The 110,814-nt window shown below is 67.8% G+C and carries 107 protein-coding genes and 1 pseudogene (1 of these 108 only partly in view); 46 read left to right on the top strand and 62 right to left on the bottom strand.

The window, feature by feature from the left end:
• Nucleotides 1–1,311 (top strand): annotated as a pseudogene (locus PSQ39_RS05640) (ATP-binding protein) (its annotated part extends 3 nt beyond the left edge of the window); the annotation flags it as partial.
• Nucleotides 1,312–1,364: 53 nt separating this feature from the next.
• On the opposite strand, the gene ispF reads toward PSQ39_RS05640, so the two are convergent.
• The gene (ispF, locus tag PSQ39_RS05635) at nt 1,365–1,844 is read right to left on the bottom strand and encodes a 2-C-methyl-D-erythritol 2,4-cyclodiphosphate synthase (RefSeq protein ID WP_273925743.1); all 480 of its coding nucleotides are present in this window, start codon (nt 1,842–1,844) and stop codon (nt 1,365–1,367) included.
• The gene (ispD, locus tag PSQ39_RS05630) at nt 1,841–2,590 is read right to left on the bottom strand and encodes a 2-C-methyl-D-erythritol 4-phosphate cytidylyltransferase (RefSeq protein ID WP_273925742.1); all 750 of its coding nucleotides are present in this window, start codon (nt 2,588–2,590) and stop codon (nt 1,841–1,843) included. Before ispD ends, ispF begins: the two co-directional genes overlap by 4 nt.
• A 79-nt stretch (nt 2,591–2,669) precedes the next feature.
• Between ispD and mfd the strand changes: the two genes are divergently transcribed.
• From mfd to PSQ39_RS05610, 4 genes are all read left to right on the top strand, one after another.
• On the top strand, nt 2,670–6,149 hold the full coding sequence (gene mfd / locus PSQ39_RS05625; protein WP_273925741.1) for a transcription-repair coupling factor: 3,480 nt from the start codon (nt 2,670–2,672) through the stop codon (nt 6,147–6,149).
• Nucleotides 6,150–6,161: 12 nt separating this feature from the next.
• Nucleotides 6,162–6,812 (top strand): hypothetical protein, encoded by a 651-nt coding sequence (locus tag PSQ39_RS05620; RefSeq protein WP_273925740.1) that lies wholly within the window; start codon nt 6,162–6,164, stop codon nt 6,810–6,812.
• Between the two features lie 136 nt (nt 6,813–6,948).
• Nucleotides 6,949–7,656, top strand: a complete 708-nt coding sequence (gene serB, locus PSQ39_RS05615; RefSeq protein WP_273925739.1) for a phosphoserine phosphatase SerB — start codon at nt 6,949–6,951, stop codon at nt 7,654–7,656.
• A 92-nt stretch (nt 7,657–7,748) separates the two neighbouring features.
• Complete coding sequence (locus PSQ39_RS05610; protein WP_273925738.1) at nt 7,749–9,002, top strand: MFS transporter; 1,254 nt, start codon at nt 7,749–7,751, stop codon at nt 9,000–9,002.
• 14 nt (nt 9,003–9,016) lie between these two features.
• Here PSQ39_RS05610 and trxC read toward each other — a convergent pair whose 3' ends face one another.
• From trxC to PSQ39_RS05590, 4 genes are all read right to left on the bottom strand, one after another.
• On the bottom strand, nt 9,017–9,472 hold the full coding sequence (gene trxC / locus PSQ39_RS05605) for a thioredoxin TrxC (protein WP_273925737.1): 456 nt from the start codon (nt 9,470–9,472) through the stop codon (nt 9,017–9,019).
• Nucleotides 9,469–9,846: a hypothetical protein gene (locus PSQ39_RS05600; RefSeq protein ID WP_273925736.1), complete on the bottom strand. Its 378-nt coding sequence runs from the start codon at nt 9,844–9,846 to the stop codon at nt 9,469–9,471. Before PSQ39_RS05600 ends, trxC begins: the two co-directional genes overlap by 4 nt.
• A gap of 62 nt (nt 9,847–9,908) precedes the next feature.
• Nucleotides 9,909–10,913 carry an aldo/keto reductase gene (locus tag PSQ39_RS05595; protein WP_273925735.1) on the bottom strand — a complete coding sequence of 335 codons (1,005 nt, stop codon included), beginning with the start codon at nt 10,911–10,913 and terminating at the stop codon, nt 9,909–9,911.
• A 60-nt stretch (nt 10,914–10,973) separates the two neighbouring features.
• On the bottom strand, nt 10,974–12,164 hold the full coding sequence (locus PSQ39_RS05590; RefSeq protein ID WP_273926346.1) for an aminotransferase-like domain-containing protein: 1,191 nt from the start codon (nt 12,162–12,164) through the stop codon (nt 10,974–10,976).
• 295 nt (nt 12,165–12,459) lie between these two features.
• Between PSQ39_RS05590 and PSQ39_RS05585 the strand changes: the two genes are divergently transcribed.
• Both PSQ39_RS05585 and nth read left to right on the top strand, forming a co-directional pair.
• Nucleotides 12,460–13,287, top strand: coding sequence for an HDOD domain-containing protein (locus PSQ39_RS05585; RefSeq protein WP_273925734.1), 828 nt, complete (start codon nt 12,460–12,462; stop codon nt 13,285–13,287).
• An 88-nt stretch (nt 13,288–13,375) separates the two neighbouring features.
• Nucleotides 13,376–14,014, top strand: a complete 639-nt coding sequence (gene nth / locus PSQ39_RS05580; RefSeq protein WP_273925733.1) for an endonuclease III — start codon at nt 13,376–13,378, stop codon at nt 14,012–14,014.
• 6 nt (nt 14,015–14,020) lie between these two features.
• Here nth and PSQ39_RS05575 read toward each other — a convergent pair whose 3' ends face one another.
• Entirely contained in the window at nt 14,021–15,115 is a 1,095-nt protein-coding gene (locus tag PSQ39_RS05575; RefSeq protein WP_273925732.1) for a M14 family metallopeptidase, read from the bottom strand.
• A 101-nt stretch (nt 15,116–15,216) separates the two neighbouring features.
• On the opposite strand from PSQ39_RS05575, the gene PSQ39_RS05570 reads away from it, so the two are divergent.
• Nucleotides 15,217–15,711: a DUF1294 domain-containing protein gene (locus tag PSQ39_RS05570; protein WP_273925731.1), complete on the top strand. Its 495-nt coding sequence runs from the start codon at nt 15,217–15,219 to the stop codon at nt 15,709–15,711.
• A gap of 79 nt (nt 15,712–15,790) precedes the next feature.
• On the opposite strand, the gene PSQ39_RS05565 is transcribed toward PSQ39_RS05570, so the two are convergent.
• Together PSQ39_RS05565 and PSQ39_RS05560 are read right to left on the bottom strand one after the other, a co-directional pair.
• The gene (locus PSQ39_RS05565) at nt 15,791–16,681 is read right to left on the bottom strand and encodes a transglutaminase-like domain-containing protein (RefSeq protein ID WP_273925730.1); all 891 of its coding nucleotides are present in this window, start codon (nt 16,679–16,681) and stop codon (nt 15,791–15,793) included.
• Between the two features lie 226 nt (nt 16,682–16,907).
• Nucleotides 16,908–17,894 carry a cation diffusion facilitator family transporter gene (locus PSQ39_RS05560; RefSeq protein WP_273925729.1) on the bottom strand — a complete coding sequence of 329 codons (987 nt, stop codon included), beginning with the start codon at nt 17,892–17,894 and terminating at the stop codon, nt 16,908–16,910.
• Nucleotides 17,895–18,148: 254 nt separating this feature from the next.
• Here PSQ39_RS05560 and PSQ39_RS05555 point away from each other — a divergent pair, with 254 nt between their 5' ends.
• A complete protein-coding gene (locus PSQ39_RS05555; protein ID WP_273925728.1) occupies nt 18,149–18,616 on the top strand; it encodes a (2Fe-2S)-binding protein in 468 nt (155 codons plus the stop codon).
• A 17-nt stretch (nt 18,617–18,633) separates the two neighbouring features.
• Nucleotides 18,634–20,778 carry a xanthine dehydrogenase family protein molybdopterin-binding subunit gene (locus PSQ39_RS05550; RefSeq protein ID WP_273925727.1) on the top strand — a complete coding sequence of 715 codons (2,145 nt, stop codon included), beginning with the start codon at nt 18,634–18,636 and terminating at the stop codon, nt 20,776–20,778.
• A 142-nt stretch (nt 20,779–20,920) separates the two neighbouring features.
• On the opposite strand, the gene prpR is transcribed toward PSQ39_RS05550, so the two are convergent.
• On the bottom strand, nt 20,921–22,825 hold the full coding sequence (gene prpR / locus PSQ39_RS05545; protein WP_273925726.1) for a propionate catabolism operon regulatory protein PrpR: 1,905 nt from the start codon (nt 22,823–22,825) through the stop codon (nt 20,921–20,923).
• A 181-nt stretch (nt 22,826–23,006) separates the two neighbouring features.
• Here prpR and PSQ39_RS05540 point away from each other — a divergent pair, with 181 nt between their 5' ends.
• The 3 genes from PSQ39_RS05540 (at nt 23,007) to PSQ39_RS05530 (ending at nt 26,015) form a co-directional block, all read left to right on the top strand.
• The gene (locus tag PSQ39_RS05540; RefSeq protein WP_273925725.1) at nt 23,007–23,987 is read left to right on the top strand and encodes a tripartite tricarboxylate transporter substrate binding protein; all 981 of its coding nucleotides are present in this window, start codon (nt 23,007–23,009) and stop codon (nt 23,985–23,987) included.
• Nucleotides 23,988–24,051: 64 nt separating this feature from the next.
• Complete coding sequence (locus PSQ39_RS05535) at nt 24,052–24,924, top strand: isocitrate lyase/PEP mutase family protein (RefSeq protein ID WP_273925724.1); 873 nt, start codon at nt 24,052–24,054, stop codon at nt 24,922–24,924.
• Nucleotides 24,925–24,956: 32 nt separating this feature from the next.
• Nucleotides 24,957–26,015 carry a Bug family tripartite tricarboxylate transporter substrate binding protein gene (locus PSQ39_RS05530; protein WP_273925723.1) on the top strand — a complete coding sequence of 353 codons (1,059 nt, stop codon included), beginning with the start codon at nt 24,957–24,959 and terminating at the stop codon, nt 26,013–26,015.
• 100 nt (nt 26,016–26,115) lie between these two features.
• On the opposite strand, the gene PSQ39_RS05525 is transcribed toward PSQ39_RS05530, so the two are convergent.
• The 7 genes from PSQ39_RS05525 to PSQ39_RS05495 all read right to left on the bottom strand — a co-directional run bounded on the left by PSQ39_RS05525 (nt 26,116) and on the right by PSQ39_RS05495 (nt 34,939).
• Complete coding sequence (locus PSQ39_RS05525) at nt 26,116–27,102, bottom strand: tripartite tricarboxylate transporter substrate-binding protein (protein ID WP_273925722.1); 987 nt, start codon at nt 27,100–27,102, stop codon at nt 26,116–26,118.
• 265 nt (nt 27,103–27,367) lie between these two features.
• Nucleotides 27,368–28,252 (bottom strand): HpcH/HpaI aldolase/citrate lyase family protein, encoded by an 885-nt coding sequence (locus PSQ39_RS05520; RefSeq protein ID WP_273925721.1) that lies wholly within the window; start codon nt 28,250–28,252, stop codon nt 27,368–27,370.
• Nucleotides 28,249–29,646, bottom strand: coding sequence for an MmgE/PrpD family protein (locus tag PSQ39_RS05515; protein ID WP_273925720.1), 1,398 nt, complete (start codon nt 29,644–29,646; stop codon nt 28,249–28,251). Before PSQ39_RS05515 ends, PSQ39_RS05520 begins: the two co-directional genes overlap by 4 nt.
• A 62-nt stretch (nt 29,647–29,708) precedes the next feature.
• Nucleotides 29,709–30,893 carry a CaiB/BaiF CoA transferase family protein gene (locus tag PSQ39_RS05510; protein WP_273925719.1) on the bottom strand — a complete coding sequence of 395 codons (1,185 nt, stop codon included), beginning with the start codon at nt 30,891–30,893 and terminating at the stop codon, nt 29,709–29,711.
• A 760-nt stretch (nt 30,894–31,653) separates the two neighbouring features.
• Nucleotides 31,654–32,817 carry an acyl-CoA dehydrogenase family protein gene (locus PSQ39_RS05505; protein WP_273925718.1) on the bottom strand — a complete coding sequence of 388 codons (1,164 nt, stop codon included), beginning with the start codon at nt 32,815–32,817 and terminating at the stop codon, nt 31,654–31,656.
• Nucleotides 32,818–32,894: 77 nt separating this feature from the next.
• Nucleotides 32,895–33,782 (bottom strand): FAS1-like dehydratase domain-containing protein, encoded by an 888-nt coding sequence (locus PSQ39_RS05500; RefSeq protein ID WP_273925717.1) that lies wholly within the window; start codon nt 33,780–33,782, stop codon nt 32,895–32,897.
• A 107-nt stretch (nt 33,783–33,889) separates the two neighbouring features.
• The gene (locus tag PSQ39_RS05495; protein WP_273925716.1) at nt 33,890–34,939 is read right to left on the bottom strand and encodes a Bug family tripartite tricarboxylate transporter substrate binding protein; all 1,050 of its coding nucleotides are present in this window, start codon (nt 34,937–34,939) and stop codon (nt 33,890–33,892) included.
• Nucleotides 34,940–35,090: 151 nt separating this feature from the next.
• Between PSQ39_RS05495 and PSQ39_RS05490 the strand changes: the two genes are divergently transcribed.
• From PSQ39_RS05490 to PSQ39_RS05470, 5 genes are all read left to right on the top strand, one after another.
• The gene (locus PSQ39_RS05490; RefSeq protein WP_273925715.1) at nt 35,091–36,032 is read left to right on the top strand and encodes a LysR substrate-binding domain-containing protein; all 942 of its coding nucleotides are present in this window, start codon (nt 35,091–35,093) and stop codon (nt 36,030–36,032) included.
• A 161-nt stretch (nt 36,033–36,193) separates the two neighbouring features.
• The gene (locus PSQ39_RS05485) at nt 36,194–37,396 is read left to right on the top strand and encodes a multidrug effflux MFS transporter (RefSeq protein ID WP_273925714.1); all 1,203 of its coding nucleotides are present in this window, start codon (nt 36,194–36,196) and stop codon (nt 37,394–37,396) included.
• A gap of 99 nt (nt 37,397–37,495) precedes the next feature.
• Nucleotides 37,496–37,966, top strand: a complete 471-nt coding sequence (locus PSQ39_RS05480; protein ID WP_273925713.1) for a Spy/CpxP family protein refolding chaperone — start codon at nt 37,496–37,498, stop codon at nt 37,964–37,966.
• 38 nt (nt 37,967–38,004) lie between these two features.
• Nucleotides 38,005–38,691, top strand: coding sequence for a response regulator transcription factor (locus PSQ39_RS05475; protein WP_273925712.1), 687 nt, complete (start codon nt 38,005–38,007; stop codon nt 38,689–38,691).
• The gene (locus PSQ39_RS05470) at nt 38,684–40,147 is read left to right on the top strand and encodes a HAMP domain-containing sensor histidine kinase (RefSeq protein ID WP_273925711.1); all 1,464 of its coding nucleotides are present in this window, start codon (nt 38,684–38,686) and stop codon (nt 40,145–40,147) included. The genes PSQ39_RS05475 and PSQ39_RS05470 overlap by 8 nt, the downstream gene beginning before the upstream one ends.
• A 47-nt stretch (nt 40,148–40,194) precedes the next feature.
• On the opposite strand, the gene PSQ39_RS05465 is transcribed toward PSQ39_RS05470, so the two are convergent.
• The 6 genes from PSQ39_RS05465 to PSQ39_RS05440 all read right to left on the bottom strand — a co-directional run bounded on the left by PSQ39_RS05465 (nt 40,195) and on the right by PSQ39_RS05440 (nt 45,345).
• Nucleotides 40,195–40,782 (bottom strand): RES family NAD+ phosphorylase, encoded by a 588-nt coding sequence (locus tag PSQ39_RS05465; RefSeq protein ID WP_273925710.1) that lies wholly within the window; start codon nt 40,780–40,782, stop codon nt 40,195–40,197.
• 14 nt (nt 40,783–40,796) lie between these two features.
• Entirely contained in the window at nt 40,797–41,273 is a 477-nt protein-coding gene (locus PSQ39_RS05460; protein ID WP_273925709.1) for a hypothetical protein, read from the bottom strand.
• A 235-nt stretch (nt 41,274–41,508) separates the two neighbouring features.
• Nucleotides 41,509–42,528: a TRAP transporter substrate-binding protein gene (locus tag PSQ39_RS05455; protein ID WP_273925708.1), complete on the bottom strand. Its 1,020-nt coding sequence runs from the start codon at nt 42,526–42,528 to the stop codon at nt 41,509–41,511.
• Between the two features lie 558 nt (nt 42,529–43,086).
• Nucleotides 43,087–43,473 (bottom strand): hypothetical protein, encoded by a 387-nt coding sequence (locus PSQ39_RS05450; protein ID WP_273925707.1) that lies wholly within the window; start codon nt 43,471–43,473, stop codon nt 43,087–43,089.
• Nucleotides 43,474–43,905: 432 nt separating this feature from the next.
• Entirely contained in the window at nt 43,906–44,946 is a 1,041-nt protein-coding gene (locus tag PSQ39_RS05445) for an extracellular catalytic domain type 1 short-chain-length polyhydroxyalkanoate depolymerase (protein ID WP_273925706.1), read from the bottom strand.
• Between the two features lie 111 nt (nt 44,947–45,057).
• Complete coding sequence (locus tag PSQ39_RS05440) at nt 45,058–45,345, bottom strand: PRC-barrel domain-containing protein (RefSeq protein ID WP_273925705.1); 288 nt, start codon at nt 45,343–45,345, stop codon at nt 45,058–45,060.
• Nucleotides 45,346–45,735: 390 nt separating this feature from the next.
• Between PSQ39_RS05440 and PSQ39_RS05435 the strand changes: the two genes are divergently transcribed.
• The 3 genes from PSQ39_RS05435 (at nt 45,736) to PSQ39_RS05425 (ending at nt 47,296) form a co-directional block, all read left to right on the top strand.
• Entirely contained in the window at nt 45,736–45,975 is a 240-nt protein-coding gene (locus PSQ39_RS05435) for a hypothetical protein (RefSeq protein ID WP_273925704.1), read from the top strand.
• A 119-nt stretch (nt 45,976–46,094) separates the two neighbouring features.
• Nucleotides 46,095–46,445 carry an RNA recognition motif domain-containing protein gene (locus tag PSQ39_RS05430; protein WP_273925703.1) on the top strand — a complete coding sequence of 117 codons (351 nt, stop codon included), beginning with the start codon at nt 46,095–46,097 and terminating at the stop codon, nt 46,443–46,445.
• 56 nt (nt 46,446–46,501) lie between these two features.
• Nucleotides 46,502–47,296, top strand: coding sequence for a Crp/Fnr family transcriptional regulator (locus PSQ39_RS05425; RefSeq protein ID WP_273925702.1), 795 nt, complete (start codon nt 46,502–46,504; stop codon nt 47,294–47,296).
• A gap of 132 nt (nt 47,297–47,428) precedes the next feature.
• Here the strand turns inward: PSQ39_RS05425 and PSQ39_RS05420 are convergent, their stop codons facing one another.
• The 4 genes from PSQ39_RS05420 to gcvA all read right to left on the bottom strand — a co-directional run bounded on the left by PSQ39_RS05420 (nt 47,429) and on the right by gcvA (nt 51,590).
• A complete protein-coding gene (locus PSQ39_RS05420) occupies nt 47,429–48,445 on the bottom strand; it encodes a Bug family tripartite tricarboxylate transporter substrate binding protein (protein WP_273925701.1) in 1,017 nt (338 codons plus the stop codon).
• Between the two features lie 48 nt (nt 48,446–48,493).
• Complete coding sequence (locus PSQ39_RS05415; protein ID WP_273925700.1) at nt 48,494–48,994, bottom strand: PaaI family thioesterase; 501 nt, start codon at nt 48,992–48,994, stop codon at nt 48,494–48,496.
• The gene (locus tag PSQ39_RS05410) at nt 48,991–50,505 is read right to left on the bottom strand and encodes a class I adenylate-forming enzyme family protein (protein ID WP_273925699.1); all 1,515 of its coding nucleotides are present in this window, start codon (nt 50,503–50,505) and stop codon (nt 48,991–48,993) included. Before PSQ39_RS05410 ends, PSQ39_RS05415 begins: the two co-directional genes overlap by 4 nt.
• Before the next feature lie 161 nt (nt 50,506–50,666).
• On the bottom strand, nt 50,667–51,590 hold the full coding sequence (gcvA, locus tag PSQ39_RS05405) for a transcriptional regulator GcvA (RefSeq protein WP_273925698.1): 924 nt from the start codon (nt 51,588–51,590) through the stop codon (nt 50,667–50,669).
• 212 nt (nt 51,591–51,802) lie between these two features.
• Here gcvA and PSQ39_RS05400 point away from each other — a divergent pair, with 212 nt between their 5' ends.
• From PSQ39_RS05400 to PSQ39_RS05365, 8 genes are all read left to right on the top strand, one after another.
• Nucleotides 51,803–52,669, top strand: coding sequence for a fumarylacetoacetate hydrolase family protein (locus tag PSQ39_RS05400; RefSeq protein WP_273925697.1), 867 nt, complete (start codon nt 51,803–51,805; stop codon nt 52,667–52,669).
• Nucleotides 52,670–52,697: 28 nt separating this feature from the next.
• Nucleotides 52,698–53,681, top strand: a complete 984-nt coding sequence (locus PSQ39_RS05395) for a Bug family tripartite tricarboxylate transporter substrate binding protein (protein ID WP_273925696.1) — start codon at nt 52,698–52,700, stop codon at nt 53,679–53,681.
• 2 nt (nt 53,682–53,683) lie between these two features.
• Nucleotides 53,684–54,232, top strand: coding sequence for a VOC family protein (locus PSQ39_RS05390; RefSeq protein ID WP_273925695.1), 549 nt, complete (start codon nt 53,684–53,686; stop codon nt 54,230–54,232).
• Complete coding sequence (locus PSQ39_RS05385) at nt 54,232–55,671, top strand: aldehyde dehydrogenase family protein (protein ID WP_273925694.1); 1,440 nt, start codon at nt 54,232–54,234, stop codon at nt 55,669–55,671. Before PSQ39_RS05390 ends, PSQ39_RS05385 begins: the two co-directional genes overlap by 1 nt.
• Before the next feature lie 8 nt (nt 55,672–55,679).
• Complete coding sequence (locus PSQ39_RS05380; RefSeq protein WP_273925693.1) at nt 55,680–56,282, top strand: malonic semialdehyde reductase; 603 nt, start codon at nt 55,680–55,682, stop codon at nt 56,280–56,282.
• A 10-nt stretch (nt 56,283–56,292) separates the two neighbouring features.
• A complete protein-coding gene (locus PSQ39_RS05375) occupies nt 56,293–56,538 on the top strand; it encodes a tautomerase family protein (RefSeq protein ID WP_273925692.1) in 246 nt (81 codons plus the stop codon).
• A 216-nt stretch (nt 56,539–56,754) separates the two neighbouring features.
• Entirely contained in the window at nt 56,755–57,933 is a 1,179-nt protein-coding gene (locus PSQ39_RS05370) for a porin (protein ID WP_273925691.1), read from the top strand.
• A gap of 129 nt (nt 57,934–58,062) precedes the next feature.
• Nucleotides 58,063–59,043 (top strand): Bug family tripartite tricarboxylate transporter substrate binding protein, encoded by a 981-nt coding sequence (locus tag PSQ39_RS05365; RefSeq protein WP_273925690.1) that lies wholly within the window; start codon nt 58,063–58,065, stop codon nt 59,041–59,043.
• A 70-nt stretch (nt 59,044–59,113) separates the two neighbouring features.
• On the opposite strand, the gene PSQ39_RS05360 is transcribed toward PSQ39_RS05365, so the two are convergent.
• The gene (locus PSQ39_RS05360) at nt 59,114–60,853 is read right to left on the bottom strand and encodes a tannase/feruloyl esterase family alpha/beta hydrolase (protein ID WP_273925689.1); all 1,740 of its coding nucleotides are present in this window, start codon (nt 60,851–60,853) and stop codon (nt 59,114–59,116) included.
• Nucleotides 60,854–61,131: 278 nt separating this feature from the next.
• Nucleotides 61,132–62,913 carry an arsenical pump-driving ATPase gene (arsA, locus tag PSQ39_RS05355; RefSeq protein WP_273925688.1) on the bottom strand — a complete coding sequence of 594 codons (1,782 nt, stop codon included), beginning with the start codon at nt 62,911–62,913 and terminating at the stop codon, nt 61,132–61,134.
• 119 nt (nt 62,914–63,032) lie between these two features.
• On the opposite strand from arsA, the gene PSQ39_RS05350 reads away from it, so the two are divergent.
• The 4 genes from PSQ39_RS05350 (at nt 63,033) to arsB (ending at nt 65,496) form a co-directional block, all read left to right on the top strand.
• A complete protein-coding gene (locus PSQ39_RS05350; RefSeq protein ID WP_273925687.1) occupies nt 63,033–63,356 on the top strand; it encodes an ArsR/SmtB family transcription factor in 324 nt (107 codons plus the stop codon).
• Nucleotides 63,357–63,385: 29 nt separating this feature from the next.
• Complete coding sequence (locus tag PSQ39_RS05345) at nt 63,386–63,829, top strand: ArsI/CadI family heavy metal resistance metalloenzyme (protein WP_273925686.1); 444 nt, start codon at nt 63,386–63,388, stop codon at nt 63,827–63,829.
• 82 nt (nt 63,830–63,911) lie between these two features.
• Complete coding sequence (locus PSQ39_RS05340) at nt 63,912–64,421, top strand: arsenate reductase ArsC (protein WP_273925685.1); 510 nt, start codon at nt 63,912–63,914, stop codon at nt 64,419–64,421.
• A 1-nt stretch (nt 64,422) separates the two neighbouring features.
• Nucleotides 64,423–65,496, top strand: coding sequence for an ACR3 family arsenite efflux transporter (gene arsB / locus PSQ39_RS05335; protein WP_273925684.1), 1,074 nt, complete (start codon nt 64,423–64,425; stop codon nt 65,494–65,496).
• A 6-nt stretch (nt 65,497–65,502) separates the two neighbouring features.
• Here the strand turns inward: arsB and PSQ39_RS05330 are convergent, their stop codons facing one another.
• From PSQ39_RS05330 to PSQ39_RS05255, 16 genes are all read right to left on the bottom strand, one after another.
• Nucleotides 65,503–67,083 (bottom strand): MFS transporter, encoded by a 1,581-nt coding sequence (locus PSQ39_RS05330; protein ID WP_273925683.1) that lies wholly within the window; start codon nt 67,081–67,083, stop codon nt 65,503–65,505.
• Between the two features lie 200 nt (nt 67,084–67,283).
• The gene (locus PSQ39_RS05325; RefSeq protein WP_273925682.1) at nt 67,284–67,847 is read right to left on the bottom strand and encodes an anti-sigma factor domain-containing protein; all 564 of its coding nucleotides are present in this window, start codon (nt 67,845–67,847) and stop codon (nt 67,284–67,286) included.
• 163 nt (nt 67,848–68,010) lie between these two features.
• Complete coding sequence (locus tag PSQ39_RS05320; protein WP_273925681.1) at nt 68,011–69,141, bottom strand: zinc-dependent alcohol dehydrogenase family protein; 1,131 nt, start codon at nt 69,139–69,141, stop codon at nt 68,011–68,013.
• Nucleotides 69,138–70,373 carry an ABC transporter substrate-binding protein gene (locus tag PSQ39_RS05315; RefSeq protein WP_273925680.1) on the bottom strand — a complete coding sequence of 412 codons (1,236 nt, stop codon included), beginning with the start codon at nt 70,371–70,373 and terminating at the stop codon, nt 69,138–69,140. Before PSQ39_RS05315 ends, PSQ39_RS05320 begins: the two co-directional genes overlap by 4 nt.
• 93 nt (nt 70,374–70,466) lie before the next feature.
• The gene (locus PSQ39_RS05310; RefSeq protein ID WP_273925679.1) at nt 70,467–71,477 is read right to left on the bottom strand and encodes a tripartite tricarboxylate transporter substrate binding protein; all 1,011 of its coding nucleotides are present in this window, start codon (nt 71,475–71,477) and stop codon (nt 70,467–70,469) included.
• A 35-nt stretch (nt 71,478–71,512) separates the two neighbouring features.
• Nucleotides 71,513–73,069 (bottom strand): class I adenylate-forming enzyme family protein, encoded by a 1,557-nt coding sequence (locus PSQ39_RS05305; RefSeq protein ID WP_273925678.1) that lies wholly within the window; start codon nt 73,067–73,069, stop codon nt 71,513–71,515.
• A gap of 5 nt (nt 73,070–73,074) precedes the next feature.
• Nucleotides 73,075–74,088 carry a Bug family tripartite tricarboxylate transporter substrate binding protein gene (locus PSQ39_RS05300; RefSeq protein ID WP_273925677.1) on the bottom strand — a complete coding sequence of 338 codons (1,014 nt, stop codon included), beginning with the start codon at nt 74,086–74,088 and terminating at the stop codon, nt 73,075–73,077.
• A gap of 57 nt (nt 74,089–74,145) precedes the next feature.
• A complete protein-coding gene (locus PSQ39_RS05295) occupies nt 74,146–74,595 on the bottom strand; it encodes a PaaI family thioesterase (RefSeq protein WP_273925676.1) in 450 nt (149 codons plus the stop codon).
• A 34-nt stretch (nt 74,596–74,629) separates the two neighbouring features.
• Nucleotides 74,630–75,601, bottom strand: a complete 972-nt coding sequence (locus PSQ39_RS05290) for an NAD(P)H-dependent flavin oxidoreductase (RefSeq protein WP_273925675.1) — start codon at nt 75,599–75,601, stop codon at nt 74,630–74,632.
• Nucleotides 75,598–76,752, bottom strand: a complete 1,155-nt coding sequence (locus PSQ39_RS05285; protein WP_273925674.1) for an acyl-CoA dehydrogenase family protein — start codon at nt 76,750–76,752, stop codon at nt 75,598–75,600. Before PSQ39_RS05285 ends, PSQ39_RS05290 begins: the two co-directional genes overlap by 4 nt.
• A gap of 24 nt (nt 76,753–76,776) precedes the next feature.
• Nucleotides 76,777–77,952 (bottom strand): thiolase, encoded by a 1,176-nt coding sequence (locus PSQ39_RS05280; protein ID WP_273925673.1) that lies wholly within the window; start codon nt 77,950–77,952, stop codon nt 76,777–76,779.
• Complete coding sequence (locus tag PSQ39_RS05275) at nt 77,949–78,350, bottom strand: Zn-ribbon domain-containing OB-fold protein (RefSeq protein ID WP_273925672.1); 402 nt, start codon at nt 78,348–78,350, stop codon at nt 77,949–77,951. Before PSQ39_RS05275 ends, PSQ39_RS05280 begins: the two co-directional genes overlap by 4 nt.
• Nucleotides 78,351–78,361: 11 nt before the next feature.
• Nucleotides 78,362–79,267 carry an SDR family NAD(P)-dependent oxidoreductase gene (locus PSQ39_RS05270; RefSeq protein ID WP_273926345.1) on the bottom strand — a complete coding sequence of 302 codons (906 nt, stop codon included), beginning with the start codon at nt 79,265–79,267 and terminating at the stop codon, nt 78,362–78,364.
• Nucleotides 79,268–79,337: 70 nt separating this feature from the next.
• Nucleotides 79,338–80,132, bottom strand: coding sequence for an enoyl-CoA hydratase/isomerase family protein (locus PSQ39_RS05265; protein WP_273925671.1), 795 nt, complete (start codon nt 80,130–80,132; stop codon nt 79,338–79,340).
• Between the two features lie 39 nt (nt 80,133–80,171).
• A complete protein-coding gene (locus PSQ39_RS05260; protein WP_273925670.1) occupies nt 80,172–80,966 on the bottom strand; it encodes an SDR family oxidoreductase in 795 nt (264 codons plus the stop codon).
• A gap of 51 nt (nt 80,967–81,017) precedes the next feature.
• Nucleotides 81,018–82,778 (bottom strand): long-chain-fatty-acid--CoA ligase, encoded by a 1,761-nt coding sequence (locus tag PSQ39_RS05255; RefSeq protein ID WP_273925669.1) that lies wholly within the window; start codon nt 82,776–82,778, stop codon nt 81,018–81,020.
• A gap of 191 nt (nt 82,779–82,969) precedes the next feature.
• Here PSQ39_RS05255 and PSQ39_RS05250 point away from each other — a divergent pair, with 191 nt between their 5' ends.
• The gene (locus tag PSQ39_RS05250; protein WP_273925668.1) at nt 82,970–83,383 is read left to right on the top strand and encodes a DUF2306 domain-containing protein; all 414 of its coding nucleotides are present in this window, start codon (nt 82,970–82,972) and stop codon (nt 83,381–83,383) included.
• 38 nt (nt 83,384–83,421) lie between these two features.
• On the opposite strand, the gene PSQ39_RS05245 is transcribed toward PSQ39_RS05250, so the two are convergent.
• The 7 genes from PSQ39_RS05245 to PSQ39_RS05215 form a co-directional block, all read right to left on the bottom strand.
• The gene (locus PSQ39_RS05245) at nt 83,422–84,576 is read right to left on the bottom strand and encodes an acyl-CoA dehydrogenase family protein (RefSeq protein WP_409241993.1); all 1,155 of its coding nucleotides are present in this window, start codon (nt 84,574–84,576) and stop codon (nt 83,422–83,424) included.
• 11 nt (nt 84,577–84,587) lie between these two features.
• Complete coding sequence (locus PSQ39_RS05240; protein WP_273925667.1) at nt 84,588–85,421, bottom strand: SDR family NAD(P)-dependent oxidoreductase; 834 nt, start codon at nt 85,419–85,421, stop codon at nt 84,588–84,590.
• Between the two features lie 59 nt (nt 85,422–85,480).
• On the bottom strand, nt 85,481–85,906 hold the full coding sequence (locus tag PSQ39_RS05235) for a MaoC family dehydratase (protein WP_273925666.1): 426 nt from the start codon (nt 85,904–85,906) through the stop codon (nt 85,481–85,483).
• A gap of 3 nt (nt 85,907–85,909) precedes the next feature.
• On the bottom strand, nt 85,910–86,395 hold the full coding sequence (locus PSQ39_RS05230) for a MaoC family dehydratase N-terminal domain-containing protein (RefSeq protein WP_273925665.1): 486 nt from the start codon (nt 86,393–86,395) through the stop codon (nt 85,910–85,912).
• A gap of 16 nt (nt 86,396–86,411) precedes the next feature.
• Complete coding sequence (locus PSQ39_RS05225) at nt 86,412–87,620, bottom strand: lipid-transfer protein (RefSeq protein WP_273925664.1); 1,209 nt, start codon at nt 87,618–87,620, stop codon at nt 86,412–86,414.
• A 51-nt stretch (nt 87,621–87,671) separates the two neighbouring features.
• Complete coding sequence (locus tag PSQ39_RS05220; RefSeq protein WP_273925663.1) at nt 87,672–88,661, bottom strand: Bug family tripartite tricarboxylate transporter substrate binding protein; 990 nt, start codon at nt 88,659–88,661, stop codon at nt 87,672–87,674.
• Nucleotides 88,662–88,964: 303 nt separating this feature from the next.
• Entirely contained in the window at nt 88,965–89,501 is a 537-nt protein-coding gene (locus PSQ39_RS05215; protein WP_273925662.1) for a cysteine hydrolase family protein, read from the bottom strand.
• A gap of 113 nt (nt 89,502–89,614) precedes the next feature.
• Here PSQ39_RS05215 and PSQ39_RS05210 point away from each other — a divergent pair, with 113 nt between their 5' ends.
• On the top strand, nt 89,615–90,022 hold the full coding sequence (locus tag PSQ39_RS05210; RefSeq protein WP_273925661.1) for a c-type cytochrome: 408 nt from the start codon (nt 89,615–89,617) through the stop codon (nt 90,020–90,022).
• Between the two features lie 41 nt (nt 90,023–90,063).
• Here PSQ39_RS05210 and PSQ39_RS05205 read toward each other — a convergent pair whose 3' ends face one another.
• The 7 genes from PSQ39_RS05205 to PSQ39_RS05175 all read right to left on the bottom strand — a co-directional run bounded on the left by PSQ39_RS05205 (nt 90,064) and on the right by PSQ39_RS05175 (nt 98,085).
• Nucleotides 90,064–90,927 (bottom strand): fumarylacetoacetate hydrolase family protein, encoded by an 864-nt coding sequence (locus tag PSQ39_RS05205; RefSeq protein ID WP_273925660.1) that lies wholly within the window; start codon nt 90,925–90,927, stop codon nt 90,064–90,066.
• A 20-nt stretch (nt 90,928–90,947) separates the two neighbouring features.
• The gene (locus tag PSQ39_RS05200) at nt 90,948–91,703 is read right to left on the bottom strand and encodes an SDR family oxidoreductase (protein WP_273925659.1); all 756 of its coding nucleotides are present in this window, start codon (nt 91,701–91,703) and stop codon (nt 90,948–90,950) included.
• 135 nt (nt 91,704–91,838) lie between these two features.
• The gene (locus PSQ39_RS05195) at nt 91,839–93,116 is read right to left on the bottom strand and encodes a TRAP transporter large permease (protein WP_273925658.1); all 1,278 of its coding nucleotides are present in this window, start codon (nt 93,114–93,116) and stop codon (nt 91,839–91,841) included.
• 60 nt (nt 93,117–93,176) lie between these two features.
• Nucleotides 93,177–93,782 (bottom strand): TRAP transporter small permease, encoded by a 606-nt coding sequence (locus tag PSQ39_RS05190; RefSeq protein ID WP_273925657.1) that lies wholly within the window; start codon nt 93,780–93,782, stop codon nt 93,177–93,179.
• 136 nt (nt 93,783–93,918) lie between these two features.
• Nucleotides 93,919–95,133, bottom strand: a complete 1,215-nt coding sequence (locus PSQ39_RS05185) for a fumarylacetoacetate hydrolase family protein (RefSeq protein ID WP_273925656.1) — start codon at nt 95,131–95,133, stop codon at nt 93,919–93,921.
• A 24-nt stretch (nt 95,134–95,157) separates the two neighbouring features.
• The gene (locus PSQ39_RS05180) at nt 95,158–96,939 is read right to left on the bottom strand and encodes an IlvD/Edd family dehydratase (protein WP_273925655.1); all 1,782 of its coding nucleotides are present in this window, start codon (nt 96,937–96,939) and stop codon (nt 95,158–95,160) included.
• Nucleotides 96,940–97,053: 114 nt separating this feature from the next.
• Entirely contained in the window at nt 97,054–98,085 is a 1,032-nt protein-coding gene (locus PSQ39_RS05175) for a TRAP transporter substrate-binding protein (protein ID WP_273925654.1), read from the bottom strand.
• Between the two features lie 145 nt (nt 98,086–98,230).
• On the opposite strand from PSQ39_RS05175, the gene PSQ39_RS05170 reads away from it, so the two are divergent.
• From PSQ39_RS05170 to PSQ39_RS05160, 3 genes are all read left to right on the top strand, one after another.
• Nucleotides 98,231–99,238 (top strand): LysR substrate-binding domain-containing protein, encoded by a 1,008-nt coding sequence (locus tag PSQ39_RS05170; protein WP_273925653.1) that lies wholly within the window; start codon nt 98,231–98,233, stop codon nt 99,236–99,238.
• A gap of 262 nt (nt 99,239–99,500) precedes the next feature.
• Nucleotides 99,501–100,382 carry an RNA polymerase sigma-70 factor gene (locus PSQ39_RS05165; protein WP_273925652.1) on the top strand — a complete coding sequence of 294 codons (882 nt, stop codon included), beginning with the start codon at nt 99,501–99,503 and terminating at the stop codon, nt 100,380–100,382.
• Between the two features lie 79 nt (nt 100,383–100,461).
• Nucleotides 100,462–100,941 (top strand): carboxymuconolactone decarboxylase family protein, encoded by a 480-nt coding sequence (locus tag PSQ39_RS05160; RefSeq protein ID WP_273925651.1) that lies wholly within the window; start codon nt 100,462–100,464, stop codon nt 100,939–100,941.
• A 30-nt stretch (nt 100,942–100,971) separates the two neighbouring features.
• Here PSQ39_RS05160 and PSQ39_RS05155 read toward each other — a convergent pair whose 3' ends face one another.
• Nucleotides 100,972–101,547, bottom strand: a complete 576-nt coding sequence (locus PSQ39_RS05155; RefSeq protein WP_273925650.1) for a TetR/AcrR family transcriptional regulator — start codon at nt 101,545–101,547, stop codon at nt 100,972–100,974.
• A gap of 222 nt (nt 101,548–101,769) precedes the next feature.
• Between PSQ39_RS05155 and PSQ39_RS05150 the strand changes: the two genes are divergently transcribed.
• The 3 genes from PSQ39_RS05150 to PSQ39_RS05140 are packed head-to-tail and all read left to right on the top strand — an operon-like array spanning nt 101,770 to nt 104,611.
• Nucleotides 101,770–102,558 (top strand): SDR family NAD(P)-dependent oxidoreductase, encoded by a 789-nt coding sequence (locus PSQ39_RS05150; protein ID WP_273925649.1) that lies wholly within the window; start codon nt 101,770–101,772, stop codon nt 102,556–102,558.
• Between the two features lie 32 nt (nt 102,559–102,590).
• On the top strand, nt 102,591–103,556 hold the full coding sequence (locus PSQ39_RS05145; protein ID WP_273925648.1) for an alpha/beta fold hydrolase: 966 nt from the start codon (nt 102,591–102,593) through the stop codon (nt 103,554–103,556).
• 53 nt (nt 103,557–103,609) lie between these two features.
• Nucleotides 103,610–104,611 (top strand): NADP-dependent oxidoreductase, encoded by a 1,002-nt coding sequence (locus PSQ39_RS05140; protein WP_273925647.1) that lies wholly within the window; start codon nt 103,610–103,612, stop codon nt 104,609–104,611.
• Here the strand turns inward: PSQ39_RS05140 and PSQ39_RS05135 are convergent.
• Nucleotides 104,598–105,527: a LysR family transcriptional regulator gene (locus PSQ39_RS05135; RefSeq protein WP_273925646.1), complete on the bottom strand. Its 930-nt coding sequence runs from the start codon at nt 105,525–105,527 to the stop codon at nt 104,598–104,600. The genes PSQ39_RS05140 and PSQ39_RS05135 overlap by 14 nt on opposite strands.
• Nucleotides 105,528–105,648: 121 nt before the next feature.
• On the opposite strand from PSQ39_RS05135, the gene PSQ39_RS05130 reads away from it, so the two are divergent.
• On the top strand, nt 105,649–106,176 hold the full coding sequence (locus PSQ39_RS05130) for an SRPBCC family protein (RefSeq protein WP_273925645.1): 528 nt from the start codon (nt 105,649–105,651) through the stop codon (nt 106,174–106,176).
• An 18-nt stretch (nt 106,177–106,194) separates the two neighbouring features.
• Here PSQ39_RS05130 and PSQ39_RS05125 read toward each other — a convergent pair whose 3' ends face one another.
• Entirely contained in the window at nt 106,195–107,190 is a 996-nt protein-coding gene (locus PSQ39_RS05125; protein WP_337961366.1) for a LysR family transcriptional regulator, read from the bottom strand.
• A gap of 59 nt (nt 107,191–107,249) precedes the next feature.
• Here PSQ39_RS05125 and PSQ39_RS05120 point away from each other — a divergent pair, with 59 nt between their 5' ends.
• The 4 genes from PSQ39_RS05120 to PSQ39_RS05105 form a co-directional block, all read left to right on the top strand.
• Complete coding sequence (locus PSQ39_RS05120) at nt 107,250–108,416, top strand: mandelate racemase/muconate lactonizing enzyme family protein (protein ID WP_273925644.1); 1,167 nt, start codon at nt 107,250–107,252, stop codon at nt 108,414–108,416.
• A 33-nt stretch (nt 108,417–108,449) separates the two neighbouring features.
• The gene (locus PSQ39_RS05115; RefSeq protein ID WP_273925643.1) at nt 108,450–109,433 is read left to right on the top strand and encodes a tripartite tricarboxylate transporter substrate-binding protein; all 984 of its coding nucleotides are present in this window, start codon (nt 108,450–108,452) and stop codon (nt 109,431–109,433) included.
• 97 nt (nt 109,434–109,530) lie between these two features.
• Nucleotides 109,531–109,719 (top strand): hypothetical protein, encoded by a 189-nt coding sequence (locus PSQ39_RS05110; protein WP_273925642.1) that lies wholly within the window; start codon nt 109,531–109,533, stop codon nt 109,717–109,719.
• Nucleotides 109,716–110,814: malic enzyme-like NAD(P)-binding protein (locus PSQ39_RS05105; RefSeq protein WP_337961927.1), on the top strand; the 1,099-nt coding region annotated here is incomplete at its 3' end. The genes PSQ39_RS05110 and PSQ39_RS05105, both read left to right, overlap by 4 nt.

Below are 110,814 nucleotides of genomic sequence, written 5' to 3'. Positions count from 1 at the left end.
GGCCTGAACCTGTTCTGGCGCACCTTCTTCCTGCTGGCCATTTTGCTGGTCGGCAGCATCCTGGCCTGGCTGCAAACCCTGCGCGCCCTCGAATTGGAGCCGCGTGCGCTGCACACCGCGCACCAAATCGCCTCCCTGGTCAACCTCAGCCGTGCGGCCCTGCTGCACGCCGATGGCATTGCCCGCATGTCCCTGATCAAGACCATGGCCGACCAGGAGGGCCTGCGCATCCTGCCGCGCGAGCCCGGTGACCAGTTCGATCTGTTCGAGGCCGACAACACCTTGGGCCAACGCGTCGCACTCGAAGTGTCCGAGCGGCTCGGCCCCGGCACCGTGGTGGCCCAGCGCGTCAACCAGGAGCCCGGACTGTGGGTCGGTTTTGAAATCAATGGCGACGCCAACTGGCTGCTGATGGACCGGGCCCGCTTCAGCCCAGCCAGTGGCCGCACCTGGCTGATCTGGATGATCACCGCCGCCGTGCTGTCCCTGGCGGGCGCAGCGGCCATTGCGCGACTGATCAACAAGCCCTTGCAACAACTCTCCTTTGCCGCCAACCGGGTGCGCGATGGCGACTTTGCCGCCAGCCACCTGGACGAGCAAGTGGCCACCAGTGAGATCCGGGAAGTCAACATCGGCTTCAACCGCATGGCACAAAAACTGGCCAAGGTCGAGCAGGACCGGGCGGTGATGCTGGCCGGCATCTCGCACGACCTGCGCACGCCGCTGGCGCGCCTGCGCCTGGAAACAGAAATGAGCGTGGCCGATATCGACGCGCGCGACCACATGGTGGCCGACATCGTGCAATTGGACGCCATCATCGACAAATTCCTCGACTACGCGCGTCCCGACCATGTGCAGCTCAAGACCGTGCGCCTGGCAGACGTCGTGGAGTCCTGCCTGTACGGCGTGCAAGACGACCCTGAATTGAAGATCCACGTCTCGCTGCAAGACGACCCCCATGTGCTGGCCGATGAGGTCGAACTGGCGCGCGTACTGTCCAACCTGATAGAAAACGCGCGCCGCTACGGCAAGACGCCCAACACCCCGATCGCGGTGGTCGAGATCGCGGCCCGCACGCGTGAAGAGTGGGTGCTGCTCAAGGTGCGCGACCATGGCCCTGGCGTACCACCCGACATCCTGGCCGACCTGGTCAAGCCTTTCTTCCGAGGCGATGCGGCCCGCACCCACGCCACCGGCGCCGGCCTGGGCCTGTCCATCGTCAACAAAACCGTGCAACGCATGGGCGGCATGTTCATGCTGGCCAACAGCAGCACGGGGGGGTTGGCCGCGCACATCAAGCTGCAGCGCGCCTGAGGGCCCGGCGCAGCGCCGGCCTCACGCCTGAGGCCAGGGTCAGTCCAGCATCAATCGGCCAACAGCAAGACGACCGCCCGGGCCTCCATGCTCAGGCCTTCGCCGACCGGACCCATTTTTTCGGCGGTTTTGGCCTTCACATTGACCTGATCACGCGCCAGCCCCAGCAGGGCCGCGATGCGCTCGCACATCAGGGGAATGTGGGGCGCCAGCTTGGGCGCCTGCGCCACCACCGTGCTGTCGATGTTGTTGATGCGCCAGCCCTGGGCCTGCACGCGGCGCGCGGCCTCCGCCAGCAGCACGCCCGAGTCGGCGCCCTTGAACTGCGCATCGGTGTCCGGAAAGTGCCGGCCGATGTCGCCCAGCCCCGCAGCGCCCAGCAAGGCATCGGTGATCGCGTGCAGCAGCACATCAGCATCCGAGTGGCCCAACAGCCCCAGGCTGTGCGGCACCTCGACACCCCCCAGAATCAACTTGCGCCCGGGCACCAAGGCGTGCACATCCCAACCCTCTCCGACACGCAGCTTCATACCGCCTCCGTCGCAGGGGTCGAGGCCAGGCGGGCCTTGAGCACCGCCTCGGCCAAGGCAAAGTCGTCCGGGTAGGTAACCTTGAAGTTGGCCCCTTCAGGCGCCACCAGGCGGGGCCGCTGGCCTTGCGCTTCGATGGCGCTGGCCTCGTCAGTCACGGTGGGGCCGCTGGCCTGCAAGGCCTGCTGCAAGGGCGCCAGGCGGAACATCTGCGGTGTTTGGGCCAGCCATTTGTCGCCGCGTTCCAGGGTGGCGCTGACGCGACCTTCGGCCCCGACCTTGAGCGTATCGGCCAGCGGTTGCGCCAGCAGGCCACCCACAGCGTCGTCGGCGCAGGCGGCCATCAGGCGCTGGATCTGGGCTGGGGTGATCAGGCAACGCGCGGCGTCGTGCACCAGCACCCAGTCTTGCGGCTGGGCGCCCAGGGTGTGCAGCACGGCCAGGCCAGCGCTCACGCTGGCGGCGCGGCTGGCACCACCGCAGTCGGCCACATGGACCGCTTCGGCCAGGCCCTGGGCCTCCAGCGTGGTGTCGCCCGGCGCCACCACGACCAGGATGCCGGCCAGTCCCGGCGTGGCGGCAAAAGCCGCCAGGGTGTGGGCTACCAGGGGGCGGCCTGCCAGGGCTTGGTACTGTTTGGGGCCGTCCGCGCCGGCGCGGGCGCCGGAACCCGCGCAGGGGATCAGGGCCCAGTAGCGCGGTGCGGTGGAGGAAATGTGGGGTTGATGCAGGGCTGAGTCGGTCATAAGAAGTCACCCATTCTAAAATCCCGGCAGCACACCCCCCGTCTTTTGCCACGGGGGGTGTTTGCCATTGCTGGACGCCATGGAACTGCCCAAACTTTCTGTCGGAAAACGCTACACCCTGCCCCGCCCCGTCGGCTCTGCCGATGCCTTGTTGCTGGCCCGCCTGGGCCTGCGCGAAAAGGCCGCAGGCAAACCCACCGCCATCGTCTGTGCGGACGCCAGCGACGCCCAGCGCCTGCTGGACGAAATCGCTTTCTTTGCCCCCGAACTGCGCTGCGCCTTGTTCCCGGACTGGGAAACCCTGCCCTACGACACCTTCTCGCCGCACCAGGACCTGATCTCCGAGCGCCTGGCCACGCTGTGGCGCATCCAGCAGCGAGACAAGGACACCGGGGCTGACGTGGTCATCGTGCCGGCCACCACGGCGCTGTACCGGCTGGCCCCGCCATCCTTCATGGCGGGCTACACCTTCCAGTTCAAGGTCAAGCAAAAGCTCGACGAAGCGCGGCTCAAGAGCCAGCTCACGCTGGCGGGCTACAGCCACGTCACGCAGGTGGTCAGCCCAGGCGAATACGCGGTGCGCGGCGGCTTGATCGACTTGTTCCCCATGGGGGCAGCGATGCCGTTCCGGGTCGATCTGTTTGACGACGAGATCGACTCCATCCGCACCTTCGACCCCGACAGCCAGCGCAGCCTCTACCCCGTGCCCGAGGTGCGCCTGCTGCCTGGGCGCGAGTTCCCCATGGACGACGCAGCGCGCGCCAAATTCCGCAGCCGCTGGCGCGAGCTGCTGGAGGGCGACCCGACCAAGAGCCGCGTCTACAAGGACATGGGCAATGGCGTCGCCACCGCGGGCATCGAGTACTACCTGCCGCTGTTCTTTGACGACACCGCCACCGTGTTCGATTACCTGGGCACGGACGCCACCGTCGTGCTGCATGGCGAGCTGGAGCCTGCTTTCCAGCGCTTCTGGCAAGACACGCGTGAACGCTACCGCCTGATCCAGGGCGACCCGGACCGCCCGGCCCTGCCGCCCGAAAGCCTGTTCCTCAACATCGAGCAGTTCTATGGCCGTGCCAGCGAACACGCGCAACTGTCGCTGCGCCCGCGCGAGCCCGAGGTGCAGGACGGCGCCAGCTTGCAGGCCCTGGGCGACCTGTCGGTGCTGCGTGGCGCTGACGAGCCCCTGGCCCGACTGCAGGCCCACATCCGCAACACGCCCCAGCGCGTGCTGCTGCTGGCCGAAAGCGACGGCCGGCGCGAAAGCCTGCTCGACTTCCTGCGCGCAGGCGGGGTCAGCCCGCCCGCCTTCGAGTCGCTGGCCGCCTTCGAGGCCGACCCCGACGAGAAGATCGGCATCGCCACCGCCGCCCTGACCGTGGGCTTCAGCTGGCTGGACCAGGGCATCGACTTCGTCACCGAGACCGAGCTGTTCGCCACCGGCGCCACCACGCGCCGCCGCAAGAAGCAAGAGCAGGTCAGCGACGTCGAAGCCCTGATCAAGGACCTGTCCGAACTCAATGTCGGCGACCCCGTGGTGCACTCGCAGCATGGCATTGGCCGCTACCGAGGCCTGGTTCACATGGACCTGGGCCAGGGCAAGAACGCCGATGGCAGCCCAGCCATGCAGGAGTTCCTGCACCTCGAATACGCCGACAAGGCCGTGCTCTACGTGCCCGTCAGCCAGTTGCAGCTGATCAGCCGCTACACCGGCGTCAGCGCCGACGAGGCACCGCTGCACAAGCTGGGCAGCGGCCAGTGGGAAAAGGCCAAGCGACGCGCCGCCGAGCAAGTGCGCGACGCGGCCGCCGAGCTGCTCAACATCTATGCGCGCCGCGCCGCCCGCGAAGGCCATGCCTTCCGCTACTCGCCGAGCGACTACGAAACCTTTGCCAACGACTTTGGTTTTGAAGAAACGGCCGACCAGCGCGCCGCCATCCACGCCGTGATCCAGGACATGATCAGCCCGCGCCCCATGGACCGCCTGGTCTGCGGCGATGTGGGCTTTGGCAAGACCGAGGTGGCGCTGCGCGCCGCCTTCGTGGCCGTCACCGGCGGGCGCCAGGTGGCCTTCCTGGCCCCGACCACCTTGCTGGCCGAGCAGCACTACCAGACCCTGGTGGACCGCTTCAGCAAGTGGCCGGTGAAGATCGCCGAGATGAGCCGCTTTCGCTCCACCAAAGAGATCAACGCCGCCGCCAAAGGCCTGTCCGACGGCACGGTGGACATCGTGGTGGGCACGCACAAGCTGCTCAGCGAAAGCGTGCAGTTCAAGAACCTGGGCCTGCTCATCATCGACGAGGAGCACCGCTTTGGCGTGCGCCACAAAGAGGCCATGAAAGCCATGCGCGCCGAAGTCGACGTGCTGACCCTCACCGCCACGCCCATCCCCCGCACCCTGGGCATGGCGCTCGAGGGCCTGCGCGACCTGAGCGTGATTGCCACCGCGCCACAACGCCGCCTGGCCATCAAAACCTTTGTGCGCAACGAGGGCACGGGCGTGATCCGCGAAGCCGTGCTGCGCGAACTGAAGCGCGGCGGCCAGGTGTACTTTCTGCACAACGAGGTGGAGACCATCGAGAACCGGCGCCAGAAGCTCGAAGAAATCCTGCCCGAGGCGCGCATCGCCATCGCCCACGGCCAGATGCCCGAACGCGAACTCGAGCGCGTGATGCGCGACTTTGTGGCCCAGCGCTTCAACCTGCTGCTGTGCTCGACCATCATCGAAACCGGCATCGACGTGCCCAGCGCCAACACCATCGTGATGAGCCGCGCCGACAAGTTCGGCCTGGCCCAGCTGCACCAGCTGCGCGGCCGCGTGGGGCGCAGCCACCACCAAGCCTATGCCTACCTCATGGTGCCCGACACCGAGGGCCTGACCAAGCAAGCGGCGCAGCGCCTGGAAGCCATCCAGGCCATGGAAGAACTGGGCAGCGGCTTTTACCTGGCCATGCACGACCTGGAGATCCGAGGCGCCGGTGAGGTGCTGGGCGAGAACCAAAGCGGCAACATGCTCGAAGTGGGCTTCCAGCTTTACAACGAAATGCTGTCCGAAGCCGTGCGCAGCCTCAAAGCGGGCAAAGAGCCCGACCTGCTCAGCCCCCTGTCGGTCACCACCGACATCAACTTGCACGCGCCAGCCCTGCTGCCCGACGACTACTGCGGCGACGTTCACCTGCGCCTGTCCTTCTACAAGAAGCTGGCCACCGCGCGCACCGCCGACCAGATCGACACCCTGCTCGAGGAGATCGTGGACCGCTTCGGCAAGCTCCCGCCCCAGGCCCAGACCCTCATCGATGTGCACCGCCTGCGCGTGCTCAGCGCGCCCTATGGCGTGGTCAAGGTCGATGCCGCGCCCGGCGTGATCACCATCACCTTCAAGGCCAACCCGCCAGTGGACCCGATGCGCATCATTGAGCTGATCCAGAAGCAGCGCCACATCAAGCTGGCGGGCAACGAAAAGCTGCGCATCGAGCGCGAAGTCAAAGAGCCCAAGGACCGCGCCCAGGCCGTGCGCGACGTGCTGCGCCAACTGGGCCAGCCCCTGGCCGTGGCCTGACCTGGCCTGCGCATGGACGCCAACGCTGACGCCCTCCCGCTGCTCCAGGCGCTGGCCTGGGGGCTCGCCCTGCTGCTGTCGGCCCTGATGCGGCCCTGGCGCCTGCTCAGCGGGCCGCAGGGCTCGCAACGCCTGTCCACCCTGCTGGGCTTCAGCGTGCTGCTGCCCTGGCTGTGGGCCTTGCCCTGGCTGCACGCGATGCCGCTGCAACTGCAGTGGTCGGGCGCCTGCCTGGCCGTGCTGATGCTGGGCTGGCCCCTGGCCGCCCCGTGCCTGCTGGGCGTGGCGCTCAGCGCCGGCCTGTTGGCAGGCCAAGGCCCGCTGGCCATGCTGGACCAGGCGTTCTGGCAAGGGCTGGTTCCCGCCACCCTGGCCCTGCTGCTGGGCGCGGCCATCCGCCGCTGGGTCGGGCCGCACCTGTTTGTCTATGTGCTGGGCCGGGCCTTTTTGGGCACCGTGGCGTGCCACTTTGTGGCCACGGCCTTGGCCCAGTGGGCGGGACACGCCCTGCCAGGCGTGGACGAGGGCCTGTCCTTGGTCGCGCACTGGCTGATGGCCTGGGGCGACGGCTTCATGACTGGCATGCTGGCTGCCATCCTGGTGGCATTTCGACCGCAGTGGCTGGCCACCTGGTCCGATGGCCTGTACCTGCCCAAGCCCTGAGCGAGCGCAGCGCCCTCCCTATAATCGGCCGCAACACTTCGCCCGCCCCGGCCAGGCCCTGGCTGGGCCGGGCCCGAGCGTGGAAACCGGGGCCTGACCGGCCCCTCTGCCCCTTCCTCAGCGCCCTGTTCACCCCATGCCCCAAGAATTCGCCCCCGGCCTCGTCATCCAAGACTTCACGCCCCCGCTGGACCTGAGCCAGTACAAGCTGATCGCCTTTGACATGGACTCCACCCTGATCAACATCGAGTGCGTGGACGAGATCGCCGACGCCGCTGGCCGCAAGGCCGAAGTCGCGGCCATCACCGAAGCCGCCATGCGCGGCGAAATCACCGACTACAAAGACAGCCTGCGCCAGCGCGTGGCCCTGCTCAAGGGCGTGACCATGGCCCACATGGAGCAGGTCTACAACGAGCGCCTGCAGCTCAACCCTGGTGCCGCCGAGTTGGTGGCGGCCTGCAAGGAAGCCGGCCTCAAGGTGCTGCTGGTCAGCGGTGGTTTCACCTTCTTCACCGACCGCATCCGCGCCCGCCTGGGGATTGACTTTGCGCGCTCCAACGTGCTCGAAGTGGTCGACGGTGTGCTGACCGGCCGCATGGTCGACCAGCCCTGGGGTGACATCTGCGACGGCGAAGAAAAGCGCCGCACCCTGCTCGAAGTGAGCACCTTGATGGGCATCCCGGCCAGCCAGACCATTGCCATGGGCGACGGCGCCAACGACCTGCCGATGATGGGCGTGGCCGGCCTGTCCGTGGCCTACCACGCCAAGCCGCGCGTGCGTGCCCAGGCCCAGGTGGCCATCAACCAAGGCGGCCTGGACCGCCTGCTCGAACTGCGGGCCTGAGCGCGTCCAGCAGGCTTGGCCTGGCACGTTCTGCACTGAGCTGCCGCGCAGGCGACGCGGGCGCGGTGCGGCCCCACCGCACAATCGGCGCCATGTCCGCCCCCTTGCCCCGGCAGCCACTCAGCGCTGCGCCCCCGTCCCCGCCTGCGTCCCCCTCTTGGCTGTGGGCCACGCTGCTGGCCCTGTGCCTGGGCTTCATCATCAGCCAAGCGTTCCGCACGGTGGCGGCCATGATGGCCGTTCCGCTGCAGCAAAGCCTGGGATTGACGGCCAGCCAACTGGGCCTGTTTGCCGGCACCTTCCACCTGGCGTTTGGGGCGCTGCAAATCTTCATGGGGGTGGGCATTGACCTGTATGGGATCCGCCGCACCCTGTTGTGTGCCTGGCCATTGACCCTGGCCGGGGCGCTGATCTCGGCCCTGGCACCGGGTTATGGCTGGTTGCTGCTGGGCCAGGCCCTGGTGGGCGCGGGCTGCGCCCCGGCTTTCCTGGTCTGCACCGTGTTCATTGCGCGGCAGTTTCCGGCCGCCCGCTTTGCGTCCTTGTCCGGCCTGGTCATGGGTCTGGGGGGCGTGGGCCTGCTGCTCACGGGTTCACCGTTGGCCTGGTTGATCGAGCAAAGCTCCTGGCGGGTCGGCTTTGGCGTGCTGGGCGCTGGCAGCGCCCTGGCCTACCTGGCGGTCTGGATCTGGGTGCGCGAGCCGCTGGAGAACGCGCCGCGCTCGGGTGACTCTGTGTTGCAGGCCCTGCGGGGCGTCGGTCAGCTGCTGCGCCTGCCCCATACCGCGGGCATCCTGGCCCTGGCCTCGGTCAACTATGCGGCGTTCATCACCTTGCGCGGGCTGTGGCTCGGACCGATGTTGATGGACCGGCATGGCTACTCGCTGGTGCAGAGCGGCCATGTGGCCTTGGCGGTGTCGGTGGTGGGGCTGTTTGGACCGCCCTTGTTCGGGCGGCTGACCGTGCAGGGGGCGCAGCGGCGGCGCTGGATCGTGGCCTTCACCTGGGCACTGGCCGCCTTGTTTGGCCTGTGTGCCTGGTCGCCCTGGGCCGGGTTGACGGTGGTGACCAGCCTGCTGATCGGCTTTGGCTGCGGCTTCATCATCTTGCAGTACGCCGATGTGCGCGCCGCCTACGCGCCCGAGCACACGGGGCGCGCCATGGCGCTCTACACCATGGCCATGTTCCTGGGCATTGCGCTGATGCAGTGGGTCACCGGCTGGAGCGCCACCTGGGCGCAAGCCCATGGTTGGGAGGTTTACCAGGCCGTCAACCTGACCGTGCTGCTGATGCTGCTGGTGGGCGCGCTGTTGTTCCGCGTGCTGCCCGCGCCGGCCCTGCGCTGAGTCTCAGCCAGCGCTCAAAAGCGCTGCGACCGGGCCCAGCGCACGATGTCCGCCGCCCCCATGGCGCCGGCCTGACGCGCCACCTCCCGGCCACCGACCAACAAGGCCAGGGTCGGGATGCTGCGGATCTGAAAGCGCGCGCCCAAGGCCGGCACGGCCTCGGTGTTGACCTTGGCCAGGCGGAACTGGGGCTCCAGCTGCTGGGCTGCCTGCTCGAAAGCCGGCGCCATCATGCGGCAGGGGCCACACCAAGGCGCCCAAAAATCCACCAACAGCGGCAGCTGGCTGCGGCTCAGGTGGCGGTCGAACAAGGCGACATCGTCCAGCGCCAGGGACTGGCCACTGAACAACGGCTTTTTGCATTGGCCACAGTCAGGCGCCTGCCCGAGTTGAGCCACGCGCACCCGGTTGGTGGTCTGGCAATGGGGGCAGACCACATGCAGGGCCTCGGGGGTGTCCACGGTGCTCATGCGGGCGTGCCGGGTTCCGGGCTGGCGTCGGGCTGGTGGGCGCCAGGGGCCGCACGGCCCTGGGCCAAGCGGCCCAGCAGCTGCCGGGTCTGCACCTCGGCGGCCACCGACTGCGCCAAGGGCGCACGGCACAGGCCGGCCTCGGCGTAATGCAGGTTTTCGTACAACAGGGTCAGGGCGGGGCTGCTGCGCAGCAGGCCCTGCAGCCCGTCCTGGGCCTCGGCCTTGAATTGCAAATCATGCAGGAGCTGCGTCACGCGCTGGGCCAGCAGGCGGTACTGCAGCGGGTCGGCCGAGGTGGAGGATGCGTCCAGCCGGTCCAGCAGTTGCGCCAGAACGGCCAGCGGAGTGAAGTCGGTTCGTGCTGTGTTCATGCCATCCAATTGGGGATGGAGGCTCGCTTTGCAAGCATCACCCCCCGCAGCACCGAACACCCTCAGCGCGGCAAGCGTCCGTTGAGCGGGTAAGCCGGGTCGGTGTAGCCGGGCGTGGAGGGGTGGCCCGGGGCCACCAGGCTGTTCACCAAAGCCTCGTCCTCGGGGGTGATCACCACGTCGAGCGCGGGTCGGTAATCCTCCCACTGCTGCAAAGTGCGCGGACCGGCAATCACCGAGCTGACCGCGCGGTTGGCCAACACCCAGGCGGTGGCCCATTGGGCCAAGGTGCAGCCCCGCGCCTCGGCGTGGGCTTTGAGCTGCTGCGCGATCCGCAGCGACTCTTCGCGGAACTCGGTCTCGGCGATGCGCTTGTCCCCACGGGCGGCCCGGCTGCCCTCGGCAGGCGCCTGGCCGGGCAGGTATTTGCCCGTCAGCACGCCGCGCGCCACCGGGCTGTAAGGCGTGACGCCAATGCCGTAGTGGGCGCAGGCCGGCAGGACCTCGACCTCCGGCATGCGGTTGAGCAGGTTGTAATAAGGCTGGCAGACCACCGGGCCTGGCATGCCCAGTTGACCGGCCACGCGCATCACTTCAGCGATGCGCCAGCCGCGGAAGTTCGACACGCCCCAGTAACGGATCTTGCCCTGGCGCAGCAGCTGGTCGAGGGCGCGCAGCGGCTCTTCCAGGTCCATGCCGTTGAAGTCACGGTGCAGGTAAAGAATGTCCACAAAGTCCGTCTGCAGGCGCTGCAGACTGGCCTCCACCTCACGCAGCATCCAGCTGCGCGAGTAATGGCTTTCATTGACCCGCTCCGACATCTTGTTGCCCAGCTTGGTGGCCAGCACCCAATCGTGGCGCTGGCCCTGCAGGATTTGGCCGACCAGGGTCTCGGAGGCGCCCGAGGTGTAGACGTCGGCGGTGTCGATGTAGTTGACGCCCTGCTCCCGTGCCCGCGCCACGATGGCACGGGCCTCGTCCAGACCTGTCTGGTCACCAAACATCATGGTGCCCAGGCACAAGGCTGATACTTGCAAGGGGCTCTTGCCCAAACAACGGTACTGCATGGCGTCTCCTGCCAGAAATGGGGAACAAAAAAGGGCCCGAAGGCCCTGCGGTGAAGCGGTTTACAGCGCCTGGGCCAGGCGCGCCACGCCTTCGCGGATCTTGGCCACATCGGCGGTGGCAAAGCTCAGGCGCAGCGTGGCATGGTCCGGGTTGGCGCAGAAGAAGGGGGTGCCCGGTACAAAGGCCACGCCCTTTTCGATCGCGCGCTTGGCCAGCTCGTTGCCATCGGCCAACTTGCCGCCGGCACCGGTCAGGCGGGCCCACACGAACAAGCCGCCTTGCGGCTGCACGAACTCAATAGCGTCCCCCAGATCGCTGCGCAGCGCGTCGCCCATGGCCTGGGCGCGCTCGGCATAGACGGCACGAACATGGGCCAGCGTGGCCGGCATGCGGCCCGCCTTCAGGTACTGGGCGGCCGTGGCCTGCGCAAAAGTGCTGGTGTGGGCGTCGCTGAATTGCTTGCACATGGTGGCCTTGGCCAGCAGCTCGGGCGGGGCGATCATCCAGCCTACGCGCAGGCCCGGCGACAGCACCTTGCTCAGCGAGCCGCAGTGCGCCAGCAACTCACGGCTGCCCGGCACACTGGCGCTGAGGTTGAGCAGGCTGGGCGGCGGGGCCTCGCCAAAGTACAGGTCGCCGTAGGGGTCGTCTTCGACCACCAGGGTTTGGTACTTGACGGCCAGCTCCAGCACCTTCTGGCGCCGCGCCTGGGTCAGCATGGCACCGCTGGGGTTGCCAAAGGTGGGGATCAGGTAAACAAACTTGGGCTTGTGCTCGGCGATCAGCTTTTCGAGCTCATCGACCTTCACGCCGTCGCCGTCGACCGGGGCGCTGATCAGCTCGGCGCCATACAGGCGGAAACACTGGATGGTGGCCAGGAAGGTCGGGCCTTCGACGATCACCTTGTCGCCCGGGCTGATCAAGGTCTTGCCCAGCAAGTCCAGGCCTTGCTGGCTGCCGGTGGTGACGATCAGCTTGTCGGCGGCCACGTCCTGGGCGCCCTTGTGGGTCATGAACTGGGCCAGTTGTTCGCGCAGGGGGTTGTAGCCCTCGGTGGCCCCGTACTGCAGGGCACCGCCGGCTTCTTCGGTCAGCGCCGCGTTGACGGCTTCCCGAATGCCGTCCACGTCGAACATGGCACTGTCGGGAAAGCCCCCGGCAAAGCTGATGATGCCGGGCTTGCCCAGCAGCTTGAAGAGTTCGCGGATGGCGGAGGTTTCAACGTTGTTCAGTCGGTCAGCGAATTGCAAAGGCATGGCACGTTCTCACTTTCTGTCCGCCATTGTCGCTAATTCGCACCCCCTTCGGGTTGGTCCCGCCAACGGCTCAGGCGCTCCCCCTCAACGCGGGCAGCGAGGGCGCTGGGTGGACTGGAAAAGTGAGGCGTCCCCGCCCCAAAGATCACCGCATTCCTGCGGCTTGTTTTGATATGGCAATCGTTTTTATCACTGAAACAATCATTTAATCGGCAAAACATCTATATACAAACAGGCCAATCAGCGGCATAACAGAGACCTCCAACCCCTCTGTTCCAAGGAGCCGCCCATGCCCCAGCTTGCCGAGTTTTTCCAGAACGCTCAATTGCCCACCATGCCTGAGGTGGCGCAAACCTTGATCCGAACCCTGCACGATGAAGACAGCTCGCCGCGCACCGTGCGTGACATCTTGGCGCGTGATCCCGCCCTGACCGTGAAGCTGATCCGCTTGGCCAACTGTGCCCGCTTTGGCCTGCCGCGCACCGTGGCCAGCCTGGACGACGCCATCCTCATGACCGGCCTGGGCCAGGTCCGCACCCTCGCGCTGTCGGCCTGTCTCAATGGGGCCTTCCCCGTCATCTCGGGCCTGGATCGGAAGGAATTCTGGGAACAAAGCATGGCGTGCGCCGGCTATGCCGACTGGCTGGCACGGCGTCTGGAGGTGGACCCGCAGGCCGCCTGGCTGGCGGGCATGATGCTGCGCCTGGGAGAGCTGGTCATTGGCCAGCGCCTGCCCCAGGCCCTGACGGAAATCGAACGCCAACCCCACCTGCCTGGCGGGCGCTGGGAGCGTGAAAACCTGCTGCTGGGCTTCACTGAAAGCCAAGTCAGCGCAGAAATGGCCCGGCGCTGGAACTTCCCCACCCTGATCAGCGATGGCCTGGACCATGCCTCCGACCCCATGGCAGCCCGCCCCTTCTGCCGCCTGGGCGGCTTGCTGCACCTGGCGGAACTGTTGGCCGAGACCGCGCCGAAAGCGGGCGACACCACCGCCATCCGGGAGGCGATCGAGGCCTTGCCCCATGACGTGATGGTGGCCTTGCAGCTGGACCCGGTCTGGATGGCCGAGCACCTGCCTGCGGTGGACTCGTTCATCGACATGAGCGTGCTGCACTGAGGCCAGGGGCGCGCGGGGGCGGCGCGACGGCGGGCGCCATTCCAAGCCACAATGCGGCCACCCACCCTGCCCCAGTGCCGCACCCCGCATGAAAAAATCCGACATCGAACCCTTTTTCGCCACCCTCAAGGCAGCCAACCCGATGCCCAACACCGAGCTCGAATACACCACGGTGTTCGAGCTGCTGGCGGCCGTGCTGTTGTCCGCCCAGGCCACCGATGTGGGCGTGAACAAGGCCACCCGCCGCCTGTTCCCGGTGGCGGGCACCCCGCAAAAAATCCTGGACCTCGGGCTGGAAGGCCTGGAGGAGCACATCAAGACCATTGGCCTGTACCGCAGCAAGGCGCGCCACCTGCTGGAGACCTGCCGCATCCTGGTGGAGCAGCACAACAGCCAGGTGCCACGCACGCGCGAGGCGCTGGAGGCCCTGCCCGGCGTGGGGCGCAAGACCGCCAATGTGGTGCTCAACGTGGCCTTTGGCCAGCCCACCATGGCGGTGGACACGCACATCTTCCGCGTCAGCAACCGCACCGGCCTGGCGCCCGGCAAGAACCCGCTGGCGGTGGAGCTGCAACTGATCAAGCGCGTGCCAGCGGCCTATGCCGTGGACTCACACCACTGGCTGATCCTGCACGGGCGCTATGTGTGCCAGGCGCGCAAGCCGCAGTGCTGGCAATGCAGTGTGGCGACCTGGTGCGATTTCAAGGGCAAGACGCCCGCGCCCTGAACCGCCTCACAGCGCCAAGGCGGCCAAGGCCTGCAAGACCGCCACCCGGGTCTGGCCAGTGACCATGCCGCGCCATTCGGGCGTGTCGATGTAAAAAGCCGAGCGCACGCGTTGGCGCCCAGCTTCGCGCTCGCTGGCCGGCGCGTCGGGGTGGCGGTTGAGCCACTGGTCCAGGCGCATGGCCCACAGCACCTCGTCGAATGGCCGGGTGCCAAACTCCAGGCCCAGCGACAAGGGCAGCGCCTGGGGGCATTCCTGGTCCAGGATTTGCGCCGCGCTGCCGCGCACCACCGTCGTGCAGGAGTCGCCCTCAAAAGGGGAGAACACATCCGCCCCCCAGCAAGCGCGAGCCCGCGCCAGGTCGGCGGCCTGGTTGCGCCCGGCAAAGATCTTTTCGCCATGGCCCTCCGGGCCCAGGCCGGTGTGCACATCGATCCAGCCCACTTGGTCGCAGCCCGCCCCGTGCTCGCGCAGCACCTGGCGCAATGTGGTGTTGCTCCAGGCCGGGCCCAGGCCCGAATAGAACACCCCGTCAGGGTGGCTGCTTTGGCCGCTGGACAAGGCGTCGCGCCAGCCGGCAGAGCCCAGGCGCACCTCGGCCAAGGCCAGGGCCTCCTCCTGGGCCAGCGACGGGGGCCAGGCTTCGGGCAGCAGGTGGGGGTGCAGCTCGGCATAGCCGGCATTGACTGGCAGCGGTTGGCTGAAATCCAGGAAGTTGCGGTTCAGGTCGATGCCGTCTTCGTTGACCCGGCAGCGGTGCGAGAACCCATAGGGATTGACCGCGTGCACCAGCAGCAAGGCCACGCCGGCGCGCTCGGCCCGGGCCAGCAAGTCGCTGTCGTGCAGCAGCGCCAGCTGGCAGCCCGAACCGCAAAAGCCCTCGACACCATGCAACCCAGAGGTGACCACCAACAGACGCTGAGCCGAAGCCGGCCCCAAGCGCAGCACGTCCATGGCCAAGACCTCGCCCGAGGCCCCCAGCTGCTGCGGGTGCACCCAGGACTGCAACGCCCCGCGCCCCTCGGCCGCCGCCAGGAACTGGGTGCGCGCCTGGGCATAGGTGAGCGAGAAGTGACGCGACAGGGTCTGGCTGTAAGGCATGGCGGGATGGGCTCGTGAAAATCAAGGGTGCTGCCACTGTAGCGGGCCTGGGCCCGGCTGGCACGCTTACCATCGCGCCATCACCTCAGCCCGCACCCCACGTGAACCGCCCTGCCCGCCCCACCGCACCCCAGCGCCACGCCGCCAGCCCGCACCCATCGATGCCGCGCCGCGCCGGTGGCCGGCCGCCCCAACGCCCGCGCCGGCCGAATCGACCGCGCTGGCGAACCGCCAGCCTGGCCTCGCTGTCAGCCGGTATCGCGCTGTACGTGGCCGCCAGCCTGCGCTGGGAAGTGCCTTGGGCCGTCGGGCTGGTGTATGCGCTGATGAGCACCTTCTGCTATTTGGCCTACATGGGCGACAAGGCAGCCGCCCAGAGCGGGCAGTGGCGCACCAGCGAAAGCCGTTTGCTGTGGCTGGGCCTGGCCTGCGGTTGGCCCGGTGGGGTGCTGGCGCAAGAAGTGCTGCGCCACAAGTCGGCCAAGGTGCAGTTCCGGCGCAGCTTTTGGTTGACGGTGCTGATCAACCTGGGCGGGTTCATGCTGGCTTTCACGCCCGTGCTCGAACCCTGGACGCCGCTGTACCGCGTGGGCTGAGGCCGCGCGGCGACGGCCTCGCCTCAGTTCAGGGCGTTCAGGCCCCGGGTTGCAAGCCCGGGGTTTCGGGCCTGGCGCCTCAGTTGACCCAGGCGCCCGCCACCAGGCCCCCGTCGGTGCTCACCCCTTCGGTGCGGCGGTAAGGCAACACGGCGCCCGGGTGGGCGCTGAGCACGGCGGCGATCTCGATGCGCGGCGGCTCCGACGAGACCGGGCCAAAGATGGTGGCGAACGAGGCGTCCGCCGCATCATGCCCCGTGCCAATGCGCACAAAGCCCATGGGAATGGCCGTGCCCGACGGGTCGAAGATGTACCAGCGGTGGCCCAGGTAGACCTCCACATAGGCATGGAAGTCGGTCGGCCCCAAGGACGGATCGGCACCGTAGTCGATGCCCGTGGTGAAACGCGCCGGGATGTTGATGGCCCGGCACAGCGCGATCATCAAGTGGGCAAAGTCGCGGCAGACGCCCGCGCCGTCGGCCAGGGTCTCCATGGCCGAGGTGGTCGAATTGCTGCTGCGCGGCGTGAAGGCCACGCGGCGCTGCACCCACTCCTGGATCGCCTGCACGCGGAAGTAGCCCTGACGCAGCGAGCCAAATTCAGCCATGGCCAACGCATTGAGCTGGTCGGACTGGCAGTAGCGGCTGGGGTACAGGTAAGTCAGCACCTCGGGCGGCAACTGTGAGACCGGGATTTCCGGGATGCTCGCGCCCGGCGCGATCAGGTGGTCCAGGTCCAGGGTGGCGCGGTACTGCACGCTCAGCGCCCCGGCCGCAGCGCTCAGGCGCAGGCTGCGCGCCTGGGTGGCGGGGTCGGTGTGCATCAGCAGGGGCACCGGCTGGCTGATGCCCAGTTGCTCATGCACCACCCACTGACGGCGGGTATGGGCAGCCTGGATGTTGAAGATGAAGTCGGCGCCCGGTGCGGACACCATGTAGTTCAGCGCGATGGCCAGTTCGATGCGGACCATGGCTCAGGCCCTGCCAGGGACGAGGCGGGGGCCGAGGGTGAAAAATGACATGAAATCCCTGCAAATGTAAGAAAAGGCCCGCCCCAGGCGGGCCTGCGGGGGACAGGCAAGAAACACGCCTGAACCCCAGCTCGGCATGTTACGCCTGTGCCGCCAAGCCGGTCTGTGCGCCAGCTCACGGAGCACGCGCATCACACCCGCCCTGTGCGGCAGGCCAACCCCAGGTTCAACCCTGGCGCGGGTTCAGGGTGGCAGGCAAAGAAGCCTCCACCGGACTGGGGGCGTGGTCCAGGTCGGGCCGCTTCCAGGGGTCAACGTGGGTCATCAGGGTCAGCACTCGGTGGTGCTGCAAGACCCGCTGCTGGGCCGCCACGGCAATGTCGTGGCCCGCCTCCACGGTGAGCTGGGCATCCACCTCGATGTGGGCGTCCACCACAATCATGTCGCCCATGCGGCGGGTGCGCACATCGTGCACGCCGCTCACGCCCGGGGTGTCGCGCAGGGTCTGGCGAATGGCCTCGACTTCCTTTTCATCCACCGCGCGGTCCATCAGGTCGTGCAGCGCGTCCCAGCCAAAGGTCCAGCCCATGCGCGCGACCATGAAGCCCACGATCAAGGCTGCGATCGGGTCCAGCAAGGGGTACCCCGCCAAGTTGCCCAAGATGCCGATGCCCACCACCAGGGACGAGGCCGCGTCCGAGCGCGCATGCCAGGCATTGGCCACCAGCATGCTGGAGCGCACCCGCTTGGCCACCTTCAGCATGTAGCGAAACAGCAGCTCCTTGCAGACCAGGGCCGCCCCCGCCACCCACAGTGCGCTGGCATGCACGCGCGGGATGCTGGCGTGGTCCTCCAACTTGAGCGCGGCCGACCACAGCATGCCCACGCCCACGCCCAGCAGCAGCAGGCCCAGCACCAGCGAAGCGGCGGTCTCAAAACGGTGGTGGCCGTAAGGGTGGTTCTCGTCGGCCTCTTTTTGGCTGTGGTGGCCTGCCAGCAGCACCACGGCGTCGGACACCAGGTCGGACAAGGAGTGAATGCCATCGGCCACCAAAGCCTGCGATTTGGTCAGCACCCCGACCATGATCTGCAGCGTGCTCAGCACCACGTTCACCACCACGCTCACCCAGGTGCTGCGCGAAGCCGCCGCCGCGCGCTCGGCCTGGCTGAATTCGGTGTCTTCGTGGTCTTGGGGGTTTTCTTGGTAATTCATGGTGAGGGCTTCGCGGTGCCGCGTCCTGCATGCCTGCAAACGGTGCTTTGACAGCCCGCACTTTAGCGGTTTCGGGTGTCACCCATTGGACAACGGGACCCAGCCCACGGTAGCTCAGCGCCACCAGGCCGTCTCAATTTGAGAAAAGCTGAGGCGCTGTCCCAGGCTCAAGGGTATTCCCGCTGCCCGCCTGCCCCCCGCTGACTAAGCTCGGCCCACCCACCCCCTCGAACAAAGCACAACAGGAGTGCGCGATGAGCATCAACTTCAAAATCAATGGCAAACCTGCCTCGGCCCAGGCCGAAACCGACACCCCGCTGCTGTGGGTGATCCGAGACGAACTGGGCCTCACCGGCACCAAATTCGGCTGCGGCGCGGCCCTGTGTGGCGCCTGCACCGTGCATGTGAACGGCCAGCCAGTGCGCTCCTGCCAGACCCCGCTGGCCAGCGTGGCGGGCAAAAACGTGACCACGGTCGAAGGCCTGTCCAAGTCCAGCCAGCACCCGCTGCAAGTGGCCTGGATCAAGCATGAAGTGCCGCAGTGCGGCTACTGCCAGTCCGGTCAGCTGATGAGCGCGGCCGCCCTGCTGGCCAAGAACAACAACCCCAGCGACACCGACATCGACACCGCGATGAGCGGCAACCTGTGCCGCTGCGGCACCTACAACCGCATGCGCGCCGCCATCAAGGACGCCGGCGCCATGATGCGTGCCAAGGCCTGAAACGAACGGAGCCCACCATGACCCACACAGCCTCCTCCTCGCGCCGTTCCTTTCTGAAATCCACCGCCCTCAGCTCGGGCGGCCTGATGCTGGGCGTCAGCCTGCCGCTGCTGCAAGGCGGCGCCCAAGCCGCTGGTACCGTGCACACACCCAATGCCTGGGTGCACATCGCCGACGACAACACCATCACCCTGATGGCCGCCCGCTCCGAAATGGGCCAGGGCGTCTACACCTCGATGTCGATGCTGATCGCCGAAGAACTCAACGTCGACCTGGCCCAGGTCAAAGTGACCTCCGCCCCACCGGCAGCGGTCTACGTCAACGCCTTGCTGGGCGCGCAAATCACCGGCGGCTCGACCTCGGTGCGCGACGGCTGGGAAAAGCTGCGCGTGGCCGGCGCCCAGGTGCGTGAAATGCTGGTTGCTGCGGCGGCTGCCCAATGGGGTGTGGACGCCGGCCAACTCAAGGCCCACAAAGCCATGGTCACGGGCCCGGGCGGCAAGAAGGCCAGTTACGGCCAGTTGGCCGAGGCGGCCTCCAAGCTGCCTGTGCCGGCCAAGCCCCAGCTCAAAGACCCGAAGGACTTTGTGCTGATCGGCCAGCGCGCCAAGCGCCTCGACACCCCGGCCAAGGTCAATGGAACGGCCGAGTTCGGCATCGACGTCAAGCTGCCCGGCATGGTGTACGCCGCGCTGGCCCAGTGCCCCGTCATTGGTGGCACGGTCAAAAGCTTTGACGCCAGCCAAGCCAAGCGCATGCCAGGCGTGATCGACGTGGTGCAGATCCCTGACGGCGTGGCCGTGGTGGCCGACAGCTGGTGGCGGGCCCGCAAGGCGCGCGACACCATCAGCATTCAGTGGGACGAAGGCGCGGTGGCCGCGCTCAGCGACGGCAGCATCATTGCCGGCCTGCGCGAAGCGGCCAAGTCGGGCAAGGTGATCGAGATCACCAAGCCGCAAGGCGACCTCGCAGCCGCCTTCAAGACCGCCGCCAAGGTGGTCGAGGCCGAGTACGTGCAGCCCCTGCAGGCCCATGCCCCGCTCGAGCCCATGAACTTCACAGCCCATGTCCAGGGTGACCAGGTGCTGCTGATCGGCCCCACCCAGTTCCAGCAAGGCGCCCAGGGCGCGGTCGCGGCGGCCCTGGGCGTCAAGCCCGAGGCCATCACCCTCAAGACCACTTACCTGGGGGGCGGCTTTGGTCGCCGGCTCGAGCTGGACTTCATCGTGCAGGCCGCGCAAATCTCCAAGGCCGTGAACAAGCCCGTGAAGCTGGTCTGGACCCGTGAAGACGACTTCGCCCACGACTACTACCGCCCGGCGGCAGTCAACCAGCTCAAGGCGGGTCTGGACGCCAGCGGCAAGCCAGTGGCGCTGCACTTCAAGGTGGCCTCGCAATCGGTGACCCAACGCGCCTTCGGCCTGCCCAAAGACACCCTGGACCCCTTCATGGCCGAAGCCTCGGTGGCCGGCTACAACATTGCCAACGCCCAGCACGACCTGGTGATCCACGACACCGGCCTGCGCGCGGGCTACTGGCGCGCCGTCAGCCACAACATGAACGCTTTCGCCAACGAGAGCTTCATCGACGAGCTGGCCCTGGCCGCCGGGCAAGACCCCTACCGCTACCGACTGGCCTTGCTGGAGGGCAAGCCCCGCTTTGCCAAAGTGCTGCAACTGGCCGCTGAAAAAGCCGGCTGGGACCAACCCGTGGCCAAGGGCCGCGCGCGCGGCATCGCGCTGATGGAAGGCTACGACACCTACATGGCCCAGGTGGCCGAGGTCAGCGTGGACGCCCAGGGCGAGGTGCGCGTGCACCGCGTGACCGTGGCCGTGGACCCAGGCCACATGGTCAACCCCGACACGGTGGAAGCCCAGATCCAGTCCAGCATCGTGTTTGGCATGGGCGCCGCGCTCAAGCACCAGATCACGCTGGACAAGGGCCGCGTGCAAGAAGCCAACTACAACACCTTCGCCCCGGTGCGCATGTACGAAGCGCCCAAGGTGGACATCGTGCTGGTCAAGAGCACCGAGAAGCCCGGCGGCATCGGCGAGCCCGCCACCGCCGTGATTGGCCCGGCCATTGCCAACGCCGTGGCCCGCCTGACCGGCAAACGCGTGCGCCGCCTGCCCATCACCGCCGACGCGCTGAAGCAGGCCTGAGGCCCCCGGGGCCTTTCGCCCCGGTGACCCTGCCCGCCCCCAGGCCTGTTGCCCCGTGCAGCAGGCCTTTTTTCATGAAAGCGTAACGGCAGGTGAAGCCTTAGCCCGCCCAGCCCAAGGCTTGCCGCCCCGTCCAACCGCGTCAAGCCGAGCGCAGCCAACGCCACAGCGTGGATCGGCTGATGCCCAGGGCCTCCGCGGCGCGGCCATGGTGCTGGCCGCAGCGCGCCAGCGCCTCGGCCGCGCGCTGGGCCGGGCGGGTGTCTGGGTGAGGGGCGGAGGGGGCCGCCCCGGTCGACACGGCAGCCCCCGGCACCGGGGTGCCCGCCGCGTGGATCAGCTGCTCAGGCCACGGCACGGTGCGGCGCGGCGGCAGTTGGCTGACGGCCAGCCGGTCCATCACGTTTTCCAACTCGCGCACATTGCCGGGCCAGGGGTGGGCGCGCAAGGCCTCGCCCCAGCCCGCCAGCAGTTCGGCGGCCTGGGCCGGCAGCTTCAGGGCCCGCAGGCGCTGGGCCAGCAGTTGCTGGGCCAGGGGCAGCAGGTCGTCCGGGCGCTGGCGCAGCGGTGGCAGGTTCAGGCACAAGGTGTTGAGCCGGTAGAACAGGTCTTCGCGGAACAGGCCTTGCTGCACCCGCTGCGCCAGCGGCTGGTGGGTGGCGGCGATGACACGCACGTCCACGGGCAGCGGGTGGCTGGCCCCCAGGCGGTGGATCTCGCGCTCCTGCAGCACGCGCAGCAGACGGGTCTGCAGGCCCAAGGGCATGTCGCCAATCTCATCCAGGAACAGCGTGCCAGTGTGGGCCGCCTCAAACAGGCCGCGCCGCCCGCCCCGGCGCGCGCCGGTGAAGGCGCCTTCTTCGTGGCCAAACAACTCGCTTTCGAGCAGGCCCTCGGCAAAGGCCGAGCAGTTGACCGCCACAAAAGGCCGGTGGGCGCGCTCGCTGGCGTGGTGCATGGCCTGGGCCACCAGCTCTTTGCCGGTGCCGGTCTCGCCTTGCAGCAAGACGCTCAGCCCGGTGCTGGCAAAGCGGCGCGCCTCGTCCAGCGCGGCCAGCCAGGCCGGGCTGGCACCGCCCAAGTCCGCAAAGCGGTAGCGCGCGCCGCGCTGGTTTTGCCGCTGCTGCATGCGCAGGCGGTTGTCGCCTTCGTGGATGCTGTGCGCGTCGTACAAGGTCAGCGCCGCGCCCACCACCGCGTCTTGCGCCAGGATGGGGGTGCGGTGCACCAGCCAGTCACGCCCGCCCAGGCGCAGCACATCGCCGCCCTGCTCTTGCCCGCTGCGCAAGGTGCTGTCCAGCGACAGCTCCGGGCACAGCAGCGCCAGGGCCTGGCCCAGCACAGCGGCCTGCGGGCGCTGCAGCACGGCCAGCATGGCGGGGTTGGCCGCCGTGATGCGCCCGGCGGGGTCCACCGCCAGCACCGCGTCCTGCAAATGGCGCAGCACGCCGTCGAGCTGGGCGTAGCGGTCGGCCTCCAGGCGGGCCACGCGGGCCAGCTCCAGCGCGTCCTCAAAGCCCTGGCGGATGCTGGCCAGGGAGTAGGCCAGGATGCCCGTCAGGCCGTCTTGCCGCGCCAGGTCCACCACCAGGCTGGAGCCCACCACCACCTGCACCCCGTGCTCGCGCAGCCGCGCCATGCAGTCGCGCGCATCGTCAGGGGTTTGGTAGGCATGCTGGTGGATCTCGATGTTGAGCAAGGCCTTGACCGACTCCAGCTCGGGAATGGTCTGGCCGTACATGACGATGCCCACGCGCTGGCTCAGCCCACGCGCCTCGATCAGGGCCTGCAAGATGTCAAAGCCGCCCAGCTGGATGGTGGCCACCGGCGCCTGCAAATGGCGGCGCAGCAGGCTGGCATTGGAGCCGGCGCTGACAAACACATCCACCGTACCCCGGGCCAGGCGCTCACGCGCCAGGCTCAGGGCCTGTTCAAAGCTGCCATCCACCACCTCGATCAGGGCGCGGTCGAGGTAGGCCTCGACGATGGGCTGGGCGCGCTGGCGGATCTCGCGGTAACTCAAAAAGCACAGGCGGGGCAAAGGCATGGCAGGACTCCAGGCGTTTCAAATGCAACAACTCATGTTTCATCCATTGTTGCGTGAAACATGGATTTGGCATCACCTCACGGTCACATCCCTTTGAAATCAAGGACTTGGATGCGCAGCCCGCGCTGGCACAAAGCCTGCAAAACACCCCGCAGGACTGCCTCAAAAACTGGAGACAAGCATGACTGTTTTTCACCCCACGCGGCGCGCGCTGGGCCTGGCCCTGGCGGCCGGTCTGGCCAGCCCCCTGCTGCACGCCCAGGGCAACGCGGCTCGCTGGCCCGGCAACAAGCCGGTGACCATCGTGGTGCCCTACTCACCTGGCGGCGGCACCGACATCGTGGCGCGCACCGTGGCGCAGCGCCTGTCCGAGCTCTGGGGTGTGTCGGTGGTGGTGGACAACCGCACCGGGGCCAATGGCGTGATCGGCTCGGCCTACGTGGCCAAGGCCGCGCCCGACGGCTACAGCCTGCTGATGGTGGTGGGCTCACACGCCATCAACCCGGTCTTGATGAAGTCGCTGCCCTACGACACGGGCCGCGCCTTCACCCCGGTCACCCGACTGGCCGACTCGCCCATGGTGCTGGTGGTGTCGGCCCAGGGGCCTTACAAAACCTTGAACGAGCTGCTGGCCGTGGCGCGCAAAGAGCCCCTGGGCGTGGGCTACTCCGAGGGCCAGACCCGGCTCACCGGCGAGCTGATGCGCCAGGCCGGCGGCCTCAAGACCGAGGGTGTGCCCTACAAAGGCGGCGCGCCCATCATGGTGGACATCATTGGCGGCCACCTGCCCATGGGCGTCACCAGCGTGCTGACCGCCCTGCCCCATGTGCAGTCGGGCAAGCTGCGTGTGATCGGGGTGGCGGCGGCCGAGCGCCTGGCCATCTTCCCCGACGCCATGACCTTCCGCGAAGCGGGCCTGCCCCAGGTCGAGTCCCTGAGCTGGTACGGCCTGTTTGGCCCGGCCGGCCTGAGCCCCGAACTGGTCAGCCAGATCAATGAAGACCTGAAGAAGGTCACCAGCGAGCCCGCCCTGCAGCGCCAGATGAACGACCAGGGCGCCAAAGTGGTCCTGACCCCGCCGGCTGAATTCGCCAAGTTCCTGCAGCAGGAGCAAAGCAAGTGGGCCCGCGTGGCCCAGCAAGGCGGCATCCAGCCCGAGTGAGGCCCTGGCCTGCCCCCACACCACACCCGTCAAAACACCCCCCCCTCCCCTTTGAAGGAACCTCATGAGCACCACTTCCCCCAAGCTGCGCCAGCGCCTGCAACAACCCGGCCTGGTGATCGCGCCCGGCGTGCACGACATGGTCTCGCTGCGCCTGGCCGACACCTTTGGCTTTGACGCGCTGTACATGACCGGCTTTGGCAGCGTGGCCTCGCTGACCGGCCTGCCCGACGCGGGCCTGGCCACCTATTCGGACATGCTGGGCCGCGTCACCGCCATGGCGGGCATGGCGCGCACCCCCCTGATCGCCGACGGCGACACCGGCTACGGCGGCCTGCTCAATGTGCGCCACACGGTGCGCGGCTACGAGGCAGCGGGGGCGGCCGCCATCCAGCTTGAAGACCAGGAATTCCCCAAAAAATGCGGTCACACGCCGGGTCGCCGCGTCATCCCCACGGCGGACATGGTGCGCAAGATCCAGGTGGCGGCCGAGTCGCGCCGATCCGAAGACTTTTTGATCATTGCCCGCACCGACGCGCGCAGCGCGCTGGGCCTGGACGAGGCGCTGCGCCGCGCCGAGGCCTACGCCAAGGCCGGGGCCGACATCCTGTTTGTCGAGTCGCCCGAGAGCGTGGACGAGATGCGCCAGATCGGCCGCAGCTTTGACCAGCCCCTGCTGGCCAACATGGTCGAAGGGGGCCGCACCCCCGTGCTGAGCCAGGCCGAGCTGGAGGCCATTGGCTACAAGCTGGCGATCTTCCCGGTCACCTCGCTGCTGGCCGCCACGGCCGCCATGAAAAGCGTCTACCAGGCCCTGCGCGACCAGGGCTCGTCCACCCAGGTGCCCACGCCCCTGCTGGCCTTCAGCGAGCTGACCCAGCTCATGGGTTTCCAGGAGGTCTGGGACTTCGACAAGCGCTACGCTGAGACCGAGTGAACCGGCGCGACCCCAACAACAGGAGACAAAGCATGACCCCCCCACGCGACCCGGGGCACGCCCTGCGTGCCCACGCCCCAGGCAGCGCTGTCGGACGCCTGACACGGCGCGGCCGCCTGCTCACCACAGGCCTGGCCCTGCTGACGGCCCTGGCGGGCCTGAGCGCGCTGCGCCCCGCCCAGGCCCAGGACGCCTGGCCCAACCGCCCGATCCGGCTGGTCGTGCCCTTCACGCCCGGCGGCGTGACCGACACCAGCGGCCGCCTGATCGCCGAACAGCTGGGCCGGCGCCTGGGCCAGTCGGTGATCGTGGACAACCGGCCCGGCGCCTCGGGCAACATCGGCACCGCCGCCGTGGCCACCGCGGCGCCCGACGGCTACACCCTGGTGCTGGGCTTTGACGGCACCCTGGTCATCAACCCCCATGTGTTTGCCAAAGTGCCTTTTGACACCCTCAAGGACCTGGCGCCCGTGGGCAAGATCGGCGACGCCGTGCTCATCCTGGTGGCCCACCCGGGCGTGCCCGCCAAGACCCTGGGCGAGGTGATTGCGCTGTCCAAGGGCCAGGCCGACGGCCTGTCCTACGGCACCTCGGGCACGGGCGGCACGCCGCACATTGGCGGCGAGTTGCTGCGCCAGCGCACCGGCGCGCAGCTCACCCACATCCCCTACAAGGGCGGCGGCCAGGCCATGAGCGATGTGCTGGGCGGCAGCATTCCGCTGGTCTACACCGCGGTGGCGGGGGCCTCGGGCCACGTCAAGTCGGGCAAGCTGCGCGCGATCGCGGTGTCCAGTGCCCAGCGCTCGGCGGCGCTGCCCGATGTGCCCACCTTCATCGAGAGCGGGGTCAGCGACTTCGTGGTCAATTCCTGGGTCGGCCTGCTGGCCCCGGCCAAGACACCGCCAGCCGTGCTGGCCCGGCTGAACACTGAGCTCAACGCCGTGCTCAACGACCCCGCCGTGCGCGAAAAACTGATCGCCATGGGCATCGAAGCCACACCGGGCAGCGCCGACCAGTTCCGCGATGAAATCCGGCGCGACCTGGCCCGCTACGGCCAGGTGGTCAAGGCAGCGGGGATCCGCATCGAATAGTCCCCCAGCAGCCCACCCAAAAAAAAGGCGCCACCCCCAAAAGGTGGCGCCCTTTTTGTGGGCGCTGGGCCCGCGTCAAAGGCGGGCCAGGAGACGGGCTTCAGTCTGCGTAAATCCCGGCCTTTCGGATCACCGGACCCCATTTGTTGATCTCGGCCTCCAGGTGGGTGCGCAGACCTTCGGGCGTGATCTTGTCTTGCGGCGGCACGTCCGAGCTCAGCTCGTTCAGGCGCTTGACCACGGCCGGGTCGGCCAGGGCGGTGCGCAGCGCGGCGTTGAGCTGCTTGAGCACCTCAGGCGGCGTGCCCTTGGGCGCGTACATGCCGTGCCAGACCTTGACCTCAAAGCCCTTGAGGCCTTGCTCATCCAGCGTGGGCACATTGGGCAGCGCGCCCAGGCGCTTGAGCGTGGTGACACCAAAGACCTTGACGCGGCCTTCCTTGATCATGGGCACGGTCTGCGTGGTCTGGTCGCACAGCAGGTCGACCTGGCCGCCCAGCAAGTCGTTCATGGCCGGGCCCGTGCCCTTGTAGGGGATGGTGTTGAGGTCGGTGTCGATGGCGCTCATGAACAGCAGGCCACACAGGTGGGACACCGCCCCCAGGCCGGCATTGGCCAGGGTGACCTTCTCGCGGTTGGCCTTGATGTAGCTGAGCAGCTCGGGCAGGGTGTTGGCCGGCAGGTCCTTGCGCGCCAGCAGGGTCATGGGCACGTCAACCACCTGACCGATGTAATCGAAGTCCTTGAGCGGATCAAAGGTGAGCTTCTTGTACAGCGCTGGCGCCGTGGACATGCCCATGTGGTGCAGGAAGATGGTGTAGCCATTGGGCGCCGAGCGCGCGGTCTTGGTGGCCGCGATGGTGCCCCCTGCCCCGGCGGCGTTTTCGACCAGCACGGTCTGGCCCAAGGCCTTGCCCATGGGGATGGCAATCATGCGCGCCACCACGTCGGTGGGCCCCCCAGCGGCAAAGGGCACCAGCATGGTGATGGGCTTGTCGGGGAAGGTCTGGGCCTGGGCCGTGCCCAACAGGCAGGCGGCAGCCAGGGTGCCCAAGGCAAGGCGCTTCAGGGTTTTGAGGGAGGTCATGCTTTGTCTCTTTCGGGTTGTAGGGTTTCAGGTTTCGTTTTTCAAACCAGACCAGGCTTTGTGGGATGACGTTGTGCCTGGGCCCGGTGTTGGGCTGCTGCGGCGCCGCGGCCCAAGGCGCACTCCCCTCTCCAGGGCCCATGGTGCGCAGCTTGGGCGGGCATTGCACTTGGCACATTCCCTAGCGTGGCGGGGCCGCTCCAAGGAGGCAGACGGAAGGCGGGCTTCATGGGGCAGTGCGCCACGGGTCAGGTTGGGCGGTGGCTCAGGGCGGGGCTGCGCCCGCCAGGCTTTGCAGTCGGCGCGCCAGCGCCAGCACGGGGGCGTCGACCATGCGGCCGTCCACGCGCAGCGCCCCGGCGCCTGGGCCGTCGCCCGCGGCTTGAGCCGCCGCCAGTACGCGCTGGGCCCAGGCCAGTTCCTCGCCGCTGGGGCAGAAGCCCCGGTGCACGGCCTGGACCTGGGCCGGGTGGATGCACAGCTTGGCGCCAAAGCCCAGGCGGCGGCAGCGCCGGGTGTCGGCCTCGGTCAGCTCGGGCTGGTCCAGCGCGACGGTCACGCCGTCCACGGGCGGCGCCAGGCGGGCCCCGCGCGACACCAGCACCAGTTGCCAGCGCGCGGGCAGCAGCTCGTGTTCGTCCGGGCTGCAGGCCATGCCCAGATCGGCCTGCAAATCCATGTGGCCCAGCACCAGGCGCAGCACCTGGGGCGCGGCGGCGATGGCGCTCAGGTTCAGCAAGCCGTCTGCGCTTTCGATCAGGGGCAGCAGGGCCAGGCCCGGCGCGGCGGCGGCCACGGTGCTCAGGGCGGCCGCCGACTCGGCCTTGGCGAGCATGACACCCGCCAAACCGGGCAGCTGCGCCAGCAAGGCCAGGTCGTCTGCGTGCCAGGGTGTGGGCGCCGCGTTGACGCGCAGCACCAGGCGGGCCCGCTGGGCCGCGTCCAGCCCGCCCCAGGCCGACGCCAGCGCCCCACGGGCGCCCGCCTTGGCCGCGGGGGCCACCGCGTCCTCGAGGTCCACGATGACCGCATCGGCCCCACTGGCCAGCGCCTTGGGCAGTCGCTCCAGCCGGTCGGCGGGCACGAACAAGAAGCTGCGCGCCCGGGCCAGGGGCGCGTCGGCGGCGTTCACAGCCGGGGCTTCGCTCATGCCGCGCCCACCTGGCTGGGCAGCAAAGCGCCGACCACGGGCCACTGCGCCACCTGCCACAGGGCGTCCACCGCCTGCTGCATCTCGGCCGCGGTGGCGCCCTGGCTGAAGGCGGCCAGGCGCAGGGCCTTGGCGGTGACTTCGTCGCGGCTCAAGGTGTTGCCCGGGTCGCCCTTGGGTTCGTCGACGCGGCCGTGCAGCACGCGGCCATCGGTGGTGTGGACCGTGACCTTGCCAATCCAGCGGCGCGGGTAGGCGCCGTCCACCTCGGGGTCCAGGCGCATGCTGACGCGGTCGCGCAGGGCGCGCGTCGCCTCGCTGAGGAAGTGCTGGTCAAACTCGGTCAGGCCGGCATGGCCGTACTGCGCCACCAGGGCCAGCACCGTGCCCATGGAGAACTTGCTCTGGTGCACCGTGCTCGGCGAGGTGACCGGGCCCAGCACGTCGAGGGCGCCCTGGTGCACCTGGGTCTCGACGCTTTGCAGGTCGGCGGGCTTCAGGCCGTGCTCGCGCATCACCTGCAGCAACGCGTCGGCGGCCGGGTGGGTGTGGCGGCAGCTGGCGTGGTATTTGAACGAGGTCTCCACCGTGGCCCAGCGCGTGCCCAGGCCATCCGTCAGGCGCGTGGCGTCCGCATCGCTGGACATGCCGGCGGCCATGCCTTGCGGGCCGGCCAAGATCTCCGCCGCGCCGGTGAAGCCATCCTGCGCCAGGTAGGCCGACATCAAGCCCGCGGCCGCCGCGTGCGCGGTGTGCAGCTGCTTGGAATCGGCCGCGGTGCGCAGGAACTCCCACAGCCCGGCGGCCTGGGTGCCGGCCGAGCCCAGCGCGTGCTGCATCTGCGCCGCGTCCAGGCGCAGCAAATGGCCCACGGCCGCGGCCGCGGCCAAGGTGCCGACGGTGCCCGTGGTGTGGAACACCTTGTAGTGCGAGCGCCCCAGAAATTCGCCCACGCGGATGCCCACCTCGTAGCCCACCACCGAAGCCGCCAGCAGGTCCTGCCCGCTGCGCCCCAGCGCCTGGGCCACGGCCACGGCGGGCGGGAACACCACGGTGGCCGGGTGGAACACCGAGCCGTTGTGCACATCGTCCTGCTCGGCCACATGCGAGGCAGCGGCGTTGGCCATGGCGGCCAGATAGGCGCTGGCGCGTTGCCGCGAGACCAGCACCTCGGCCCCGCCCTGGCCCAGCGCGGCAGCGTGAGCGGCGGGCCCGCCCATCATCTGCGCGGCAAAGCGGGTGATGCTTTCCACCGGGCGCGCGCCATGGCCGGCCACGGCCGAACCGAACCAGTCGACCAGCAGGTCTTCGGTCTTGCGCAGCACGGCCTCGGGGATGTGTTCATAGCGCAGCTCGGCGGCAAAGCGCGCCAGGGTGGCGGTGGGGGTCAGCATGGTGAATCGGTCTCCGTCGTTGTTGGGGATGGGGGATGGGCGCGGGGCGCGGCGGGGGCCGCTCAGACCGCGCCCTGGGCGCGCAGGGCGGCGATGTCGGCGGCGCTGCGGCCCAGGCTGTGCAGGATCGCTTCGGTGTGTTGCCCCACGGTGGGCACCGGGTCCATGCGGTAGTCAAAGCTGCTGTGTCGGCCTGGCGGCAGCAGGGCCGGGATGGGGCCGACGGGCGAACCCACCTGGCGCCAGCGCTCGCGCGCCTGCAACTGCGGGTGGGCCCACAGGCCGGCCATGTCGTTCATGCGGGCGTTGGCGATCTGGGCCTGGTCCAGGCGGGCCAGCACCTCGGCGCTGCTGAGGGCGCCAAACGTGTCCAGGATCAGGGCCTTGAGGGTGTCGCGGTGCTGGTTGCGGCGGGCGTTGCTGTCAAAGCGCGGGTCCACGGCCAGCTCGGGCGCGAGCAGCACATGCTCGCAAAACAGCTTCCATTCGCGTTCGTTTTGCAGGCCCAGCATGACGGTGCCGCCGTCGCCCGCCTTGAAGGGGCCATAGGGGTAAATGGTGGCGTGGGCCGCAGCGCTGCGCGGCGGTGGGGTGGCGCCGTCAAAGGCGTAGTACATGGGGTAGCCCATCCACTCGCCCAGGGCTTCGAGCATGGACACGTCGATGTGGCCGCCGCGCCCGGTCTTGCCGCGTTGCAGCAGGGCGGCGAGCACGCTGGTGTAGGCGTACATGCCGGCGGCGATGTCGGCCACGGAATTGCCAGCTTTGCAGGGGTCCTCGGGCGTGCCGGTGACCGACAGGAAGCCGGCCTCGCTTTGGATCAGCAGGTCGTAGGCCTTCTTGTCGCGGTAGGGGCCGTCGTCGCCGTAGCCGGAGATGTCGCAGACCACGAGTTTCGGGTGGCGGTCCTTGAGCTGTTCGTAGCCCAGGCCCATGCGGGCGGCGGCGCCGGGCGCCAGGTTTTGCACCAGCACGTCGGCGTCTTGCAGCAGCTGCTGGAGCACTTGCAGGGCGGCGGGCTGTTTGAGGTCGAGGGTGAGGCTTTCCTTGGAGCGGTTGACCCAGACAAAGTGCGAGGCCTCGCCGTTGACGCGCTGGTCGTAGGCGCGTGCGAAGTCACCGGCGCCAGGGCGTTCGATCTTGATGACGCGGGCGCCAAGGTCGGCCAGTTGGCGGGTGCAGAAAGGGGCGGCGATGGCGTGTTCAAGCGAGATGACGGTGATGCCGTCGAGGGGGCGGGTGGTCATGGTGTGGACTCACTGAAAAGGTTGGGGACCTGAAGGGGATGGTTGTTTTTGGTGGCTTGGTGTGCCCTTCGCTTCGCTCTGAACGGGCGGTGCCCTGGTTGAGGGCGGAGGCCGGGATCTCGGCCCGGCGGCCGACTCACTTTCTTTGTCTCGCCAAAGAAAGTAAGCAAAGAAAAGCGACCCGACTCACCCGCCCTGCTGCGCAGGGTCCGCTGCGCTGCTCGGCCAGGGCGGGGTCTCGCGAAACTCGCTTCGCTCAAACAGTCGCGAGCCCTTTTTCCGCCCCGGCCTGCGCTGCTCGCCGGGTGACACGGGAGGTCGAACACGGGCCCCAACGCCTGCTGCTGCGCAGCGGCGCCTGGCAGGGTTGTGCGACGCACGGGACCGACATGGCCAGGCGCTGGCTTGATTGGCGCGCCAAGGTCAACCGCCCCATCCCAAAGGTTTTCTGCAGTGCGGTGGTGAGCCCGTCCGATCCCGCTTGTCCCGTGGGGCAGGGCCGAGCAGCGCAGCACCAGGGGGATCAGGACCCGCGACTGTTTGAGCGAAGCGAGTTTCGCGGGGCCCCCCCTGGTGTGAGCAGCGCAGGGAACCGCGCAGCGGCCCTGACTTCGGGTCGCCTTTCTTGGCTTACTTTCTTTGGCGAAGCAAAGAAAGTGAGGCGCCTGCCGGGGCGCACTCCCGGCCTCCGCCCTCAGCAGAAACACCTCAACCACAGAGCGAAGCGAAGGGCGAATCACCACAGTTGCCACGACAAAACTCAAAACGACCGCGGCAGCCCCAGCAAATGCTCGGCCACATAGGAATAAATCAAGTTGGTCGAAATCGGCGCCACCTGGTACAGACGCGTTTCGCGGAACTTGCGCTCCACGTCGTATTCATGCGCGAACCCAAAGCCCCCATGGAACTGGATGCACGCATTCGCCGCCTCCCAGCTCGCCTTGGCCGCCAGGTACTTGGCCATGTTGGCCTGGGCCCCGCACGGCTGGTTGGCGTCGAACAACTCACAGGCCTTGTAGCGCATCAGGTTGGCTGCTTCCACCTCGATGTAGGCGTCCGCAATCGGGAACTGAACCCCCTGGTTCTGGCCAATCGGCCGGCCAAACACCACCCGCTCGCTGACGTACTTGGTGACCCGGTCCAGGAACCAGTAGCCGTCGCCAATGCACTCCGCCGCGATCAGCGTGCGCTCGGCATTCAGCCCGTCAAGGATGTACTTGAAGCCCTGGCCCTCCTGGCCGATCAGGTTCTCGGCCGGGATCTCCAGGTTGTCGAAGAACAACTCATTGGTCTCGTGGTTGACCATGTTCTGGATCGGGCGCACCACCATGCCCGACTTCTCGGCCTCGCGCAGGTCCACCATGAAGATCGACATGCCCTCGCTCTTCTTGCTGACCTCGGCCAGCGGCGTGGTGCGCGCCAGCAAGATCATCCACTCGCTGTGCTGCACCCGGCTGATCCACACCTTCTGGCCATTGATCACATAGCGGTCGCCCTTCTTCACGGCGGTGGTCTTGATCTTGGTGGTGTCCGTGCCCGTGGTGGGCTCGGTCACGCCCATGGACTGCAGACGCCATTCGCCGCTGGCGATCTTGGGCAGGTACAGCTCTTTTTGCGCCTGCGAGCCATGGCGCAGCAAGGTGCCCATGTTGTACATCTGGCCATGGCAGGCCCCCGAGTTGCCGCCGCTGCGGTTGATCTCTTCCATGATCACCGAAGCCTCGGCCAGGCCCAGGCCCGAGCCGCCGTACTCGGCCGGGATCAGGGCGGCCAGCCAGCCGGCTTGGGTGAGGGCATCGACAAAGGCCTCCGGGTAGGCGCGCTCGTGGTCGATCTGGCGGTGGTACTCGTCCGGGAACTGAGCGCACAGGGCACGCACCGCATCGCGGATTTCCTGGTACTGGTCGGGGGCTTGCTTGATCATGGTGAAGAGGTCCGGCTCGGGGATGAAAGAAGAAGAAAGAAGAAAGAAAACAGGCAGGCAGGCCGATGGCGCGGCGCTCAGAACAACTCGGCCGTGGCCTGCATGGTCAGCCAGCCTTCGTGGTCGCTGGCCCACAGGCGCGCGCTGCGGCCGTCCGCACTGGGCGTGCCCTGGACGCGGAAGGGGTGCAGATCAAAGGTGGGTCGCACGGCCTTGAAGGCAAAGGACTTGAGCCGCGCCTGCGGCTGCTCGCGGCGCAGCAGATCGACCAGCAAAGTGGCGATCAGCGGGCCGTGCACGATCAGGCCCGGGTAGCCCTCGACCTGGGTGACATAGCGGCGGTCGTAGTGGATGCGGTGGCCGTTGAAGGTCAAGGCCGAGTAGCGGAACAGCAGCACGTCGTCCGGCACGATCTCGCGTTGCCAGGCCGCGCCCGCCTCGGCCGCCACCGGCGGGGGCACCGGGTCGCCGGGCTGGGGCGCGGCACGGTAGACGATGTCGTGCTCCTCGGTCAGGGCCAGGCCGTGATCGTTGTGGACTTCGTGCTTGACCAGCACAAACACCAGGTCGCCGGTGCGGCCGGCCTTGTGGGTGACCGACTCGATGCGCGAAGTGCGGCGCACAGCCTGCCCCACGCTCAGCGGATTGCCCTCTTCCCAGCGCAGACGCCCGCCCGCCCACATGCGGCGCGGCAGCGGCACCGGGGGCAGAAAGCCACCGCGCAGCGCGTGGCCGTCCGGACCCAAACCGCTTTGTCGGACCTGGGGCAAAAAGTACAGCCAGTGCCACAGCGGCGGCAGTTCGGTTTGGCCGGTGACGGGCGCGGGGTCGTCCCGGTCCAACGTGGCCGACAAGGCGCTCACGGGGGTGGCGCCCAATTGGTCGTGCCAGGTCTCCTCGCGGCCTTGCCAGGTTTGCAGGTGCGCCAGCAAGGCGGCATCGATGGTGCGGAGTTCTTCGGTCATGTCGGGTGCGAGAGGAAGTGAATTGAAGAATGAGAAAAAGGCAGCGCGTGGCGCCCCTGGGCCAGCGGACCAGGCGCAGCGCCAGGCCCGGCCCGGCCCGGCGCGGCTCAGTCCACCGAGGCGCCGGAAGACTTGACGATGCGTGCCCACTTGGCCAGGTCGTCTTGTAGCAGCGCGGCCAGGGCCTCGGGGCCGGCGGGTTTGTCGGGGCTGCTGGCCAGCTCCACGCCTTGCTGCTCCAGCTTGTCGCGCAGGTCTTTGCTGGCCAGCGCGCGCGCCATGCCGTCTTGCAACCGGGTGGCCACGTCCGCCGGCACGCCGGCTGGGGCAAACAGACCGATCCACAGCGTGCCGCTGTAGCCCGGCACCGACTCACCCAGGGTCGGCACCTCGGGCAGCACAGGCGAGCGGCTGGGGCCGCTGACGGCCAGGGCGCGCAGCTTGCCGGCGCGGATGTTGGCCAGCGCAGACGGCAGGCTGGCAAACAGCATGGGCAGCTGGCCGCCCAGCACATCGTTCATGGCCGGGGCCACGCCTTTGTAGGGCACATGCTGCAGCTCGATGCCGGCCATGCTGTTGAGCATTTCGCCCAGCAGGTGGTTGAGCGTGCCATTGCCCGCCGAGGCGTATTGCAGCTTGCCCGGCTGCGCCTTGGCCAAGCTCAGCAACTCGGCCACGGTGCGGGCCTGAAAGCTCGGGTTGACCAACAGCACATTGGGCACGGCGCCAATCAGGCTGATGGGGCGGAAGTCCTTGACCGGATCAAAGCCTGCGTTCTTGTACAGCGCGGGGTTGATGGCCTGGCTGCTGCTGATGGTCATCAAGAGGGTGTAGCCGTCCTTGGGTGCCTTGGCCACCAGCTGGGTGCCGATGTTGCCGCCCGCGCCGGGGCGGTTGTCCACCACCACGCTGGCCGCACCCAGCACCTCGCCCAGCTTTTGGCTGACCAGGCGGCCCACGATGTCGTTGGTGCCGCCCGCCGTTTGCGGCACCACCATCACGATGGGGCGGCTGGGGTAGCTGGGGCTTTGGGCCGCGGCGGGCGCCAGGGTCAGGCTGGCCCAAAGGCTCAGACCGGCCAACACGAGGCGGCGCGGCCAGCGGGATGGGGCGTGGGAGGCCTTGAGGGCCTGGCGGGCAATGGTGCGGGCTTGCATGGGCTTGTCTCCAGCGCTTGTTCTTGGTCGATTCAGCCCTGCATGGTGGCCGCGCCCGGGCCGCTGCGCAATCACGCATTTCAAGACCAAGCCTTCAGAAAAACAAAACCCTCAAGCCCCCGGCCCCGCCGGCTTGGGCTAGCATCCGCCCATGCAGTTCGACCTCACCGACCTGCGCCTCTTTGTGCAAACCGCCGAGGCGCTGAACCTGACCCGCGCCGCCGCCAGCCAGCACCTGTCGCTGGCGGCGGCCAGCGCACGCATCAAGGCGCTGGAGACCCAGGCCGGCCTGCCGCTGTTTTACCGCCAGGCCCGTGGCGTGAGCCTGACCCCGCCGGGCGAGGCCTTTTTGCACCACGCGCGCGCCCTGCTGCGCCAGACCGAAGCGCTGCGCATCGACCTGCAGGAGTACAGCGGCGGCCTGCGCGGCCACCTGCGCGTGCTGGCCAACACCACGGCGGTGACCGACTTCATGCCCGAGGTGCTGCCCGCCTTCATGGCGGCCAACCCGCGCGTCAACGTGGACCTTCAAGAAAAACCGAATGCTGAGATCGCGCGCGGCGTGCTCGACGGCCGCGCCGACCTGGGCATCGTGGCCGGCCAAGTCGACACCCTGGGCCTGCAAGCCATCCACTTCAGCACCGACCGCCTGGTGCTGGTGACCTCGGCCCAGCACCGGCTGGCCCAGCGCGCCACGGTGGACTTCGCCGAAACCCTGGACGACGACGCCGTGGGCATGCACCACGGCAGCACGCTGCAAACCTTCCTGGCGGGCGTGACCGAGAAGCTGGGCAAGCCGATGCGCTTGCGCATCCAACTGTCGAGCTTTGACGCCATGTGCCGCATGATTGGCGCGGGCGTGGGCATTGGCGTGGTGCCGGTGAGCGCGGCGCGGCGCAACCAGCAGGCCATGAACCTGGCCTTGATCGAGCTGACCGACGCCTGGAGCGTGCGCGAGCGCTTTGTGCTGATGCGCGACCCCGAAGCCCTGCCCAGCTACGCCCGCGCCCTGGTCGAGGCCTTGCTGGCCCATTACCGGCGCGACCCCGACACCCTGGAACTGCAGGCCACCGCCCCCCAGAACCCGGGTTAAATCAGGCCGACACACAGGGTAAACCCTGGTGCGGTATGCTGCGCCGCTTGCCCCGCTGCCCGGCCCCCGCCGGGCCTGGCGGGCCACCGCGTCCCGGGTGGCGCTGGCGTGCTGAGCCCACCAGGCCAACGGCCCTGCCCCGCCCTCTTTCCTGCTGTTGAATGAAGTCTTCTTTTTTGCGCACCGCCCTGGTGCTGGGCCTGCTGTCGGCCATCGGTCCGTTTGCCATTGACATGTACCTGCCCGCCCTGCCTTCCATTGGGCAGAGCCTGGGTGCCTCCATGAGCGCCGTTCAGGCCAGCCTGATGGCCTTTTTCATCTCCATGGGCCTGGGCCAGATCATTTACGGCCCGGTGTCGGACATGCTGGGCCGCAAAGTACCGCTGTACTTCGGCCTGGTGTTGTTTGGCGCGGGCAGCGTGGGCTGTGCGCTGGCCCCCGACATCCACACCCTGGTGGTGCTGCGCTTCATCCAGGGCCTGGGCGCTTGCGCGGGCATGGTGATCCCGCGCGCCGTGGTGCGCGACCTGCACACCGGCCACGACGCGGCGCGGCTGATGTCGCTGCTGATGCTGGTGTTCAGCGTGTCGCCCATCCTGGCGCCACTGACCGGCAGCCTGCTGATCGAATGGGCTGGCTGGCGCAGCGTGTTCTGGGCCGTGACCCTGGCCGCCGTGTTGGGCCTGGCGCTGACCGCCACCAGCCTGCCCGAAACCCGCCCCCCCGCCGAGCGCGCGCAAAGCAGCCTGGGCGGCGCCGCCCGCGCCTATGGCAGCCTGCTGCGCGACGGCCACTTCATGGGCCTGGTGATGATTGGAGCATTTGGCATTGCGAGCTTTTTTGCCTACCTGGCCAATTCGTCCTTTGTGCTGATCGACCACTACGGCCTGAGCCCGCGCGCCTACAGCATCGCCTTTGCCGCCAACGCCGCGTCCTTCATCGGCGTGTCGCAGTTCACAGGCCGACTGGCCCAGCGCTTTGGCCTGGTGGCCGTGGTCAAGGTGGCCGTCAGCGGCTACGCCCTGACCATGGGCGCCCTGCTGGCGCTGAACCTGGCCGGTGTCGACGCGCTGGCCCCCATGCTGGTGCTGCTGTTCATTGGGTATGGCTTTTTGGGCCTGGTCGTGCCCACCACCTCGGTGTTGGCGCTGGACGCGCACGGCGCCGTGGCCGGCACCGCCTCGGCCCTGATGGGCACACTGCAATTTGCCACCGGCGCCGTGCTGATGGCCGTGGTGGGCCTGTTTGTGGACGGCAGCGCCCGCCCCATGCTGGTGGGCATTGCCGGTGCCGCCGGCCTGGCCGCGCTGCTGACCGCCATCACCCTGCGCCACCCGGCCCCCGGCCCAACCCCGGCCGGCTGACATAAAACGAAACAAACCGAAACCGGCCCGACAGGACGCCGGCGCCCCCGGGCGGCACCATCACAGCCATGTTCAACCCGTGTCTGTGAAGGACCTGCCATGAAATTCCGCCTCATCAACAAACGTGTCTTGTTCGGCCTGCTCGGCGCTGGCTTGCTGGCCGGCAGCCTGAGCGCCTACAGCCACAGCGGCGAAGGCCACTGGGGCCACGGCGAACGGGGCTCGCCCGAGTTCCGCGCCAAGATGGTCGAGCGCGTGGCCAACCGCCTGGACCTCAACACCGAGCAAAAGCAACGCCTGAACGCGCTGGCCGAGCAAATGCACCAGCAACGCCTGGCCTTGATGGGGGGCAACACCCAGCCCCGCGGCCAGTTGCTGGGCCTGATGGCTGGCACCCAGTTTGACCGCAGCAAGGCCCAGGCCCTGGTCACCGAAAAAACCACCCAGATCCAGCAGCAAAGCCCGGCCTTGATCGCCGCCATGGGTGACTTCTACGACAGCCTGAACCCCGCCCAGCAACAGAAGGTGCGCGAATTCATGCAAAAGCGCGGCCACCACGGCCCGTTCTGAACGGCAGCCTGGCGCGCATGAATGGGACAATCCGCCCCATGCCACGCATCTTGCTGATCGACGACGACGCCGACCTGGGCCCGCCCCTGGCGGCGTACTTCCAACGCTTTGAGTTGAGCCTGGAACAGGCCCTGCGCCCCAGCGCCGGCCTGGCCCGGCTGGCCGAAGGCGGCTGGGACGCGGCCATCCTCGACGTCATGCTGCCCGAGATGGACGGCTTTGCCCTGTGCCGCGAGATCCGCAAGACCAGCGACCTGCCCGTGCTGATGCTGACCGCGCGCGGCGAAGTCATGGACCGCATCGTTGGCCTGGAGCTGGGCGCCGACGACTACCTGCCCAAACCCTTTGAGCCGCGCGAGCTCGTGGCCCGGCTGCAAACCGTGCTGCGCCGCCGCGCGCCCGCGCGCCCGCCCGCGGGCGCCGCGCTGCAGTTTGAGGGCCTGGTGATCGACCCCGTCACCCGCAGCGCCCAACGCCAGGGTCAGCCGCTGGAGCTGACCAGCACCGAATTCGACCTGCTGCACCTGCTGGCACGCGAGCCCGGCCGGGTGTTCAGCCGCGACGACATCCTGAACCAGCTGCGCGGCCACGAGGCCGAGCTGTACACCCGCGCGGTGGACATCGTGGTCAGCCGCCTGCGCAAAAAGCTGGAGCCGCTGGACTGCATCAAGACCCTGCGCAACGCCGGCTACGCCCTGGGCCTGGCCCGCTTGCCCCATGCTTGACACCGCCCCCGCCAACACGCGCTGGCGCCGCGCCCGCCAAGCCCTGCGCCGGTCGCTGCGCCTGCGCCTGGTGCTGTTGTTTGTGCTGCTGGCCCTGGCCTTGAGCACCGCCTTCATGGGCGGCATGCAGCGCGCCCTGAGCGTGGGCTGGCGCGACGCCGCCCGCCCCTTGGTGATCGACTACGTGGACCGCCTGGTGGCCGACCTGGGCAGCCCCCCCAGCGCCGAGCGGGCTCAAGCCCTGGTGGACCGCCTGCCCATTGCCATCAGCATCCGAGGCCCGCAGGTCAACTGGCAGTCCGACCCGCCACCGCGCGAGGCCCCCTGGCGCCAGCGCCGCGCCTGGGGCCTGGACCGCGACCGTGATCACGGCCACGACGAAGCCAACGACAGCGACAACAACACTCCCTTGCTGCAGCGCGACACCACCGACGGCCACCACATCGAGCTGGGCCTGAACCTGGTGCGCGCCCAACACCACCCGCGCCGCATCGGCTGGTTCACGCTGGCCGTGCTGCTGCTGCTCACCGCCGGCGCCTACCTGTACCTGCGCCGCCTGCTGCGCCCGCTGGACGACATCCGCGCCGGCGCCCAGCGCTTTGGTGGGGGCGACTTTGCCCAGCCCATCCCCGTGCGCCGCCAGGACGAGCTGGGCACCCTGGCCGCCGACGTCAACACCATGGCGCGCGCCCTACACCAGATGCTGGAAGCCAAGCGCGCCCTGCTGCTGGCCATCAGCCACGAACTGCGCAGCCCACTGACCCGGGCCCGCCTGCACACCGAACTGCTGCCCGACAGCCCCGAGGCCCAGCCCCTGCGCCAGGCCCTGCTGCGCGACCTGGGCGTCATGCGCGACCTGATCACCGACCTGCTGGAAAGTGAGCGCCTGGGCAGCGGCCACAGCGCCCTGCACCTGGAGCCCACCGACCTGGCCGCGCTGGTGCGCGAGGTGGTGGCAGAAGAAGCCGGGGGTCTCGCAGACGTGGACGGCGGCGCACCGCCTGCCGCCTTGAATGCCAACCCAGCGAGCGCCGGCTCAGCCCGCCCCGCGCCCTGCAGCCCAGTCAGCCTGGACCTGGCCGAGCACGCGCCCCGGCTGATGCTGGACCGCAGCCGCATGCGCCTGCTGCTGCGCAACCTGCTGAGCAATGCGCAGCGCCACAGCGCCCAGGAGCAGGTCCAAGGAGCGCCCGCCCCCGTGGTCCGCCTGGCGGCCGATGCGCAGGGTGGCTGGACCTTGTCCGTGCGCGACTTTGGCCCCGGCGTGCCGGAGGACGTGTTGCCCCGCCTGGCCCAAGAGCCCTTTTACCGCCCCGACGCCGCCCGAGGCCGCGACACCGGCGGCGTGGGCCTGGGCCTGTACCTGTGCCGCCTGGTGGCCCAGGCGCATGGTGCGCGCTGGGAGGTGCGCAATGCAGGGCCGGGGCTGGAGTTGAGGGTAGGACTCACGGCCTGACCTGCTGCAACCCTCGCAAGGGCCTGTGACACCACCCCGCTTGAGGGCTAAGGCAGCAGCGGCACCTGCGACCCCTGCAAAGCCGTCGCCAGAGCGCCGTGCAGGTTCCCGGTGTGGGGCTCCAGCAATCCCTCCAGCGACACCCGGTGCAAGGCGGTCAGGGCCGGTCCCCATAAGGCATAGCAATCCATGCCGTACTGCTGGGCTGATCGGTAAACAATGCCCGCCAATCCGGCTGCGTGGGCCTCAGCCGCCAAGCCCTGAGTCTGGTCAAAGCGCAAGGACTGAAGCACCGGCCAACTGGGGGTGTGAGGACGCAAATCAAGCAAGCTCAACTGGGCGGTGGTTTGAACGCTCAGCAAGGCGCGCTGGGCCAACAAGGTGTAAGAGACCCCGGTGGCCTCACGACGGCAAAGCGCCTCGTAGAGCGCTGTTTCAGGTCGCTCGGCAAAGTAGGCCACTGGCTCGCCATACCGGTCGAACCGCCCACCCATCAGATGCGAGGGCGGTAGCAACAACAGGCCTCGGCCCATCTTGACGGTGCCCGCACGGGCACGCGCATGCTGGACGCGAAACAAAGGCTGCGGCGCGAGCAGATCGAACTGTGCAAGGACCTGAAGGTCGGCCAGTTTCATGGCGACTTGTCGGTTCAGGAACCGTCGACACCCGCCAGTTCCAGCACGCGGGCAGTTTGTCCTTGCTCGATGGCTTGACGGGGTGTTTGCCCCCCCAGCGCGCCCAAGGGCGTTTCGAGGAAGCTGAGCAAGGCCCAGCCCTCGCGGGTGCCCAAGGCCTGAGACAACTGAGGCATGACGTCCCACAGGGCGGGCTCAAATTGCCATCGGGGCAACCGAAAGCCACGCCGGGTTTGGGTCAACCCAATGGCGCGGCCTTTGCTGATCCAGGCGTTGATCGTGACCCTGGTCGTGCCGACCAGGTTTGCTGCCATGTCGGTGCTGAGCATGTCATCGGCCAACAGGCGGGCCATGCGGGCTGCCAAACTGCCCGCCACCAAGGCCTTGGTCTGTGTGTTGGAGACATAGGGCGAAGGCTGAACAGCCGGGGGGCCAACCCGGCGGGGATGCCGAACCCTTGCTGCAGGGGTGCTGGCCGAGCGGGTGTTCATGGGGGCCCCTTTCATGATCTAGGAGGCGGATTGACCCTGGCGCCCCGGCGGCAAAGGCCGGTGTGCGAACGCTGAGCCCGCTTGGCCAGGCAAGGCTCTCAGCCCAAGGTCACTTGACTCTCCTGATGATAACTTCGATCAACTGGATTAGTTCGTTAAGTTTCATGGCCGATGGTGACAAAGGTTCAGCCCCGCCACTGAAGTGAATCCGCCCCAGCCACCGGTGCCAGCAAGGTTACTTGCCCGAGCGCACCTTCTCCACCGCCGCAAACACCTCTTTGACCAGCGGCTCGCCGACTTGCTGGGTCAGCTTGTCGGTGGCGGGCTTGGCGCGTTCACGCAGCTTGGCGATGTCCTGGGCCGTCAGTTCGTGCACTTGCATGCCTTGCTTCTTGAGCTCGGCCAGGGCCTTGGTGGCCTCTTCACGCGCCACCTTGCGCTGGTAGAGGGCGGTTTCGCTGGCGGCGTCTTGCAGGATCTTTTGCTCGGTGGCCGAGAGCTTGTCCCAGAACTTCTTGCTGACGATCACCGCCTGCGGGGTGTACATGTGGTTGCTCAGCGTCAGGTGCTTGCTGACCTCATAGAACTTCTCGCTGACGATGTTGAGCAGCGGGTTGGTCATGCCGTCGATGGCGCCCTGTTCCAGCGCGCTGTAGGTCTCGGTGTAGGGCATGGGCGTGGCGTTGGCGCCAATGGCGTTCATGAAGTCCACGTACTGCGAGGTGGGGATGACGCGCATCTTCATGCCCTTGAGCTCATCCGCATTGCGAATCGGCTTCTTGGCGGTGTGCATTTGGCGGAAGCCCAGGTCCCAGTAGGCCAAGCCCACCAGGCCGCGCTCTTGCAGCTTGTCCAGCAGCTTGCGGCCCACGGTACCGTCGGCCACGGCGTCGGCTTCTTGCGCGTTGGCGAACAGGAAGGGGTAGTCAAAGACCGCCATTTCCTTGATGTTGCCGGCCAGCAGGCTGGCGTTCATGACGTTCATCTCCACCGTGCCGCCTTGCATGGCCGACACCACCTGGGCGTCCGGGCCCAAGGAGCCGCCGGGGAAGGACTTGACCACCATCTTGCCGCCGCTCTTCTTGGCCACCAGCTCCGCAAAGTGCTCCACGCCCATGACCTGGGGGTGGCCCTTTTGGCTGGCCGAGGGGAATTTGATGGTGCGGGCCTGGATGTCTTGCGCCGAAACGCCAAAAGACAGCAAGGAAGCAGCAGCCACAGAAGCGGCCAGGAGGGTGCGGCGGAAAGCGATCATGTAGGTCTCCATGTGGGGGGTCGAAAGCCTATTGGCAGGGAAAACACGGGCGCTTGATCAAGGCGGGGGTGGGGCGTACTGCTGGCAGCGGCGCTAGCGGGGGCTTGGGCCTTTGCTTTGCTGCCTGCGGGGCGCCACACCTTCGGCCCTGATCGGCCCTTGGCGGCGTAGTTTAGGCAGCGGGGGCGAGGCCGGGTGACTGAGGTCTGGCCATTCGTGCGGTGGGTAAACGCTACGCGCGATTGGTGGACGGAAATAGGGTTAGTGCTAGGGGGTTCTCGGCTGACGGATTGCGGCAGGGAGCGGACTGGATGTGAATCCGAGGAGTGCGGGCGATCAAAAAGAGGGGCCCTTGCTCAGGGATATTCTGGGTCGGCCAGGGGCTGGCTGCGGCCGTTCTCGCTCAGCATCTCGCGTGTCCGCTTCGGCACCATGGCGGTCCGAGCGGCGGAGGAAATCGGCGCCCGAAACCAGCGGCTCAAGGTTGGAGGTCAGCGGCGCCGGAGCCCGACAGGGCGTCGGACTCGGACACTGGCCATGAAAATGGCGAAGCCATGGTCAGTGTTGGCGTCTGCTTGACAGCCCAGTGAGGCGATGAAGCCGAACTGCTGCCGTGCACGCCAAGATGACGCCAAGGGTCACCTCGGCCCAGATGGTGGCGTTGGTCGCCAAGGTGTGCTCTGAGCAAAGTGCCAGGGTGTAGTGGAGCAGACCATCGACGCCGAGTAGGCCGTAGACCACGAGAAGCGCTGCTGCGACCCGAGCCCAGCCGATACGACCTGCGACCAGGGACATGAGGCCGACGCATGCGACACCAAGCCATGCAAGGTAGACCGTCTCACAGGTCATTGCCACGGGTAAGCCTGGATAGAAGGCGATGAACTCCGCGTTGTGAGCGAAGTGGGCAAGGCTAGCCAACGTGTAAAGGAAGAACAAAAGACTCATGTTTCAAGGAGAGGTGTGTCTTGGTGCCAGTGCAGGTGGCCCCGGTAGGCCGCTCAGGTGAATTCGAATCTGGGGCCCAAGCTGTCATGGAGGACGCCAGTCTGTCGCTCAACACGGCAAGTGTCGCCGAATCGGCCCGGCCCGCCTCGCCCCAGGTCGTTGGGGCACCTGATCCTAACCCCTGTTCGCGGGTGTCCATCCGCTTTCAGCGGTCTGCGGCACCCGGCTGAGATGGGCCAAGCTGAGGTGGCGGGCTTCTTGCCGCACCTGGCCATGCAGACGGGCTGGGCGGCATCCACCCATCGGCAAGCCCGACCAGCCCCCCTTCAATCCAACTTGACCCCAATCTCCGCCAGCACCTTCCGATGGCGCTCGTGCTGGGCCCGCGCGTCATCGGCGTCTTCCTGCGGGCTGCTCACCTGCGGCAGCCTGTCAAAAGCCTCCAGCGGCTTCAGGTAGGCCGGGTCGCTGAAACCTTTGCGCGGCAAACGTCCAGGCCAGTCGCGACGCATCAGGCCCCCGCCCATCGGCAAACGGCTGGTTGGCAGCGCCCCCGCTCCAGGCGTGACCGAGGCCAGCCACCAGCACCAGCCTGGCCACCAAGCGATCCCGGTTCTTGAAGTCCGTCACGGCCATGGCATAGCGCTGGCCTCGCTGCCGTCGGTGAACCTGACCTGAGCGCGCCGCAGCCGCCTGTGCCCAGTTCTGGGCGGCCGCCTCGGCATTGGTCGGTGAAACCGTCGTGTCCGCATCGCCATGAATGACCATCAGCGCTGGCCAATCCGTCGCCATGTCGTTCGGGGTGGCGTCCAAGGGCAGGGTTGGGCGCCGTCCTCGCATGGCGCTGAACGCCGTCAAAGTGAAGTGTGCGGTTCCGGGCGCCACCCCCGAGTGCATCACCAGTGCTTTGAACTGACTTGGGTGGCGGGTGACCAACAGCGCGGCCATGCTGGCGCCGGCAGACAAGCCTGCGATGGCGATTTGCTGGGGGTTCACCGGGTTCAGTGTGCACACCTGATCGATTGCCTTCAGGATGAGCTCAGCTTCGGCATGGGCGCGGCCGTGGCGGGTCTCAAACCAGTTCCAGCACCGCTGCGGGTTGGACAGGGGGTCCTGCTCTGGGTACAGCACCAGGAATCGCTTCTCGGCCGCAATGCGGTTCATGCCCGTGCACATCGCAAAACCCTCAGCGTCCTGCCCGCAGCCGTGCAGCATCACCATGAGCGCCAAGCGTTCGCCCGTCTTGATGTCCGGCGGACAGTAAAGACGGTACCGAAGGGCGCCATCCATGCCAATGGCCAGGCCCTGCCTCCAGGTGCCAGCGCCAACGCCAAGGCCGGGCCGTGGCGTGACGGCATCGCGCCGTGCCTGCTTCAACACCCGGCCGGCTGATGCGCTGGTCATGCGCGCGAGGGTCATGGCGCCCCGGGTGAACGCCCTGGCCCAACGCGCGGCGCGCAAGCGCTTTTTCATGCCACAGGCTTCATGGTCAGACTCGGATTTCTGTGTGATTCAAGGTGTGGCGCCTCGGGTTGGACTGGCGTCCAGGCGGGCCCATCAGGGCCCATCTGACCTGGCTGGCCTTCACACCTCGCCATAAGGCGCGCCGTAGAACTTGTGGATGCTTCCGGCCCAGGCCTTGTCGGCAATGGCAGGCCAGTGGCCCTTGTCGAAGCCCGGTGCATTCTTGAGAACATCCTTTGGCGTATTGAGCGTGAAGCGCTTGTTTTCGGTGTCCAGCGTCAGGGCCGCCCAAGGCACGGCGAACAGTTTGTCGCCCATGCCCAGCAAGCCACCAAAAGACAGCACCGCCCAGTCGATCTGGCCGGTCGCCAGGACGACCATGAACTCCTTGATGTCGCCGAGCTTCATCTGACTGCCAACTTTGGCAGCGTGGGGGAGCAGCTGATGCACCCTATCGCACTGTTTCCAAAGGGTCTGTGCTGAAGCCCACGAAGGCTTGCCGCAGGCCCCGCCGGATGCCCAACCCCAGCAGCAGGGGAACATGCAACGCCGGCGGCCCCTCAGCGGCCACCCCGCCAGAATTTTTAAGAACCAAATGAAATAAAAACAGTGAGAAATATAAATTAATGTTATATTTGAGCCGTGGAATCCAGATCAACGCCCTCTAGGCAATGGCCACGGACCACACCCCAAAGAATGAGCCACCTCCTGCGAGGCAGGCCGTCCAGTTGGTCTGTAGAGCTGCAGCCAACCGTGTTTCCCATGCTCACGCAGCTTGTTTCAAGCCTGCGTTTCTGAATGAATCAGATTTCAAAGACCTCCATTTCCATGGGCAAGTACGTCGTTTCGCCCACGACACACCCGACCGATTGCGGCCGCTTCCGCGCCTCTTTTTCGGTCCACCGTTCCATGGGGAACGGCAGCTACTGCCGCGTTTTCCGCTTCGACCAGGCCTTCGCCTCCCGTGAAGCGGCCCGGCTCTTCGCCGTGACGCAAGGCTGGTTGCAGACCTGCATGGCATCGCCGCCTGTTTGCTGACGACTCGCTCCAGGCAGGTCCGAACCAATCCCCCCAAGCTGCAGCGCGCCTCACCGGCGCCCGCCAGCATCCCGAATGGGTGCCACAAGCTGCGCACCGTACCCCAGAAAGGCTCCAACATGAGCACCAAAATCTACGTGGGCAACCTGCCCTACTCTGTCGACGACGCCAGCCTGAAAAGCAATTTTTCCGAGTTCGGCAGCGTTTCATCCGCCAAGGTCATGATGGACCGCGAAACGAGCCGTTCCAAGGGCTTCGGCTTTGTCGAAATGGCTTCCCTTGAGGTGGCCCAGGCCGCCATCACGGGCCTGAATGGCATGTCGGTCGATGGCCGATCGATTGTCGTGAACCTGGCCCGCCCTCGCGAAGAAAGCAACAAGTCCAGCGGCTACGGCGCTGCGGGGTACACCGCCACCCAACGCAAAGACGTGGGCTACGGCACGGGCGGGTACGGCGGCGGACGCTACTGATCTCAGTCCACCCCAGTCAAAGGCCTGCTCATGTGAGTGGGCCTTTTTTTTCATCCATGCAGATTCATTCGCACACCAGCGGCCTGCCACGCCCCCAGGACACTTTGACCAAATCCCATCCCACCACCACGCCTGACCCTCGCCTCAACCAGATACTCGCTGCACTGCCCGCTGCAGACTACGCCCGCTTGCGGCCAGAGCTCGAACTGGTGGAGATGCCACGCGGCTGGACCATGTCGGAATCCGGTGACCATGTGACGCACCTCCACTTTCCCACCTCGGGCATTGTGTCTTTGGTCTACGCATTGGAGGACGGCGCCTCCAGCGAGATCGCGCTGGTCGGCAACGAGGGCTTGATCGGCATTTCGATCTACATGGGGGGTGAGAGCCTGCCCAGCAGCACCGAGGTGCAATGTGCTGGCCAGGCCTATCGGCTGAGCCGCCAGGTCATGAAGCGTGAGTTTGCCCTGGGCGGCCAGTTGCAGCATCTGGCCCTGCTCTACACCCAAGCCCTGATTGTGCAGACCTCGCAAATGGCAGTTTGCAACCAGCACCATGCCGTTGAGCAGCGGTTGGCCCGCTGGATTTTGATGAGCATGGACCGGCTGCACAGCCACAAGATGTCCATCACCCAGGAGCGGATCTCGCTCATGCTGGGCGTGCGCCGCGAAAGCATCACCGTGGCAGCCGGGGCGCTGCAAAAGGACGGCATGATCGAAAGAACGCGCGGGGTCATCAAGTTGGTGGATCGCCCGCGCTTGGAAGAGCGCGTCTGTGAGTGCTACCTGGCCGTCAAACACGAATGCGAGCGTTTGATGGCTCACGCAGGGACCCCCAGATCGGACGCCTGAGGCTTTGCCCAAGGCCTGCCTTGGATGGAGAAAGCCTCCGACGCCCCAATCCAGCGGCCGCCCCCCAGCCGCGAGCTGGCCTCCAGCTCGATGCGCAGCCCAATTCAGGCGGCGACAGGGCAGATTGGCCCCTCAATCCAACTTGAAGCCAATCTCCGCCAGCATCTTCTGGTCGCGCTCGTACTGGGCCCGCGCGTAATCGGCGTATTCCTGCGGGCTGCTCAGCTGCGGCAGCATGTCAAAGGCCTCCAGCTGCTTCAGGTAGGCCGGGTCGCTGGCGGCTTTGCGGAAGGCTTCGTGCAGGCGCTGCTGCACCTCGGGCGGCAGGCGCTTGGGGGCGACCAGGCCGACGGGCGAGTCGATGGACACGGCGTAGCCCAGCTCCTTGGTGGTGGGCACCTCGGGGTAGCTTTTGAGGCGCTGGTCTGAAAACACCGCCAGCAAGCGGGCCCGACCGCCTTGCACCTGGGGGCCAAAGCCGGGGTCACCATACACGTCCAGGTGGCGGCCGATCAGGGCCTGGAAGGCCTCGGCCCCGCCTTTGAAAGACACCATGTTGAAGGACGTGCCCGCACCGCGCGCCACGCGTTCGGCGCTGATGCGGTTGATGCTGATGGCGCCCACATTGCCCCAGCTGATGGCGCCGGGGCGGGCCTTGGCGTCGGCCATCAGCTCGGCAAAGGTCTTCCAGGGCGCGTCGCGCGCGACGCTCACGCCGGTGACCAAACCAAACAGGCTGCCCAGGTAGGTGAAGTCCTTGAGCGGGTCCCAGCTCACGCGCTGCACCAGGGGCGCCCGGATGACCGAGTTGTGCATGACGGCCAGGGTGTAGCCGTCACCCTCACTCAGGCGCGCCAGGTTGGCCGTGCCCGCCACGCCGCCCGCGCCAGGCTGGTGCATCAGCACCACGGGCTGGCCCAGGTCGCGCGACGCGGCTTCGGCCAGGCTGCGGAACACGGGGTCGAACGAGCCCCCGGGCGGAAAGGGCAGCACCAGCTGGATGGGCTTGACCGGAAAGCGCTCGGCCGCCTGGGCCGGTGCGCCCACCAGGCTGGCCAGGCCCAGGGCCGACAGGCCGGCTAGGCACTGGCGCCGGTTGGGATGACAGGGTTGGTGGGGCTGGTGCAGCTTGCGGGGGGGCTGGGTCATGCGGGTCTCCGGGTCTTTTGTCGGTTGGGGGCTCGAAAAGAAAGTGCCTCAGCCCGGGGTGAGCGGCTGGGGCGGCTGGCTTGACTTGGGCAGCGGCAGGTAGCGAAAGCTGCCCTGCGCGCGGGCCACCACCCGCCCTTCGGCGTCGGTGACCACGGCGCGGCAGGTGGCGATTTGCGCGTCGCAGGCCAGCAGCTCGCCATCGCAACTCAGGCGGCCCCGGCCGGGCCCCAAAAAACTGGTGTTCAGGTTCAGGGTGACGGCGGTGCATTCAAAGTTCCGGTGCGACACGGCCGCGCTGGCCATGGCCACGTCCAGCAGGGTGACGACCACGCCACCGTGCACGGCGCCGATGACATTGCCCAGCTCTTCGCGGGCGTCAATGCTCAGGCGGGCGCGGCCGCCTTCGGAGAACTCGCGCCGCATCTGCAGCCAGGCCATGAAGGGCACCTGGCTGAAGATCTGCTTGGGGTCGTGCACGGCCACGGGCTGGGGGCCTGCCGGCTGGGTCGGTTCGGCCGCAGGGGCCGTGCGGGTGGCTTCGCTCATGCCGCCAACTGCTGGCGCAGCACGGTCTTGAGCACCTTGCCCGCCGCCGACAGGGGCAGCGCGGGCACCAGGCTGAGGCCGCGCGGGCATTTGTAGCCGGCCAGTTGCTCGCGGCACCAGTCGCGCAGGTCTTGCAGCGGCAGTTGCTCGGGCAAGGTGCCCGCCACCGGCACCAGCACCGCATGCACCACCTCGCCCCAATGCGGGTCGGGCAGGCCGATCACCGCCGCTTGCGACACCAGCGGGTGGGTGCGCAGCACGCTTTCGACTTCGGCGCAGTACACGTTCTCGCCGCCCGAGATGATCATGTCCTTCAAGCGGTCGACGATGAACAGGTAGCCCTGTGCGTCCATGCGGCCGGCGTCGCCGGTGTGGAACCAGCCGCCGCGCAGGGCGTCTGCGCTGGCCTGTGGCAGGTGCCAGTAGCCCCGGGTGACCATGGGGCCGCGCACCACGATCTCGCCCACCTGGCCGGGGGGCAGCTCGCGCCCGCTTTCGTCCACGATCAAGATCTCGGCGCCCAGGCCCGCACGACCCACCGAATTCAGCCGCCCCTGGGCCAGGGCCTCGGGGTGGCGGTGGTTGTCGGGCAGGTTGATGCACACCGCACCGGCGGTTTCGGTCAAACCATAGGCCTGGAAGAACTCCGCCTGCGGCCAGGCCTGCAAGGCGCGCCGGAGCAAATCCGGCGGCATGGGGGCGGCGCCAAAGGCAATGCGGTTCAGGCTGCGCACGCGCGGCGGGCTGAAGCTGGGTTCGTCCAGCAAGGACTGCAGCATGGTGGGCACGACCACCATGTCGCTGATCTGGTGCTGCTCAATGGCCTGCAGCACGGCCGCCGGTTTGAAGTGGGCCATGGTGACGCAGGTGCCGCCCACCAGGGTCTGCCCCACCAGCCGCCCCAGGCCCGCCACATGGAACAGCGGCGCCACCAGCAGCGAGACGGCCTCGGGCGCATTGTTCAGCTCCGCGCCCCGGGTCATCGAGGCGGACCAGAAATTGGCGTGGCTCAGCATCACCCCCTTGGACCGACCCGTGGTGCCCCCGGTGTACAGGATGGCGGCCAAGGCGTCGCCCCCCACGCGCAGGTCGGGCACGGGGCTCTGGCCCTCGGCTTCTTGCGCCCACTGGGCCAGGTCGATCACGCTCAGCGGCAGCCCCTGCGCCAGCGGGGCCAGGGACTCGTCCACCACCAGCAGGGCGGCGCCGCTGTCTTCGACGGCGTAGGCCACCTCGGGCGCGCTCCAGCGCACATTCAGCGGGCAAGCCACCGCCCCCAGCCACCAGCAGGCGAACAACGCGCGCACCAGCAGGTCGTGGTTGGGCGCCAGCAAGGCCACCCGGTCGCCGCCCTGAACGCCCCGGGCCTGCAGCGCCGCCGCGTGCCGGGCGGTGTCGTGCAGCAACTGGGCAAAACTGTGTTCACGCACCCCGCCATCGGTCAGGTGGCGCAGAGCGGGCTTGTCGGGGTGTCGCTGCAATGATCGGTGCAGGCCTTGGGTGAGGTACACGGTGGGGGCTACCTGGTTCAGGGAAGGGTCGATCGGATGGGTTCGAGCCGCAAGCGTAGGCAGCCCCCCGCCCTGCGCCAATGGCTGGACCGGCCAATGCACTTGGCGAAAACTGACAGCCTTCCCCTGGGCAGCCGACGCTGCCCGCTCCCTTCCGCCCTTCAGGCCTTCAAGGGCTGGCCGTGCTGCCCCAAAGGCAAGCCCTGGGTTTCGGCCACCAGCCAGTCCTTGAACAGCTTGAGCGTGGGGGTTTCCGCCTTGTGCTCGGGGTAGGCCAGGTAATAGGCCCGGTCGCTGGGGCAGGCGTGGTTGATCGGAATGATCAGGCGCCCTGAGGCGATGTCGCCCCCCAGGTCGTACTCGGGCACCAGCGCCACGCCCAGGCCCACGACCGCGGCCTCCAGGGACATGAAGAAGAGCTCATAGCTCGGGCCCGCCAGCTCATTGCCGGGCATGTGGCCCAGGGACTCAAACCACTGGCGCCAGGCGTAGGGGCGTGTGCTTTGCTGCAGCAAAGGCAATTGCGCCATCTCTTCAGGCGTGAGGTGGGTTCTCGGGGCAATCAAGTCGGGGCTGCAAACCGGGATCAGCGCTTCCGGCATCAGTCGGGTGGTGGTGGCGCCGGGCCAATTGCCGTCGCCGGCGTAGATGGCCGCGTCGATCCGCGTGTCATCGAACAAGAAGGGGCGGGTGCGGCTGCTCAGGTTGATGGTGATGTCCGGGTGCCGCTTCGAGAAAGCGGCCAGGCGCGGAATCAACCACCGGGTGCCAAAGGTGGGGACCACCGCCAACTCCAGGCGCCCGCCGCGCCCCTGGCGCGCCATCAGGTCCAGGGTGTCGCGCTCCACGTCATCCAGGCGTTGGGTGACTTGGCGGTGGTAGACCTCGCCCGCCTCCGTCAACAGCACGCCGCGCCGGGTGCGGCGGAACAACTTGACGCCCAAAAACTCTTCGAGCCCGCCGATCTGGCGGCAGATCGCGCTTTGCGTCAGGGCCAACTCGTGCGCGGCCTCGGTGAAGCTGGAGTGGCGTGCGGCGGCTTCAAAAGCACTCAAGGCACTGGTACTGGGGATTTTTCTTCGCATGGCGTCATTCTGCTTCGGAGTGCAAAAAACGCAATGCATAGTGAAAAGATATCGTTTGAATACAGGGCGTTCGCTCTATACAGTCCGGCGGTCTGAGTTAACAAATGACTTGAATGCAGATCTAAGGGTTTTCCTGGGCCTGCAAGACCGCCCGGGCAGTGCCAGGGCTGGGCGGTTTGGACCTTTTATTCATTCGCTACTGAAAGTCGAACATGAAACTTTTGTCGTTCCAGCACCAAGGTGTGGCCTCTTGGGGTGCGGTGGTCGGTGACCACGTGGCCGATCTCGGACGCGCTCACCCGCAGTTCCCGACCTTGCAGTCCTACCTGGCGGCGGGCCGCCTGCCCAACCTGGCCCAGGACGCGGCCTTTGTGAAGGCCGATGTGCCGCTGGCCGAGATCGAGTACCTGCCCGTCATCACCCAGCCCGAAAAAATCGTCTGCGCCATTCGCAACTACCACGACCACCACAAGGAAGTCGTGGCCGCCGGCCTGGACCGCGAACTGTCCAGCCACCCGCCCATCTTCCTGCGCACCTGGCGCTCGCAAGTCGCCCATGGCCAACCCATCCTGCGCCCGGACTGCTCGGACTCGCTGGACTGGGAAGGCGAACTGGCCGTGGTGATTGGCCGCAGCGGCCGCAACATCCCCGAGGACCAGGCGCACGAGTACGTGGCCGGCTACTCCATCTACAACGACGCCAGCATCCGCGAGTGGCAGTTCCACGCCAAGGCCATCGCTGCCGGCAAGAACTTTGAATCCACCGGCGCCTTCGGCCCCTGGATGGTCACCGCCGACGAGATCGACCCAGCCCGCCCGCTGGAGCTGAGCACCCGCCTCAACGGCGAGCGCATGCAAAGCACGAACACCGGCAACATGATTTTCTCGGTGGCCCAGCAAATCGCCTATGCCTCCACCATCTTCACGCTGGTCCCCGGCGACGTCATCGTCACCGGCACACCGGGCGGTGTGGGCTGGAGCCGCAAGCCGCCACGCTTCATGGTGCCCGGCGATGTGGTCGAAGTGGAAATCGAAGGCATCGGCGTGCTGAGCAACCCCATCGCCCAGGCCCGCCAATAAGAACCCCGGACCACCGGAGGAGACACCCATGAAGATGACGCGCAGGCGGGCTGGATTCGCCATCGGATCGGCCTGCCTTATGGCCCTCACCGAGGGCCAGGCCCAGACCCCCAAGTACCCCGATCGCCCCTTGCGCGTGCTGCACGGCTTTGGCGCCGGTGGCAACGCCGACACGGTCGCCCGCATCCTGGCCGCTGAAATGGGCAAGGGCCTGGGCCAGTCCGTGGTGGTGGAGCCCAAGCCCGGCGCGGGCGGCACGATTGCCGCCGGCACCGTGGCCAGCGCCAAGGCCGATGGCTACACCTTGCTGCTCGCAACCGGTGGGCACGCCATCGCAGGCGCCCTGTACGACCGGCTGCCTTACGACACGGCCAAGTCGTTCCAGGCGATCTCCGCCGTGACCAGCTTCCCCTTCCTGATCGTGGCCCAGGCGGGTGGCAAGTACAGCAGCCTGCAGGACCTGCTCAAGGCCGCCAAGGCACGCAGCCAGGACCTGACCTTCGGCTCGGCCGGCGTGGGCACCGGCCAACACATGGCGGGCGCCTGGCTGGCCCAGCAAGCGGGGGTCAACCTCACCCATGTGCCCTACCGGGGCGAAAGCGCGTCCATGACGGGCCTGCTGAGCGGCGAAGTCGACATGGTCGTGGTCGCGCCCACCACCGCCGTGCAGCACATCAAGGCCGGCAAATTGCAGGCCCTGGCCACCACCGGGGCCAACCGCTGGACCGGCATGCCCGAGCTGCGCACCGTGGCCGAACAAGGGGTTGCCCAGTTTGAAGTCCGCTCCTGGACCGCCCTCCTGGCCCCCGCTGGACTGCCCAAGCTCCAGCTCGACCGCCTGCAGGCCGAAGTGCGCCGGGCCTTGTCCGAGGACAGCGTCCGCGCCCGGCTGGAAGAAGCCACCGGCGGCGAGGTCAAGGCCAACACGCCGGCCGAGCTGCACGCCACGATTCAAAGCGATCTCAAGCGTTGGACCCAATTGGTCAAAGACGCCAACATTCAAAAGGAATAAAGATGAAAGTCTTGCGCCCGACCCCCGCCCACTTTGGCATTTATGCGTTCGACCTCGACAAGATGGTCGACTTCTACACCCGGGTCTTCCGCCTCACCATCACCGACGAAGGCATTGGCAAGAACTTCGGCAACCGCCTGGTGTTCATGAGCGCCACCGAAGACCAGCACCACCAGTTTGTGCTGTCGGCCGGTCGCTCGGCCGAGTCGCCCGTCAGCACCATCATGCAAGCCTCGTTCATCGTGCCGGACCTGGCCGAGCTGCGCTGGAACCGCGACGAAGCCGCCGCCCTGGGCGCCACCCAGATCCAGCCCATGAACCACGGCAACGCCTGGTCGGTGTACTACTTCGACCCCGAAGGCAACCGGGTCGAGGTCTACATGGACACGCCCTACTACGTCAACCAACCCTATGGCGTGCCGCTGGACCTGAGCAAGAGCGAGGAAGAACTGCTGAGCGAGACCAAGGCCCTGGTGCGTGACGACCCCAGCTTCATGCCCTTGGCCGAATGGCAGGCCCGCTTCCGCGCCAAAGGCAATGGGGTCCGTTGATGAAGCAGAATTTCATTGGAGGGCGCTGGGTCGACGGGGCGAACGCGGTGCCCAACATCAACCCGTCCGACCTGAGTGACGTGATCGACCTGTACGCGCATGCCGACGTGGCCCAGGCGCGTGAAGCGGTCGCCGCGGCCAGCGCCGCCTCGGCTGAATGGGCGGCGTCCACACCGCAGCAGCGCTTTGATGTGCTCGACCGGGTCGGCACCGAGCTGCTGGCGCGCAGCCAAGAGCTGGGCGACCTGCTGGCCCGCGAAGAAGGCAAGACCCTGCCCGAGGCCATGGGCGAAGTCACGCGGGCCGGCCAGATCTTCAAGTTCTTCGCTGGCGAGGCCTTGCGCCTGCGCGGCGACCTGCTGCCCTCGGTGCGCCCGGGCATCAGCGTCGAAGTCACGCGGGAACCCCTGGGCGTGGTGACCTTGATCACCCCCTGGAACTTTCCGATCGCCATCCCCGCCTGGAAGATCGCCCCGGCCCTGGCCTTCGGCAACAGCGTGGTGTTCAAGCCGGCGGAACTGGTGCCGGGCTGCGCCTGGGCGCTGGCCGAGATCCTGTCGCGCAGCGGCCTGCCCGCCGGCGCCTTCAACCTGGTGATGGGCCCAGGGGCCGAGCTGGGCGGGGCCTTGATCGAAGACCGCCGGGTGCATGGCGTCAGCTTCACCGGCTCGCAAACCACCGGGCGCCGCATTGCGCAGGCCTGCACGGCGCACGGCATCAAGTTCCAGCTGGAGATGGGTGGCAAGAACCCCTTGATCGTGCTGGACGACGCCGACCTCGCCGTGGCCGTGAACTGTGCGGTGCAGGGGGCGTTTTTCTCCACCGGCCAGCGCTGCACGGCCACCAGCCGAATCATCGTGACCGATGGCATCCATGACCGCTTTGTGCAAGCCCTGACCCAGCGCATGGCGCAACTGCGGGTGGGCGACGCGCGCACCGCCGGGGTCGATCTGGGCCCCGTGGTGGACGAGCGCCAGCTCGCCATCGACCTGGGCTACATCGCCTCGGCCCAAAGCGAAGGCGCCACCCTGGCTTTTGGCGGCCAGCACCGCGAACGGGACGAGAACGGCCAGGCGGGCTTCTTCCTGACCCCGGCCTTGTTCACCGACACCCACCCCGACATGCGCATCAACAGCGAAGAGGTGTTCGGCCCGGTGGCCACCGTGCAGCGGGCCCGGCACTACGACGAGGCGCTGGCCCTGGCCAACAACACGCCCTTTGGCCTGTCCAGTGGGCTGTGCACCACCAGCCTGCGCCACGCCACCCACTTCAAGCGCCACGCCCAGGCCGGCATGGTGATGGTCAACACCCCGACCGCGGGCGCCGACTACCACGTGCCTTTTGGCGGACGCAAGGCCTCCAGCATGGGGGCGCGCGAGCAAGGCCCGTATGCCAATGAGTTCTACACCACGGTGAAGACCGCCTACACCGCAGCGTGAGGCCCCCCATGACCCCATCCTTGACCCCCGCCATGATTTCCGCCCAACAGCAAGTCTTTCTCAGCGCCCGAACCCACTCGCGCTTCCTGGACCGCGCCATCCCCGATGAGCTGCTGCATTCGCTCTACGAGCTGGCCAAATGGGGCCCCACCTCCATGAACACCCAGCCCGCGCGCTATGTCTTCGTGCGCAGCGCCGAGGCCAAGGCCCGCCTGCGGGCCTGCGTGGCCCCCGGCAATGTGGACAAGGTGGACTCGGCCCCTGTCACGGTGATCGTGGCGCAAGACACGCAGTTCTTCGAGCACCTGTCCACCCAGTTCCCCCACGCCCCTCAGGCCGCTGAGGGCTTCGCCAAAGACGCCGCCCTGGCCCAGGCCACGGCGGCACGCAACAGCAGCCTGCAGGGGGCCTACCTGATCATGGCCGCCCGCCTGCTGGGCCTGGACTGCGGCCCCATGAGCGGCTTCAACGCGGCAGCACTGGACGCGGCCTTCTTCCCGGACGGGCGCTACCGCAGCAACTTCATCGTCAACCTGGGTTGCGGTGACCCGGCGGCCCTGCGGCCACGGGGCCCGCGCCTGCCTTTCGAAACCGTCGCCCGCATTCTGTAAGGGGTCCGCCATGCCATTCATTGAAGTCAAGATCATCGAGGGCGTGCTGCCCGACGAGAAGATGCCCGAGCTGATCGCCGCGCTCACCAACGCCGTGGTGCAGGTCGGCGGCGAAGGCTTTCGCCCCATGACCCGCTGCGTGGTGCAAGAAGTGCGCAGCGGCTGGTGGGGCGCAGCGGGCAAGCCCCTGACCACGGAGGTCGCACTCAGCGGTGTCCAGGCGGCCAACCAGCAATCGGCACGCGGTCCGTCCTGATCCACACCCCGGCGCGCGCTCGCGCGCCCACCCCGCAACGCCACCCACGGTGGTGACAGCGCGAACGCCTTGACCAGCGCGATCGCGCCTCGTCCATGACGGCGCGCGGCCCCGGCCAGGGCCAGCCCGCCCCCCCCACAGATTCAACAAGAAGCAGCCAGCCGCGTGACTGGCTGGAGACGACTCACGCCCTCAATCCCTCCAAGGAGACACACCATGCACGACAATACGAAGCCCACCCGCCGACTGACCGGCGCGATCCCCACCGGCGCCGCCCTGGCCTTGGCCGGCCTGGCCACGGTGCTGCCGGCCCAGGCGCAGGCGCAGGCGCAGGCCAACTCGGGCTCCAGCGTCCAGGTCTACGGCCTGCTGGATGCCGCCGTCGGCAGCATGCACAACACCTCGGGCATCAATGCCGTGGAAAGTCCCGCGAAGAAGCAGTTCAGCGGCGGCCTGTCCACCAGCCGCTGGGGCATTCAAGGTCAGGAAGACCTGGGTGAAGGCCGCCTGGCCCAGTTTGACTTGTCGTCCTTCATCCGCAACGAGTCGGGTGCGGCCGGCCGCAGCGACGCCTTGCCCGCCCCGGTCAACGTGGCGGCCGACCCGTATTTCTCGCGCGCGGCCTGGTTGGGCCTGAGCGACCCCAAGCTGGGCCGCCTGCGGGTGGGCAACATCACCACCTTGCTGTTTTCGAACTCCATCACCAGCAACTCGCTGGGTGACAGCACCACGTTCTCGCCCATCAACCTGCTGACTTTTGTGGGCTCGCCCTTGTCTGGCGGGACAGCCTGGGCCAGCTCGGTGGTGTATGACAGCCCGGTCATCGGCGGGGTGTCGGGCTCGCTGGCCTATGCCGCATCGCAAAACCAGGGCGGCCCCAACACCGCCGCCCGAGTGGCCTACAACGCCGGGCCTTTGAGCACGTCGGTGGCCTTGCAAAGCGTCAACCGCAACCCGCAAACCTTTGCGGACGGCACCTCGTCCAACAACACCCGCGCCTGGCAATGGGCTGCCAGCTATGACTTCAAGCCCTTGAAGGTGTTTGGCCACCTGGGGCAGATCGACAACCGGGGCACGGCCAGCGCACCGCAATCGGTGCAGTACCGGGTGTGGGATGTGAGCGCCATGCTGACCATGGGCTCGGGCCGTTGGCTGGCGGCCTACGGCTCGCGCACCACGGGCGACAGGCCCACGGCGGTGGCCGTCACGGCCGCGGGCGGCAACGTCTCGCGCAAGATCCTGACCCTGGGCTACAGCCACGCCCTGTCGCCGCGCACCGAGGTCTACAGCCTCTTCGCGCGTGACGAGACCCGCACCCGCCAGGTCCCCACCGCCCCCACCGTGGTGGGCGCCACGGGGAACAACTTTGCCGTGGGCATTCGCCACCGCTTCTAAGCCACCGATCGGTGCAGCCGCCTTGCGGGGCGGCTTTTCTCCGCCGCCCGGCCAGCGTTCGATCTGGCCATGCTGCCGCCCCGGCAGCCGGGCAGCCCCTCCCCTTTTTGCGTTTCACGCCAGGCCTCCATGAAGCCCTCCCATTTCAAGCGCCGTCAGCTTTTGAGCGTGACGGCCAGCCTCCTTGCCAGCCTCTCCGGTCTGGCCCATGCGCAAGACCAGCGCGCCATTCGCCGCGTGTTTGTGGGCTTCCCGCCCGGCGGCACGGCCGACAACCTGGGCCGGGCCTTGGCCAACCAAGCCCCCGACGCCAAAAGCGTCTATGTGATTGAAAACAAGTCGGGCGCGGCCGGGCAACTGGCCGCACTGGCCACGCTGCAAGCCCCGGCCGACGGCAACCACTTGCTGCTGACGCCGTCCTCGGTCCTGACCCTGGCGCCCCAGCTCTACAAGACGCCGCTGTTCAACCCCCTGCGGGACCTTCAGCCCCTGGCCTGCCTTGGCGACCATTCATTTGCCTTGGCGGTCAGCGGCCGCTCCGCCATCAACAGCCTGGCGGAGTACATCGCCTGGGTCAAAAACCACCCCACCCTGGCCACCTTTGCCAGCCCGGGCCTGGGCAGCGCCCCCCATTTTCTGGGCGTGCAAATGGGACGTGACATCGGCACGGCCCTGACCCATGTGCCCTACCGCGGCGTGGCACCCGGCCTGCAGGACTTGATGGCGGGCCAGGTCATGAGCAGCTTCAGCCCCCTGCCCACCTTGCTGGACCTGCACCAGAGTGGCCGGATTCGCATCCTGGCGGTCACCAGCGCCACGCGTTTGAGTTCACTGCCCGAGGTCCCTACCTTTGCACAGGCCGGCCTGCCCAACCTGCAGCTGGTGGAGTGGTATGGCTTGTTTGCATCGGCCAAGACACCGGCCACGGCGGTGGCCTCGCTCAGCGCCGACATCCAAAAAAGCCTGAAGACGCCGGCCATGCTCGACGCCGCCAAGCGGCTGGAGGTCAATCTGCGCTACGAAGACGCGGCCACCCTGGGCAAGATGGTCGCGCAGGACCAGGAGCGCTGGAAGGGCTTGGTCGCCCAATCCGGGGTGCAGCTCGACTGAGTGCACTCGCCAGGGGCCTGGCTTGACAGGCCCTGGCGCTCGGCGCAGGCGCTACAAAGCCTGCGCAGGGTCAGAACTTGCAGGCGAAGCTCTCGGCCAGCTCGGGGTTGCCCGACTGATAGCGGGCCACCAGCGGGTAAGAGCACAGCGGCCGGGTTCGCGTCGCCGACCAGGTGCTGGGCAACTCGGTGTTGACCCCGCCCACATTCCCCGCCCCCCGGGCCATGGCCACCAGGCGCTCCGGTGCTTTGCCGGCTTCCACCCAATCGATCAGCGCAGTCAAAGCGTCGTACTGGTCCGTGGCCGGGCCACCGCGTGAATGCCCCATGCCGGGCACGACAAAGACGCGCGTGAAGCGGTCGGCCTGGCTGCCGTAGTTGTTGTTGACGTTGCGGTACCAGGACAGGGTGTCGTCCACCGAAAAGATGGGGTCGGCCGCACCATGAATCACCATCATCTTGCCGCCCCGCTCGCGCAAGGTGTCAAAGCGGAACGGGTTGGGCAGGGTCATGAAGGACATCCCGCTTTCCGTGTAGATACCGCTGGTGGCGAAGATCTTCGGGGCCTCGGTTTCGAGGTTGAAGCTCAGGGCAAAAGCAGCTGACTTGTTGGTGTCCGTGGCCATGCTCAGGTCGGCGCGCGGGGGCGAAGAAAAGATGTAGCCCACCGACACGGGGTTGCGCGCGGTGCGCAGCGAGTTGCGGAACTTCCAATCCGCCCACCCCACCTGGGCAATGCCCGGGTCAAACGGGAAGCCGCTGTAAAGGGTGTCCCCCGCGCTGTTGCGCACCGGCTCGTACACCTTGGCCAAGACCGTCTTTTGGGTGGCGGTCAGGCAGCTGCCATCGCGGCCCGCGCTGCAGCTGGGGATGTCACGGATCGGGTCAAACACTTTTTGGCAGCCCTCCAGGTCCTGCACCAGGCCATCGCTGAGCCCATCGAGCGCGTCACAGCGGGCCAGGATGGCATTGGCCACCACTTGGCGTTCGCTCGCTGGCAAGGCGGACTCGTAGTCTGGCAAGTTGTTCACCACGCGGGTGGTGACCACGGTGTCCCACAGCTTCACATTGGACAGGTTGGCCACCGCAGACCGGGGCAGGTTGAAGCCCGGCGAGTGGGCCAGCACCCCGTCGTACAGCGTGGCATAGCGCGACGCGGCCACCATGGCGTGGCGCCCGCCATTGGACGTGCCCGCGATGTAGGAGCGATCAGGTTCTTTGCCGTAGGCCGCCTGGATCAAGGCCTTGGCCATGGGCGTCAGCGAGCCCACGGCCTTGTAGCCGTAGTCCAGCCGGGCTTGGGGGTCCAGGCCAAAGAGCGGGTTCTGCGCCGCGTTGTGGCCCGCATCCGAACTGATGACCGCCATGCCCATCTGCAGCGCGTGGCGCAGCATGCCGCCGCTGCCGATGGACGCCCCATCGGCCAGCACCACCACCCCATCGGTGCCGCCATTGCCTTGGTAGAGGAAGCGGCCAGCCCAATCCTTGGGCAAGCGCATCTCAAAGCCGATGGCATAGGTCTGGCCATCCACCGCGCTGACGCGCTCATTCATCTTGCCGGTGACGCGGCAATGCTCGCCCACCGGCTGACCAGCGTTGCTCAAGCCTCCCGAGGGCACCAGCTCGGTGCTCAGGATGCGGGTGCTGGGAAAGCTGAAGCGCGCGGCCAAATCCAAACAACGCGCCAAGCTGCCTGGCTGGGCCGCACTGAGGCGCGGCAGCACGGTTTCGCTGGCGCCATCGCCGCCACCGCAGGCAAGCAAGAGCAGGCAGGCCGAAGCGGTGCCCAGCCCAAGGGTGATCGATTTCATTTTGTGTTGTCTCCGTGGCCGCTGTGCGCGGCCGGGTTGGGGATGTCCGAAGCCAGCGACCCTGCGCATTCAGCCCGCCAAAAGCGCTTCAGAACGCGCAAAGTGGCTGCACTCGGATTGCGAATGAGGAATGACTCAATTCGCTGATCCGGACTCTATCCAGCAGCTTCGGCGCGAACAAACGTTATTTGCTCAGCGACTTGTGCGCGCAGCGCACTTCTCAACCCAAGACGAAGACTCGGTCGCGTGCTGCACCCCGCCCCGCCTCCCGCGGCCCCCTAAGCGCTCAACAGGCTTGCCAAACCCAGCACCCCCACCGGGGGCTCGGGTCGCCAGGGCACGCTGAACACCGGCGCGCGGCTCAACTGGCCCACCCGGTCGACCTGGGCCTGCTCGCTTTGCAGGCGCGCCCTCAACAAGGGGTCTTGGGTGCCCGTGGCCAACAGGGATTGGTTGATCACCCAGGCGCAGGGCTCGATCTGGGCGCGGCGCAAATCGTCCTGCAAGGCGGCCGCCTGCGATACCGGCGTGGCCTCGGGCAAGGTCACCAGCACCAGGTGGGTGTAAGTGGGGTCTTGCAGGCGCATCAAGGGCGTCACCACCCGCACCGAGCCAGCCTGGCCTTCAAACGCATGCAGCATCTGACGGTGGTAGGCGCCGGTGGCGTCCATCAGCAACAGGGAATGGCCCGTGGGGGCGGTGTCCAGCACCACAAACTGGCTGCGCGCCTGCGCCACCACATGCGAGAAGGCATGGAACACGGCCACCTCTTCCGTGCAGGGTGAGCGCAGGTCCTCCACCAGCAGCTCGCGCGCGTCCGGGCTCAGGCCGGGCGACTTGGCGGCCAGCACCTTGTCGACGTAGCGCTGGGTCTCCAGCGCCGGGTCAATGCGTCCCACGCTCAGGCCGGGCACCTGGTCCTGCAACGTGGCGGCCAGGTGGGCCGCGGGGTCGGTGGTGCTCAAGTGCACAGTCTTGCCTTGCTGCACCAAGCCCAGGGCCAGCGCAGCGGCGATGGTGGTTTTACCCACCCCGCCTTTGCCCATCACCATCACCAAGCCGCCTTCGGCCAGGGCCAGTTGGGCCACCAATTCAGCCAGCGGGTGCCGTCCTGCGGTGGGCGCAGGCGCCAGGGGCGCCAAGGGCGTTGGCACGGCGCTGGGCTGCGGGCTCAGCAGCTGGCGCAGGGCCGGCAAGCCCACCGAATCCACCGCCCGCAGCGGGATCAAATCAGTGGGCAAGGCCTGCAAGGCCGCTGGCATGGCGGCCAAGGCCTGCGCCCCCCGGGCCTGCCAGGCCCGGGCCACCGGGTCTTGCGGGTCGGTGGCGTGGAACACGGCATTGACCACCAGGCGCTGCTGCTGCAGGCCCAGCGCACGCAACTCCAGCGCAGAACGCGCCGCCTCGTTCAAGGCCCCAGCCTCGGGCCGTGCCACCAGCACCAAGGTGGTCAGCGCGGGGTCGTTGAGGGCGGCCAGAGCCCGGTTGAACAAGGCCTCCTGCATCTTCAGGCCCGAGTGCGGCCCCAGGCAGGACGCGCCCCGGTCGTTGCCCGCCAGAAAGCCGCTCCAGGCCTTGGGCAGGCTCAACAGGCGCAGGGTGTGGCCGGTGGGTGCGGTGTCAAAGACCACCTGGTCGTAGGCCAGGCTCAGGGGCGACAAGAGCTGGGCAAACTCATCGAAGGTGGCGATCTCGGTGGTGCAGGCCCCGGACAGCTGCTCGCGCACCGTGGCCAGCGCTTGGGCACTGGCCAGTGGGCCCATTTGCGCGATGACGCGCTCGCGGTAGCTTTGGGCCGCCACCTGGGGGTCGATGTTGAGCACCGACAGCCCGGGCGCCCCGGGCACGGACACCGGCTGGTTGCTCAGCGTGATGCCCAGCATCTCGTCCAGGTTGGAGGCCGCATCGGTGCTGACCAAAAGCACCCGCCGCCCCGCATCGGCCAGCGCCAGGGCCACGGCGGTGGACACCGAGGTTTTGCCCACGCCCCCTTTGCCCGTGAAGAACAGGTAGGGGCTGGCTTGGTCCAGCCAGGGCAGGCAAGTGCGGGTCGGGTTCATGGGGGTCCTGGGCTTGAAAAGCGTGGTGGTCAAGCCCGAGCATGCGCGCCCCAAGCGCCGCAGTCTGTGCTTTGCATCAAAACAGTTTGATACTTCCAATATCGTTGTATAGTTGATGCATGCAAGAAACCGACGTCGTCCGCGCCCTGGCCGCCCTGGCCCAAGAAGTTCGCCTGCGCGTGTTCCGCGCCTTGGTGGTGGCCGGGCCACAAGGGCTCACGCCCGGCGTGCTCAGCGAGCAACTGGCCGTGGCCCCCAACACCTTGTCGTTCCACCTCAAAGAGCTGGTACACGCCGGCCTGATCAGCCAGGAGCGCCAAGGCCGCAACCTGGTCTACCGCGCCGCCTTCGACACCATGAACAGCCTGCTCACCTACCTCAGCGACAACTGCTGCCAAGGCGCGAGCTGCCTGGCGCCCTCGGCCCCGGCCTGCCAGTGCTGAGCCCTCTTTTCTCCCAAGGAGCCCTGACCATGAAACGCTTTCACGTTCACCTGCATGTCGATGACCTGGCCCAGAGCATCGGCTTTTACAGCCAGTTGTTTGCCGCCCAACCCAGCCGCGTGGAGTCTGATTACGCCAAGTGGATGTTGGACGACCCGCGCATCAACTTCGCCATCTCCACGCGCGGCAGCCGCCCCGGCATCGACCACCTGGGCTTCCAGGTCGACGAGGCCGAAGAACTGGCCGAACTCAAGGCCCATGCCAGTGCGGCCGACCTGGCCTGGGTCGATGAGGGGGCCACCAGCTGCTGCTACGCCCGCAGCGAAAAGCACTGGGTGACCGACCCACAAGGCATCGCCTGGGAGCACTTCCACACCCTGGGCAACATCCCCGTGTTCAACGAGAAGCCCGCCGCCACTGACAGCGCCAGTGCGTGCTGCGCCCCGGCCACCCGCACTCGGTCCTGCTGCTGAGCCAGCGTGTCAGGCCGACATCGGCTTGACACGGCCCAGCACGACACTGCCCCCTTTTGTCCTTCCAGACCCGGCCCTGACCATGAGCACCTCTGCCCCCACCCCCTTGAACGTTTTGTTTTTGTGCACCCACAACTCGGCGCGCAGCATCCTCGCCGAAGCCCTGCTCAACGCCCTGGGCGGTGACCGCTTCAAGGCCTACTCCGCCGGCAGCAGCCCGCGCGACCACCAGCAACCCAACCCGCTGGGCCTGCAGGTCTTGCAAAAAGCCGGCGTGCCCACCGAAGGCCTGCGCAGCAAGAGCTGGGACGAGTTCGCCGTGCCCGGCGCGCCCCACATGGACTTGATCATCACCGTCTGCGACAACGCCGCCGGTGAGGTCTGCCCGGTCTGGCCCGGCCACCCCGCCACCGCCCACTGGGGCTATGCCGACCCATCCGAAGGCGACGCCTCGGACGAACACAAGCTCGAAGCCTTCCGCCACACCCTGCTGCAAATCAAGCGCCGCCTGGAGCTGCTGATCAACCTGCCCGCCGACAAGCTGGCCCACGCCATGCTGCAAGGCACGGCGCGCGACCTGGCCCAGTCTTGAGATGAGCGCGACCTCTGCAACCGCCCCCGTGGCGGCCCCCGCGCCCATGAGCGTGTTCGAGCGCTACCTCACCGTCTGGGTGTTCCTGTGCATCGTGGTCGGCATTGCGCTGGGTCAGTTCTTCCCCAGCGTGTTCCAGGCCATCGGCCGCCTGGAGGTGGCCCAGGTCAACCTGCCCGTGGGCTTGCTGATCTGGGTGATGATCATCCCCATGCTGATCAAGGTCGACTTCTCGGCCTTGGGCGAGGTGCGCCAGCACGTCAGGGGCATTGGCGTGACCCTGTTCGTCAACTGGCTGGTGAAGCCGTTTTCGATGGCCTTTCTGGGTTGGCTGTTCATCCGCCACTGGTTTGCGCCGCTGCTGCCTGCCGATCAACTCGACAGCTACATCGCGGGCCTGATCCTGCTGGCCGCCGCGCCCTGCACCGCCATGGTGTTTGTGTGGAGCCGCCTGACCGGGGGCGACCCGCTGTTCACCCTGTCGCAGGTGGCCCTCAACGACAGCATCATGGTGGTGGCCTTCGCGCCCCTGGTGGCCTTCTTGCTGGGCCTGTCGGCCATCACCGTGCCCTGGGCCACGCTGCTGACCTCGGTGGGGCTGTACATCGTGATCCCCGTCATCCTCGCGCAGTGGCTGCGCCGTCGCCTGCTGGCGCGCGGCCCAGCGGCTTTTGACGCAGCCATGGCGCGCATCGGTCCCTGGTCGATTGCCGCCTTGCTGGCCACCCTGGTGCTGCTGTTCGCCTTCCAGGGCGAAGCGATTTTGAAGCAGCCGCTGGTCATTGCCCTCCTGGCCGTGCCCATCCTGATCCAGGTGTTCTTCAATTCAGCGCTGGCCTACTGGCTCAACCGCGCCGTGGGCGAAAAGCACAGCGTGGCCTGCCCCTCGGCCCTGATTGGCGCGTCCAACTTCTTCGAGCTGGCCGTGGCCGCTGCCATCAGCCTGTTCGGCTTTGAGTCGGGCGCGGCGCTGGCCACGGTGGTGGGCGTGCTGATCGAGGTGCCGGTGATGCTGCTGGTGGTGCACCTGGTCAACCGCAGCAAGGGCTGGTACGAGGGCCAGGGCGCGGGGTGAGGCGGCTCAGCGCTCGGCGATGTAGTGCGACATGGGCACCCCCTCGCCGGGCTGCAGGAACTGGCGCACCTCGGTCTCCAGCGCCTGATCGGCCACAGTCGACCGTGCGCGCTGGTGCAGGTAGTCGGCCCAGGAGCTGACGATGAAGCGCTCCACATAGCGCGAGGGCTCGCCCAAATCCTTGTAGACCCGCCAGAAGGTGGCGCCGTCTCGCCGGCGGTGCGCCTTCAGCTGGGCAATGGCGTCCAGAAACGCCCGGTCCTGGCCAGCCAGGATGCGGTAGCCCAGCTCCACCGCCACCGGGCCCGCCTCGGGGTTGGGTTCGGCGGCGACAAACAAATCCTCCCAAGGCTGGGCCTGGGTGACCTCGTGCTGCTCGCCCATGCGCAGCGGCATGGGCCGCGCCAGCAGCAGGCCCGCCGCCATCAGCACCGCGGCGGCACTCAGCGCGGCGCTGAGGCTGGTCACGTCGGACACCGCCCCCCAAAACGCCGAGCCCATGGCAAACGCGCCCAGCGAGGCCACGATGTGCAGGGCCACGGCGCGGGACCGCACCCAGGGCGGCGCACTGGCCTGGGTGGCCGAGTTGAAGGTGGACATGGCCGCCATCCAGGCCGCCCCGCCGCACATCATGGCGCCGTAGATCAGCCAAGGCGTCTGCACCCAGGCCGCCAGCAGCATGACCGCAGAGAACACCACGCAGGCGGCCGCCACGATGGCGTCCAAGCCAAAGCGCGCGCGCAGCGTGCCCACCACCAGGCCCACCAACACCGCACCGCTGCCCATGCAGCCCATCAGCAAACCAAAGCCCTCGGCGCCCGCATTGAGCTGGCGCTGCGCGATCACTGGCAGCAGCGCCCACAGGGCCGAGCCCGCGGCGCTGTAGGCCATCACGCGCACCAACTGCGCCAGCACGATGCGCGAATGCCAGGCAAAGCGCAGGCCGCTGAGCGTGCCGCCCCACAGGCGCTCGGGCGGCAGGCGCGAAGGCGGATGGGGGCGCGGCGGCCAGCGCCGGATCGACTGCCACATCACCACGGTGGTGATGACGGTGAAGGCAAACACCCAGCCCGCGCCCAGGCGCGCAAAGACCAGGCCGGCCAACGTGGGGCCGATGGCGCGCGCCGCGTTGTAGGCAATGCTGATCACGGTGATGGCCTGGGCCCATTCCTCGCGCGGCACCGGGTCGATGACCGATGAATTCCAGGCCGGCGTCAGCACCGCCGTGCAGCAGCCGCAAACAAACACCAGGAACAGCACCGAGGCCGGCCCGCCCCAGCCCAGCAGGACCAGCGCAGCCAGCAAGAAGGACGCCCCCACCAGCGCGATCAGCGCGCCCGAGATCAGGCGTTGCCGGTCGGTGGTGTCGGCCAGCACGCCCGCGGGCAAGGCCAACAGGAACATGGGCAGGAACACCGCCGTCTGCACCAGGGCCGCCAGGAAGGACGAGCCCGTCAGCTCCACCATCAGCCAGGCGGCCGCCATGGACTGCATGCCGCTGCCAATGAAAAACACCGCGCCGCTGAACCATAGCCCTCTGAACGCAGGTTGACGCAAAGGGCTCCAGATGGACGGTGTGACAGGCATGGCCAATGCATTATTCACGAGTGGCAAGCGCTGTGCCGGCGGGTTTTCACGGGCCTGCCTTCGCCCTTGGGCAGGGCCAGCGGCAGCCGGGGTCGGCGCCAGCCCAGGCGCGCGCGGCCCGCAGGCAGCTTCCCCGCCCCCCCAGCCCGCCGAAGCAGGCTTAAAAGCCCCCAACGGCGGTCATTGACGCGCCAAGGCCTTCAAATGGCTTTGTGCACCAGCGCGCCTCGGAACAGGTAGGGCAAGCGCGGGCCTTGCTCGTCTGTCACGCCGCCCTTGGACTCGACGCTGATGGCCAGCTCGCGGATGCCCTCCAGCGCGCCGGTCTTCAGCGGCAATTGCAGGGTTTTGTACTGGCTCAAAAACAGGCCCAGCGAGCGCGGCGCCTGGGCGCTGCCGTTCAGGGCCCAGAGCTGCATGCTGTCCTCCCGGCCTTCGGCCACGCTGTTCAGGCGCTGCACCTGCAGCACGCCGGTGCTGGGGTCGTGGGTGATCAGCAGGGCCGGGCGCTGCTGATCGTCCAGCAGCACCGAGATCTCGCGCACCTGGGGCAGGACCTGCAGCTTGGTCTGCAAATGCGCCACCTGGGCCTTGAGTTGCTCGACAAAGCTCACACTGGCGGCCCAACCCAGCAACAAGGCCAGGCCCAAGACCACGGCCAGCGCCCGCCACCAGGGGCTGACGCGGCGCGAGGCCGCGCTGCGTGCAGGGCTGGGGGACAGGGGCTCGTCAGCGTCGTGGGGGGTTGAAACGGGGTCGGTCATACAGGGTCAGGCCTCAGGCGGTGGACAAACAAACGAGGGCCCAGGCCCCCGCCGCGCAGTATGCCCGCCCCACCCCGCCCCGGGGGGCCGACCCGCCCGGGTCTTGACCCAGGTCAATCATGGGGCGCCATCGCCCCGCTGGATCACCCAGCCGCCCCCGCGCTCAGTCCCCCATGCGGATCACCTGGCGGATGGCCTCGCCCCGGGCCAGGCGGTCAAAGCCCTCGTTGATCTGCTCCAGCCCCAGGGTGCCCGTGCGCAGCCAGTCCACCGGCAGCTTGCCCTGGCGGTACAGCGCGATGAAGCGCCCCAGGTCGCGCCGGGGCACGCAGCTGCCCAGGTAGCTGCCCTTGAGGGTGCGCTCTTCGGCCACCAGGTGCCAGACCGGGGTGCTGAGGTTCTGGCTGGACGCGGGCAGGCCCACGGTCACCGTGGTGCCGCCGCGCCGGGTCACGCGGTAGGCAAACTCCAGCGCCTTGGCCGAGCCCACCATCTCCAGCGCGTGGTCCACGCCACCGCCGGTCAACTCGCGCAGGCGCTCGACCGCGCCCTCCTCGCCCGCGTTGACCACGTCGGTGGCGCCCAGCTTCCGGGCGAAGGCTAGCTTGTCCTCGGCCAGGTCGACCGCGATCACCCGGCCGGCCCCAGCGGCCAGCGCGCCCATCAGGGCCGACAGGCCCACACCGCCCAGGCCCACCACCGCGACGCTCTGGCCGGGCCGCACCTGCGAGGTGTTGACCACCGCCCCCACCCCGGTCATGACGGCGCAGCCAAACAGCGCAGCGATGTCCAGCGGCAGCTCGCGGTCGATTTTTTGCACGCCCCGGCGCGACAGCACCGCGTACTCCGCAAAGGCGGACACGCCCACAAAGTGGTCCAGGGTCTCGCCCTGGTAGGACAGGCGGCGCCCGCCACCAAGCAAGGTGCCAGCCACATTGGCCGCCGCCGCCGGCTCGCACAACACGGGCCGGCCCTCGGCGCAGGGCGCGCAGTGGCCGCAGCTGGGCACAAAGACCAGGATGACGTGGTCGCCCGGCACCAGGTCGGTCACGCCCTCGCCCAGGGCTTCGACCACGCCGGCGGCCTCGTGCCCCAGCACGATGGGCGTGCGGCGCGGCCGGTCGCCATTGATGATGGACAGGTCCGAGTGGCACAGGCCGGCGGCGGCCACCCGCACCAGCACCTCGCCCGGGCCCGGCGGGGCCAGGTCGACCTCGGTGATTTGCAGGGGGCGGCTTTCGGCATAAGGGGCCGGCGCGCCGGTGCGCGTGAGGACAGCGGCTTTGATCTTCATGATTTGGTCACCAAAGAGCACTTGGACTTGGACAGGGGCTGGAAGGCCTGGTCACCCGGGATGGTGGCCAGCACCTTGTAGTAGTCCCAGGGCTGCTGCGACTCGGCCGGCTTCTTGACCTGCACCAGGTACATGTCGTGCACCATGCGGCCGTCGACCCGCACTTTGCCGCCTTGGGCGAAGAAGTCGTTGATGGGCAGCGCCTGCATCTTCTTGGCCACCGTCAGGCCGTCATCGCTGCCCGCGGCCTGGATGGCCTTGAGGTAGCTCAGCACGGCCGAGTAGGTGCCCGCCTGGATCATCGAGGGCATCTTCTTCATGCGCTCGAAGTAGCGCCGCGACCAGGCCCGCGACTCCGGCGTGCGGTCCCAGTAGAAGGCGGTGGCAAAGGTCATGTCCTGCGCCTCTTTGAGGCCCAGCGAGTGCACATCGTTGATGAACATCAGCAGCGGCACCACGGCCTGGTTCTTGGTGATGCCAAACTCGCGCGCCGACTTGATGCTGTTGACCGTGTCGCTGGTGGCGTTGGCCAGGGCAATGGCGTCGGCCTTGGAGGCCTGGGCCTGCAGCATGAAGGACGAGAAATCGCTGGCATTGAGCGGGTGGAACACGCTGCCCAGCACCTTGCCGCCGCTGTGGCTGACGAACTCGGTGATGTTGGCCGCCATGGCCTTGCCGAACGCGTAGTCGGTGCCCACCACAAACCAGCTCTTGGCGCCGCGCCCCAGCATGCCCTGCGCCGCGCCATTGGCCATGGCGTAGGTGTCGTACACGTAGTGGATGCTGGTCGGGCCGCAGTTCTCGTTGGTCATGGCCACCGAGGCGGTGCCGGTCAGCAGCAGCATCTTGTTGCGCTCGCGCGCCAGGTTGCCCACCGCCACCGCGACCGCCGAGTTGTTCAGGTCGACGATGGCGTCCACGCCCTCGCGGTCGTACCAGCCCCGTGCCAGCGAGGCCCCGATGTCGGCCTTGTTCTGGTGGTCCCCCATCAGCAGCTCGATGGGCTTGCCCAGCACCTTGCCGCCAAAGTCCTCGATGGCCATGCGGGCCGCCTCGGCCGAGCCCTTGCCCGCCGTGTCGGCATACAGGCCCGACATGTCCGACAGCACGCCAATGCGCACCTTGTCGTCACTCAATGGGCCCGCGCTGCCCTGGGCCTGGGCCGGCGCCAGCACCGCAGCGGGCCCCAGCGCGCACAGGGCGGCCAGGGCGATGGAGGTCTTCTTGATCATGGTTTGTCTCTTTCCTTGGAGGGTTGAACTGACTCACTCACGCACACGCACCAAGCAACAGGGGCCCTGACGGGCCCCTGTTGCAACACGCACTCAATCCATCTGGATGTTGGCGGCCCGCACCACCTGGGCCCATTTGCGCATCTCGCTGCGCAGCAACTGGCCAAAGGCCTCGGGGCTGCTGGGCGCGGCCTCGGCGCCGGCCTCCAGCAGGCGCTGCCGAACCTCAGGCAGGTTCAAGGCCTGCTGGATGTCGCTGCTGAGCCGCCCCACCAGTGCTGCGGGCGTGCCCGTGGGCGCCAGCACGCCCGCCCAGGAATAGGCCTCGTAGCCGGGCAGGCCGGTCTCGGCCACCGTGGGCAGTTCAGGCAGCAAGGCCGAGCGCTGCGGACTGGCCACGGCCAGGGCGCGCACTTTGCCGGCCTTGATTTGGGGCAGTGCGGTGGGCGCGTCGCTGAACATGATCTGAACCTGATTGCCCAACAGGTCGGTCATGGCTGGGGCGCTGCCCTTGTAGGGCACATGCTGCAGCCGGGTGCCGGCCAGCAGGTTGAACAGCTCACCCGCCAGGTGGGTGCCGCCGCCATTGCCCGAGGAGCCATAGCTCAGCGTGCCGGGCCGGGCCCGGTCCAGCGCGATCAGCTCGGCCACGGACTTGACCGGCAGCGAGGGGTGCACCACCAAGATGACCGGAAAGCGCGCCGCGAAGCTGACCGGCACAAAGTCGCGCTCCACGTCGTAGCTCATCTTGGGGCGCAGGGCCGGCAGCACACTGTGGTGGATGCTGCAGACGAACAAGGTGTGGCCGTCAGGCGTGGCGCGCGCCGCCGCCTCGGCCCCCACCATGCCGCCCGCGCCCGCGCGGTTGTCCACCAACGTGGGCTGGCCCCAGGCCTCGCCCAGCTTTTGCGCCAGCGCGCGGCCGGTGATGTCCACCGGCCCGCCTGCCGGGAAGGGCACGATGAAGCGCACCGAGCGCGCCGGGTAAGCCGGGGCCGGCTGGGCCCGCGCCGTGCCGCCGGGCAGCAGCGCAGCGCCCAGGGCCGCGCCCAGCAGGTGACGGCGGCGCTGGGCCGCGAGAGAGGGTTCAAAGGCAGAGCGCATGGCAGGACTCCGAGGGGTTCAAAGGGGTGGGGGCTTCAGTTCAGGGCCTCGGGCCGATCCAGCAAGGCGCGCTTGAGCACCTTGCCGCTGTGCGTCATGGGCAAGGCCTCGATCGACAGGATCTGGCTGGGTTGCTTGTAAGGCGCCAGCTGGTCGCGCAGCAGGGCCTGCAAGGCGGCCAGTTCGGCCGCATCCAGGGGCTGGCCGCCCACGGTCTCGACAAAGGCCAGCACGGTCTCGTTGCCGTCGGACTCCTGGCGCCCGACCACGGCCGAGCGCTGCACGCGCGGGTGCTGGTTGAGCACGTTCTCCACCTCGCCCGGGTAGACGTTGAAGCCCGATCGGATGATCATTTCCTTGAGCCGCCCCACCACCTGCAGCGCGCCGTCGGGCCCGATCTGGCCTAGGTCGCCGGTGGCGTACCAGCCGCCGGGGCGCATCACCTGGGCCGTGGCGACCGGGTCGCGGAAATAGCCCGGCATCAGGCCCACGCCGCGCAGCCAGATCTCGCCGCGCTCGCCAGGCGCCAGGTCCTGGCCCGCGTCGTTGACGATGCGGCACTCGGCGCCCGCCACCGGCCAGCCCGCGGCGCTGTCGTCGCGCCACTGGCCGCGCGGCACCAGGCAGGCCGCGCCGGCGTACTCCGACAGGCCATAGCCGTGGTGCAAAGGCTGGCCAAAGCAGGCCTCGACCGCGCGTTTGAGCGGCAGGTCCAGCGGCGCAGCGCCGGTGTAGACGTAGCGCAGCGCCGGCGCCACAGGCGGGCCATCGGCCACGCCCTGCGCCTCGCGCCAGGCCAGCAGGCGCGTGAACATCGCGGGCGGGCCTTGCAAGTTGGACACCTGCTGATGGGCCAGGGCTTCCCAGCAATCCGCCGGGTCGAAGCGGCTGCGCATGACCAGGCCCGCGCCCGCGTGCAGCGAGGCCGCCAGCACCGTGCCCAGGCCGAAGATGTGGGTCATGGGCACGCAGGCATAGGAGCGGTCGGCTGGCGTCAGCGCCCTCGAAGCGGCCGACACCTGGGCAAACTGCAGCAGGCCGGCATGGCTGACCAGCACGCCCTTGGGCGCGCCCGTGGTGCCCGAGGTGAAGATGATGGCCACCACCTGCTCGGCCAGGGGCGCAGGCTCGGGCGTGGCCTGCGGGCGCGAAGCGCTGCGGCTCAGGCCTGCCAGGGCCGAGGGCTGGGCCTGAAACAGCTCGCCATGGGCGTGCGCGGCGGGGCTGACCGCGCTGATGAAGTACACCAGGCGCGGGTCGGCCTTGGCCACGAAGGCCTCGATCTCGCCGCGCGCCATGCGTGCGTTGACACCGCAGGACCAGGCGCCGACGCGGCTGCAGGCCAGCAGCAAGGCGATGTGCTCGGGGCAGTTCTCGGCCACGGCCAGCACGCGGTCACCGGGCAGCACGCCCTGGGCCCCCAACTCGGCGGCCAAGGTGTCGACCTGGGCGCCCAGTTGGGCGTAGCTCCAAGTGCCGTCGGGCAGGAACAAAAACGGTGCCTCGGGCGTGGCGGCCAGGCGGCGCTCGAACAAATGATGCAGGCGCGTGGGCGCAGGCCGGGCCTGGGGGGTGGCGGTGTTCAGGTTCATCGCGTTCAGTCCACCTGCACGCCCTTGGCCACCGAGCCCCAGAGGGCCAGCTCGCGCGCGGCGCGCTCGGCCAGCACGGTGGGCGGACCGGTCCACAGGTCGTAGCCTTGCTCGATCAGCTTGGCCTTGAGTTCGTCCTGCGCCAGCGCACGGCGCGTGGCCTCGTTGAGCCGGGTGACCAGCTCAGGCGCCATGCGGGCCGGGCCGTACAGGCCGTACCAGCCGCCCACCTCGTAGTCGGCAATGCCGGACTCGGCCATGGTGGGCACCTCGGGCAAGGAGGCATTGCGCTCGCGCGAGGTCACGGCCAGCGGCCGCACACGCTGGCTGCTGATGTAGTTGCGCGCGCTGCCGATGATGTCAAACATCATGCTGAGCTGGCCCCCGATCACATCGGTCATGGCCGGGGCATTGCCCTTGTACGGCACATGGGTCAGCTTGATGCCGGCGCGCAGCGCCAACAGCTCGCCACTGAGGTGGTTGGAGGCCCCCATGCCGGCCGAGCCATAGGCCAGCTTGCCGGGGTTGGCGCGCGCATAGGCCACCAGCTCGGGCAGGGTTTTGAAGGGCTGGTCCTTGTTGATCACCAGCACATTGCTGTAGCTGAGGATGGGCGCGATCGCGCTCAGGTCCTTGGCTGGGTCGAAGGCCATGGACTTGAGGATGTGCGGGCTGATGGTCATGGTCGGGCTGGCGGCAAAGAACAGCAGCAGCCCGTTGGGTGTGGCCTTGGCCACGGCATCACCGCCCATGGCGCCGCCAGCCCCTGGGCGGTTTTCCACCACCACGGGCTGGCCCAGCTCCTTGGCCAGGGCGGGCGCAAACAAGCGCGCCGAGGCGTCCACTGGACCACCAGCGGCGTAACCCACCACCAGGCGGAGGGTCTGGGTCTGGCCACCGGCCGCCCCGCCCTGGGCCAGCGCGGCGGGGGCGCCCCAGGTCGCCAGCGCGGCCCACGCCAGAGCGGCCAGGCCGCGCCGGCGTGAGGTGGAAGAAGCAGAAAGGATCAAAGCGCGCATGGGGTGTCTCCGTTGTGTTTTGAGGGGATCAGGGAAAGCGCAGCCGGGGCAGCGGGGCTAGACCCGCACGTAGCGGAAGGTGCCCATGGCGCGGGCCACCACGGCGCCCTGCTCGTCTTCGACGCGGGCCTCACAGAAGCAAACCGATTTGCCGCCCCCCTGGCAGGTGGCGTGGGCGGTCAGGTGGCCGCGCGCGGGCTGGTGGAAGCTGGTCGTCATGTCGATGGTGACCACGGCTTTCTGGAAGCCGCTGGCCGACAGCGCAGCGCTGGACATGGCGCTGTCCATCATCGACATCAGCACCCCGCCATGCACCACCAAGAAGTTGTTGCACAGCTCGGGGCGGGCCGCCAGGGTGAGCCGGGCCACGCCGTCCTGGGCGAACTCGCGCTGCAGCCCCAGCAGGTGGTTGAAAGCGACCTGCGCGAACAGGCGGGAAGTGTCGGCGTCCATCGGCGCCTGGGGGGCGACGGAGGCGTTGGGGGATGTCATCACGGGGGTGTCCATGGCAGGTCCTCAAAGAATGAAAGTGGGGCCGGCCTCAGGCGGCCCAGCGGCTGGCCTGGGCCAGTTGGGCGCGGCACTCGGCCACCATGCGCTCGATCAAGGCGTGGCAAGACGGCAGGTCGTCGATCAGGCCCACCACCTGGCCGGCGGCGATGACGCCGCCCTGGGTGTCGCCGCTGGCCAGCGCGTCGCGCCCCCGGGCGCCCGCCACCAGGTGACGGATGTCCTCGAAGCGGCAGCCGCCGGGGCGCTGCTCGGTGGCCACCACCTCGTCGGAGATGGCGTTCTTCAGCACCCGCGTGGTGTTGCGCATCGTGCGGAATATGAGCCGCGTGTCGCGCTCGCTGGCCTGCAGCAGGGCCTGCTTGATGTGCTCGTGCACGGGCGCCTCTTGCGTAGCCAAAAAGCGCGTGCCCAGGTTCACCCCCTCGGCGCCCAGCGCCAGGGCGGCGGCCAGGCCGCGCCCGTCGGCGATGCCGCCCGAGGCGATGACGGGGATCTTCAGCGCGCGCACCGCCAGCGGGATCAGCACCAGGCCGGGCACATCGTCCTCGCCTGGGTGGCCGGCGCACTCGAAGCCGTCGATGCTGACCAGGTCCACCCCGTTCTTCTCGGCCGACAGCGCGTGGCGCACCGTGGTGCATTTGTGCACGATGGTGACGCCCGCGTCCTTCATGCGGGCGATGAAGTCCTTGGGGCTGTTGCCTGCGGTCTCGACGATCCGGATGCCGCTGTCCAGGATGGCTTGCAGGTAGTCGCTGTAGGGCGGCGGGTTGATGCTGGGCAGCAGGGTCAGGTTGACGCCAAAGGGCTGATCGGTCAGGGCGCGGGTGCGCGCGATCTCTTGCGCCAGCGCCTCGGGCGTGGGCTGGGTCAGCGCGGTCAGGATGCCCAGGCCGCCCGCATTGGACACCGCCGCCACCAGCGGCGCCTTGCCCACCCACTGCATGCCGCCTTGCACGATGGGGTAGCGGATGCCCAGGGCCTCGGTGACGCGGGTCCTCATCGGCGCGCGTCCTTGACCATGTTGCGCGCGATCACGATCTGCTGGATCTGGCTGGTGCCCTCGTACAGGCGGAACAGGCGCACGTCGCGGTAGAAGCGCTCGATGCCGTACTCGCTGAGGTAGCCCGCGCCGCCAAAAATCTGCACCGCGCGGTCGGCCACGCGGCCGCACATCTCGCTGGCAAACAGCTTGCAGCAGGACGCCTCGGTGGCCACGTTGAGGCCTTGGTCCCGCTTTTGCGCCGCGTCGATCACCATGCAACGTGCCGCGTACAGCTCGGCCTGGCTGTCGGCCAACATGGCTTGCACCAGCTGGAACTCGGCAATCGGCTGGCCAAACTGCTGGCGCTCCATGGCGTAGTTCAGCGCGTCGCGCAGCATGCGCTCGGCCACGCCCACGCAAATGGCGGCGATGTGGATGCGGCCTTTTTCCAGCACCTTCATGGCGGTCTTGAAGCCCAGGCCTTCGCGCCCGCCCATCAGCTGGCTGACGGGCACGCGGCAGTTTTCAAAGATCACGTCGGCGGTGTGGGCGCCGCGCTGGCCCATCTTCTTGTCGATCTTGCCGATGGTGATGCCCGGCGTGTTGGCCTCGACGATGAAGGCCGACACCCCGCCCGCGCCTTTGTCGGCCAGGTTGGTGCGCGCCATCAGCGTGAACAGGCCGGCCTCGGGCGAGTTGGTGATGTAGCGCTTGGTGCCATTGACCACGTAGGCGTCGCCATCGAGGATGGCGGTGGTGCGCAGCGAGGCCGCGTCGCTGCCCGCATCCGGCTCGGTCAAGGCAAAGGAGGCAATCAGCTCGCCCGTGGCCAGGCGCGGCAGGTACTTGGCCTTTTGTTCTTCGCTGCCGTCGAACACGATGCCCAGCGAGCCAATGCCCACCGTGGTGCCAAACAGCGAGCGAAAGCAAGGCGAGGTCTGGCCCATGGCCAGCATGACCATGACCTCCTCCTCCATGGTCAGGTCCAGGCCGCCGTAGGCCTCGGGCACGGTCAGGCCGAACAGGCCCATGTCCTTCATGGCCTGCACGATGTCGGCCGGGATCTCGTCGGTCTCGGCCACCAGCGCTTCGGCCGGGACCAGGCGCTCGCGCACCAGTCGGTTGACGGTGTCGAGCAAGGCGTTCAGGGTGTTTGCGTCGCGAATCATGGCATCGGTCCTGGTGAAGTTGGTTCAGAGCGCCGCATCGGTGCCCAAGATGGCCGTGGCCTGGCTGGACAAGGTGCCGCCGTTACCGTGCGCCAGCGCAGTCACGGCGCCCGCGACCTGGCGCTCGCCGCACTCGCCGCGCAGTTGGCGCACCGCCTCGATCAGCGTGAAGATGCCGTACATGCCCGGGTGCACGCAGGACAGGCCGCCGCCGTTGGTGTTGACCGGCAGGCGCCCGCCCGGGGCGATGGCGCCGTCCTGCACAAAACGGCCCGCCTCGCCCTTGGGGCAAAAGCCCAGGTCCTCCAGGAACAGCAAGGTGTTGATGGTGAAGGCGTCGTAGAGCTGCACCACGTCCATGTCGGCCGCGCGCAGGCCCGCCATGGCGTAGGCCTGGCGACCCGACTGGCTGGCCGCCGTGACGGTCAGGTCGTGCATGGACGAGATCTGCCGGTTCCACACCGCGCTGGCATTGCCCAGCACGTACACCGGCTTCTGGGCCAGGTGGCGCGCCCGGTCGGCGCGCACCAGCACGTAGGCGCCGCCGCCATCGGTGACCAGGCAGCAGTCGCGCACGCTCAAGGGGTCGCTGACCATGCGGGCGTTCAGCACCTCGTCCAGGCTCAGCGGGTCGCGCACAAAGGCCTCGGGGTTGAGGCGGGCCCAGGCGCGCGCGGCCACGGCCACCTCGGCCAGGTCGCGCCGGGTGGTGCCGTACTGGTGCATGTGGCGGGCGGCCGCCAGCGCGTAGGCGGTGGGCGGGTTGAAGGGCTCGTAAGGCGTCTCGTAGGGCTGCGGGTCCAGCCACTTGCGCGCCGCGCCAATCTCGCGCCGCCCAAAGGTGGCCGTGCGCTGCGTGCTGCCGTAGCAGACCAGCACCGCCTGGCATTGCCCCGACTGCAGCGCGTGCATGGCGGGCAGCAGGTGGGCCACAAAGCTGGAGCCACCGATCATGGTGCTGTCGAGGTAAGTGGGGCGGATGCCCAGGTACTCGACCACCGGCATGGCCCACATGGTGGCGCCCGCGCTGGCGGTGCACAGGCCGTCGATGTCGCTCATCTTCAGGCCGGCGTCGGCCACGGCGGCGCGTGCCGAGCGGGCCAGCAGCTCCATGTCGGTGAAGCCGGGGGCTTCGCCACAGCCAAAGGTGGCGACGCCGGCAATCGCGGCACTGCCGCGCAGTTCGTTCAGGGCGCTCATGCGGCGTCTCCGGTCAGGGCATCGAACAGCACCAGGCCACGGCCCTCGCTGAGCTGCACCCGCGCCTGCACGCGCTGGCCAATGGCCACCGCCCCGGGCGCCAGGTTGCTGACCCGGCTCATCAGGCGCACGCCCTCGTCCAAGTCGACCAGGGCCACGTTGTAGTCGCCACCGGCCTCGGGCTTGCGGCGGATCACGGTGGTCGAGTACACCGTGCCGGTGCCCACGGGGGCGACCAGGCTCAGGGCCTCGCTGCCGCAGTGCGGGCACAGCTCGCGCGGGTAGTAGAGGTGCTGGCCGCAGCCGGCGCAGTGCTGGATCAGGAAGCGGCCCTGATCCAGCTCGGCCTGGTGGCGGGCCTGGATGCCAGTGCTGGGTGTGGAGGCGGGGTTGCTCATGGCGGGCTCCGTCAGATCGGGTCCCAGGTGAACACATCACCCGAGCGGTCCAGGGGGAAGAACATGGCCTTGAGCGCGGGCAGCGCATGGCTGGCCACGCTCTCGGGCGTCCAGCCCTCGCTGCGGTGCACCGAGCGCACCGGGCGCGGCTGGCTGATCAGGAAGATCTCGTTGTTGCGCACGGCAAAGATCTGGCCGTTGGCGTACTCGGACTCATCGCTGGCCAGGCACACGGCCAGCGGCGCGATCTTGGCGGGCGTCATCTGCTTGATGCGCTCGACGCGGGCCTTCTCGGCATCGGTCTCGGTCGGGATGCTGCCGATCATGCGGCTCCAGGCAAAGGGTGCGATGCAGTTGCTGCGCACATTGAACTTCTGCATGTCCAGCGCGATGGACTTGGACAGGGCCGCGATGCCCAGCTTGGCCGCCGAGTAGTTGGCCTGGCCGAAGTTGCCGATCAGGCCTGAGGTCGAGGTCATGTGGATGTAGTTGCCCGAGCCCTGCTCCTTGAAGTGGGTCGATGCCGCGCGGCTCACGTAATAGGCGCCGTACAGGTGCACTTTGATCACCGCGTCCCACTCGTCCAGGCTCATCTTGTGGAAAAAGCGGTCGCGCAGGATGCCCGCGTTGTTGACCACCACGTCGATGCGGCCAAAGGTGTCCAGCGCGGTCTGCACGATGCGGCCGGCGCTGGCGGCCTCGCTCACGCTGTCGGTGTTGGCCACGGCCTCGCCGCCCAGGGCGCGGATCTCGTCCACCACCTGCTGGGCCGGGCCGGCGTCATTGCCCTCGCCACTGACCGAGGCGCCAATGTCATTGACGACCAAGCGCGCGCCCTCGCGCGCCATGGCCAGGGCGATGTCACGGCCAATGCCGCCACCGGCGCCGGTGACCAGCACCACCTTGCCTTCCACCATGCGATTGGGTTGGCTCATGTTGTTCTCCTGAGATGAAAAAGGTTGGGGATCCAAAGCAAAAAAGAGGACGTCAGAGCGCGGGCCACTGGAACAGCGCCGGCTCCTTGTTGAGGAAGCGGTTCACCGCCGTGCGGTGGGCCTCGGTGCCCATGGCCAGGGCCTGGGCGTTGGCCTCCATCTCCAGCAAGGTCGGCAGGTCGTGGCCGGGCGCTGCCAGCGCCCGCTTGACCAGGCCCACGGCCACGGGCGAGGCGTTGACAAAGCTGGCGGCCAGCGCCTGGGCGCGGGCCTGAAGTTGTTCGGGCGGGTGCAGCTCCAGGGCGATGCCGAGCTGCAGCGCCTCCTGGGCGCTGACCTCGCGCGCCGACAGCATCAGCTCGCGGGCACGCTGCACGCCGACAATGCGCGGCAAGGTGTAGAAGGCCGCGCAGTCGGGCACCAGGCCCACGCGCATGAAGGACATGCAAAAGCGCGCCCGCGGCGTGGCAATCACAAAGTCGGCCAGCAAGGCCAGGCTGAAGCCGGCGCCAAAGGCGGCGCCGTCGACGGCGGCGATGACGGGGCGGTCCAGCGTGATCAGCTCTTTGAGCCAGTCGTGCAGGCTTTGCAGGCGCGCGCGCCAGCCCGCGTTGTCCAGGCCCACGGTGGCGATGTTGCGCAGGTCACCGCCGGCGCAGAAGTGCTCGCCCGCGCCGGTCAGCACCAGGGCGCGGATGTGGGGGTCGGCGCGCAGCTGGGTCACCACCTGGCGCATTTCTTCCCGCATGGCGGGGTCAAAGGCGTTGCGGGCGCGCACGTTGTCCAGGGTCAGCGTGGCGACTTGGTCGCGCACCTCGTAGCGGATGCGTTCAAAGGCTTGGGACATGTTGGGGTCTCCTGGGTATCCATCAAAGAACAGGGGGGCTCAGGCCTGCAAGGCCGCGCCCAGGTCGCGCCCGCCGCCCAGCGAGCTGCCGCCATCGACCGGGATGACCGCCCCGGTCACGTACTGCGCGTAAGGCGAGGACAAAAACAGCGCCATGTCGGCGATCTCATCGGTGCGGCCCATGCGGCGCAGCGGCACGCTGGCCGCCATGGCCTGGCGCGCCTCGGGCGTCGGGGCCAGGCGGCGCACGCCTTCGGTGTCCCCAATCGGGCCAGGCACGATGGAGTTGACGCGCACCCCGTCGGGGCCCCACTCCATGGCCAGCACCCGGGTCAGCATGTCGACTCCGGCCTTGGCGGCGCAGACATGGGCTTGCAGCGGCGTGGGGTTGAAGGCCTGGGGCGCCGAGATGCTGATCACCGAAGCGCCCGGCCGGCGCAAAAAGGCATGGCCGGCCCGCAGCACATTGAAGGTGCCGTTGAGGTCGATGTCGACCACGGTGCGAAAGCCCTTGGCCGACATGCCCAGGGCCGGCGCCACAAAGTTGCCCGCCGCCCCCGAGACCAGCACGCTGAAGTCGCCCAGGCGCGCATGGGCCTGGCCCAGCGCCGCGGCGATGGCGTCGGGGTCGCGCACATCGGCGCTGAAGCCATGCACCTCGGCCCCCAGGGCCTGCAACTCGGCCACGGCAGCGGCCACGCGCTCGGCCGACCGGCTGGCGATCGCCACCCGCGCACCGCGCTGGGCAAAGGCGCGCGCGATGCCGAGGTTGATGCCGCTGCTGCCGCCGGCCACAAACACGGCCTGGCCTGAGAAATCGGAGGACAAGAACATGGTGAAAAAGCTCCTGGTCAAAAAAAGGGGGGGCAAGGGCTGCGGCTTGGCTCAGGCCGCTGCGCTGGAGGTGGCTGGGGCCGGGTCAGTGGCGGAGGCGGGGGCGGCCTGGGCGCGCTGGCGGTGCGCCTCCTGCAGCTCGCGCCACAAAATCTTGCCGGTGCCCGACTTGGGCAGTTGATCGACAAACTCGACCAGGGCCGGCGCCTTGTAGACCGCCATGCGCTCGCGGCCCCAGGCGATCAGCTCGGCCTCGCTGAGCTGGCCGCGCTGCGCGGGCTTGAGCACCACCAGGGCCTTGACGGTCTCGCCCCGGCGCGCGTCGTCCACCGCGATCACACAGGCCTCGTGGATGGCGGGGTGCTCGTAGAGCGCGCTTTCCACCTCGGCCGGCCAGACCTTGAAGCCCGAGGCATTGATCATGCGTTTGAGCCGGTCGCGCATGAAGAAGTAGCCGTCCTCGTCGACGCTGGCCAGGTCGCCGGTGCGAAAGAAGCGCAGGCCGTCGCGCTCGAAAAACGCCGCCTCGGTGGCCGCCGGGTTGCGCCAGTAGCCCTGCATGACTTGGGGGCCGCTGGTGACCAGCTCGCCCACCTCGCCCGCCGGCAGCTCGGCCAGGGTCTCGGGGTCCACGATGCGCGAGACCACGCCGGGCGTGGGCACGCCCAGGCACTGGCGCTTGCCCCGGTGCAGCGGATTGGCGTGCAGGAAGGCCGCGGTCTCCGACAGGCCATAGGCCTCGTTGTAGGCCAGGCCAAAGCGTTCGGCCAGCAAGGTGGCCACGGCTTCGGGCATGGCCGCGCCCCCGCCGGACAGCAGGCTCAGGCTGCTCAGGTCGCGCTGCAGCACATCGGGCTGGGCAAAGAAGTCAATCACCATGCTGGGCGGCGCCGTCCAGACCGTGACCCGGTGCTGCTCGATCAGGCGCGCGGCGCTGGGCGCGTGCCAGCGCGGCATCATGACCAGGGTGGCGCCCAGGGTCAGCGGCAGGTTCATGCCGTTTTGCATGCCCAGCATGTGGAACAGCGGCGCCACGCTCAAGAACACCGACTCGGCATGCAACTGGCGCCAGACCTGGGAGGCCAGGTTGGACGCCAGCACCGTGCCATGGGTGTGCATGCAGCCCTTGGGGTGGCCGGTGGTGCCCGAGGTGTAGGGCAACACGGCCAGGGCCTCGGGGCCCGGGTGCCCACCGTCGACTTGCCAGCGGGCGTGCCCGGCTTCGGCCAGGGCGTCTTCCAGGCCGTGCAGCTGCGGGCCTGTCAGGGCCTGGCGTGGCTGGTGAAACGGTTCGGGCCAGGGCGAATCCGCGGCGCCCACGGCGCTGGGGTGCATGGCGTCGGCATAGGCATGGACCACGGCGGCCTGCAGCGCGCCCGACTGCAGCAGGGCCTGGGCGCGCGGCAGCAGCTCCTGCGCCAGCAGGGCCACGCGGGCGCCGGTGTCGCGCTGCAGCCAGTCCAGCTCGGTGGCGCTGCTCATGGGGTTGACGGGCACCACCACCGCGCCCAGGCGCAGCAGGGCATGAAAGCCCAGCACGTACTGCGGGCAGTTCTGGCTCATCAGCAGCACGCGGTCGCCGGGCCGCACGCCCAGGCGGCGCTGCAGCCAGGCCGCCAGGGCCTCGACGCGCTGCTGCAGCGCGGCGTAGCTCAGGCTTTGGCCACAGAAGTGCAGCGCGGGCTTGTCGGGGTAGCGCTGGGCCGCCACCGCCAGGTAGTGGCTCAGGCCGACCGCGCTGGGGCGCACGGTGTGCGGCACACCTGGCGGCCAAAAGCGGTGGTGGGGCGCGCAGGCGCGAGGGGTGTTCATCATCGGTCTCCCAAAACCAGGCCATCGCACGGGCTCGGCATGGCCGTTCCAACGGCGCCAGGGCGGCTGCATTTCGCGCCGCCCTCAGCGGCTTTCACGCGCGTGGACGACACTCCGTCGCAAGCACGCAGCGCGCCCCGGGTCGCGTGGCGATACTGCGAACCATTGCGACACACCCGAAGGAACCCACCATGCAACTCACGCCCACCATCGCCATCCACCTCAGCGCCGCCTTGGGCGCCCTGGTCCTGGGACCGGTGGCCTTGTGGGCACGGCAAGGCGCCAAGCAACGGCCCTGGCTGCACCGCGCAGCGGGCTACGCCTGGGTCACGCTGATGCTGATCACGGCCTTCTCGGCCCTGTTCATCCGCGACTTCCAGCTGCCCAACCTGGCGGGCTACACGCCCATCCACGTGCTGGTGCCGGTGACCTTGTTCAGCCTGTTCGGGGCCTTCTGGTTCCTGGCCAAGCGCAACATCAGCGCCCACCGCAAGACCATGCAGGCGCTGTACTGGTCGGCCTGCGTGGGCGCGGGCGTGTTCACCCTGCTGCCCAGCCGCTACCTGGGGCAGCTGGTCTGGGGCCAATGGCTGGGCTGGCTGTGAGGGGCGCTGGCGCATGGGGCTGAGGGGCAGGCGGGGGCTCAGAGCGAGCGACCGATCAGCTCTTTCATGACCTCGCTGGTGCCGCCGTAGATGCGGTTGACACGCGAGTCCACATAGGCGCGGCAGATGGGGTACTCCATCATGTAGCCGTAGCCGCCGTAGAGTTGCAGCAGCTCGTCCAGGCAGCGGCCCAGTTCTTCGGTGCTGTAGAGCTTGGCGATGGCGGCCTCTTGCAGGCTCAGCTTGCGGCGCAGGTGCTCGGCCAGGTACTGGTCGACCATCATGCGCACCGCCGTGGCGCGGGCCTTGATGTCGGCCAGCTTGAAGCGGGTGTTCTGGAAGTCGAACAGCGGCTTGCCGAACACCATGCGCTCCTTGGTGTAGCGGATGGTCTCGGCCAGCATGGCCTCGAGCTTGGCGGCCGCGCCGATGGCGATGATCAGGCGCTCCTGGGCCAGCTCGGTCATCAGGTAGCTGAAGCCTTGGCCCTCCTCCCCCAGGCGGTTGCTGACCGGCACGCGCACCTCGTCAAAGAACAGCTCGGCCGTGTCGGCCGCCTTGAGCCCCATCTTGTCGAGCTTGCGGCCCTTGCGGAAGCCGGGGCGGTCGGCCTCGACCAGGATCAGCGAAGTGCCCTTGGCGCCCAGCTCGGGGGCGGTCTTGGCCACCAGCACCACCAGGTCGCAGTTCAGGCCATTGCTGATGAAGGTCTTGGCGCCGTGGATGACGTAGTCATCGCCCTCGCGCCGCGCCGTGGTGCGGATGGCCTTGAGGTCGCTGCCCGCGCCGGGCTCGCTCATGGCGATGGCCAGGATGGTCTCGCCGCTGGCGCAGCGCGGCAGCCACTGCTGCTTTTGCGCCTCGGTGCCCAGGCGCTCGATGTAGGGGGCGATGATGTCCGAGTGCAGGTGAAAGCCCGGGCCGCTGATGCCGGAGCGGGCCACCTCTTCCACCAGCACGGCGCAGTGGCCGAAGTCCCCGCCCGCGCCACCGTGGTCGGGGTCGATGGCGGTGCACAGCAGGCCCTCGCGGCCGGCCTTGAGCCAGGTCTCGCGGTCGACGCGGCCGGCCTCGTCCCAGGCGGCCTGCCGAGGCAGGCACTCGCGCGTCAGAAAGCGGCGCACGGTGTCGCGGTAGGCCTCGTGGTCCTCGCGGAACACGCTGCGCGGAAAGCTCAACACGCTGTCGTCCATGGTGGGTTCCTTCAGGGGCGGCCGCCGCCGCAAACCAAGACCTGGCCGCTGACGTAGTTGGACTCGGGGATGCAGAACAGGTAGACCGCGCCCGCGGCCTCTTCGGGCGTGCCGCCCCGGCCCAGGGGAATCAAGGCCTCGGCGTTCTTGAGGATTTGCGGGTTGACGCCCACGCGGATCTGCTGGCCTGCGATGTCGATGCTGGCGTCGCCACCGGCCGCGGCCTCGGTCAGGCGGGTCTTGATCAGGCCAAAGGCCACGCTGTTGACGTTGACCTTGTAACGCCCCCACTCCTTGGCCATGGCCTTGGTCAGGCCATTGATGCCGGCCTTGGCCGCCGCGTAATTGGCCTGGCCCGCGTTGCCATAGACGCCCGAGGTGGACGAGATGTTGACCACCTTGCGGAACACCACGCGGTCCGCTTCGGCCTCCTGGCGCGAGGCCTCGCGGATGAAGGCCGAGGCCGCGCGCAGGATGCGGAACGGGGCCGTCAGGTGCACGGCCAGCATGGCGTCCCATTGCTCGTCGCTCATCTTCTGCACCACGTTGTCCCAGGTGTAGCCGGCGTTGTTGACGATGATGTCCAGGCCGCCAAAGGTATCGATGCCGGTCTGCACAAAGCGCTCGGCAAAGCCGCTGTCGGTGACGCTGCCCACGCAGGCCACGGCGCGGCCCCCGGCGGCTTCGATCTCGGCCACGGTCTGGCGGGCCGGGGCCTCGTCCAGGTCGTTGATGACCACGCGGGCGCCTTCGCTGGCGAGCTTGAGGGCGATCTCGCGGCCAATGCCCCGGCCAGAGCCGGAGACCAGGGCCACTTTGCCGTCGAGTTTGGGAAGGATGCTCATGGTTTGAATTCGGGTTGCGTTGAATGGGGAGGAAGGGGCTTGGGCGGTCGCAGCGGGCCTCAGCCCAGCGCGATGACGGCCTCACCGGCCAGCTTGACCACGCCCTCGGCGTTGGTGGTGCTCAAGGTCACGCGCACGCAGCGCTCGCCCTGGCGTTCAAATTTCTCGGTCACCTGGCCCGCGCAGGTGATGCGCTCGGCCACCTGGGTGATGGCGGCAAAGCGCACGCTGTACTCGCGCAGCGCGCTTTGCGGCGCCCAGTTCGTCAGCAGGCGACCCAGCCAGGCCATGGACAACATGCCGTGGGCAAACACATCGGGCTGGCCGGCGGCGCGCGCGAAGTCGCTGTCCACATGGATGGGGTTGTGGTCGCCCGAGGCGCCGCAGTACAGCGCCAGGGTCAGGCGGCTCAGGGCCGGGGTCTCGAATGAGGGCAAGGCGTCGCCCACGGCAACGGTGTCGTAGTTCGGCAAAGTGGCGCTCATGACTCAGGCCTTGGCAGGGGTTGAAACGGCGGGGGCGCTGGCCGGGCTGGCGTGGCGCATGACGGTGACGCAGCGCAGCTCCGCCACCAGGTCGCCGTGCTGGTTGCTGACGCGGGTCAGGCGCACGACAAACTCCAGCGCTCCGCCCTTCTTGGCGTAGATGTCTTCGATGCGCTGCTCAAACGTCAGCGTGTCGCCGGCATGGGCCTGGCGGTGGTAGACAAAGCCTTGCTCGCCATGCAGCAAGCCCTTGTAGTCCAGGCCCAGCAGCTCGCGCACGGCAGCGGGGTTGGGCGACTCCATCTCCAGGCAGAACAGGAAGGTGGGCGGCACCGGCAAGGCCGGGTGGCCAGCAGCGCGGGCGGCGTCGGGGTCGCTGTAGATCGGATCGGTCTGGCCGGTGGCCTTGGCAAAAAAACGCAGGCGGCCGGCCTCGACGGGCACGCTGTAGGGTGCAAAGCGGTGGCCGATGTAGCGGGTGTCGATCATGGTGTGAGGTCTCCGCTCAAGCGGCCGCGCCGGTGGCCTGGTAGAGCGTGACCACGCAGGCGCCGCCCAGGCCCAGGTTGTGTTGCAGCGCGGTGCGCGCGCCTTCGACCTGGCGCTGCTCGGCCTGGCCGCGCAGCTGCTGGGTCAGCTCATAGCACTGGGCCAGGCCGGTGGCGCCCAGCGGGTGGCCCTTGGACAGCAAGCCCCCCGAGGGGTTGGTGACGATGCGCCCGCCGTAGGTGTTGTCGCCGTCGAGGATGAACTGCTCGGCCCCGCCCTCGCCACACAGGCCCAAGGCTTCGTAGGTGATCAGCTCGTTGGCGGTGAAGCAGTCATGCAGCTCGACCACGTCCAGGTCCTCGGGGCCGATGCCGGCGGCCTCGTACACCTGGCGCGCGGCGGCCACGCTCATGTCGTAGCCCACCACGCGGCGCATGTCGTCGCTGTCGAAGGTGCTGGGGCGGTCGGTGGTCATGGCCTGGGCGGCGATCACCACCTGCTGGTTCAGGCCGTGGCGGCGCGCAAAGTCGGCTGAACACACCACGGCGGCGGCCGCGCCGCAGGTCGGCGGGCAACATTGGAAGCGGGTCAGGGGGTCAAACACACCGGCCGAGGCCATGACCTCGTCCAGGGTCAGGGTCTGGCGGAACACGGCCAGCGGGTTGCGCGCCGCGTGCTGACGTGCCTTGACCGAGATGCGGCCAAAGGTGTCGGCGCGCGTGCCGTACTGGCGCATGTGGTCACGCGCCGCGCCACCAAAGAACTGGGCCGCGCGCGGGGCCTGCGGGTCGTAGCCCTGGTGGGCGCTCATGACCTCGGCAAAGCGGGCCATGGGCGAGGGGCGGTCGTCCCAGGCGCCCTTGAGCGCCCCGGGCTGCATTTGCTCAAAGCCCAGCGCGATGGCGCAGTCGATCACGCCGCTCTCCACCGCCTGGCGCGCCAGGAACAGGGCGCTGGAGCCGGTGGAGCAGTTGTTGTTGACGTTGAACACCGGGATGCCGCTCAGGCCCACGCCGTAAATGGCCGCCTGGCCGGCGGTGGAGTCGCCGTAGACATAGCCCACATAGGCTTGCTGCACCCGGTCGTAGGCCAGACCGGCGTCTTGCAGGGCCAGCTGCGCGGCGCGCGCACCCATCTGGGTGTAAGGCTCGCTGGCCCCCGGTTTGGTGAAGGGGATCATGCCGACGCCCACGACGTGGACGGCGCGTTTCGAAGTGGCACTCATGCGGGTCTCCTGGGCCTTGGCTGGCCGATGTGCTGAAGGACTGAAAGCGGTTTATTCGAGGCTGATGCGCGCGTCGCGCACGATCTTTTCCCAGCGCGGCAAGTCCGTGCTCAGCACGGATTGCAGCTGTTCGGGGCTGCCGCCGACCGGGGTCAGGCCCATGGCTTTGAGGCGGCTGTTGAGTTCGGCGCCGGCCACGATGCGCTGCACCTCGGCCGAGAGCTTGTCGACGATGGGGCGCGGCGTGCCCGCGGGCAGGAAGACGCCAAACCAGCCATGGGCCTCAAAGCCTTTGAGGCCTTGCTCACCCAGCGTGGCCACCTCGGGCAGCGCGGGGTGGCGCTGGCTGCCGGTGAGGCCCAGCACACGGATGCGGTCCGAGCGCAGGTGGGGCGTGATCGAGGTGGCGTCAACAAAGGCCGAATCCAGCTGGCCGCCCAGCAGGTCGTTGACCTCAGGGCCGGCGCCCTTGTAGGGCACGGAGATCAGGTGGATGCCGGCGGCCATCTTGAACAGCTCGCCATGCAGGTGGGACGAGGTGCCGTTGCCATAGGTGCCGTAGTTGAGCTTGCCCGGCCGGGCCTTGGCCAGCGCGATGAACTCGGCCAGGGTCTTGGCCGGCGAGCTGGCGGGCACCACGAACAGGTCCGACGAGGTGGCCAGTTGCGACACCGGGCTGAAGTCGCGCAGCGGGTCGTAGGGCACTTTGGCGTACAGCGCCGGGGCCTGGATCAAGGCGGTGATGGCCACCAGCACGGTGTAGCCGTCGGCCGGGGCCTTGGCCACGAGGTCATTGCCCAAGATGCCGCTGGCGCCCGGCTTGTTGTCCACCAGCACCGAGACCCCCCAGGCCTGGCCCAATTGGGTGGCCAGGATGCGCGCCAGGATGTCGGTGCCGCCCCCGGCCGGGTAAGGTACGACCAGGCGGATCGGCTTGCTGGGGTAGGCACTGGGGCTGCTCTGGGCCCACAGGGTGGGCAGCAGCGACCCCAGGCCCAGGGCAGTGGCGGCCTGCAGCGCGGCGCGGCGGGTGGTGTGCATGGCGTGTCTCCGAGGAAATGGAAGGTCGACCTCTTGGGGCTGACTCAGACCTCAGTGTGCGCAGCACAGCGCGCCAGGCCAATCGCGCATTGGCCCAAAATGATTGGCAAAAAAGATCAAACAGGCCCAGATCCCTGGGCGGCAAGCCCGGACGGGCTGACCACAAAAAATGGCCATCCGCCTTGCGCCTGTTGGGGTCCAGGGTTATCCCGAGGCAAGACCGTGCCCAGCCCTCCCCGCTGGGTTGGCGCCAAACACCAAGCCGATTGGCAGCTTATGACACGGCAGCCGCCGTGCCGGCGCTCAGTCGAAGCGCAGGTCGGCCGTGTTCACCAGGCTCACGCGCGGTCCAAAACTGCTGATGTTGGCCAGGGTGGCGTTGTGGTGGGCAATGACCTGGGGCGCGCTCAGGTGGGCATTGCCTGCCGAGCTGTGCGCGTCGGCCACCAGGCGCACCGGGTAGCCCAGAGCCAGGGCCCGCCGCGTCGTGGTGTCGACACAGAACTCGCTGTGCATGCCGCAGACCACCACGTCGCGCACGCCCAGGGCTCGCAAGTGATCGGCCAGGTCGGTGCGCAAAAAGGAGTCGGGCGTGGTCTTGCGCACGCGCAGGTCCCCGGGGGCGTGCTGCAGGCCGTTGGCCAGTTGCCAGGCGGCCGTGCCGTGTTCGAGGTAGCCCGGGCCTGACTCGTGCTGGATGAACAGCACCGGCACCCCGGCCGATCGCGCCCGCGCGGTGACGGTGTTGAGGCGCCCGATCAAACCCGGCACATCATGGGCGGCGCCCTCACCTTCGCAAAGACCTTGTTGGACATCGATGACAAGAACGGCAGTGGACATGGTGCGGCGGTGTGAAAGAAGGTGGGTGGGCAACCAGCCCCGGAGCGCGGCGCCCAGGCTGATTCTGCCCTTGAATCCGGCGGCGCGGCACAATGTCGCCAGGAGCCTCTACCGTGAACCCTGGTCCATCCCCCCAACGCCCTCGCCGCCCCTGGCGCTGGGCCCTGCTCGCGGGCACTGCCACCGCCTTGTTGCTGGCGGGGGGCTGGCTGTGGTGGCACCCGTCGGGCCACGAGCCCGTGCCAAGCGAAGTCCAGCAAACCGGGCTGGCCCTGGCCAAGGCGCGCGCTTGCCTGTCCTGCCACGGCGTGGTGGGGCGCCAGGTGGGCCCGGGCTTTGCCCAGGTGTCCGAGCGCTACCACGGCGAAGACGGTGCGGCGGCCCGCTTGGCCAGCCACATCCGCGAAGGCAGCGTGGGCCGCTGGGGCCGGCTGGTCATGCCGCCCCAGGTGCGGGTCAGCGAGGCCGAGGCCCTGTCGCTGGCGGAGTGGATCCTGACCCTGCCGCCCCCCAAGCATTGAGGGCCTGCGCGCCGCAGGGCCGCAGGGGCTCTTGAGCGGGCTCAGCCGTCGATCAGCGCCGGGTCCCAGGCGTACACGGTTTGCTGCTGGCTGCCCAGTTTTTCAATGCCCAGGGCCATCACGTCGCCCGGCTTCAGGAACTGCGCCTGCGGCTTCTTGCCCATGCCCACACCGGGCGGGGTGCCGGTGGTGATCAGGTCGCCGGGCTCCAGGGTCATGAAGCGGCTCAGGTAGCTGACCAGTTGGGCCACGGTGAAGATCATGGTGCGGGTGTTGCCGGTTTGCTGGCGCTCGCCGTTCACGTCCAGCCACATGGCCAGGTTTTGCGGGTCACCCACCTCGTCGGCGCTGACCAGCCAGGGGCCGATGGGACCGAAAGTGTCGCAGCCCTTGCCCTTGTCCCAGGTGCCGCCGCGCTCAAGTTGGTACTCGCGCTCGGACACATCGTTGATGGTGCAGTAGCCGGCCACATGCTTCAGGGCGTCGGCCTCGCTGACATAGCGCGCGCGGCTGCCAATGACCACACCCAGCTCCACCTCCCAGTCGCTCTTGACCGAGCCCTGGGGCAACACCACCGGGTGGTTGCAACCCACGGCCGAGTCCACGGTCTTGGTGAAGACGATGGGCTCTTTCGGAATCGGCATGTTGGACTCGGCGGCGTGGTCGGCGTAGTTCAGGCCAATGGCGATGAACTTGCGCATGCCAGTCCAGGGCACGGCCAGGCGGCCCGGCTCAACAACGGGCAAGGCGCCGATGTCCAGCGCTTGCAGCGCGGCCAGGCCGGCTGGCGACAGCTGGGCCGGGCCGATGTCGGCGATGACGCCGCTCAGGTCACGCAGGGTGCCGTCGCTGTGCAGCAGCGCAGGCTTTTCTTGGCCCTTGGGGCCGTGGCGAAGCAGTTTCATGGGTTGTCCTCCAGGGTTTCTCAGTTGGACCAGCCGCCGTCAATGACTTGCGCGGTGCCGGTGGTGAAAGCGGATTCGTCGCTGGCCAGGTAGACCGCCAGCGCGGCAATTTCTTCGGTGCGGCCCAGGCGCCCCATGGGCTGGCGCTCGACAAAGCTGGCCTCGACCTCGGCCAGGCTCTGGCCGGTGCGCTGGGCCTGGGCCACGATGCGTTCTTGCAGCGAGGGCGACATGACCGTGCCCGGGCAGATGGCGTTGCAGCGCACGCCCCGGCCCACAAAGTCGGCGGCCACCGATTTGGTCAGGCCGATCACGGCGGCCTTGGTGCTGCCATAGACAAAGCGGTTGGGCGCGCCCTTGAGGCTGCCGGCCACCGAGGCCACGTTGATGATGGAGCCGCCCCCCTGGGCCAACATGCCGGGCAGGAAGGCCTGGATGGTGCGAAATTGCGAGCGCACGTTGAGCTCGAAGGCGAAGCTCCACTCCGCCTCGGTGCAGTCCAGCACCGTGCCCGCATGCACAAAGCCAGCGCCATTGAACAGCACGTTGACGGGGCCCACTTGGGTCGCCAGCTCGCGCACCGCCTGGGCGTCGGTGACGTCCAACCGGTGGGTGCTGCAGCCCGTCTCCTGGGCCAGCGAGGCCAGGGCCTCGGCGTTGATGTCGGTGGCGATGACGCGCGCGCCCTGGGCCACAAAAGCCTGCGCGGTGGCGCGGCCAATGCCTTGCCCGGCAGCGGTGATGAAGGCGGTCTTGCCGACCAGTCGTTGGGTCATGGTGGGTCTCGGGAGGGTTGAGGAAAGGCGTTGAAACAGGCTTGGGAGACACAGCGGGCCACAGTCGCCCCGCGACCGCGCTGAGGGCTCAGCGGGCCGGTCTGTCCAAAAGGCTTTGGGGGGCTTGGGTGGGCGTCAGTAGAACCAGCGCAGCGGCGCCAGCACGGTCTGCGGGAACAGCACCATGATGAACATCACGATGAACTGCGCGGCCATGAAGGGCAGCACGCCGCGCGTGACTTCGTCCATCTTCATGCGCCCCACACCCGCCACCACGTTGAGCACCGTGCCCACCGGCGGCGTGATCAGCCCGATCGAGTTGTTGATGATGAACAGCACCCCGAAGTACACCGGGTCAATGCCCGCGGCCTTGATCACCGGCATCAGCACCGGCGTCATGATCAGGATGGTGGGCGTCATGTCCATCGCCGTGCCCACCAGCATCACCAGCACCATGATGGCAATCAGCAGCAGGGTCTGGTTGTCCATGAAGGGCTTGAGCAGCTCCACCATCTGCGCGGGCAGGTTGGCCACCGTGATCAGCCACGACGACACCATGGCCGCCGCCACCAGGAACATCACCACCGCCGTGGTCTTGGCCGCGGTCGCAAAGATCGGGTACAGGGCCTTGAGCGGCAGCTCGCGGTAGATCACGCTGGCCACGAACAGCGAGTACACCGCCGCCACCACCGCCGCTTCGGTGGGCGTGAACACGCCCATGCGCAACCCCACCAGGATGAACACCGGCAGCAACAGCGCCCACACCGACTCGCGCGCGGCCTTCCAGACTTCGGCGCGAGTCTTCTTCGGGGGCAGCGCCAGCTGCTCTTTGCGACCCACCCACCACCAGGTGAAGGCCAGGCCGACCGCGATCATGATGCCGGGGAAGATGCCAGCGATGAACAGCTTGCTGATCGACACGTTGGCGGTCACGCCAAAGATCACAAAGCCGATGCTCGGCGGGATGATGGGGCCGATCACGCCCGAGGCGGCGATCAGGCCGCCCGAGACTTCCTTCTTGTGCCCGGCCTTGACCATCATGGGCAGCAGCAGCGCGGTGAGCGCGGCCGCATCGGCCACCGCCGAGCCCGACAGGGCCGACAACAGGCAGGCCGCCAGGATCACCACATAGCCCAGCCCGCCCTTGACGTGGCCGACCAGGGCCAGCGCGAAGTTGACGATGCGCTGGGACAGGCCGCCCACGTTCATGATCTCGCCAGCGAGCATGAAGAAGGGCACGGCCAGCAGCGGGAAGCTGTCGGCGCCGTTGATGAAGTTCTGCGCCAGGATCTGCGCGTCAAACAGGTCCAGGTGCCACATCAGGCCCACGCCGCTGGCCAGCAGGGCGTAGGCAATGGGGATGCCGAGCATCATGGCGCCGATGAGGCCGCCCAAAAAAATCAATACCGTCATGGCAAAGCGCTCCGGGGTCTGGGTGTTGTTGTCGTTGTCGGGGTGGGTGCGGGGGCGGGCTTACTTGCCCGCGTGGGGCAGCGGCTTGTCGCCCAGCGGGGAGTGGCTGTGGGCGTTCTCGCGCGCCAGCTCGGCCTGCAGGGCTTCGAGCTCGGCTTGTTCCTCGGACTCTTTGACCATCACGAGGTCGGCGTCGCTGAGCTGGCCGGTCAGGGCGCGCAGCATTTGCAGCAGCAGCAAGACGCCGGCGCAGACCGAGAACACCACGCCCGAGGCGTAGAAGATGGCCACCGACAGGCCCGAGACCGGGGCTTCGACGTCCCAGTTGATCTTGGCTTGCTGCAGGCTGCCGTCAAAGAACAGCCAGGTGATGTAGAGCATGAGCAGTTGGCCCAGGACCAGGCAGATCTTTTTGCCGAGCACGGGCAGGCGCGAGACCAGCATGTCGCTGCCGAGGTGGGCGTTTTCTTTGATGGCGGCGACGGCGCCCAGGAAGGTGATCCAGACAAAGAGCCAGCGCGACAGCTCCTCGCTGACGGCGATGCCGGAGTTGAAGCCGTAGCGCATGACGACGTTGCCGAACACGAGCACGACCATCACCGCCAGGGCGAAGGCGATGAGGGCGTTGATGAATTGGCAATAGCGCTCGATGAGTTGGTTGAGCATGGGCTTGTCTCCGCAGGGCGGTCGGGGCCGCCCTTGTCAGTTGTTGTGGTGGTGTTGGGTTGTTCTGCCAGGGGCACGGCCCCCAGGCCGCCCCAGCCGCCCCGCCCTGCTGGAGGGCGCGGCGGCTGGCCGGGATTCACAGCGCGCGGTCGGCCAACAGGCCACGCTGGGCCAGGTTGCTGATGAAGGCGCGCAGGCCAAAGCGCCAGGGCTCGGCGCTTTCGCTGTGCGTGACGCGGTTGTGCAAGGCGCCCAACCAGTCGCTTTGGATGGTGACCACGTCGCCCAGCTGGTGGGTGAAGCCGCCGCCGGGCTGGCCGCGGTCCTCGATGGGCGCGAACAGGGTGCCCAGGAACAGCATGAAGCCGTCCGGGTACTGGTGGGCCGCCAGGGTCTGGGCCACCAGGTCGCTGGGATCGCGGCTGATGCTGGCCATGGTGTTGACGCCCCGCAGCTCAAAGCCGTCAGGACCGCCGGCCACGCGCAGGTGCACGGTTTCGTGGCGCACCTGGTCCAGGCCGTAGCTGGCGTCGAACAGGCGGATGAAGGGGCCGATGGCGCAGGACGCGTTGTTGTCCTTGGCCTTGCCCAGCAGCAGGGCGCTGCGGCCTTCGATGTCGCGCAGGTTGACGTCGTTGCCCAGGCTGGCACCGACGATGTCGCCGCGGCTGTTGACGGCCAGCACCACCTCGGGCTCGGGGTTGTTCCAGGCCGAGTCGGCGCGGATGCCGATGTCCTGGCCCGAGCCCACCGAGGCCAGCACCGGGGCCTTGGTGAAGACCTCGGCGTCGGGCCCGATGCCCACTTCCAGGTACTGCGACCACAGGCCTTTTTCTTGCAGCAAGGCCTTGAGCGCCTGGGCCTGCTCGGAGCCCGGGCGGATGTCGGCCAGGCTCTCGCCGATCAGGCCGACCACCTGGCTGCGCAGGCCCTGGGCGCGGCTGGCGTCGCCCCGCGCTTGCTCTTCGATCACGCGCTCGATCAGGCTGGCGGCAAAGGTCACGCCAGCGGCCTTGACCACTTGCAGGTCACACGGCGCCAGCAAGTACGGGCGGGCCTCATCGCGCTGGCCTGGCAGGCTGTTGGCCAGCAGCTCGTCCACCGCGCACAGGCGCAGGCCCGGGGCCTGGTGCGCGGCCAGGGCCGGGTCCGGCTGGTCGAGCAAGGTGCTCATGGTCGGGTAGTGGGCGCTGAGGTCGAACACGCCGTCGGCGCGCAAGGCCACGACGCTGGGCCCAGCCACGGTGCCGGCGCCCGCGGGCTGCCAGACGCGGCCGACCAAGGTGCCGCTCAGGCCGTCGGCAGGCAGCAGGGATTGGGGCGTCAAGGCCAGGGCGGTGGGGGTGTTCATGAGGGTCTCCTGGAAGGTTTGAGCTCAGTGGTTGTGGCGGGGCGTGACGTCGGCGATGCGGCGGAACTGCAGGGCAAAGTCCAGCGTGGCGCCGTCGACCAACTGGCCGGTTTTTTCGCGGTACAGCGCCTCCCAGGGGGAGTGGCTGGCGGGAACGGGCGGGATGGGCAGCTCGCGGCGGCGGCGCTCAATTTCTTCGGGCGCGACCAGGGCGTCACAGCGGCCGGCCTGGAGGTCGATGCGGATGCGGTCGCCGCTTTGCAGCCAGCTCAGGCCACCGCCGACCGCGCTTTCGGGCGACACATTGAGGATGGAGGGGCTGTCGGCCGTGCCCGACTGGCGCCCGTCGCCGAGCGTTGGCAAGGTGGTGATGCCACGCTGGATCAGGGTGTCGGGCGGTTGCATGTTGACCACCTCGGCCGAGCCGGGCCAGCCAATGGGGCCGGCGCCGCGCATGACCAGGATGCAGTCCTCGTCGATGTTGAGGCTGGGGTCGTTGATGCGGGCGTGGTAGTCGTCGGCACCCTCGAACACCACGGCGCGGCCTTCAAAAATGCCCTCTTGGCCGGGGTGCTGCAGGTAGCGCTCGCGAAAGCGCTGCGAGATCACCGAGGTCTTGAGGATGCCGAAGTCAAACAAGTTGCCGCGCAGCACCAGGAAACCCGCGTTCTCCATCAGCGGCTGGTCGAAGGGTTTGATGACTTCGCGGTCGCGCGTCTCGCGGCCTTGCAGGTTGTGCGCCATGGTCTGGCCGGTGACGCTCAGGCAGTCGCCGTGCAGGCGCCCGGCTTGCAGCAGCTCCCACATCAGGGCGGGCACGCCGCCCGCGCGGAAGAAGCGCTCACCCAAGAACTGGCCTGCGGGCTGCATGTTGAGCAGCAGGGGCAGTTCGTAGCCGTGGTCGGTCCAGTCCTGCGGATGCAGCTCGACGCCGGCGTGGCGGGCCATGGCCATGAGGTGGACCTGGGCGTTGCTGGAGCCGCCCGCGCAGCTGATCACGGACAGCGCGTTCAAGAAGCTTTCGCGCGTCAGGATGCGCGAGGGGCGCAGGTCTTCGTAAGCCATCTCGACGATGCGGCGGCCGGTTTCGTAGGCCATCTGGCCCCGTTCGCGGTAGGGCGCGGGAATGGCGGCGCAGCCCGGCAGCGACAGGCCCAGGGCCTCGGCCACGGCGTTCATGGTGGAGGCCGTGCCCATGGTGTTGCAGTGGCCCGCCGAGGGCGCGCTGCTGCAGGCGCGCTGCAGGAATTCGTCTTCGTCGATCTCGCCAGCAGCCAGTTGGCGGCGGCTGCGCCAGATCACCGTGCCCGAGCCCACCAGTTCGCCGTTGTGCCAGCCATCCAGCATGGGGCCACCCGACAGCACGATGGCCGGGATGTCCACGGTGGAAGCGGCCATGATGCCGGCGGGCGTGGTCTTGTCGCAGCCGGTGGTCAGCACCACCGCGTCGATGGGGTAGCCATACAGGATCTCGACCAGGCCCAGGTAAGCCAGGTTGCGGTCCAGCGCGGCCGTGGGGCGGCGGCAGTTTTCAAAAATGGGGTGGACCGGGAACTCCATCGGGATGCCGCCCGCGTCACGGATGCCGTCGCGCACGCGCCGGGCCAGGTCCAGGTGAATGCGGTTGCAAGGCGACAGGTCACTGCCGGTCTGGGCGATGCCGATGATGGGCCGGCCCGAGCGCAGCTCTTCGGGGGTGAGCCCGTAGTTCATGAAGCGCTCGAGGTAGAGCGCAGTCATGTCCGAGCGCTCGGGGTCGGCGAACCAGTCGCGGGAACGGAAGGGGCGGCTGGGTTTCTTGTCCATGGTCATCGCGGCAGAAGAAAAATACAGGGAGAAAAAGACCGGGTCGCGGGGCACACGCCCCAGCACCCGGCCAGAAAAACAGACCTGACCGCCCAGGGCGGTCCGGCCGGGGACTTACTTGGCCGCAGCGGGGGCCGCCGGGGCGCTGCCGCGCACCTTGGCCAGTTCGCTGTTCAGCTCGCCGGTGGTGTCTTCACCAAACTCCTTGGCGTACTTGGCCAGCACGGGTTGCAGCTTGGTGCGCAGCTTGGCTTGTTCAGGCGCTGGCAGCTCGGTGACCTGCATGCCGACCTTCTTGAGCTCGGCCAGGGCCTTGTCGCTGAAGGCGCGGATGGTCTTGCGCTCGTACAGCGTGGCTTCACGGGCCGCTTCCTGGACGATTTTTTGCTCTTGGGCCGACAGGCCGTCCCAGGTCTTCTTGGACATCAGCACGGCCCAGGCGCTGTACATGTGGCGCGACAGCACCAGGTGTTTTTGCACTTCGTAGAACTTGCTGGCCAGGATGGTGGCAGGCGGGTTCTCTTGGCCGTCCACCGCCGACTGCTCCATGGCCGAATACAGCTCGGTGAAGGGCATGGGCGTGGCATTGGTGCCCAGGGCGTTGAAGGTGTCCAGGAACAGCGGGCTTTGGATCACGCGCAGCTTCAGGCCCACCAGGTCATCGGCCTTGGTGATGGCTCGGCGCGAGTTGGTGACGTGGCGGAAGCCGTTCTCCCAGTAGCCCAGGCCGACCAGGCCTTTTTCAGGCAGCTTGGCCAGCAGCTTCTGGCCAAAGGGACCGTCGAGCACGGCGTCGGCTTCTTGCTCGTTGTTGAAGGTCAGTGGCAGGTTCAGCACGCCGAAGGGCTTGATCAGCGACATCAGGGTGGAGGTGTCGGGCACCGTCATCTCCAGCGTGCCGCCGCGCAGGGCCGAGGTCATGCTGACGTCGTTGCCCAAGGAGCCGCTGGCGTACAGGCGCGCCACCATCTTGCCCCCGCTCTTGGCCGAGAGTTGCTCGGCAAAGTACTTGACCGCCAAGGCCTGGGGGTGGTCTTCGCTCAGACCGATGCCCACCTTGAACACATGCTCTTTGATTTGTGCAGACACCGGGCCTGCCAGAGCGGCCAGCACCGTGGCGGCCACGGCGAGGGATTTGAACTTCATGAAGGTCTCCATTGGTATGACTTGTCGCAGTGGGTCAGCCCACCGGCGCCCCGCGAACCCTCTCCAGGGCCGTCTTGACGCAGGCCAGAGGTTAGGCACAGCGCCCCCTGGGGTCCACTGAATTTTTTGCTAGGATCCATTCCAAATGCTTATGAGTCCAGACCCGTCAACGGGTAAACCCTTATCCATCGCCCAGGCCTTTGCCCGCCTGCGATTTCGGCATTTGCAGTTTTTGGACCTCCTGGACCAGACCCGCAACCTGCGCCTGACGGCCGAGCAGATGCACATCACGCAGCCGGCAGCCACCAAGATCCTGATGGACATCGAGGACATCCTGGGATCGCGCCTTTTTGACCGCCTCTCGCGCGGCATGCGGCCCAATGAGCTGGGCCTGTTCACCCTGCGCTACGCCCAAGGCGCGTTGGCCGGACACCGCCGATTTGTGGACGAATTCAACGCCCTCAAGCAAGGCGGCCATGGCCACCTGAGCGTGGGGGCCATCACCGGATCGGCCGCGCATTTGCTGACCGCTTCGGTGGCTGAAATCCAGCGCCTGCGCCCGCTGCTGGTGGTGAAAATCCTGGAGCAAAGCAGCGACCAGCTGATCGTGTGGCTGGCCGAGCGCAAGATCGATTTGATGATTGGCCGCTTCACCGACGAGTCGCAGCGCCCCCAGTTCCAATACGAGCGCTTGTCCAGCGAGCAGTTGCAGGTGGTGGCCGGCCTGAACCACCCGCTGCGCGGCGCCAATGACCTGCAACTGACGGAGCTGGCACGCTGGCCCTGGATTCTGTACCCCGCCTCCACCGCGGTGCGCAAGGTGTCAGACGACATCTTTGGCAGCACCGGCCTGGCGCCCACCTCGGGCGTGGTGGAGACGCCCTCCTTCTTGTTCGCGCTGGAGCTGATGCAGATCACCGACATGCTGTCCCTGCAGCCCACCGCCCTGGTCGACAAATACGTGGCCAAGGGCCTGCTGGCCAGGGTGCCGGTGGAGCTGCCCGACCGCATGCCCGACTACGGCCTGATCACCCGCCTGGACGAAACGCCCACGCCGTCGGCGCAGGCCTTCATCGAGGTGTTGCGGGGCGTGGCAGGGGTTCGGCCAGAGCCCCCCCACGACGAGGGCGGCACGGCCGGCCGGCCGGCTTGAGCACCGTGGCCAGCAATAACCCAGGGTTATGCCTTAGACGGGCTGGCGCGCACCAAGACCGAGGGCTGAGCCATCGCTGTGGCGCCCACTGCCGCAGCAGACTTGCTTCCGCCAAGGCCGCGTTTGCAGGGCGAGCCCAGCCACCGGCCGTGTCACAAACAAGGCCCCGCCAACGTCTGTTGGGCAGCCCCTGGGCGGTATGGCACCGATACCGGACGAGTCGCCGTCCCAGGATCACCTGTCTTTCACCCTGGAACACCGCATGGAAGATGCTGCCCTCACCTTCAATCGCCTCTGCCCGCGCCTGCAGGGCATCGCCTACCGCATGCTCGGCTCCGTCGCCGAGGCCGAAGACGTGGTGCAGGATGCATGGCTGCGCTGGCACGACACGGATCGCAGCGCCATCGCCAACGCCGAGGCCTGGCTGGTCACGATCGCCACACGGATCGCGATCGACCGGCTGCGCCGTGCCAAAGTACAGCGCGATCACTACGTCGGGTTTTGGCTGCCCGAGCCGCAACTGAGCGACTCGCCTGGCTCTCCCGAACTGCTGCTCGAGCGCGCTGACGAACTGTCGATGGCCTTTCTGACCCTGCTGGAGCGGCTGGCGCCAGCGTCACGGGCCGCCTTCCTGATGCGCGAGGTGTTCGACGCGGACTACACCGAAGTGGCACTCACCATCGGCAAGAGCGAGGCGGCATGCCGCCAAATGGTGAGCCGCGCCAAAGCCCAGTTGCGCGAGGCGCGACCACGCTACGAAGTGCCCCCGGAGGCCCACCTGCGGGTGATGCGCCAGTTCGCCGAAGCGCTGTCGCAGGGCGACTTCAGCTTGCTGAAGTCCCTGCTGAGCGACGAGGCGGAGCTGATCAGCGACGGGGGCGGCAAAGTGCCAAGCTTCGGCAAGCCACTGCGCGGAGACGCGCGCATCGCCCAGCTTTTCTATGCGGCGTCCCGGCGACTCCAGAGCGCGATGCGGATCGAACTGGCGGTGATCAATGGGCAATGGGGCGTGCTGCGCTTCATCGACGGTGTGCTCGAATCCGCGCAGGCCTATGAGACCGACGGTCAACGCATCGTGCGCATCCACGTGCAGCGCAACCCGGACAAGTTGATGCGCATGGCCGCGGCTCGCGCGCGCGCCTGAGCAGGTGCGTCACAAACCCGCAGGCTCACGCGTCTTCAGGGTGTGTGTTCTCAACCCTGACCGAAAGCGAGCTGCCAGCATGACCCAACGCCTCAACTACGTCGAACAATCGACCGCGTATTTCAAACACCTCGTGGCCTTCAGCACCGCGCTGAATGACAGCGCGATCGAGGAAGGCCTGCGCCACCTCGTCGAGATCCGCGCCTCCCAACTCAATGCTTGCGCCCTGTGCGTCGACATGCACATCAAACAGGCGACCCTCCACCGTGAGCGTGCGCTGCGCCTGCATCACCTGGCCATCTGGCGCGAGTCACCGCTGTTTTCATCGCGAGAGCGTGCCGCCCTGGCCTGGACCGAGGTGCTGACCAAGCTGCCCGAGCACGGCGTGCCCGACGAACTCTTCGAGCAGGTGCGAACGCAACTCTCAGAGAAAGAGGTGTCGGACCTGACCTTCATCGTGATGTCGATCAATGCGTGGAACCGCGCCAACGTGGCTTTCAAGACCGTGCCAGGCGCCTTCGATGCGGCCTTCGGCCTCGACAAGGCCCAACTCCAATGAGCATGGCACAGCACAGCGTGCTGACCGGCCTCACCGAGGCCCCGCCAACGGGCCGAGGAGGGCATCGCGGCAGACCGCCAAGATCTCGTCGGCGAGGGGCGAATCGTCTGGGCAGGCGCGCGACAGGATGATCGCGCCCAGCGCCGTCGAGACCATGTTCAAGGCCCTGGCACGCGATTCGCGGGCCGCGTCGGGGTCGGCGCCACCGCCAGCGCTCAAGGCCTCCAGCAGGCTTTCGATGCCAGCGGCAAAAGCGGCTCGCACGGCCTCGGGCTGACGCGCCGCGTCGCCCCCTAAAGCTGCCATGGTGCAACCCGTGCCGCGCCCGTCGCGGTGCTCACGGGACACATAAAGCCTGACGAAGGCCGCCGGATCCACACCGCCGCCCGTCAAGGCCACTGTGCGGGCGATGCCGCAGGCTGTGGATTCGGCGATCAGGTCGGTCTTGGAGCCGAACTGCTTGTAGAAGCCGCCATGCGTGAAGCCCGCTGCAGCCATCAGATCCGCCACGCCCACGCCGTCGTAGCCGCGCTCACGGAACAACTGGGACGCGGTTTCCACGACGTGGGCCCGATTCGCCTGCGCTTGTGCCTTGGTGACTTTCATCGCTTGTTTGCCTCGTGGTACTGCGGTGCCGCGATTCTATATTGATGTCGACCATCATCAAACTCTTGACTTTTTAGATTACGAACATCATCATTAATACCAGGAGACACCCCCAGCGGTGCTTCCGGACCGCGAACGCGGGCCGCCGCAGGCGAGCCCGAACGCGGCCAAGCCCACTCAACATCGACACCCATCGGCACCTTGTGCCAGGAGCAAGACCCCATGACCACCCTCCCCACCGTCCTCGTCACCGGCGCCTCCAGCGGCATTGGCGCTGTCTACGCCGAGCGCTTCGCCCAGCGCGGCCACCCTTTGGTGCTGGTCGCGCGCGACCAGTCCCGGCTCGATGCCCTGGCGGCTGGCTTGCGCCAGGCCCACGGGGTGTCGGTCGATGTGCTGCCAGCCGACCTCACACAGCCGGCTGACCTGGCCGCGGTCGAAGCCCGCCTGCGCGAGGACGCGCGCATCGGCGTCCTGATCAACAACGCCGGCATGGCCCAGTCCGGCGGCTTCCTGCAACTGAGCGCAGCCGACATCGACCAGCTGATCACCCTCAACACCACGGCCGTGGCTCGGCTGGCCGCCGCCGTGGCGCCACGCCTGGCACAGGCTGGCACCGGCGCCATCGTGAACATCGGCTCCGTGGTGGGCTTGGCGCCCGAGTTCGGCATGACCTTGTATGGCGCGACCAAGGCTTTCGTGTTGTTCCTGTCACAAGGCTTGAACGTGGAGCTGTCGCCCAAGGGGGTCTATGTGCAAGCGGTGCTGCCGGCGGCCACGCGCACCGAGATCTGGCAGCGCGCCGGCGTGGACATCAACACCCTCCCCGAGGTCATGGCGGTGGACGAGTTGGTCGACGCGGCGCTGATCGGCTACGACCGCCGCGAACTCGTCACCATCCCGCCACTCCATGTGGCCCAACGCTGGGACGCCCTGGACGGCGCACGCCAAGGCCTGCTGTCGGACATCCGGCAGGCCCATGCGGCCGACCGCTACCGCGCCCAGGCCTGAGCCCAGCACGCCGCCCCCCTTGGAGCCCTGCGATGCACCGCCTCTTTTTCAAATCAAGGTTCTTTGCGCTGGTGCTGTCTGGCGCCCTGGTCAGCGCCAACACCTGCGCGGGTGACCCCCCCGCCCTCAGCGAGCGGCCTCTGGTGGCTCAGCAGGCGCAAGGCGAGACCTGGAAGCACGTTCCGACGCGCCAGGTCACGGCCGGCGACGTAACCTTCGCCTACCGCGAACTCGGCCAACACCACGGTGGCACGCCGGTGCTGCTGCTCGCCCACCTGGCCGCCGTGCTGGACCACTGGGACCCGCGCATCGTCGATGGGCTGGCCGCCCAACACCACGTCATTGCCTTCGACAACCGAGGCGTGGGGGCCTCCACCGGCGCCCCGGCCAACACGATCGAACAAATGGCCGACGACGCCCTCCGCTTCATGGACGCCAAGGGGCTCCAGCAGGTCGACCTGTTTGGCTTTTCGATGGGCGGGATGATTTCACAAGAGATCGTGCTCCGGGAACCTCAACGGGTGCGCAAGATGATCCTGGCAGGCACCGGCCCCGCCGGGGGCGCGGGCATCAGCACGGTGGCGGCGGTGGCCAACTACGACCTCGTCCGGGCCACGCTGACGGGCCAGGACCCGAAGCAGTACCTCTTCTTCACCCGCACTGCCGAAGGCATCCAATCCGGCCAGGCCTTTCTCCAGCGCTTGCAGGAGCGCACAGACCACCGCGATGCCGACATCAGCCTGTGGGCCTATGTGTCGCAGCTGCAGGCACTGGCCGCCTGGGGACAGAAGCGCCCGGCCGCCCTCTCGGTCATCCAACAACCGGTGCTGGTGGCCAATGGCGAGGACGACCGGATGGTGCCCACGGACAACTCACGCGACCTGGCACAGCGGCTGCCCCATGCACAGCTGATCCTCTACCCGGACGCCGGGCACGGCGGCATCTTCCAGTACCACGAAGACTTCGTGCCCAAGGCACGGGCCTTCCTGTCCCACTGAGCACCGCGGCTGAGCCAGCCCCCCTCCGAGACCCCAAGAACACGAAAGCAGACATGAAAGCACTCACCTTCCAACGCTACGGCAAGTCGCCCGACATCGGGTTCAGCGAGGTGGAGCCACCCACGCTGCAGCCAGACGAGATGCTGGTTCAGGTCCACGCCGCCGCCGTGAACCCCATCGACAACATGGTCACGGCAGGCACCTTCAAGCCGATCCTGCACTTCACGTTCCCGGCGACCCTGGGCAGCGATCTGGCGGGTCTGGTGGTGGCCGTGGGCAGCCGCGTGACGCGCTTCAAACCCGGTGATGAGGTCTATGCCAGCCTGTTTGACTCGGGCAAGGGGTCTCTGGCCGAGTTCGCGGCCGTGCCGGAAAGCGCGGCAGCGCTGAAGCCACCGCACCTTGATTTTGTGCAGGCGGCCTCGGTGCCCATGGTGGCGCTGACCGCGTGGCAAGCGATGACGGAGCGCCTCCAACTGCGCCCTGGTCAAAAGGTGTTCATCCCGGCGGGCTCGGGCGGCATCGGGACCTTGGCCATCCAGCTGGCTCACCACCTGGGCGCCCAGGTGGGCACCACGGTCAGCGCGGGCAACATCGAGCTGGTCCGCAGCCTGGGCGCCAACGAGATCATCGACTACAAAGTGCAGGACTTCTCGCAAGTGCTGCGCGGCTACGACGCCGTGCTGGGCACCGTCAAGGGCGATGCCATCGAAAAGTCACTGAACATCCTCAAGCCGGGCGGCCGGATCGTCTCGCTCGTGGGCCCGCTGGATGCCCGCTTTGCCGAAGCCAGGAAGCTCAATGTCATCCTGAAGCTGGTGTTCGGCCTGATGAGCCGCCAGATCATCCAGCGGTCTCGGCAGAAACAGATTGACTACGGCTTTTTGTTCGTGCGCCCCGATAGCGCTCAGCTGGCCCGCATCGGCGAGCTGCTCAGCGCGGGCAGTATCCGCCCAGTCATCGACCAGGTCTTCCCCTTCGACCAGGCCAAGGAGGCCTTGGCCTATTTGGCGCTGGGTCGGGCCAAAGGGAAGGTGGTCGTCAAGATCCGGTGAGGGGCTCGGTTCGAGCCTGGTCGCGACAGGCCTCGAACAAGACCTCACGCGCCCAGCGCTGCCCGGCATCGCGGTGGTTCCGTTCGTGCCACACCGCGAGCTTGGTGAAGCCGGGGATCGCCAGCGGAGGCGCCCAGGTGAGCAGGCCACTTTCGGGCGTGATCAAGCGCGCTGGGGCCACCGCGATCAGGTCAGTGCGGCGGATCAACTCCGGCAGCATCAAGAAGCTGCCCACCGACACGGCCACCCGGCGCTGGCGTCCCAGCTCGGCCAGCGAACGGTCGGTGATGCCTTCAAACGGAGCGCCGCCATAAGAGACCAGTGCGTGATCCAGCGCACAAAAAGTGTCCAGCGTCATCGGCCCATCGGCCAGCGCAGGGTGATCGCGGCGCGCGACCACCACGTAGCGCTCCTCAAACAGGTGGCGAGCATGGGAATCCGGCAGTGCCGCCTGAGGGGTGGTCAGCGCCAGGTCCACCTCGCCGCGCTCGAGTTGGGCCGCGATGCGGCCCTCGTCGATGGGGCGCACGGCCACGCGGACCAGGGGCGCCTGCGCCTGCAGCGCCCCCAGCCAAGGTAACACGACGGCACGCAGCGCGTAGTCGGTCGCGGCCACACTCAAGGTCAAGGTCGCCGTGGCGGGATCGAAACTCAAAGGTTGCAGCATGGCAGCCACCTCCACCAGCACCTGGCGCACGGCAGGGGCCAGGGACTCGGCGCGCGCCGTTGGCACCACACCGCGGGCGCTGCGCACAAACAAGGGGTCGTTGAAAGCCTCCCGCAAGCGGGTGAGCATGCCGCTGACAGCAGGTTGCGTCAGCGCCAACCGGGCCGCTGCACGGGTGACGCTGCGCTCGTCCATCAAGGCATCAAAGGCCTTCAGGAGGTTGAGGTCCAGGGTTCTGATATCAGCCATTCTGATGATTTTTATACAAAACTACGATTGGATTTATGGATCAACCCTCTCCATCATTCACATCCTTGCGGACGACACCCTGTTGTCCGCCCGAACCCTGACTGTTTGAGAGCGCTTTCCCATGCAACAAAACGCCATTCTTTGGCCCGAGGGCTATGTCCCGGGCACCACCGACAACTACTGCTCCAACGAGCTCATCGCCGCCGGCCTGAGCGCCGCCGAGGTCTGGCCGCTGCTGATCACGCCCTCCTTGTGGCCGACGTACTACGCCAACTCGGCCAACGTGCGCTTCCATGGTGACCGCGGCCCCGTGTTGGCCAATGGCGATCGCTTTGACTTCGAGACCTTTGGCTTCCCCGTGCAGGCGCGCTGCAATGAGTTCGTGCCCCCTTCGGAGGGGCAGCCTGGTCGTGTGGCCTGGCATGGCTGGGCCGGTGAGCCTGGCGCGGCCGACCGCCTGGATGTGCACCACGCCTGGTTGGTGGAAGACCTGGCGGGCGGCCGGGTGCGCATCTTGACGCAGGAGACCCAGAAAGGCGCCCCCGCCGTCGAATTGGCCTGCGCCAAGCCCAACCCCATGATCAATGGGCACCAGGAATGGCTGGAGGGCCTGATCGCGCAGGCCCGCCGCCAGCGCGGCGAGGTCTGAGGAGGGGCGACGCTTCCGTCACGGACTGAGAGGGCCTGGGGCCTCGCCCGCAGCGGCGATGGAACCCACATGTCCCGCGGAGACCTCGGCCCAGAGGGATTCAGCGGCTTTGCCCAGCACGCCCTGAGCTCGGTACAGGCGGATCTCCAGCTCCAAACTCCACAGGGCGGCTGCGGCCGGCACCATGCGACCAGCAGCAAGGTCCTCCTTGATAAGGCTTTGGGGCAACCAAGCCAAACCTCGCCCATCCAGAACCAGGGTTCTCAGGACAGAGGCGAGATGAGCCGAGAAAACCGTGTGGGTCGCCATCTTGGCCTGCGACAGATCCCGGGTTTCCCGCAGAATTCGACCCAATCCAGATTCAGCGCTGTAACTGAGCCAGGCCACAGGCCCGGCTTCCCCCTGCAGTGGATGGATTGCCTTGCCGTTGGCATCGGGAGCGCTGACCGGCATCAAGACGTCAGTTCCCACCTGCACCGAAGCGAAGCCCAGCAGATCCAAGCGGCCGGGCACTTGAGCATGGGCGTGGCACAGACAGAACTGCACCTTACTCTGTTCCAACAAGGCCTCACAGCGTTGCAGAACATCCGAACCCAGCTGCACCGTGCATTGCGTCGTCAAGGACTCATACTGCCGCAGCCAGCCGGGCACAAACGAAAACGAGAGGGCATGCGTGGCCGCCAGCTTCAGGACGTTGGCGTTTGCCTCGGCCACAGCACAGGCCTCTCCCGGGATGCGCGCCACTTGGTCCAGCAAATCCTGCGCGATCTGTTGAAACCACAGCCCCGCCTCCGTGAGCCGCACGGGTTGAGAACTGCGGTCGAACAAATCAGTACCCATCCACTCTTCCAACGCCTTAACCCGTCGACCAAAAGCGGGCTGGGTCATGTGTCGCTCATCGGCGGCGCGCGAAAAATTACCAGTGGCCGAAAGGGCCAGGAAATCATCAAGCCAAGAGAGGTTCATGGGCAGTGCTTTGAAAGCATCGAAGAGAAGAAAAACAGCATTGGTCAAGCGCGCTGCGGCCAAAGATCATAGCGGTCCTCAAGCAACCAACTCACCAGGAGACCCGCATGAAGATCGTTGATATCCGAGAGATCACTCTGCCCATCAGTTCGCCCATCCGCAATGCCTACATCGACTTCAGCAAGATGACGCTGAGCCTGGTGGCCGTGATCACCGACGTGATCCGCGATGGCAAACCGGTGGTGGGCTATGGCTTCAACTCGAACGGTCGCTACGGCCAAGGCAAGCTGATGCGCGAGCGCTTCATCCCCCGTGTGCTCGAAGCCCAACCCGACAGCCTGATCGACGACAGCGGTAAGAACCTGTGCCCGCACAAGATCTGGAACACCATGTTCACCAACGAGAAGCCTGGTGGCCATGGCGAGCGCTCAGTGGCCATTGGCACCATCGACATGGCGGTCTGGGATGCGGTCGCCAAGATCGAGCAAAAGCCCCTGTTCCAACTGCTGGCGGATCGCTATGGCGACGGTCAGGCCAACCGCAAGATCTTTGTCTACGCAGCCGGTGGCTACTACTACCCGGGCCAGGACCACAACCAGCTCAAAGACGAGATGCGCAGCTACATCGACCGCGGCTACACCGTGGTCAAGAAGAAGATTGGTGGCGCCTCGCTGGACGAAGACCTGCGCCGCATTGACTCGATCCTGAGCGTGCTGCAAGACGGCCAGAAGCTGTGCGTCGATGCCAACGGCCGCTTTGACCTGGACACCGCCATCCAGTACGCCAAGGCCTTGTCCCAATACGACCTGTTCTGGTACGAAGAGCCGGGTGACCCGCTGGACTTCGAGCTGCAGGCCACGCTGCGCAACTACTACAAAAACCCCATGGCCACCGGCGAAGACCTGTTCTCCATGCAAGACGCGCGCAACCTGATCCGCTACGGTGGCATGCGCCCGGACCGCGACTGGCTGCAATTCGACTGCGCCCTGAGCTATGGCCTGGTCGAGTACCTGCGCACGCTGGACATGCTCAGGGAACACGGCTGGTCGGCCAGCCGCTGCATCCCGCACGGCGGGCACCAGATGTCACTGAACATCGCGGCCGGCCTGGGCCTGGGCGGCAACGAATCCTATCCGGACCTGTTCCAGCCTTTTGGCGGCTTCCCGGACGGCGTCAAGGTCATCGACGGTCATGTGACCCTGCCAGACCTGCCAGGTATCGGCTTCGAGGGCAAGGCCGACCTGTTTGCCCACATGCAAACCCTGTCCGCCTGACCCTGCCAGCGCCACCACAAAGGAGACAACATCATGGGCATTTGGAACCTCAAGGGCGTGGCCGCAGCCGCGACCCTGCTCACCGCCAGCCACTTTGCCTGGGCAGACTACCCGGACAAGCCGGTGGTGCTGGTCGTCCCCTTTGCGGCGGGCGGCCCCAGCGACAAGATTGCACGGGACCTGGCCGACGCGCTGCGCAAGCCCTTGGCTCAGACCGTCATCGTCGACAACACCGCCGGCGCCGGCGGCACCATCGGATCGGCCCGCGTGGCACGGGCCGCCCCCGATGGCTACACCCTGTTGGTACACCACATTGGCATGGCCACAGCCCCCGCGCTCTACAAGAAACTGCCTTACAAGGTGCCCGAGGATTTCGAGCCCCTGGGCTTGATCAACGAAGCCCCCTCAACCCTGGTCGGTCGCCCGAGCCTGCCAGTCAACCAGTTCGCCGAACTGCGCAAATGGATCGCTGCCAACGAGGGCAAGGTCAACATCGCCAACGCGGGCGTCGGCTCCGCCTCGCACCTGTGCGGCCTGCTGCTGCAGGCCAGCCTGGCGTCCAAGATGATCCCGGTGCCCTACAAAGGCACGGCGCCCGCCATGACCGACCTCATGGGCGGCCAGGTCGATTTGATGTGTGAGCAGGCCACCAACGCGGTGCCCCAGATCGAGGCCAAGAAGATCAAGCTGTTTGGCGTCACGAGCAAGCAAAAGCTGCCCCTGCCAGCACTGGCCCAGGCACCCACCCTGGCCGAAGCGGGTCTGGCAGGCTTTGAAATGACCGTCTGGCACGGTCTCTACGCCCCCAGAGGCACGCCCGCCGCGGTGCTGGCCAAACTGAACACCGCTTTGCGCAGCGCCCTCAAGGACCCCGAACTCATCAAGCGCCAAGAAGCCCTGGGGGTGCGCGTGGTGACGGACGCCCGCCTGGAGCCGGTCGAGCACAGGAAGTTTGTCGAAGCCGAACTGCAGCGCTGGAGCAAGGTGATCAGGGACGCCGGCGAGAGCGCCGACTGAAGACCGCCCCCAGCAAGGACCTGCCGCCCCGAGCCCCAGTGCCCCGGGGCGGGCGCCCCAGGATGCCCTGGGTTCCACCGCCCCACCCGTCAGCCCCATGCCCCGCCCCGCCCCGCCTCTCCCCCAGCCCACGGCCGCCAAATGGCACAACGCCTTTGACGAAGCACTGAGCCTGGAGGCGCTGGTGCAACGCAGACAACGCCTGCCCCAGGTGCCCCACCCGACGCCAACGCCCCCAGAGGCCGAGCCCCTCAGCCCCTTTTCAGCCCCCTCCCAACGCCCATGAAGCACAACACCACCGGCGACCAGCGACAGGCCGCATTGAACTACCACGCCCTCCCGACCCCCGGCAAAGTGGCCATCGCGGCCACCAAGCAATTGGTCAACCAACACGACCTGGCCCTGGCCTATTCGCCTGGCGTGGCTGCGCCTTGTGAAGAAATCGTCAAAGACCCCAACGCCGCTTTCAAATACACCAGCCGCGGCAACCTGGTGGCCGTGATCACCAACGGCACCGCCGTGCTCGGTCTGGGCAACATCGGCCCGCTGGCCGCCAAGCCCGTCATGGAAGGCAAGGGCGTGTTGTTCAAGAAGTTCGCCGGCATCGATGTGTTCGACATCGAAATCGATGAACAAAAAGACCTGGACAAGCTGGTCGACATCATTGCCTCGCTCGAGCCCACCTTCGGTGGCATCAACCTCGAAGACATCAAGGCCCCCGACTGCTTCTACGTCGAGCGCAAGCTGCGCGAACGCATGAAGATCCCCGTCTTCCACGACGACCAGCACGGCACCGCCGTCGTGGTGGGCGCGGCCCTGCTCAACGGCCTGAAGGTCGTGGGCAAGGACATCCAGGACGTCAAGCTGGTCACCTCGGGGGCCGGCGCCGCGGCCCTGGCCTGCCTGAGCCTGCTGCTCAAGCTGGGCCTGCCGCGCGAGAACATCTTCGTCACCGACCTGGCGGGCGTGGTCTACGAAGGCCGCACCGAGCTGATGGACGAGGACAAGATCCAGTTCGCCCAAAAGACCGAGGCCCGCACCCTGAGCCAGATCATCGAAGGCGCGGATGTCTTCCTGGGCCTGTCCGCCGGTGGCGTGCTCAAGCCCGAGATGGTCGCCAAGATGGCCGCCAAGCCGCTGATTTTCGCGATGGCCAACCCGACGCCCGAGATCCTGCCCGAGGAAGTCAAGGCGGTGCGCGACGACGCCATCATGGCCACGGGGAGGTCGGACTTTCCCAACCAAGTCAACAATCTTTTGTGCTTCCCGTACATCTTCCGCGGCGCGCTGGATGCGGGCGCTTCGACCATCACGGTCGAGATGGAAATCGCCGCCGTGCACGCGATCGCCGAGCTGGCCCAGGCCGAGCAAAGCGAAGTGG

Source organism: Curvibacter microcysteis (genome assembly GCF_028649455.1).
In the GTDB taxonomy this organism is placed as follows: Bacteria; Pseudomonadota; Gammaproteobacteria; order Burkholderiales; family Burkholderiaceae_C; genus Curvibacter; species Curvibacter microcysteis.
This window is presented reverse-complemented; position numbering and strand designations above follow the sequence as displayed.

Coding starts and splice junctions, on each gene's coding strand:
- ispF (WP_273925743.1), bottom strand. CDS start 1,844: ATGAAGCTGCGTGTCGGAGAGGGTTGGGATGTGCACGCCTTGGTGCCC.
- ispD (WP_273925742.1), bottom strand. CDS start 2,590: ATGACCGACTCAGCCCTGCATCAACCCCACATTTCCTCCACCGCACCG.
- mfd (WP_273925741.1), top strand. CDS start 2,670: ATGGAACTGCCCAAACTTTCTGTCGGAAAACGCTACACCCTGCCCCGC.
- PSQ39_RS05620 (WP_273925740.1), top strand. CDS start 6,162: ATGGACGCCAACGCTGACGCCCTCCCGCTGCTCCAGGCGCTGGCCTGG.
- serB (WP_273925739.1), top strand. CDS start 6,949: ATGCCCCAAGAATTCGCCCCCGGCCTCGTCATCCAAGACTTCACGCCC.
- PSQ39_RS05610 (WP_273925738.1), top strand. CDS start 7,749: ATGTCCGCCCCCTTGCCCCGGCAGCCACTCAGCGCTGCGCCCCCGTCC.
- trxC (WP_273925737.1), bottom strand. CDS start 9,472: ATGAGCACCGTGGACACCCCCGAGGCCCTGCATGTGGTCTGCCCCCAT.
- PSQ39_RS05600 (WP_273925736.1), bottom strand. CDS start 9,846: ATGAACACAGCACGAACCGACTTCACTCCGCTGGCCGTTCTGGCGCAA.
- PSQ39_RS05595 (WP_273925735.1), bottom strand. CDS start 10,913: ATGCAGTACCGTTGTTTGGGCAAGAGCCCCTTGCAAGTATCAGCCTTG.
- PSQ39_RS05585 (WP_273925734.1), top strand. CDS start 12,460: ATGCCCCAGCTTGCCGAGTTTTTCCAGAACGCTCAATTGCCCACCATG.
- nth (WP_273925733.1), top strand. CDS start 13,376: ATGAAAAAATCCGACATCGAACCCTTTTTCGCCACCCTCAAGGCAGCC.
- PSQ39_RS05575 (WP_273925732.1), bottom strand. CDS start 15,115: ATGCCTTACAGCCAGACCCTGTCGCGTCACTTCTCGCTCACCTATGCC.
- PSQ39_RS05565 (WP_273925730.1), bottom strand. CDS start 16,681: ATGGTCCGCATCGAACTGGCCATCGCGCTGAACTACATGGTGTCCGCA.
- PSQ39_RS05560 (WP_273925729.1), bottom strand. CDS start 17,894: ATGAATTACCAAGAAAACCCCCAAGACCACGAAGACACCGAATTCAGC.
- PSQ39_RS05555 (WP_273925728.1), top strand. CDS start 18,149: ATGAGCATCAACTTCAAAATCAATGGCAAACCTGCCTCGGCCCAGGCC.
- PSQ39_RS05550 (WP_273925727.1), top strand. CDS start 18,634: ATGACCCACACAGCCTCCTCCTCGCGCCGTTCCTTTCTGAAATCCACC.
- prpR (WP_273925726.1), bottom strand. CDS start 22,825: ATGCCTTTGCCCCGCCTGTGCTTTTTGAGTTACCGCGAGATCCGCCAG.
- PSQ39_RS05540 (WP_273925725.1), top strand. CDS start 23,007: ATGACTGTTTTTCACCCCACGCGGCGCGCGCTGGGCCTGGCCCTGGCG.
- PSQ39_RS05535 (WP_273925724.1), top strand. CDS start 24,052: ATGAGCACCACTTCCCCCAAGCTGCGCCAGCGCCTGCAACAACCCGGC.
- PSQ39_RS05530 (WP_273925723.1), top strand. CDS start 24,957: ATGACCCCCCCACGCGACCCGGGGCACGCCCTGCGTGCCCACGCCCCA.
- PSQ39_RS05525 (WP_273925722.1), bottom strand. CDS start 27,102: ATGACCTCCCTCAAAACCCTGAAGCGCCTTGCCTTGGGCACCCTGGCT.
- PSQ39_RS05520 (WP_273925721.1), bottom strand. CDS start 28,252: ATGAGCGAAGCCCCGGCTGTGAACGCCGCCGACGCGCCCCTGGCCCGG.
- PSQ39_RS05515 (WP_273925720.1), bottom strand. CDS start 29,646: ATGCTGACCCCCACCGCCACCCTGGCGCGCTTTGCCGCCGAGCTGCGC.
- PSQ39_RS05510 (WP_273925719.1), bottom strand. CDS start 30,893: ATGACCACCCGCCCCCTCGACGGCATCACCGTCATCTCGCTTGAACAC.
- PSQ39_RS05505 (WP_273925718.1), bottom strand. CDS start 32,817: ATGATCAAGCAAGCCCCCGACCAGTACCAGGAAATCCGCGATGCGGTG.
- PSQ39_RS05500 (WP_273925717.1), bottom strand. CDS start 33,782: ATGACCGAAGAACTCCGCACCATCGATGCCGCCTTGCTGGCGCACCTG.
- PSQ39_RS05495 (WP_273925716.1), bottom strand. CDS start 34,939: ATGCAAGCCCGCACCATTGCCCGCCAGGCCCTCAAGGCCTCCCACGCC.
- PSQ39_RS05490 (WP_273925715.1), top strand. CDS start 35,091: ATGCAGTTCGACCTCACCGACCTGCGCCTCTTTGTGCAAACCGCCGAG.
- PSQ39_RS05485 (WP_273925714.1), top strand. CDS start 36,194: ATGAAGTCTTCTTTTTTGCGCACCGCCCTGGTGCTGGGCCTGCTGTCG.
- PSQ39_RS05480 (WP_273925713.1), top strand. CDS start 37,496: ATGAAATTCCGCCTCATCAACAAACGTGTCTTGTTCGGCCTGCTCGGC.
- PSQ39_RS05475 (WP_273925712.1), top strand. CDS start 38,005: ATGCCACGCATCTTGCTGATCGACGACGACGCCGACCTGGGCCCGCCC.
- PSQ39_RS05470 (WP_273925711.1), top strand. CDS start 38,684: ATGCTTGACACCGCCCCCGCCAACACGCGCTGGCGCCGCGCCCGCCAA.
- PSQ39_RS05465 (WP_273925710.1), bottom strand. CDS start 40,782: ATGAAACTGGCCGACCTTCAGGTCCTTGCACAGTTCGATCTGCTCGCG.
- PSQ39_RS05460 (WP_273925709.1), bottom strand. CDS start 41,273: ATGAACACCCGCTCGGCCAGCACCCCTGCAGCAAGGGTTCGGCATCCC.
- PSQ39_RS05455 (WP_273925708.1), bottom strand. CDS start 42,528: ATGATCGCTTTCCGCCGCACCCTCCTGGCCGCTTCTGTGGCTGCTGCT.
- PSQ39_RS05450 (WP_273925707.1), bottom strand. CDS start 43,473: ATGAGTCTTTTGTTCTTCCTTTACACGTTGGCTAGCCTTGCCCACTTC.
- PSQ39_RS05445 (WP_273925706.1), bottom strand. CDS start 44,946: ATGAAAAAGCGCTTGCGCGCCGCGCGTTGGGCCAGGGCGTTCACCCGG.
- PSQ39_RS05440 (WP_273925705.1), bottom strand. CDS start 45,345: ATGAAGCTCGGCGACATCAAGGAGTTCATGGTCGTCCTGGCGACCGGC.
- PSQ39_RS05435 (WP_273925704.1), top strand. CDS start 45,736: ATGAATCAGATTTCAAAGACCTCCATTTCCATGGGCAAGTACGTCGTT.
- PSQ39_RS05430 (WP_273925703.1), top strand. CDS start 46,095: ATGAGCACCAAAATCTACGTGGGCAACCTGCCCTACTCTGTCGACGAC.
- PSQ39_RS05425 (WP_273925702.1), top strand. CDS start 46,502: ATGCAGATTCATTCGCACACCAGCGGCCTGCCACGCCCCCAGGACACT.
- PSQ39_RS05420 (WP_273925701.1), bottom strand. CDS start 48,445: ATGACCCAGCCCCCCCGCAAGCTGCACCAGCCCCACCAACCCTGTCAT.
- PSQ39_RS05415 (WP_273925700.1), bottom strand. CDS start 48,994: ATGAGCGAAGCCACCCGCACGGCCCCTGCGGCCGAACCGACCCAGCCG.
- gcvA (WP_273925698.1), bottom strand. CDS start 51,590: ATGCGAAGAAAAATCCCCAGTACCAGTGCCTTGAGTGCTTTTGAAGCC.
- PSQ39_RS05400 (WP_273925697.1), top strand. CDS start 51,803: ATGAAACTTTTGTCGTTCCAGCACCAAGGTGTGGCCTCTTGGGGTGCG.
- PSQ39_RS05395 (WP_273925696.1), top strand. CDS start 52,698: ATGAAGATGACGCGCAGGCGGGCTGGATTCGCCATCGGATCGGCCTGC.
- PSQ39_RS05390 (WP_273925695.1), top strand. CDS start 53,684: ATGAAAGTCTTGCGCCCGACCCCCGCCCACTTTGGCATTTATGCGTTC.
- PSQ39_RS05385 (WP_273925694.1), top strand. CDS start 54,232: ATGAAGCAGAATTTCATTGGAGGGCGCTGGGTCGACGGGGCGAACGCG.
- PSQ39_RS05380 (WP_273925693.1), top strand. CDS start 55,680: ATGACCCCATCCTTGACCCCCGCCATGATTTCCGCCCAACAGCAAGTC.
- PSQ39_RS05375 (WP_273925692.1), top strand. CDS start 56,293: ATGCCATTCATTGAAGTCAAGATCATCGAGGGCGTGCTGCCCGACGAG.
- PSQ39_RS05370 (WP_273925691.1), top strand. CDS start 56,755: ATGCACGACAATACGAAGCCCACCCGCCGACTGACCGGCGCGATCCCC.
- PSQ39_RS05365 (WP_273925690.1), top strand. CDS start 58,063: ATGAAGCCCTCCCATTTCAAGCGCCGTCAGCTTTTGAGCGTGACGGCC.
- PSQ39_RS05360 (WP_273925689.1), bottom strand. CDS start 60,853: ATGAAATCGATCACCCTTGGGCTGGGCACCGCTTCGGCCTGCCTGCTC.
- arsA (WP_273925688.1), bottom strand. CDS start 62,913: ATGAACCCGACCCGCACTTGCCTGCCCTGGCTGGACCAAGCCAGCCCC.
- PSQ39_RS05350 (WP_273925687.1), top strand. CDS start 63,033: ATGCAAGAAACCGACGTCGTCCGCGCCCTGGCCGCCCTGGCCCAAGAA.
- PSQ39_RS05345 (WP_273925686.1), top strand. CDS start 63,386: ATGAAACGCTTTCACGTTCACCTGCATGTCGATGACCTGGCCCAGAGC.
- PSQ39_RS05340 (WP_273925685.1), top strand. CDS start 63,912: ATGAGCACCTCTGCCCCCACCCCCTTGAACGTTTTGTTTTTGTGCACC.
- arsB (WP_273925684.1), top strand. CDS start 64,423: ATGAGCGCGACCTCTGCAACCGCCCCCGTGGCGGCCCCCGCGCCCATG.
- PSQ39_RS05330 (WP_273925683.1), bottom strand. CDS start 67,083: ATGCCTGTCACACCGTCCATCTGGAGCCCTTTGCGTCAACCTGCGTTC.
- PSQ39_RS05325 (WP_273925682.1), bottom strand. CDS start 67,847: ATGACCGACCCCGTTTCAACCCCCCACGACGCTGACGAGCCCCTGTCC.
- PSQ39_RS05320 (WP_273925681.1), bottom strand. CDS start 69,141: ATGAAGATCAAAGCCGCTGTCCTCACGCGCACCGGCGCGCCGGCCCCT.
- PSQ39_RS05315 (WP_273925680.1), bottom strand. CDS start 70,373: ATGATCAAGAAGACCTCCATCGCCCTGGCCGCCCTGTGCGCGCTGGGG.
- PSQ39_RS05310 (WP_273925679.1), bottom strand. CDS start 71,477: ATGCGCTCTGCCTTTGAACCCTCTCTCGCGGCCCAGCGCCGCCGTCAC.
- PSQ39_RS05305 (WP_273925678.1), bottom strand. CDS start 73,069: ATGAACCTGAACACCGCCACCCCCCAGGCCCGGCCTGCGCCCACGCGC.
- PSQ39_RS05300 (WP_273925677.1), bottom strand. CDS start 74,088: ATGCGCGCTTTGATCCTTTCTGCTTCTTCCACCTCACGCCGGCGCGGC.
- PSQ39_RS05295 (WP_273925676.1), bottom strand. CDS start 74,595: ATGGACACCCCCGTGATGACATCCCCCAACGCCTCCGTCGCCCCCCAG.
- PSQ39_RS05290 (WP_273925675.1), bottom strand. CDS start 75,601: ATGAGGACCCGCGTCACCGAGGCCCTGGGCATCCGCTACCCCATCGTG.
- PSQ39_RS05285 (WP_273925674.1), bottom strand. CDS start 76,752: ATGATTCGCGACGCAAACACCCTGAACGCCTTGCTCGACACCGTCAAC.
- PSQ39_RS05280 (WP_273925673.1), bottom strand. CDS start 77,952: ATGAGCGCCCTGAACGAACTGCGCGGCAGTGCCGCGATTGCCGGCGTC.
- PSQ39_RS05275 (WP_273925672.1), bottom strand. CDS start 78,350: ATGAGCAACCCCGCCTCCACACCCAGCACTGGCATCCAGGCCCGCCAC.
- PSQ39_RS05270 (WP_273926345.1), bottom strand. CDS start 79,267: ATGGTGGAAGGCAAGGTGGTGCTGGTCACCGGCGCCGGTGGCGGCATT.
- PSQ39_RS05265 (WP_273925671.1), bottom strand. CDS start 80,132: ATGTCCCAAGCCTTTGAACGCATCCGCTACGAGGTGCGCGACCAAGTC.
- PSQ39_RS05260 (WP_273925670.1), bottom strand. CDS start 80,966: ATGTTCTTGTCCTCCGATTTCTCAGGCCAGGCCGTGTTTGTGGCCGGC.
- PSQ39_RS05255 (WP_273925669.1), bottom strand. CDS start 82,778: ATGAACACCCCTCGCGCCTGCGCGCCCCACCACCGCTTTTGGCCGCCA.
- PSQ39_RS05250 (WP_273925668.1), top strand. CDS start 82,970: ATGCAACTCACGCCCACCATCGCCATCCACCTCAGCGCCGCCTTGGGC.
- PSQ39_RS05245 (WP_409241993.1), bottom strand. CDS start 84,576: ATGGACGACAGCGTGTTGAGCTTTCCGCGCAGCGTGTTCCGCGAGGAC.
- PSQ39_RS05240 (WP_273925667.1), bottom strand. CDS start 85,421: ATGAGCATCCTTCCCAAACTCGACGGCAAAGTGGCCCTGGTCTCCGGC.
- PSQ39_RS05235 (WP_273925666.1), bottom strand. CDS start 85,906: ATGAGCGCCACTTTGCCGAACTACGACACCGTTGCCGTGGGCGACGCC.
- PSQ39_RS05230 (WP_273925665.1), bottom strand. CDS start 86,395: ATGATCGACACCCGCTACATCGGCCACCGCTTTGCACCCTACAGCGTG.
- PSQ39_RS05225 (WP_273925664.1), bottom strand. CDS start 87,620: ATGAGTGCCACTTCGAAACGCGCCGTCCACGTCGTGGGCGTCGGCATG.
- PSQ39_RS05220 (WP_273925663.1), bottom strand. CDS start 88,661: ATGCACACCACCCGCCGCGCCGCGCTGCAGGCCGCCACTGCCCTGGGC.
- PSQ39_RS05215 (WP_273925662.1), bottom strand. CDS start 89,501: ATGTCCACTGCCGTTCTTGTCATCGATGTCCAACAAGGTCTTTGCGAA.
- PSQ39_RS05205 (WP_273925660.1), bottom strand. CDS start 90,927: ATGAAACTGCTTCGCCACGGCCCCAAGGGCCAAGAAAAGCCTGCGCTG.
- PSQ39_RS05200 (WP_273925659.1), bottom strand. CDS start 91,703: ATGACCCAACGACTGGTCGGCAAGACCGCCTTCATCACCGCTGCCGGG.
- PSQ39_RS05195 (WP_273925658.1), bottom strand. CDS start 93,116: ATGACGGTATTGATTTTTTTGGGCGGCCTCATCGGCGCCATGATGCTC.
- PSQ39_RS05190 (WP_273925657.1), bottom strand. CDS start 93,782: ATGCTCAACCAACTCATCGAGCGCTATTGCCAATTCATCAACGCCCTC.
- PSQ39_RS05185 (WP_273925656.1), bottom strand. CDS start 95,133: ATGAACACCCCCACCGCCCTGGCCTTGACGCCCCAATCCCTGCTGCCT.
- PSQ39_RS05180 (WP_273925655.1), bottom strand. CDS start 96,939: ATGGACAAGAAACCCAGCCGCCCCTTCCGTTCCCGCGACTGGTTCGCC.
- PSQ39_RS05175 (WP_273925654.1), bottom strand. CDS start 98,085: ATGAAGTTCAAATCCCTCGCCGTGGCCGCCACGGTGCTGGCCGCTCTG.
- PSQ39_RS05170 (WP_273925653.1), top strand. CDS start 98,231: ATGCTTATGAGTCCAGACCCGTCAACGGGTAAACCCTTATCCATCGCC.
- PSQ39_RS05165 (WP_273925652.1), top strand. CDS start 99,501: ATGGAAGATGCTGCCCTCACCTTCAATCGCCTCTGCCCGCGCCTGCAG.
- PSQ39_RS05160 (WP_273925651.1), top strand. CDS start 100,462: ATGACCCAACGCCTCAACTACGTCGAACAATCGACCGCGTATTTCAAA.
- PSQ39_RS05155 (WP_273925650.1), bottom strand. CDS start 101,547: ATGAAAGTCACCAAGGCACAAGCGCAGGCGAATCGGGCCCACGTCGTG.
- PSQ39_RS05150 (WP_273925649.1), top strand. CDS start 101,770: ATGACCACCCTCCCCACCGTCCTCGTCACCGGCGCCTCCAGCGGCATT.
- PSQ39_RS05145 (WP_273925648.1), top strand. CDS start 102,591: ATGCACCGCCTCTTTTTCAAATCAAGGTTCTTTGCGCTGGTGCTGTCT.
- PSQ39_RS05140 (WP_273925647.1), top strand. CDS start 103,610: ATGAAAGCACTCACCTTCCAACGCTACGGCAAGTCGCCCGACATCGGG.
- PSQ39_RS05135 (WP_273925646.1), bottom strand. CDS start 105,527: ATGGCTGATATCAGAACCCTGGACCTCAACCTCCTGAAGGCCTTTGAT.
- PSQ39_RS05130 (WP_273925645.1), top strand. CDS start 105,649: ATGCAACAAAACGCCATTCTTTGGCCCGAGGGCTATGTCCCGGGCACC.
- PSQ39_RS05120 (WP_273925644.1), top strand. CDS start 107,250: ATGAAGATCGTTGATATCCGAGAGATCACTCTGCCCATCAGTTCGCCC.
- PSQ39_RS05115 (WP_273925643.1), top strand. CDS start 108,450: ATGGGCATTTGGAACCTCAAGGGCGTGGCCGCAGCCGCGACCCTGCTC.
- PSQ39_RS05110 (WP_273925642.1), top strand. CDS start 109,531: ATGCCCCGCCCCGCCCCGCCTCTCCCCCAGCCCACGGCCGCCAAATGG.